At 73.6% G+C, this 112,750-nt stretch carries 103 protein-coding genes, 3 pseudogenes and 1 riboswitch (1 of these 107 cut by a window edge); of the genes and pseudogenes, 46 read left to right on the forward strand and 60 right to left on the reverse strand.

Annotated features, from left to right (window positions below; all coding sequences use genetic code 11):
* Positions 1–954 (reverse strand): serine/threonine-protein kinase (locus tag C7C46_RS06245; protein ID WP_146259002.1); only part of this gene is annotated, 954 nt, incomplete at its 3' end.
* A gap of 142 nt (positions 955–1,096) precedes the next feature.
* A complete protein-coding gene (locus tag C7C46_RS06250; protein ID WP_110666837.1) occupies positions 1,097–1,963 on the reverse strand; it encodes a menaquinone biosynthetic enzyme MqnA/MqnD family protein in 867 nt (288 codons plus the stop codon).
* A gap of 394 nt (positions 1,964–2,357) precedes the next feature.
* Between C7C46_RS06250 and C7C46_RS06255 the strand changes: the two genes are divergently transcribed.
* The 3 genes from C7C46_RS06255 (at position 2,358) to C7C46_RS06265 (ending at position 4,308) form a co-directional block, all read left to right on the forward strand.
* Positions 2,358–2,561 carry a cold-shock protein gene (locus C7C46_RS06255; RefSeq protein WP_093718378.1) on the forward strand — a complete coding sequence of 68 codons (204 nt, stop codon included), beginning with the start codon at positions 2,358–2,360 and terminating at the stop codon, positions 2,559–2,561.
* Between the two features lie 177 nt (positions 2,562–2,738).
* Complete coding sequence (locus C7C46_RS06260) at positions 2,739–3,668, forward strand: RNA polymerase subunit sigma-70 (RefSeq protein WP_110666838.1); 930 nt, start codon at positions 2,739–2,741, stop codon at positions 3,666–3,668.
* Between the two features lie 79 nt (positions 3,669–3,747).
* On the forward strand, positions 3,748–4,308 hold the full coding sequence (locus C7C46_RS06265; protein WP_110666584.1) for a dihydrofolate reductase family protein: 561 nt from the start codon (positions 3,748–3,750) through the stop codon (positions 4,306–4,308).
* A gap of 66 nt (positions 4,309–4,374) precedes the next feature.
* On the opposite strand, the gene C7C46_RS06270 is transcribed toward C7C46_RS06265, so the two are convergent.
* Positions 4,375–5,664 (reverse strand): dicarboxylate/amino acid:cation symporter, encoded by a 1,290-nt coding sequence (locus tag C7C46_RS06270; RefSeq protein WP_110666586.1) that lies wholly within the window; start codon positions 5,662–5,664, stop codon positions 4,375–4,377.
* Positions 5,665–6,057: 393 nt separating this feature from the next.
* On the opposite strand from C7C46_RS06270, the gene C7C46_RS06275 reads away from it, so the two are divergent.
* Positions 6,058–7,266, forward strand: coding sequence for an MFS transporter (locus C7C46_RS06275; RefSeq protein WP_110666588.1), 1,209 nt, complete (start codon positions 6,058–6,060; stop codon positions 7,264–7,266).
* Between the two features lie 34 nt (positions 7,267–7,300).
* Here the strand turns inward: C7C46_RS06275 and C7C46_RS06280 are convergent, their stop codons facing one another.
* From C7C46_RS06280 to C7C46_RS06310, 7 genes and pseudogenes are all read right to left on the reverse strand, one after another.
* Positions 7,301–10,528 (reverse strand): SdrD B-like domain-containing protein, encoded by a 3,228-nt coding sequence (locus tag C7C46_RS06280; RefSeq protein WP_110666590.1) that lies wholly within the window; start codon positions 10,526–10,528, stop codon positions 7,301–7,303.
* Positions 10,529–10,617: 89 nt separating this feature from the next.
* Positions 10,618–11,031, reverse strand: a pseudogene (locus C7C46_RS06285) (Uma2 family endonuclease); the annotation flags it as partial.
* Positions 11,032–11,154: 123 nt separating this feature from the next.
* A complete protein-coding gene (locus tag C7C46_RS06290) occupies positions 11,155–12,159 on the reverse strand; it encodes a LacI family DNA-binding transcriptional regulator (RefSeq protein WP_110666594.1) in 1,005 nt (334 codons plus the stop codon).
* 7 nt (positions 12,160–12,166) lie between these two features.
* Positions 12,167–12,490 (reverse strand): DUF4229 domain-containing protein, encoded by a 324-nt coding sequence (locus tag C7C46_RS06295; protein ID WP_110666596.1) that lies wholly within the window; start codon positions 12,488–12,490, stop codon positions 12,167–12,169.
* Positions 12,487–13,140, reverse strand: coding sequence for a GNAT family N-acetyltransferase (locus C7C46_RS06300; protein WP_110666597.1), 654 nt, complete (start codon positions 13,138–13,140; stop codon positions 12,487–12,489). The genes C7C46_RS06295 and C7C46_RS06300 overlap by 4 nt, the downstream gene beginning before the upstream one ends.
* Positions 13,101–14,435 (reverse strand): MFS transporter, encoded by a 1,335-nt coding sequence (locus tag C7C46_RS06305; protein ID WP_110666599.1) that lies wholly within the window; start codon positions 14,433–14,435, stop codon positions 13,101–13,103. The genes C7C46_RS06300 and C7C46_RS06305 overlap by 40 nt, the downstream gene beginning before the upstream one ends.
* The gene (locus C7C46_RS06310; RefSeq protein WP_245984236.1) at positions 14,432–15,730 is read right to left on the reverse strand and encodes an MFS transporter; all 1,299 of its coding nucleotides are present in this window, start codon (positions 15,728–15,730) and stop codon (positions 14,432–14,434) included. The genes C7C46_RS06305 and C7C46_RS06310 overlap by 4 nt, the downstream gene beginning before the upstream one ends.
* Before the next feature lie 61 nt (positions 15,731–15,791).
* On the opposite strand from C7C46_RS06310, the gene C7C46_RS06315 reads away from it, so the two are divergent.
* Positions 15,792–16,775, forward strand: coding sequence for a GlxA family transcriptional regulator (locus tag C7C46_RS06315; RefSeq protein WP_110666603.1), 984 nt, complete (start codon positions 15,792–15,794; stop codon positions 16,773–16,775).
* 470 nt (positions 16,776–17,245) lie between these two features.
* Here C7C46_RS06315 and C7C46_RS06320 read toward each other — a convergent pair whose 3' ends face one another.
* Positions 17,246–17,704, reverse strand: a complete 459-nt coding sequence (locus C7C46_RS06320; protein ID WP_110666605.1) for an ATP-binding protein — start codon at positions 17,702–17,704, stop codon at positions 17,246–17,248.
* Positions 17,705–18,007: 303 nt separating this feature from the next.
* Between C7C46_RS06320 and C7C46_RS06325 the strand changes: the two genes are divergently transcribed.
* Together C7C46_RS06325 and C7C46_RS06330 are read left to right on the forward strand one after the other, a co-directional pair.
* Positions 18,008–18,505 (forward strand): RNA polymerase sigma factor, encoded by a 498-nt coding sequence (locus tag C7C46_RS06325; RefSeq protein WP_110666607.1) that lies wholly within the window; start codon positions 18,008–18,010, stop codon positions 18,503–18,505.
* Positions 18,502–19,752: an anti-sigma factor family protein gene (locus tag C7C46_RS06330; RefSeq protein WP_110666609.1), complete on the forward strand. Its 1,251-nt coding sequence runs from the start codon at positions 18,502–18,504 to the stop codon at positions 19,750–19,752. The genes C7C46_RS06325 and C7C46_RS06330 overlap by 4 nt, the downstream gene beginning before the upstream one ends.
* A 31-nt stretch (positions 19,753–19,783) precedes the next feature.
* Here the strand turns inward: C7C46_RS06330 and purU are convergent, their stop codons facing one another.
* Together purU and C7C46_RS06340 are read right to left on the reverse strand one after the other, a co-directional pair.
* Entirely contained in the window at positions 19,784–20,656 is an 873-nt protein-coding gene (purU, locus tag C7C46_RS06335) for a formyltetrahydrofolate deformylase (protein ID WP_110666611.1), read from the reverse strand.
* An 83-nt stretch (positions 20,657–20,739) separates the two neighbouring features.
* Entirely contained in the window at positions 20,740–21,258 is a 519-nt protein-coding gene (locus C7C46_RS06340; RefSeq protein ID WP_110666613.1) for an SCO4402 family protein, read from the reverse strand.
* A 160-nt stretch (positions 21,259–21,418) separates the two neighbouring features.
* Here C7C46_RS06340 and C7C46_RS06345 point away from each other — a divergent pair, with 160 nt between their 5' ends.
* Positions 21,419–22,696 (forward strand): ABC transporter substrate-binding protein, encoded by a 1,278-nt coding sequence (locus C7C46_RS06345; protein WP_110666616.1) that lies wholly within the window; start codon positions 21,419–21,421, stop codon positions 22,694–22,696.
* 57 nt (positions 22,697–22,753) lie between these two features.
* Here C7C46_RS06345 and C7C46_RS06350 read toward each other — a convergent pair whose 3' ends face one another.
* Both C7C46_RS06350 and C7C46_RS06355 read right to left on the reverse strand, forming a co-directional pair.
* Positions 22,754–23,962 (reverse strand): hypothetical protein, encoded by a 1,209-nt coding sequence (locus C7C46_RS06350; RefSeq protein WP_110666618.1) that lies wholly within the window; start codon positions 23,960–23,962, stop codon positions 22,754–22,756.
* A 251-nt stretch (positions 23,963–24,213) separates the two neighbouring features.
* On the reverse strand, positions 24,214–25,590 hold the full coding sequence (locus C7C46_RS06355; RefSeq protein WP_110666620.1) for an NsdA family TPR-like regulatory protein: 1,377 nt from the start codon (positions 25,588–25,590) through the stop codon (positions 24,214–24,216).
* Positions 25,591–26,027: 437 nt separating this feature from the next.
* Here C7C46_RS06355 and C7C46_RS06360 point away from each other — a divergent pair, with 437 nt between their 5' ends.
* Positions 26,028–26,750, forward strand: a complete 723-nt coding sequence (locus C7C46_RS06360; protein WP_110666622.1) for a bifunctional DNA primase/polymerase — start codon at positions 26,028–26,030, stop codon at positions 26,748–26,750.
* 373 nt (positions 26,751–27,123) lie between these two features.
* Here the strand turns inward: C7C46_RS06360 and C7C46_RS06365 are convergent, their stop codons facing one another.
* Entirely contained in the window at positions 27,124–27,819 is a 696-nt protein-coding gene (locus C7C46_RS06365) for an iron-dependent transcriptional repressor DtxR (protein WP_110666625.1), read from the reverse strand.
* A 172-nt stretch (positions 27,820–27,991) separates the two neighbouring features.
* On the opposite strand from C7C46_RS06365, the gene C7C46_RS06370 reads away from it, so the two are divergent.
* The 3 genes from C7C46_RS06370 (at position 27,992) to C7C46_RS06380 (ending at position 30,705) form a co-directional block, all read left to right on the forward strand.
* On the forward strand, positions 27,992–28,741 hold the full coding sequence (locus C7C46_RS06370) for an SIS domain-containing protein (RefSeq protein WP_110666627.1): 750 nt from the start codon (positions 27,992–27,994) through the stop codon (positions 28,739–28,741).
* 120 nt (positions 28,742–28,861) lie between these two features.
* On the forward strand, positions 28,862–29,788 hold the full coding sequence (locus C7C46_RS06375) for a DUF4231 domain-containing protein (RefSeq protein ID WP_110666629.1): 927 nt from the start codon (positions 28,862–28,864) through the stop codon (positions 29,786–29,788).
* 47 nt (positions 29,789–29,835) lie between these two features.
* Complete coding sequence (locus C7C46_RS06380) at positions 29,836–30,705, forward strand: alpha/beta fold hydrolase (protein WP_245984238.1); 870 nt, start codon at positions 29,836–29,838, stop codon at positions 30,703–30,705.
* A gap of 12 nt (positions 30,706–30,717) precedes the next feature.
* On the opposite strand, the gene fxsT is transcribed toward C7C46_RS06380, so the two are convergent.
* The 6 genes from fxsT to pdxH form a co-directional block, all read right to left on the reverse strand.
* Positions 30,718–34,698 (reverse strand): FxSxx-COOH system tetratricopeptide repeat protein, encoded by a 3,981-nt coding sequence (gene fxsT / locus C7C46_RS06385; protein ID WP_484421941.1) that lies wholly within the window; start codon positions 34,696–34,698, stop codon positions 30,718–30,720.
* 73 nt (positions 34,699–34,771) lie between these two features.
* Positions 34,772–36,157, reverse strand: coding sequence for a TIR-like protein FxsC (locus tag C7C46_RS06390; RefSeq protein ID WP_181442221.1), 1,386 nt, complete (start codon positions 36,155–36,157; stop codon positions 34,772–34,774).
* Between the two features lie 123 nt (positions 36,158–36,280).
* Positions 36,281–37,105 carry an AAC(3) family N-acetyltransferase gene (locus C7C46_RS06395; RefSeq protein WP_110666635.1) on the reverse strand — a complete coding sequence of 275 codons (825 nt, stop codon included), beginning with the start codon at positions 37,103–37,105 and terminating at the stop codon, positions 36,281–36,283.
* On the reverse strand, positions 37,105–39,486 hold the full coding sequence (locus C7C46_RS06400) for an FxsB family cyclophane-forming radical SAM/SPASM peptide maturase (protein ID WP_110666637.1): 2,382 nt from the start codon (positions 39,484–39,486) through the stop codon (positions 37,105–37,107). The genes C7C46_RS06395 and C7C46_RS06400 overlap by 1 nt, the downstream gene beginning before the upstream one ends.
* Positions 39,487–39,509: 23 nt before the next feature.
* Complete coding sequence (gene fxsA / locus C7C46_RS06405; protein ID WP_181442222.1) at positions 39,510–39,686, reverse strand: FxSxx-COOH cyclophane-containing RiPP peptide; 177 nt, start codon at positions 39,684–39,686, stop codon at positions 39,510–39,512.
* A gap of 292 nt (positions 39,687–39,978) precedes the next feature.
* Entirely contained in the window at positions 39,979–40,602 is a 624-nt protein-coding gene (gene pdxH, locus C7C46_RS06410; RefSeq protein ID WP_110666842.1) for a pyridoxamine 5'-phosphate oxidase, read from the reverse strand.
* Between the two features lie 382 nt (positions 40,603–40,984).
* Between pdxH and C7C46_RS06415 the strand changes: the two genes are divergently transcribed.
* Positions 40,985–42,085 (forward strand): citrate synthase 2, encoded by a 1,101-nt coding sequence (locus C7C46_RS06415; protein WP_110666641.1) that lies wholly within the window; start codon positions 40,985–40,987, stop codon positions 42,083–42,085.
* Between the two features lie 144 nt (positions 42,086–42,229).
* Entirely contained in the window at positions 42,230–43,351 is a 1,122-nt protein-coding gene (serC, locus tag C7C46_RS06420; protein ID WP_110666644.1) for a phosphoserine transaminase, read from the forward strand.
* A 202-nt stretch (positions 43,352–43,553) separates the two neighbouring features.
* On the opposite strand, the gene thpR is transcribed toward serC, so the two are convergent.
* The 5 genes from thpR to C7C46_RS06445 form a co-directional block, all read right to left on the reverse strand.
* A complete protein-coding gene (gene thpR / locus C7C46_RS06425) occupies positions 43,554–44,138 on the reverse strand; it encodes an RNA 2',3'-cyclic phosphodiesterase (RefSeq protein ID WP_110666646.1) in 585 nt (194 codons plus the stop codon).
* Between the two features lie 89 nt (positions 44,139–44,227).
* Complete coding sequence (locus C7C46_RS06430) at positions 44,228–45,667, reverse strand: hypothetical protein (protein WP_110666648.1); 1,440 nt, start codon at positions 45,665–45,667, stop codon at positions 44,228–44,230.
* 369 nt (positions 45,668–46,036) lie between these two features.
* The gene (locus tag C7C46_RS06435) at positions 46,037–46,294 is read right to left on the reverse strand and encodes a hypothetical protein (protein ID WP_110666650.1); all 258 of its coding nucleotides are present in this window, start codon (positions 46,292–46,294) and stop codon (positions 46,037–46,039) included.
* Complete coding sequence (locus tag C7C46_RS06440; protein ID WP_110666652.1) at positions 46,291–46,641, reverse strand: hypothetical protein; 351 nt, start codon at positions 46,639–46,641, stop codon at positions 46,291–46,293. Before C7C46_RS06440 ends, C7C46_RS06435 begins: the two co-directional genes overlap by 4 nt.
* 148 nt (positions 46,642–46,789) lie before the next feature.
* Positions 46,790–47,551 carry an alpha/beta hydrolase family protein gene (locus C7C46_RS06445; protein ID WP_110666655.1) on the reverse strand — a complete coding sequence of 254 codons (762 nt, stop codon included), beginning with the start codon at positions 47,549–47,551 and terminating at the stop codon, positions 46,790–46,792.
* A 276-nt stretch (positions 47,552–47,827) separates the two neighbouring features.
* Here C7C46_RS06445 and C7C46_RS06450 point away from each other — a divergent pair, with 276 nt between their 5' ends.
* Complete coding sequence (locus C7C46_RS06450) at positions 47,828–48,352, forward strand: GNAT family N-acetyltransferase (RefSeq protein WP_110666658.1); 525 nt, start codon at positions 47,828–47,830, stop codon at positions 48,350–48,352.
* Positions 48,353–48,405: 53 nt separating this feature from the next.
* On the opposite strand, the gene C7C46_RS06455 is transcribed toward C7C46_RS06450, so the two are convergent.
* From C7C46_RS06455 to C7C46_RS35825, 3 genes are all read right to left on the reverse strand, one after another.
* Positions 48,406–49,791, reverse strand: coding sequence for an MFS transporter (locus C7C46_RS06455; protein WP_110666660.1), 1,386 nt, complete (start codon positions 49,789–49,791; stop codon positions 48,406–48,408).
* A 44-nt stretch (positions 49,792–49,835) separates the two neighbouring features.
* A complete protein-coding gene (locus C7C46_RS06460; RefSeq protein ID WP_110666662.1) occupies positions 49,836–50,270 on the reverse strand; it encodes a MarR family winged helix-turn-helix transcriptional regulator in 435 nt (144 codons plus the stop codon).
* 168 nt (positions 50,271–50,438) lie between these two features.
* Positions 50,439–51,347, reverse strand: coding sequence for a DUF4231 domain-containing protein (locus tag C7C46_RS35825; protein ID WP_110666664.1), 909 nt, complete (start codon positions 51,345–51,347; stop codon positions 50,439–50,441).
* Positions 51,348–51,382: 35 nt separating this feature from the next.
* Here C7C46_RS35825 and C7C46_RS35830 point away from each other — a divergent pair, with 35 nt between their 5' ends.
* A complete protein-coding gene (locus C7C46_RS35830; protein WP_110666844.1) occupies positions 51,383–52,114 on the forward strand; it encodes a histone deacetylase in 732 nt (243 codons plus the stop codon).
* Here C7C46_RS35830 and C7C46_RS35835 read toward each other — a convergent pair.
* Positions 52,063–52,215, reverse strand: a complete 153-nt coding sequence (locus tag C7C46_RS35835) for a hypothetical protein (protein ID WP_220040569.1) — start codon at positions 52,213–52,215, stop codon at positions 52,063–52,065. The genes C7C46_RS35830 and C7C46_RS35835 overlap by 52 nt on opposite strands.
* Between C7C46_RS35835 and C7C46_RS35840 the strand changes: the two are divergent.
* Positions 52,165–53,232, forward strand: a pseudogene (locus C7C46_RS35840) (MFS transporter); the annotation flags it as partial. The gene C7C46_RS35835 and the pseudogene C7C46_RS35840 overlap by 51 nt on opposite strands.
* A gap of 91 nt (positions 53,233–53,323) precedes the next feature.
* Here C7C46_RS35840 and C7C46_RS06480 read toward each other — a convergent pair.
* Positions 53,324–54,784, reverse strand: coding sequence for an NCS2 family permease (locus tag C7C46_RS06480; protein WP_110666666.1), 1,461 nt, complete (start codon positions 54,782–54,784; stop codon positions 53,324–53,326).
* Between the two features lie 134 nt (positions 54,785–54,918).
* On the opposite strand from C7C46_RS06480, the gene C7C46_RS06485 reads away from it, so the two are divergent.
* On the forward strand, positions 54,919–55,173 hold the full coding sequence (locus tag C7C46_RS06485) for a DUF2530 domain-containing protein (protein WP_110666668.1): 255 nt from the start codon (positions 54,919–54,921) through the stop codon (positions 55,171–55,173).
* A gap of 88 nt (positions 55,174–55,261) precedes the next feature.
* On the forward strand, positions 55,262–57,700 hold the full coding sequence (locus tag C7C46_RS06490; RefSeq protein ID WP_110666671.1) for an HAD-IC family P-type ATPase: 2,439 nt from the start codon (positions 55,262–55,264) through the stop codon (positions 57,698–57,700).
* Here C7C46_RS06490 and C7C46_RS06495 read toward each other — a convergent pair.
* Together C7C46_RS06495 and C7C46_RS06500 are read right to left on the reverse strand one after the other, a co-directional pair.
* Positions 57,664–60,999 (reverse strand): sacsin N-terminal ATP-binding-like domain-containing protein, encoded by a 3,336-nt coding sequence (locus C7C46_RS06495; protein WP_110666848.1) that lies wholly within the window; start codon positions 60,997–60,999, stop codon positions 57,664–57,666. The genes C7C46_RS06490 and C7C46_RS06495 overlap by 37 nt on opposite strands.
* 189 nt (positions 61,000–61,188) lie before the next feature.
* Complete coding sequence (locus C7C46_RS06500) at positions 61,189–62,067, reverse strand: DUF3027 domain-containing protein (protein WP_110666673.1); 879 nt, start codon at positions 62,065–62,067, stop codon at positions 61,189–61,191.
* A 613-nt stretch (positions 62,068–62,680) separates the two neighbouring features.
* Here C7C46_RS06500 and C7C46_RS06505 point away from each other — a divergent pair.
* The 4 genes from C7C46_RS06505 to C7C46_RS06520 are packed head-to-tail and all read left to right on the forward strand — an operon-like array spanning position 62,681 to position 66,264.
* Positions 62,681–64,105: an MFS transporter gene (locus C7C46_RS06505; RefSeq protein ID WP_425470030.1), complete on the forward strand. Its 1,425-nt coding sequence runs from the start codon at positions 62,681–62,683 to the stop codon at positions 64,103–64,105.
* 26 nt (positions 64,106–64,131) lie between these two features.
* Positions 64,132–64,722: a hypothetical protein gene (locus C7C46_RS06510; protein WP_110666675.1), complete on the forward strand. Its 591-nt coding sequence runs from the start codon at positions 64,132–64,134 to the stop codon at positions 64,720–64,722.
* Positions 64,719–65,408 carry a futalosine hydrolase gene (locus tag C7C46_RS06515; protein WP_245984241.1) on the forward strand — a complete coding sequence of 230 codons (690 nt, stop codon included), beginning with the start codon at positions 64,719–64,721 and terminating at the stop codon, positions 65,406–65,408. The genes C7C46_RS06510 and C7C46_RS06515 overlap by 4 nt, the downstream gene beginning before the upstream one ends.
* Positions 65,401–66,264, forward strand: a complete 864-nt coding sequence (locus C7C46_RS06520) for a 1,4-dihydroxy-6-naphtoate synthase (RefSeq protein ID WP_110666677.1) — start codon at positions 65,401–65,403, stop codon at positions 66,262–66,264. Before C7C46_RS06515 ends, C7C46_RS06520 begins: the two co-directional genes overlap by 8 nt.
* A 44-nt stretch (positions 66,265–66,308) precedes the next feature.
* Here the strand turns inward: C7C46_RS06520 and C7C46_RS37230 are convergent, their stop codons facing one another.
* Positions 66,309–66,692 (reverse strand): cold-shock protein, encoded by a 384-nt coding sequence (locus C7C46_RS37230; protein ID WP_110666680.1) that lies wholly within the window; start codon positions 66,690–66,692, stop codon positions 66,309–66,311.
* 485 nt (positions 66,693–67,177) lie between these two features.
* Between C7C46_RS37230 and C7C46_RS06530 the strand changes: the two genes are divergently transcribed.
* Entirely contained in the window at positions 67,178–67,402 is a 225-nt protein-coding gene (locus tag C7C46_RS06530; protein WP_110666682.1) for a hypothetical protein, read from the forward strand.
* Here the strand turns inward: C7C46_RS06530 and C7C46_RS06535 are convergent.
* Positions 67,399–68,016, reverse strand: coding sequence for an HAD family hydrolase (locus C7C46_RS06535; RefSeq protein WP_110666684.1), 618 nt, complete (start codon positions 68,014–68,016; stop codon positions 67,399–67,401). The genes C7C46_RS06530 and C7C46_RS06535 overlap by 4 nt on opposite strands.
* A 33-nt stretch (positions 68,017–68,049) precedes the next feature.
* Between C7C46_RS06535 and C7C46_RS06540 the strand changes: the two genes are divergently transcribed.
* Both C7C46_RS06540 and C7C46_RS06545 read left to right on the forward strand, forming a co-directional pair.
* A complete protein-coding gene (locus tag C7C46_RS06540; RefSeq protein WP_110666686.1) occupies positions 68,050–69,012 on the forward strand; it encodes an ABC transporter substrate-binding protein in 963 nt (320 codons plus the stop codon).
* A gap of 44 nt (positions 69,013–69,056) precedes the next feature.
* On the forward strand, positions 69,057–69,911 hold the full coding sequence (locus tag C7C46_RS06545) for a class I SAM-dependent methyltransferase (protein ID WP_110666688.1): 855 nt from the start codon (positions 69,057–69,059) through the stop codon (positions 69,909–69,911).
* A 232-nt stretch (positions 69,912–70,143) separates the two neighbouring features.
* On the opposite strand, the gene C7C46_RS34825 is transcribed toward C7C46_RS06545, so the two are convergent.
* Positions 70,144–71,013: a hypothetical protein gene (locus tag C7C46_RS34825; RefSeq protein ID WP_181442223.1), complete on the reverse strand. Its 870-nt coding sequence runs from the start codon at positions 71,011–71,013 to the stop codon at positions 70,144–70,146.
* A 176-nt stretch (positions 71,014–71,189) separates the two neighbouring features.
* Here C7C46_RS34825 and C7C46_RS06560 point away from each other — a divergent pair, with 176 nt between their 5' ends.
* The 9 genes from C7C46_RS06560 (at position 71,190) to C7C46_RS06595 (ending at position 80,716) form a co-directional block, all read left to right on the forward strand.
* Positions 71,190–73,700 carry a helicase C-terminal domain-containing protein gene (locus C7C46_RS06560; protein WP_110666696.1) on the forward strand — a complete coding sequence of 837 codons (2,511 nt, stop codon included), beginning with the start codon at positions 71,190–71,192 and terminating at the stop codon, positions 73,698–73,700.
* A gap of 10 nt (positions 73,701–73,710) precedes the next feature.
* Positions 73,711–74,433, forward strand: a complete 723-nt coding sequence (pgeF, locus tag C7C46_RS06565; RefSeq protein ID WP_110666698.1) for a peptidoglycan editing factor PgeF — start codon at positions 73,711–73,713, stop codon at positions 74,431–74,433.
* A 346-nt stretch (positions 74,434–74,779) separates the two neighbouring features.
* Positions 74,780–76,009 (forward strand): helix-turn-helix domain-containing protein, encoded by a 1,230-nt coding sequence (locus tag C7C46_RS06570; protein ID WP_110666701.1) that lies wholly within the window; start codon positions 74,780–74,782, stop codon positions 76,007–76,009.
* Positions 76,010–76,167: 158 nt separating this feature from the next.
* Positions 76,168–76,317, forward strand: a complete 150-nt coding sequence (locus C7C46_RS34830; protein WP_181442224.1) for a hypothetical protein — start codon at positions 76,168–76,170, stop codon at positions 76,315–76,317.
* A complete protein-coding gene (locus C7C46_RS06575; RefSeq protein WP_181442225.1) occupies positions 76,314–76,799 on the forward strand; it encodes an ATP-binding protein in 486 nt (161 codons plus the stop codon). Before C7C46_RS34830 ends, C7C46_RS06575 begins: the two co-directional genes overlap by 4 nt.
* Positions 76,800–77,196: 397 nt before the next feature.
* Entirely contained in the window at positions 77,197–78,396 is a 1,200-nt protein-coding gene (locus C7C46_RS06580) for a methyltransferase domain-containing protein (RefSeq protein WP_245984243.1), read from the forward strand.
* The gene (locus tag C7C46_RS06585; protein ID WP_110666705.1) at positions 78,393–78,683 is read left to right on the forward strand and encodes a hypothetical protein; all 291 of its coding nucleotides are present in this window, start codon (positions 78,393–78,395) and stop codon (positions 78,681–78,683) included. Before C7C46_RS06580 ends, C7C46_RS06585 begins: the two co-directional genes overlap by 4 nt.
* A gap of 199 nt (positions 78,684–78,882) precedes the next feature.
* Positions 78,883–79,278: a helix-turn-helix domain-containing protein gene (locus tag C7C46_RS06590; RefSeq protein WP_110666707.1), complete on the forward strand. Its 396-nt coding sequence runs from the start codon at positions 78,883–78,885 to the stop codon at positions 79,276–79,278.
* Positions 79,279–80,449: 1,171 nt separating this feature from the next.
* A complete protein-coding gene (locus tag C7C46_RS06595) occupies positions 80,450–80,716 on the forward strand; it encodes a hypothetical protein (RefSeq protein WP_110666709.1) in 267 nt (88 codons plus the stop codon).
* 63 nt (positions 80,717–80,779) lie between these two features.
* Here C7C46_RS06595 and C7C46_RS06600 read toward each other — a convergent pair whose 3' ends face one another.
* Positions 80,780–82,375, reverse strand: coding sequence for a recombinase family protein (locus C7C46_RS06600; RefSeq protein WP_110666711.1), 1,596 nt, complete (start codon positions 82,373–82,375; stop codon positions 80,780–80,782).
* Between the two features lie 27 nt (positions 82,376–82,402).
* Between C7C46_RS06600 and C7C46_RS06605 the strand changes: the two genes are divergently transcribed.
* Positions 82,403–84,034, forward strand: a complete 1,632-nt coding sequence (locus tag C7C46_RS06605) for a DNA repair helicase XPB (RefSeq protein WP_110666712.1) — start codon at positions 82,403–82,405, stop codon at positions 84,032–84,034.
* Positions 84,035–84,119: 85 nt separating this feature from the next.
* On the opposite strand, the gene C7C46_RS06610 is transcribed toward C7C46_RS06605, so the two are convergent.
* On the reverse strand, positions 84,120–84,344 hold the full coding sequence (locus C7C46_RS06610) for a hypothetical protein (protein WP_110666713.1): 225 nt from the start codon (positions 84,342–84,344) through the stop codon (positions 84,120–84,122).
* A gap of 272 nt (positions 84,345–84,616) precedes the next feature.
* Between C7C46_RS06610 and C7C46_RS06615 the strand changes: the two genes are divergently transcribed.
* Positions 84,617–86,689, forward strand: coding sequence for a HelD family protein (locus tag C7C46_RS06615; RefSeq protein ID WP_110666714.1), 2,073 nt, complete (start codon positions 84,617–84,619; stop codon positions 86,687–86,689).
* Positions 86,690–86,762: 73 nt separating this feature from the next.
* On the opposite strand, the gene C7C46_RS06620 is transcribed toward C7C46_RS06615, so the two are convergent.
* Complete coding sequence (locus C7C46_RS06620) at positions 86,763–87,449, reverse strand: copper homeostasis protein CutC (protein WP_110666715.1); 687 nt, start codon at positions 87,447–87,449, stop codon at positions 86,763–86,765.
* A 96-nt stretch (positions 87,450–87,545) separates the two neighbouring features.
* On the opposite strand from C7C46_RS06620, the gene C7C46_RS06625 reads away from it, so the two are divergent.
* On the forward strand, positions 87,546–88,178 hold the full coding sequence (locus tag C7C46_RS06625) for an HD domain-containing protein (RefSeq protein WP_342775376.1): 633 nt from the start codon (positions 87,546–87,548) through the stop codon (positions 88,176–88,178).
* A gap of 28 nt (positions 88,179–88,206) precedes the next feature.
* Here C7C46_RS06625 and C7C46_RS35845 read toward each other — a convergent pair.
* The 6 genes and pseudogenes from C7C46_RS35845 to thrC all read right to left on the reverse strand — a co-directional run bounded on the left by C7C46_RS35845 (position 88,207) and on the right by thrC (position 93,216).
* Positions 88,207–88,504: pseudogene (locus tag C7C46_RS35845) on the reverse strand (DUF4031 domain-containing protein).
* Positions 88,501–88,854: a hypothetical protein gene (locus C7C46_RS35850; protein WP_220040567.1), complete on the reverse strand. Its 354-nt coding sequence runs from the start codon at positions 88,852–88,854 to the stop codon at positions 88,501–88,503. The pseudogene C7C46_RS35845 and the gene C7C46_RS35850 overlap by 4 nt, the downstream one beginning before the upstream one ends.
* Before the next feature lie 97 nt (positions 88,855–88,951).
* Positions 88,952–90,574, reverse strand: coding sequence for a chaperonin GroEL (gene groL / locus C7C46_RS06635; RefSeq protein ID WP_110666717.1), 1,623 nt, complete (start codon positions 90,572–90,574; stop codon positions 88,952–88,954).
* A 313-nt stretch (positions 90,575–90,887) separates the two neighbouring features.
* The gene (locus tag C7C46_RS06640; RefSeq protein ID WP_030289665.1) at positions 90,888–91,091 is read right to left on the reverse strand and encodes a cold-shock protein; all 204 of its coding nucleotides are present in this window, start codon (positions 91,089–91,091) and stop codon (positions 90,888–90,890) included.
* Positions 91,092–91,624: 533 nt separating this feature from the next.
* Complete coding sequence (locus tag C7C46_RS06645; protein WP_110666719.1) at positions 91,625–91,903, reverse strand: MoaD/ThiS family protein; 279 nt, start codon at positions 91,901–91,903, stop codon at positions 91,625–91,627.
* A 38-nt stretch (positions 91,904–91,941) separates the two neighbouring features.
* Positions 91,942–93,216 (reverse strand): threonine synthase, encoded by a 1,275-nt coding sequence (gene thrC, locus C7C46_RS06650; RefSeq protein WP_110666721.1) that lies wholly within the window; start codon positions 93,214–93,216, stop codon positions 91,942–91,944.
* A gap of 17 nt (positions 93,217–93,233) precedes the next feature.
* A riboswitch (SAM riboswitch) is annotated at positions 93,234–93,365 on the reverse strand.
* A 163-nt stretch (positions 93,366–93,528) separates the two neighbouring features.
* Between thrC and C7C46_RS06655 the strand changes: the two genes are divergently transcribed.
* Positions 93,529–94,545, forward strand: a complete 1,017-nt coding sequence (locus tag C7C46_RS06655) for a glucosyl-3-phosphoglycerate synthase (RefSeq protein WP_110666856.1) — start codon at positions 93,529–93,531, stop codon at positions 94,543–94,545.
* 4 nt (positions 94,546–94,549) lie between these two features.
* Positions 94,550–95,998 carry an alpha,alpha-trehalose-phosphate synthase (UDP-forming) gene (locus C7C46_RS06660; RefSeq protein ID WP_110666723.1) on the forward strand — a complete coding sequence of 483 codons (1,449 nt, stop codon included), beginning with the start codon at positions 94,550–94,552 and terminating at the stop codon, positions 95,996–95,998.
* On the opposite strand, the gene otsB is transcribed toward C7C46_RS06660, so the two are convergent.
* The 4 genes from otsB to C7C46_RS06680 all read right to left on the reverse strand — a co-directional run bounded on the left by otsB (position 95,974) and on the right by C7C46_RS06680 (position 99,404).
* Positions 95,974–96,828: a trehalose-phosphatase gene (gene otsB / locus C7C46_RS06665; protein WP_110666725.1), complete on the reverse strand. Its 855-nt coding sequence runs from the start codon at positions 96,826–96,828 to the stop codon at positions 95,974–95,976. The two genes, C7C46_RS06660 and otsB, sit on opposite strands and share 25 nt — an antisense overlap.
* A gap of 36 nt (positions 96,829–96,864) precedes the next feature.
* Positions 96,865–97,092: a DUF3263 domain-containing protein gene (locus tag C7C46_RS06670; protein WP_110666727.1), complete on the reverse strand. Its 228-nt coding sequence runs from the start codon at positions 97,090–97,092 to the stop codon at positions 96,865–96,867.
* 53 nt (positions 97,093–97,145) lie between these two features.
* The gene (locus tag C7C46_RS06675; protein WP_110666729.1) at positions 97,146–98,411 is read right to left on the reverse strand and encodes an extracellular solute-binding protein; all 1,266 of its coding nucleotides are present in this window, start codon (positions 98,409–98,411) and stop codon (positions 97,146–97,148) included.
* A gap of 198 nt (positions 98,412–98,609) precedes the next feature.
* On the reverse strand, positions 98,610–99,404 hold the full coding sequence (locus C7C46_RS06680) for a DeoR/GlpR family DNA-binding transcription regulator (RefSeq protein WP_110666731.1): 795 nt from the start codon (positions 99,402–99,404) through the stop codon (positions 98,610–98,612).
* A gap of 166 nt (positions 99,405–99,570) precedes the next feature.
* On the opposite strand from C7C46_RS06680, the gene C7C46_RS06685 reads away from it, so the two are divergent.
* The 4 genes from C7C46_RS06685 (at position 99,571) to C7C46_RS06700 (ending at position 103,673) form a co-directional block, all read left to right on the forward strand.
* Positions 99,571–100,500: an SIS domain-containing protein gene (locus C7C46_RS06685; RefSeq protein WP_110666733.1), complete on the forward strand. Its 930-nt coding sequence runs from the start codon at positions 99,571–99,573 to the stop codon at positions 100,498–100,500.
* Between the two features lie 125 nt (positions 100,501–100,625).
* Positions 100,626–101,558 carry an ROK family protein gene (locus C7C46_RS06690; protein WP_110666735.1) on the forward strand — a complete coding sequence of 311 codons (933 nt, stop codon included), beginning with the start codon at positions 100,626–100,628 and terminating at the stop codon, positions 101,556–101,558.
* A complete protein-coding gene (gene nagA, locus C7C46_RS06695; protein ID WP_110666737.1) occupies positions 101,555–102,721 on the forward strand; it encodes an N-acetylglucosamine-6-phosphate deacetylase in 1,167 nt (388 codons plus the stop codon). The genes C7C46_RS06690 and nagA overlap by 4 nt, the downstream gene beginning before the upstream one ends.
* A 67-nt stretch (positions 102,722–102,788) precedes the next feature.
* The gene (locus C7C46_RS06700; RefSeq protein WP_110666739.1) at positions 102,789–103,673 is read left to right on the forward strand and encodes a class II fructose-bisphosphate aldolase; all 885 of its coding nucleotides are present in this window, start codon (positions 102,789–102,791) and stop codon (positions 103,671–103,673) included.
* Here C7C46_RS06700 and C7C46_RS06705 read toward each other — a convergent pair.
* Together C7C46_RS06705 and C7C46_RS06710 are read right to left on the reverse strand one after the other, a co-directional pair.
* A complete protein-coding gene (locus tag C7C46_RS06705) occupies positions 103,646–104,584 on the reverse strand; it encodes a carbohydrate-binding protein (RefSeq protein ID WP_110666741.1) in 939 nt (312 codons plus the stop codon). The genes C7C46_RS06700 and C7C46_RS06705 overlap by 28 nt on opposite strands.
* 75 nt (positions 104,585–104,659) lie before the next feature.
* Positions 104,660–106,528, reverse strand: coding sequence for a GGDEF domain-containing protein (locus C7C46_RS06710; protein ID WP_110666743.1), 1,869 nt, complete (start codon positions 106,526–106,528; stop codon positions 104,660–104,662).
* Positions 106,529–106,859: 331 nt separating this feature from the next.
* Here C7C46_RS06710 and C7C46_RS06715 point away from each other — a divergent pair, with 331 nt between their 5' ends.
* Positions 106,860–107,387, forward strand: a complete 528-nt coding sequence (locus C7C46_RS06715; RefSeq protein WP_110666745.1) for a flavin reductase family protein — start codon at positions 106,860–106,862, stop codon at positions 107,385–107,387.
* 22 nt (positions 107,388–107,409) lie between these two features.
* On the opposite strand, the gene arfB is transcribed toward C7C46_RS06715, so the two are convergent.
* Positions 107,410–107,847: an alternative ribosome rescue aminoacyl-tRNA hydrolase ArfB gene (arfB, locus tag C7C46_RS06720; protein WP_110666747.1), complete on the reverse strand. Its 438-nt coding sequence runs from the start codon at positions 107,845–107,847 to the stop codon at positions 107,410–107,412.
* A gap of 52 nt (positions 107,848–107,899) precedes the next feature.
* Here arfB and C7C46_RS06725 point away from each other — a divergent pair, with 52 nt between their 5' ends.
* Positions 107,900–108,385, forward strand: coding sequence for a hypothetical protein (locus tag C7C46_RS06725; RefSeq protein WP_110666750.1), 486 nt, complete (start codon positions 107,900–107,902; stop codon positions 108,383–108,385).
* A gap of 7 nt (positions 108,386–108,392) precedes the next feature.
* Here C7C46_RS06725 and C7C46_RS06730 read toward each other — a convergent pair whose 3' ends face one another.
* From C7C46_RS06730 to C7C46_RS06760, 7 genes are all read right to left on the reverse strand, one after another.
* Positions 108,393–109,493 carry a hypothetical protein gene (locus C7C46_RS06730; protein ID WP_110666753.1) on the reverse strand — a complete coding sequence of 367 codons (1,101 nt, stop codon included), beginning with the start codon at positions 109,491–109,493 and terminating at the stop codon, positions 108,393–108,395.
* Between the two features lie 88 nt (positions 109,494–109,581).
* The gene (locus tag C7C46_RS06735) at positions 109,582–110,073 is read right to left on the reverse strand and encodes a DUF3180 domain-containing protein (RefSeq protein WP_110666755.1); all 492 of its coding nucleotides are present in this window, start codon (positions 110,071–110,073) and stop codon (positions 109,582–109,584) included.
* Positions 110,074–110,137: 64 nt separating this feature from the next.
* Complete coding sequence (gene folK / locus C7C46_RS06740; RefSeq protein ID WP_110666757.1) at positions 110,138–110,737, reverse strand: 2-amino-4-hydroxy-6-hydroxymethyldihydropteridine diphosphokinase; 600 nt, start codon at positions 110,735–110,737, stop codon at positions 110,138–110,140.
* Positions 110,734–111,093: a dihydroneopterin aldolase gene (gene folB, locus C7C46_RS06745; RefSeq protein WP_110666858.1), complete on the reverse strand. Its 360-nt coding sequence runs from the start codon at positions 111,091–111,093 to the stop codon at positions 110,734–110,736. The genes folK and folB overlap by 4 nt, the downstream gene beginning before the upstream one ends.
* Before the next feature lie 116 nt (positions 111,094–111,209).
* Positions 111,210–111,716, reverse strand: a complete 507-nt coding sequence (locus C7C46_RS06750) for a nuclear transport factor 2 family protein (RefSeq protein ID WP_425470027.1) — start codon at positions 111,714–111,716, stop codon at positions 111,210–111,212.
* A gap of 20 nt (positions 111,717–111,736) precedes the next feature.
* Positions 111,737–112,591: a dihydropteroate synthase gene (folP, locus tag C7C46_RS06755; RefSeq protein WP_110666762.1), complete on the reverse strand. Its 855-nt coding sequence runs from the start codon at positions 112,589–112,591 to the stop codon at positions 111,737–111,739.
* A 40-nt stretch (positions 112,592–112,631) separates the two neighbouring features.
* Positions 112,632–112,750 carry the final stretch of a phosphatidylglycerol lysyltransferase domain-containing protein gene (locus C7C46_RS06760; protein WP_110666764.1) on the reverse strand. It continues 1,726 nt past the right edge of the window, so 119 of the gene's 1,845 nt are visible here — the last part of the coding sequence; the start codon falls outside the window, past its right edge; its stop codon occupies positions 112,632–112,634.

Here is a 112,750-nt window from a genome sequence, read left to right on the forward strand (position 1 = left end):
GGGCCGGCCGGGCGCCGCGGCGGCGTCCACCGCCTGCTCCCCCTCCAGCTCCAGCAGCTCCACCGCCTGCCGCCCGACCGCCTCCGCCAGCACCGGCGGCAGCCAGCCGCCCCGCCCGAGCCGTACCGTCCCGCTCTCCCCGGCCGCCCCGAGCGCGGCCAGCCGCTGCCCGAACTCCTGCGGGGCGGGCCGCTGCTGCGGCTGCTTGGCGAGCGCGGCCGCCAGCAGCGCGCGCAGCCCCTCGTCCGCCACGCCCGACAGGTCCGGGTCCTCGTGGATCACCCGGTAGAGCAGCACGGCCGCGCTGACCCCCTCGCCGAACGGGGCGGTCCCGGTGGCGGCGTAGGCCAGCACGGCGGCCAGCGAGAAGACGTCGCTGGGCGGGCCGGCCGGCTCGCCGTGCGCCTGCTCGGGCGACATGTAGCCGGGCGAGCCGACCACGAAGCCGGACTGGGTGAGTGCGGCGGCGTCCAGCGCCCGGGCGATGCCGAAGTCGATCAGCCGCGGCCCGTCCAGCGCGAGCAGCACGTTGGACGGCTTGACGTCGCGGTGCACCAGGCCGAGCCCGTGCACCGCGGCGAGCGCCCCGGCCAGCCCGACGCCGAGCACCTGCACCGCGTCGGCGGGAAGCGGGCCGTACTGCTGCACGGCGGCGCCCAGCGCGGGGCCGGCCACGTAGCCGGTGGCCACCCACGGGGTCGCACCCTCGGTGTCCGCGTCCAGCACCGGGGCGGTCCAGCGGCCGCCGACCAGGCGGGCGGAGGCCACCTCCTGCCGGAACCGGGCGCGGAACTCGGCGTCGTCCGCCAGCTCCGGCCGGACCACCTTGACGGCGACCGTGCGGCCGCCGGCCGAACGGCCCAGGTAGACCCGGCCCATGCCGCCCGAGCCGAGCCGGCGCAGCAGCCGGTACCCGCCGACCTGCCGCGGGTCGTCCGCCCCCAGCTGCTCCACCTGGACCTCCCGATCCGCCTCGTGCCGGGCCCCCCGTGCGGGCCGAGCCAGCCGCGGACGACCGTACAGGGTCGGGGCTGGTGGGCGGGCGGGGCCCGGGCGGGGCCCGGGCGGGGTGCGGGCGGGGCGCGGGCCTACCGGATCAGGCGATCCGACTGTCCGCCAGCAGGTGGACCGTCACGTCCGGGGCGAAGCCGCTGTCGTGGGCCACCCGGCGGGCGAACTCGGCGATCCCGGCCAACTGCCGCTCGCCCAGCGAGAAGTCCAGCGCCTGGCTGAAGTAGGTCTCCAGCACCCCGGCGTCGAACTCCTCCCAGCGGGCCGCCTGCGCCGCCACCTTGCCCGCCTCCAGCAGCGACAGGTCACGCGACTCCAGGAAGGCCCGGTGCACCGCGGCGGCCAGCTCCGGCCGCTGCTCGACGAACTCCCGGCGGGCCGCCCAGACCGCGAAGACGAACGGCAGGCCGGTCCAGTCCTTCCACAGCTGCCCGAGGTCGTGCACGGTGTACTCCGGGTGCCGGCCGGCCTCCAGGGTGGCCTTGAGCGCCGGGTCGCCGATCAGCACCGCGGCGTCCGCCCGGGCCAGCATCGCGTCCAGGTCGGGCGGGCAGCTGAAGTACTCGGGCCGCACGCCCTCCCGCTCCTGCAGCAGGAGCTGGGCCAGCCGCACCGAGGTCCGGCTGGTCGAGCCGAGCGCCACCGGCCGCCCGTCCAGCTCGGCCAGCGGGACCTTGCTGACGATCACGCAGGACATCACGGGGCCGTCGCTGCCGACCGCGATGTCCGGCAGCACCACCAGCTCGTCCGCGTGGCGCAGGTACTCCACGCAGGTGATCGGGCCGAGGTCGAGCGCGCCCTGCACCAGCAGGTCGCTCAGCTTCTCCGGAGTGTCCTTGGTCAGGTCGAGGTCGAGCAGGCTGCCGGTGCGGGCCAGCCCCCAGTACAGCGGCACGCAGTTCAGGAACTGGATGTGGCCCACCCGCGGGCGCGGACCGCGCTCGCCCGGCACGGCCGCCGCACCCGTTTCGCCCGTCTCCTCGGCCTGCTCCAGCAGATCAGCCACCGCGTGCTCCCTTGCCCGTCGTACCCGTCTTCGCAGGGTATGCCCGCACCCTCGATCACCCGGCACGACCCCCGTGCGACACGGGCCCGACACACCCCCTCGGCACCACGAGACACCCCTGGTCGAGCCCGCGCCTCCGTGCTACCGTTTCATCCAGTTGCAGTTTGATTCCCCTTGCAGTACTTGAAGCCTGCGGAGCATGTAACCGCGGGCTTTTTGTAGTTTTTCAGCATTGTGCGAAAACCTCCGGGCCCACCAGTTCGGAGGGCGGGGCGATCAGCGCAGCGGACCGGACGCCACACAGTGTGGCGTCCAATACGTCCCTCGCAAGGAGAACGGCATGGCCACGGGAACCGTCAAGTGGTTCAACGCTGAGAAGGGCTTCGGCTTCATCGCCCAGGAGGGCGGCGGCCCCGACGTCTTCGTCCACTACTCCGCCATCAATGCGAACGGCTTCCGTTCGCTGGAGGAGAACCAGGCGGTCAGCTTCGACGTCACCCAGGGCCCGAAGGGCCCGCAGGCGGAGAACGTCACCGCCCTCTGATCATTCTTTGATCATTCTCTGATCACTGACCGCTCAGGACCCGCCCGCGCGGGGTCCGGGACGGCCCGCCCGTGGGCCGCAGGAGCATGACTCGCAGTACCAAGGGGGCCCGCCTGCCGGGCCCCCTGCCGTTTGGCCGTCGATCTGACGCACCGTCAGCTGGTGCACAATGCCCGGGTGGACCTCGCGCCGTACCGCACCGAGCTGCTGGCCTACTGCTACCGGATGACCGGGTCCTTCCAGGACGCCGAGGACCTGGTGCAGGAGGCGCTGCTGCGGGCCTGGAAGGCGCGGGCGGGCTACGACCCGCAGCGCGCCTCGGTCCGCACCTGGCTGTACCGGATCACCACCAACGTCTGCCTGACCGCGCTGTCCGGCCGGGCCCGGCGCCCGCTGCCGGCCGGCCTCGGCGCACCCGGCGAGGACCCGGGCGCCCCGCTCACCCCCACCCCCGAGGTGCCCTGGCTGGAGCCGTTCCCCGACCGCCGGTTCGACCTGGCGGCCCGCGCCGACCTGCGACTGGCCTGGCTGGCGGCGGTCCAGACGCTGCCGGCCCGTCAGCGCGCCGTGCTGGTGCTGCGCGAGGTGCTGGAGTTCTCCGCGGCCGAGGTGGCCGAACAGCTGGCGCCCAGCGTGGCGGCGGTCAACAGCACGCTGCAGCGGGCCCGGCGGGCGGTGCGCGAGCTGGACGGTGCGGCCGAGCAGTACCGCGAACCCGCCGACCCCGAGGTGCAGGCGGTGGCGCAGCGCTACCTGCGCGCCTTCGAGGCGGCCGACGTGCCCGAGCTGGTCCGGCTGCTGGCCGCCGACATGGTGCTGGAGATGCCGCCGGTGGCGTTCTGGCTGCTCGGCCCGGCGCACTACGGGCAGTTCATGGAACGGGCGTTCCGGCTGCGCGGGCGCGGCTGGCGGGCGCGGCTGGAACAGGCCAACGGCCAGCCGGCCCTGATCGCCTACGCTCCGGACCCGGCGGGCGGCCACCGGTTGCACAGCGTTCAACTGCTGACCGTGGCGGGCGCGCTGGTCACCCGGACCACCGTCTACACCGAGCCGCGGGTGCTGGCCTGCTTCGAACTGCCCGCGGAATTCCCGCCGCGGGCGCGATGAGTTCGGCCCGGCTCGCCGGTACGTACTGGTGGCGGGTGCAGCAGGGCACGCCGCCGGAACGGACTGGAAGGCCAGGACCATGAGTGTGATCGTCATTCAGTACATCTCGCTGGACGGAATCGTCTCCGACCCGACCGGGACGGAGGGCACCGCGCGCGGCGGCTGGCTGTTCCGGTACGGGCGCGGCCCGGAGCTCGCGGGGGACGCGTTCCGGATCGCCCCGGTCCTCCGACAGGGCGTGCTGCTCCTGGGCCGCCGCACCTGGCAGGGGTTCGCCGGGCTCTGGCCGGACCGGACGGGCGAGTTCGCGGACGTCATGAACGGGGCCCGCAAGCTGGTCGCCTCCCGCACCCTGACCGAGCTGCCCGAGTGGGCCAACTCCGACCTGCTGGCCGGCGATCCGGTCGAGGCGGTGAAGCGGGCGGACCGCGACGTGGTGGTGATGGGCTCGCTGCCGCTGGCCCGCGAACTGGCGGCGGCCGACCTGGTGGACGAGTACCGCCTGATCACCCTGCCCACCGTGCTCGGCACCGGCGAGCCGCTCTTCCCGCCGGGTGGCCCCTACCAGGAGCTGGCGCTGCTGGAGAGCGAGCCCATCGGGCACTCGCTCTACACCCGGTACGGGCGCGCCGCGGGCTGAGCAGCGGGCCGCAACGCACCGGGGCCGGGTTCCCCTCGGAACCCGGCCCCACCCCCCACGGGTGCGTCACGCCACGGTGTCGTACAGCTCACCGGTCGGGTTGTCGTACGCGGCGCGGTCCAGCGTCTTCTCCCGGGCCGAGACCAGCACCGGGACCACTACTTGACCGGCCACGTTGGTCGCGGTGCGCATCATGTCCAGGATCGGGTCGATCGCCAGCAGCAGGCCCACGCCCTCCAGCGGCAGGCCCAGGGTGGACAGGGTCAGCGTGAGCATCACGATCGCGCCGGTCAGACCGGCGGTGGCGGCCGAGCCGATCACCGAGACGAAGGCGATCAGCAGGTAGTCGCCGATGCCCAGGTGGATGCCGTAGACCTGGGCCACGAAGATCGCCGCGATCGAGGGGTAGATCGCCGCGCAGCCGTCCATCTTGGTGGTGGCGCCGAAGGGGACCGCGAAGCTGGCGTACTCGCTCGGCACGCCGAGCCGCTCGGTGACCCGGCGGGTGACCGGCAGGGTGCCGACCGAGGAGCGCGAGACGAAGGCCAGCTGGATGGCCGGCCAGGCACCTTGGTAGAACCGGACGGGGTTGAGCCCGCCGGCGAAGCGCAGCAGCAGCGAGTAGACGACGAACAGCACCAGCGCGCAGCCGACGTAGATGTCGGCGGTGAAGGTGGCCAGCGGACGGAGCAGGTCCCAGCCGTACTTGGCCACCGACTTGCCGATCAGGCCCAGGGTGCCGAGCGGGGCCAGCCGGATCACCCACCAGAGCGCGGTCTGCACCAGCTCCAGCAGCGCCTCGTTCAGCTTGAGGATCGGAGCGGCCTTCTCGCCGACCTTGAGCAGCGCCGCACCGGCCACCACCGCCAGGAAGACGATCTGGAGCACGTTCACCTTCAGGAAGGCGTCGGCGATGTTGGTGGGGATGATCCCGGTCAGGAAGTCCACCCAGGAGCCGGAGTCGGCCGGGGCCTTGAGGCCGCTGGTGGACAGGTGGGTGCCGTGGCCCGGGTCAGTCAGCAGACCGATCGTCATGCCGATGGAGACCGCGATCAGGCTGGTGGCCAGGAACCAGAGCAGGGTGCGCACGGCCAGCCGGGCGGCGTTGGTGACGTTGCGCAGGTTGGCGATGGAGACCACGATCGCGCTGAAGACCAGCGGCGGTACGGCCAGCTTGAGCAGCTGGACGAAGGTCTTGCCGATGGTGTCCAGCGTGGTGGTCAGCCAGGACACGTCGTACTGGCGGGCGGTGAAGCCGAGGACGACGCCGAGCACCAGGCCGGCGACGATCTGCACCCAGAACGGGGTGCGGCGCAGGCGGGCGAGCGCGGTGGGCGCGGTGGGCGCGGTGGACATGGGAGTGCGGCTCCGTCGGTCGTGGACGTGGTGGAGGGGCGGGCGGGGCACGGCGGCGCACACGGGGACAGCAGGGCCCTGGCCTGCAACGGCCGGGGCGGGTGGTACGCCGCCTAGCTACAGCTCGGAACGCGACACGAGCGGGCGCGGCAGTCCACCGGAGCACCCGGACACCGCACGGCGCACGCCATGAGCGGGCTGCTCATGCCCTGCTGCCGGAGCGCGTCTGGGGTGGTCATGGGCGACAAGCTACCACTAAAGATTTGAGATGTTCAAAGTACAAGTTTGAGATACGGATGCGAACGAGCCCCGGACCCGTGTTTGACCATCGGTAGGTTATACGTATAACTTCTTATTCCGCCCCGCCCTCCGCACGACCCCGGGAGACCCTCCGTGGGCTACCTCGCCCTGCTCCGCGCCCCGCACGTCACCCGCCTGCTGACCGGCACCCTGCTCGGCCGGCTGCCCGCCGGCATGACCGCGCTGGTGATCTCGCTGGCGTTGCGGGAGGCGGGCGCCTCCTACGGCCGGGCCGGCCTGGCCGTTGCCGCCTACGCGCTGGCGGCCGCGGTCGGCGGCCCGGTGCTGGGCCGGATCGTGGACCGCACCGGCCAGCCCCGGGTGCTGCTCTGCTCCGCGGTACTGGCCGGCCTCGGCTACGCCCTGCTGGCCCTGGACCCGGGCAGCCTGGTGGCCGCGCTCGCCGGGGCCGCCGTCGCCGGGGCCGCGATGCCCCCGCTGGAGCCGTGCCTGCGGGCGCTGTGGCCGGACGTGGTGCGGGCCGACCAGCTCGACACCGCCTACGCCTTCGACTCCGCCTCGCAGCAGATCCTCTACGTGGCCGGCCCGCTCGCCGTGGCCGGGATCGCCGGCACCGCCGGGCCCACCGCCGGCCTGTGGACCGCCGCCGCGCTCGGCCTGCTCGGCGCCCTGGTGGTGGCCCCCGCCGCGCCCGCCCGCCGCTGGCGGGCCCAGCCGCGCGAGCACGGCGCCGACCTGCTCGGCCCGCTGCGCTCCCCCGGCCTGGTGCTGCTGCTGATCGGCCTGGCCGGCGCCGGCTGGACGGTCGGCGCGCAGAACATGCTCTTCATCGCCTACGCCGACCAGCACAAGCACCAGCTGCCCGGCGGCGCCGGCCTGCTGCTCGCGCTGGCCGCCCTGGCGGGCCTGCTCGGCGCGCTCCGCTACGGTTCGCTCAAGCTGCGCAGCTCCACCGCCACCCGGACCTGGGCGCTGGCCCTGCTGATGGCCTGCTGCTACCTGCCGCTGCTCGCGCTGCCCTCCCCGCCCCTGATGGCCGTCCTCGCCTTCGTCTCCGGGCTGGGCCTGGCCCCCCTGCTGGCGGCCGCCTTCGTCCTGGTCGCCGAGCTGGCCCCGGCCGGCACCGTGACCGAGGCCTTCGCCTGGCTGGTCACCCTGTTCGCCACCGGCAACGCGCTCGGCTACGCGGTCTCCGGCTCGCTGGTGTCGACCTCGCTCACCGCCGTGGCCTGGTGCGCGGTCGGCGGGATCACGCTGGGCGGCCTGCTGCTCTGGCTCGCCCGGCAGCAGCTGGAAACGCCAGTGGCGCCGCCGGCGGCGGCGCCACTGGTCGCTGCTTGACTGACCGTCAGTCAGCCGTCCTGCTCACCGGCCGTCACCCGTGTCGGCCCGGTCGGCGCAAGGCCACCGCGCAGAGCACCAGGCCACCCAGCGCCAGGATGCCCGCGATCACGGCCAGCAGACCGACCGGTACGTCGCTGCCCGTGTGCGGCAGCGGACTTCCACTGGCCGTGGGGCTCGCACCGGTGTAGCCGGCGGTCGGTGACGGCGACGGGGTCGGGCTCACGGTAGGCGTGGGGGTCGGGGTCGGCCTGGGAGTGGGCGTCGGCGTCGGGGTCGGCGGCGCGGGCAGGACCACGCCCATGTCCACCGTCAGGTCGCGCTGCCCGCCGGCCAGGGTGACGGTCGGGGTGAGCCCGGTGGTCCGATCGGCATCCGAGTCCAGCGCCGGGTCGCCGCCCGCGTGCTGCTTGGTCACCTTGCCGTCCTTGGGCAACGTGGCCAGGTCGAACCGGACCGCGTAGCCGCCGTCCGGCAGGCCGTCGAACAGGTAGCGCCCGTCCGGGCCAGTCATTGTGGTCACCGGCTTGCCGTCCTTGTCGCGCACCGGCTGGCCGTTGCCGTCCAGCAGCTCGACCGTGACGCCGGCGATGCCCGGCTCGCCCGGCTGCTGGATCCCGTCGCCGTTGACGTCCTGCCAGACGAGGTCGCCCAGCGCGTTGTCGGACGGCTTGGTCTCCTTGACCGCGACGCCGACCTTGGCGGGCTCGGCCGGCAGCAGCTGCTGGCCGTTCACGTCGGTGGCGGTGTAGGCGAAGCTGTTCCAGGCGTACTCGCCGTCCGGCGCGTCCACCGGGGCCACCATCGGCCAGGTGAGGGTGAAGCTCGCCCCGGACGCCAGGGTCCCCGGGCGGCTGACCCGGAACCAGGTGGCCACGCCCGGGCCGGGGAAGGCGGTGGACCAGGCGGCTGCCGGGTCGCAGCCGGTGTCGGCGGCGCGGGCCAGCACCTTGGTGTCCACGCAGGGGTTGGCGGCGGTGGAGTACTCGATCACCACGGTCGGGTCGCTGCTGGTGATCGGCCGGCTGAGTGAGGGGGCCCAGGCGCTGCCGCGCGGCGCGTCCGGGTGCAGCACGTAGCCGTCGCCGGGCGTGGGCAGCCGGTCGTAGGCGAGGAAGTCGGTGACCGGGTCGGGCGAGTCGTTGCGCACCGTCATCCGGTAGGAGAGCTGCCCGCCGGGTGAGGCGGTGCCCATCGCACCGTAGTCCGCGTCCTGGTCGCCCTTGACCTCCTTGTACGAGCGCAGCACGCTCGGCACCTCGACCTGGACCTGGGAGGAGGCCGGGCACACGGTCTCGGCGGTGTCGCCGTTGCCGTTCAGGTCCACGCCGTCCGGCACGCCGGAGTCGGTGCCGTTGTAGTAGCAGGTGACCGGCTCGGTGGGCCGGTCGGCGGTGACGTACACGTCGTTGGTCAGCGTGCCGGCCCGCACGCTGCCGGCCACCACGGCGTCGAAGAGCATCCGGTAGGCCAGGTTGTCGTGCAGGTAGGTCATGTCGGGCGAGCCGGCCGGCCAGACCATCCTGACCACCTGACGGCCGTTCGGACCGGCGGAGACGGTGACCGACTGCGGCGCCTTGGAGTCCGGGTACGCCGGGTCCGGGCGGGCCGAGCCGTCCACGTAGACCAGGCCGACCGGCAGCACGTCGTACAGCACCAGCGGACGGTCCAGCGCCCGGCCGGTGCGGTTGTACGGGATCACCTGGAAGGTGGCCGTGCCGCCCGGGGCCAGCACCGAGCCGGCCGTCGTGGTCTTGGCCGCCCCCAGGTTGGTGCCGGCCGTCACGGTGGTGGAGGCGCAGCCGTTGGCGGTCGAGTTGTTGGTGCCGTCGGTGGCGGTGGTGTCCAGGCAGTTGGTCAGCGGGACGGGCGCGGCGGTGCCGTCGTGGCCCGGGGTGACCACCTGGGTGACCAGCTGCACGCCGGTGCCCGGGCTCCAGCCGGTCGGGATCGGTCCGTTCCAGGTGAACTTGAGGCCGTCCAGCCAGCGGCCGGCCGGGATGCCGAGTTCGTCGTCGGCCGGATTGCCCGTGCCTTCGACGAAGGTGATCCGGCGGGCGGCGGAGCCGTTCAGCGCGGCGCCCGGGGTGAAGGTCCGCCAGGTCGGGTCGCCGTCGAGCCGGTACTGCAGGGTGAGCAGGATGCTGTTCGGGCTCCACGGCTGGAACTGCAGCGACTGCGGGTAGAGCCAGTTGTACAGGCCTGCGGGGGTGGTGCCGGTGCCCGGGTCGGTCATGGTCAGGCTGGTGGCCGGGCCGGCCGTGTTGGTCGCGGCCAGGCTGAAGCTGTTCAGGTCGCCGGAGGCCACCTTGTCGTTCCACACCTTGCTGGCGGTGACCACCACGCCCGAGGCCGGCGGCTGGAACTGGCCGGTGGTGGTGGAGGCGGTGTCCAGCTTCGTCTCCGGGTCGGGGCCCAACGGGTCGCCGTTCAGGTCCACGGTGTTGGTGGAGGTGGTCCCGTTGGGGAACTGGGCCTGCGGGTAGTGGACCACCAGCTGGCCCGGGTTGCGGCAGCCCGCCTGCCCGTTGCCGGAGCGGAACTCACCGATGTCGAAGCCCCAGGTGTTGGGCCCCGGCGCCACCTGGGACCAGCCGGGCGAGCGGCCGGTGTCCACCACGGCGCCGGCCGGCAGGGTGTCCAGCAGCCGACTGGTGTCCAGGTCCACGTTGGGCACGCCGGCCGTGGAGCAGGCACTGAACTGGTAGGTGACGGTCCGTCCGTCCGCGCTGCTGGCGCCGATCCCCTTGGTCACCTTGTAGTGGGGGGCGACCCGGGCCGTGGTGTCGGCGGTGGCGGTCACCGGGGTCTCGCCGTCGGCGGTCAGGGTCGCCGAGTTGGTGGTCCTGGTGCCGTTGGCCGTGGTGAAGTTCGGGAACCTGAGGACCACGGTGATGGTCGCGGTGGTGCCCGGGGAGAGCGGGGTGTGCAGCTTGATCCGCATCGTCCCGCCCACCGTCCCCTGGGTCGGCACGGTCGAGCGGGCCAGGTCCACGGTGGAGGCGTCGGGGGTCCACCCGACGAACTCCATGCCCGGCGGCAGGGTGTCGGTGATCAGCCCGTCGGCGCACTCGGTGGTCGAGCAGGTGTACTTCAGGGTGTAGGTGACGTGCTCCCCCGGCGCCACGGTGGCCTTGTCCACGGTCTTGCTGAAGGAGATGGCCGCCTGAGCCGGTGCCGCGAGCACCCCGCTGCCGAGCAGCGAGCCCGCCACGAGGGCCAGTACCGAGACGATTCGCCCGGTCCGAATGGGAGTACGCATACTGCGCAGTTCATCTGACCGGCTGATGCGGGCCCGGACGGCACGTGATGAGATGACGATATTTCAGCCGGACGGCGCAGCTGCGCTGCTCAGAACTCCTCGGTCCGCAGCTCCGACCCGAACGGCTCGGGCAGCGCGACCGGCGTGCCGAAGGGGTACGGCCCCGCCGCCATCGTGTACCCGAGCGGGCCCGGCTCGGAGAAGAGGGTGCAGGTGCGCTCCTGACGGTCCACCAGGAGGTAGAGCGGCGCCCCGTACTCGGCGTACCGGCGCCGCTTGACCACGCGGTCGGTGTCACCGTCGGAGTCGGAGGTCACCTCCACCACGAGCAGCGTCTGGTCCGGCAGCAGCGCGCCGGCGTCCTTGGCCGGAGCGCGCGGGACGACGGCGATGTCGGGGATGTACCAGTTGCTGCTACCGGGGAGGTCCAGATCGCCGGAGCCCATTCGACAGTCGAGCTCCCGGACACGTCGGCCGAGCTGCTCGCGGATCACGTCAGCTGTGGACTTCAGGATCCGGGCCGTGTCCGCCTCCTTCCGCTCCTACGACGGCAGGTGAGGTGGACGAGCCGAGGCGGCGAGCCCTGGTCAACGACCGGGAAGTCGGCTGGGCCGACTTCCCGGGGGTCAGGCTGACGCGCGAGTGGAGGACCTGACGATCAGTGAGGTCGCCAGTGGCGGCACCAGCTCGGCCGGTGTCCCGTTCAGGACCGCTGCCAGGGCTGCGATGCCCGCGCTGCCCAGGCGCTCGCCCGGGAGGTCGACCGTGGTGAGCGGCGGGGTGAGCATCGCCGCGACGGAGATGTTGTCGATGCCGACCACCGACACGTCCCCCGGGATCGACAGCCCCAGGTCAGCGGCCGCCTGGTAGAGGCCCGAGGCCACCACGTCGTCGTCGCAGACCACCGCGTGCGGCCGGTCCGGGCGGGAGAGCAGGGCGAGCGCGGCCTGGCGGGCGGCGGACTCGCCGCGGTTGAGGGAGACCCCGTGCTCGAGCACCTCCAGGCCGGCCGTCGCCCGCTCGAACGCGGCCTGCCGGACCCGGAAGGTGTACGCGCTGTGGGTGGACCGCAGCCGGCCCAGTCGGCGGTGGCCCAGGGCGGTCAGGTGGGCGACGGCGGCCGCCATGCCGCCCGCGAGGTCGAGCTCGATGGTGGGCGCGCCCCCGGCGGCGGCCGGGTCCGCGTCGAGGAAGACCACCGGGGTCCCGGGCGGCAGCGCACCGAGCTGGCTGTCGTCCGGCGAGCAGACGAGCAGCCCGTCGAACCGGGTGCTGGTGGCCGCCTCCGCCAGGGTGGCCGCGCTCCAGCCGGAGGAGACCACCACGTCCAGCCCGTGTCGCGCGGCCTCCTCGTGCACTCCCGCCAGCACCCGACCGAAGAACGGCCCCTGCAGGTTGGGCACCGCCAGCATCGCCATCCCGCTGCGCCCGAGCCGCAGTTGACGCCCCGCCGCCTGCGGCCGGTACCCCAGCCCGCGGGCCGCCTCCAGCACCCGTTCCCGGGTGGCGGCGGAGACCCGGTGGCCGGCCTCTCCCCCGGAGAAGACCAGCGAGACGGTGGCCTGCGAGACGCCGGCCAGCTGGGCCACATCCCGGCCGGTCGGACGGCGCGCGGGCGAGGAGGCGGTCACCGAGGTGTCAGTTCTGCGCGGCCCGCGCCGCCTCGTCGGCCGCGTCCTCCTCGGCGTTCTGCGCCGCGATCCGGTCCTTGGTGCGCGCCTTGATCGAGGAGACCCGGCCGACGATCTGCTCGGACATCTCGTCCCGCTGCTTGCTCAGCAGCACGTAGCTGATCGGCGCCGAGACCAGGCCCGCCAGCAGCACCAGGAAGACGAAGCCGGTGGCGCCGACCACCGGGATGACCTGGAAGTGGCCGAGCAGCGCAAAGACCAGCAGGCAGACGAGGAAGACGGTGGCCCGGAGGGAGGTGTAGCGGAGCGTGGCGTGCGACTTGCTGCTCACGGGACGGTTCCTTCTGCGCGAGTACGGAGCGGGCCTTCCATGTAAGCATGCCCGGCGGGGCGATCTTGCAGGGCCGGTCGGTCCAGCGCCAACCAGAAGGTGATGTCGTCCCGGTCGTCCCCCGGCGCCACCCGGATCGCCCCGGGCACCCGTCCCACTTCGGTGTACCCGCACCGCCGGTAGAACTTCTCCAGCCCCATCCCGCCCCGCGCGGTCAGCCGCAGCCCGGCCAGCCCCCAGTCGCGGGCGACCCGCTCGGCCTCGGCCAGCAGCGCCACGCCGACGCCCCGGCCCTGCTGCTTGGGGTCGACCATGACCCGCTTGAGCAGCCGCCAGTGCGCCATCAGGTCGAACCGCATGCTCTCGAAGAAGAGCACGGCCACCAACGGCCCGTCAGCTCCGGCCCGGGCGACCAGCAGCCGGTCGGCGTCCGGATCACCGGCCGCGCCGGCCCCGGCCCCGGTCCCCGCCCCACCGCCGAGCCCCGCGAACTGCTTCTCCGCGGTGGCCCGCACCCGGTCCTCGGTGACCGGCGGGACGAAGCCGACCGCCCCGCCGGCGTTGGTCACCTCGGTCCAGAGCGTGACGATCTGCGCCCGCAGCTCGGGGGTCAGCTCCGGATCGAGGGTGAAGACAAGGGGGTCGGCCATGCCTTCGATCCTACTGAGCGCCCCCGAAGCGCCAGACAGGCCAACAGCGCCAGCAGGCAGAGCGCGCCGGCCGCGTACCAGGCCAGGTCGTAGTCGCCGTTCCGGTCGCGCAGCACCCCGGCCGCGGTGGCCGCGACCGAGCCGCCGATCTGGTGGCAGGCCAGCACCCAGCCGAAGACGATCGGCGCGTCGGCCCCGAAGTGGCGCCGGCAGATCGCGATGGTCGGCGGCACGGTGGCCACCCAGTCCAACCCGTAGAAGATCACGAAGGCCAGCACCGGCGGCTTCACGTCGGAGGCGAACAGATGCGGCAGCAGCACCAGCGAGAGCCCGCGCAGGCCGTAGTAGGCGACCAGCAGCTTGACCGAGTCGACCCGGTCGGTGAGCCAGCCGCTGGCCACCGTGCCGACCACGTCGAACAGGCCGACCAGCGCGAGCAGCGAGGCCGCGGTGGTCTCCGGCATCCCGTGGTCGTGCGCGGCGGGGATGAAGTGGGTGCCGACCAGGCCGACCGTGGTGGCCCCGCAGATCGCGAAGGAGCCGGCCAGCAGCCAGAAGGCCTTGGTGACGGCGGCCTCGCGCAGCACCCGCAGGGTCCGCGAGACGGCCCGGCCGCCGGCGGCCGGCGCAACCTGCGCGTCGCCGGGCCGGGCCCCGTACGGCAGCTGACCGACGTCGGCGGGCCGCTCCCGCATGAACAGCAGGACGGGGATCGAGACCGCGGTGGCCGAGAGCGAGACCACCATCACCGCGACCTTCCAGCCGGCCCCCTGGACCAGCCAGGAGAGCACCGGCAGGAAGACCAGGTTGCCGGCCGCGCCGGCCGCCGTCAGCACGCCGGTGACCAGGCCCTGCCGGGCCTGGAACCAGCGCCCGGTGATGGTGGTGGCGAAGGCGCCGGCCATCGAGCCGCTGCCCAGGCCCACCAGGAAGCCCCAGCAGAGGATCAGCTGCCAGGGCTGGGTCATCAGCACGGTCAGCCCGGAGCCGACCGAGATGGTCAGCAGCGCGGCCACCGTGACCATCCGGACGCCGAACCGGTCCATCAGGGCGGCGGCGAACGGCGCGGTCAGCCCGTACAGGACCAGGTTGACCGAGACGGCCACCCCGATGATGCCGTGCGACCAGCCGAACTGGCTGTTCCAGGCGGTCATCATCAGGCCGGGGGCCGATCGGAAGCCGGCCGAGCCGACCAGCACGACCAGCGAGACGGCGGCCACCACCCAGGCGTAGTGCAGCCTGGGGCGTTGGTCGGGGGCGGAGACGGCGGCAGCGGCCTGGGTGGTTTCGGTCACGCGGACGAGTCTGCCGACGCGGCCAGCGCCTCACGAGTGGCCTGACTGCCATCTTCCATCAGGATCGGGCCAACCGGCCGGGCCGGGCCGTCCGCCACCCGCCGAAGCCCGCGGATCGACGGCGTCGCCAGCAGCACCCCCACCACCGCCACCGTGACCACCGCCCCGAAGAGCAGCACCGCCGAGGCCCCGAAGGCCCCTGCCGCCGGTCCGGCCAGCGCCGAGCCGAGCGGCACCATGCAGACCGACCCGGCCACCTCGTAGGCGTGGATCCGGTTCAGCACCTCCCCCGGCACCTGGGTCTGCACGCTGGTGGCCCACATGACGCCCCAGAAGGTGTAGCCGGCCCCGGCCACCAGCAGGCAGCCGGCCAGCGCCGGCACCGCCAGGTGCAGCGCCACCCCCAGCGGGTAGAGCGGCGCGGCCAGCATCGCCAGGCTGCCGGCGGCCAGCGGGCGGTGCGGCTTGAACCGGATCGCCAGCAGGCCGCCGACCACCGTGCCCACCCCGTACACCGCGCTGAGCAGCCCGTACACCGCCGAGCCGTGGGCCGGCACCAGCACCCCGGCGGCCAGCGGGATCAGCGGCCCGGAGCCGAGGACGCTGTAGACCATCCAGATCAGGATCACGCCCCACATCCAGCGGCGGGAGCGGAACTCGCGCCAGCCGGCCACCAGGTTGCGCCACAGGCTGTCCCCGGGCGGCGGCGCGGGCACCGGGCCGAGCCGCAGGCCGAGCAGGCACAGCGCGCTCAGCCCGAAGGTGACGGCGGCCAGCACCATCACCCACCCCGTGGAGCCGGCCCCCACCAGGGCGCCGGCCAGCGCCGGCCCGCCCAGCGCGGTAACCGCCTCCGCGGTGCGCAGCACCCCGTTGGCGCCCTGCACGTCCCGGGCCACCAGGGGCACGGTGCTGGCCGCGCCCGGCTGGAACATCGCCCCGGCCGCGCCGGCCACCGCGAGCAGGCCGTACAGCTGCCAGGTGTGCTGGACGCCGTGGAAGAAGAGCACCGCCAGCAGCACCCGGGTCACCAGGTTGGCCAGGTCGGCGCCGATCATCATGCGCCGCGCGGTGAACCGGTCGGCGAGCACGCCGCCGATCAGGATCAGGCCGGCGAACGGGGCCAGCCACCAGGCCAGCGCGTAGCCGACGGTGCTGACGGAGTGTCCGGAGCCGATCAGTCCGGCGGACACCGCCACCGGCAACATCGCGTCGCCGAGCAGCCCGCAGCTGCGGGCGGTGAAGTAGAGCCGGAACGAGCGGGACCAGATCGCGGGAGGTGTTCGATCGTGCACAGCGGCATGGTGGTGTAGACCACTAGTGGATTTCCACCCGCTTAGGGTCACAATTGCGAACATGACCTCGACCCAACGCCCGCACCGGGTGGCGGTACTGGCCCTCGACCAGGTGATCGCGTTCGAACTGGGGATCCCGGCCCGGATCTTCGGCGGGGCGCGGGGACCGGACGGGGAGCAGCTGTACCGGGTGGACACCTGCACGGTGGACGGGCAGCCGGTGCCGACCAGCGCCGACTTCACGATCAGCGTCGCGCACGGACCGGAGCTGCTGGCGCTGGCCGACACCGTGGTGCTGCCGGCCGCCACCGCCCTGCACGAGCGGCTGGCCGACGGGCTGCCGGCACCGCTGGCCGCCGCCCTGGCGCTGATCCGGCCCGGCACCCGGCTGGTGTCGATCTGCACCGGCTCCTTCGTGCTGGCCGCGGCCGGCCTGCTGGACGGGCGCCCGGCCACCACCCACTGGGCCCACGCCGAGGCCTTCGCCGCCGCGTACCCGCGGATCCTGGTGGACCCGGACGCGCTCTACGTGGACGACGGTGACGTGCTCACCTCCGGCGGGGTGGCCGCCGGGGTGGACCTGTGCCTGCACCTGATCCGGCGCGACCACGGCGGCGCGGTGGCCAACCGGGTGGCCCGCCACTCGCTGGTGCCGCCGTGGCGCGAGGGCGGCCAGCGCCAGTACACCGAGCTGCAGGTGGCCGCCGCGCTCGATCCGGGCGGCTCCACCGGCCCGGTGCGCGCCTGGGCGCTGCAGCACCTGGACCAGCCGCTCACCCTGCCGATGCTGGCCGAGCGGGCCCGGATGAGCGTGCGCACCTTCACCCGGCGGTTCCGCGAGGAGACCGGCGCCAGCCCGGGCCAGTGGCTCACCCTGCAGCGCACCGAGCGGGCCCGGGAGCTGCTGGAGCGCACCGAGTTGAGCATCGACCAGGTGGCCCGCCAGGCCGGCTTCGGCACCGCGGCCTCGCTGCGGCTGCAGCTGCGCGGGCGGCTGGACCTGCCGCCGAGCGCCTACCGGCGCACCTTCCGCGCCGCGGGCTGACGGCACCGCGGCCTGACGACAGCACAGCAGGACGACGCCGCGAGCTGACGTCACGGCCGCCTGACGACAGCACGGCCTGACGATGCCTCAGTCTGACGACGCCACAGGTCGGCCGGAGAGCCCAAGCCCCCATCGGGAGCCGCAGAACGACGGCGGCCGCCCGGGCACCCCCGCCCGAGCAGCCGCCGGTACGGGCCCTGACCCGCACTCGGTCCCTCCGTGCTCGCCAAGGAACGGCCCAACCGGCCGTGCCGACACGGCAACGACGGTCCCCCGGGCCGCGAAGCCTTGGCGTCCCCTCACGACGGAGAGCTGACCCAAGCGTGATCACCTGGATACGTCACGTCAATGGCTTGTCCGAAATTCAGAACAGTTGCGTTGGCTTTCGGTCAATGAACTGTCCCATTCCGGACGTCCGTACACGGTCAAGTGTTTCGGATCCGCCCTCCCGGGGGGCCGGGCCACCGGACTCAGGGGGCGGCCAGCATTTCCGCTTCGACCGCCGACGAACCGTCAGCCGCGGGATCCGGGCCGGCCCCGCACCGTTCGATCTCGCACCAGACCAGTTTTCCCGACTCCTGCGGATACCAGCCCCACCGGTCGCACAGCAGCTCGACCAGCTCCAGGCCGCGCCCGTTGGTGGCATCGCCGGCCGCGTGGCGGGGCAGCGGCGGCGCCCCGCTGGCATCCACCACCTCCACCCGCACCGGGCCGCTGCGGGGCGGCAGGGCCAGGCGCAGCACCGCGGGGCACCCGGTGTGCACCACCGCGTTGGTGACCAGTTCGGAGACGACCAGCACCAGCGTCTCGGCGTAACCGGCCCGCGGGTCGGCCCCCGCCGCGAGCAGCCGGTCGCGCACCCATGTCCGGGCCCGGCCGACCTGGGCGGGGTCGGCAGCCACCGCGAGCTCTACCTGAAGCACCTGCACCGCTCCACCACCTGCATGACGAGCCACCGGTTCGACTGTCCATCACGTCGGCACGAATAGGGCCCAGGATGATCTGCGAGGACCTTGCCAACAAGCGCTTCCGGCATATTCCAGCGATCGGGGGACAACGCGCCGCATACTGTCCCGCTCGCTCTGCCGAGCCTCGCAACGACCTTCGCACCGCGTGACGAAACCTACCGCCCGAGCGGCGCCGACCGGCGGCGGGCACGCGGCCCGGCGGCGAGCAGCGTTCTTCCTACAATTCCCCTCCCGGGCCCGGGCACGCGCTATACCGTGAGCTTCATGACCGCCGCGGACTGGGACCAGCAGATGCGGTCGCGGCTGGCCCGCGGCGAGGAGAGCGCCCTGGGCGAGCTCTACGACCAGCTCTCGCCGCTGGTGCACGGCCTGGCCGGGCGGATCCTCGGGGACGAGGGGGCCGCCGCCCAGCTCACCCGCGAGGTCTTCGGCCACCTGTGGGAGCACCCGGACGAGTTCGACCCGGACGAGCGCTCGCTGCGCTCCTGGGTGGGCGAGCTGACCCACCGTCGGGCGGTGGACCGGCTGCGCCGGGCCGATCTGGGCCCGGAGGAGATCGACCGCCGCACCGCCGCCGCCCAGGCGCAGTACGTGGTGGCCGCGCTGCCGCCGGGGCTGCGGGAGACCCTGGAGACCACCTGGTACGACGGGCGGAGCTGCCAGGAGACCGCCCGCCGACTGGGCATCAGCGAGCAGGCGGTCCGTCAGCGCCTCCGGCTCGGCCTGCAACTGATCGCCTCAGAACTGGAGTTCGGCTCGTGACCGCCCCCAGCCGACGCACCGGCGGGTCGCCGGCCCCGGCCGCCCCGGGGGCGCCGACCACACCCGCCGCACCGGTCGCCCCCGAGCACGAGGCGCTGCGCGGGCTGCTCGGCGCCTGGGCGCTGCGCGCCTGCCGCCCCGATGAGGCGGCCGAGCTCGAGCGCCACCTGGCCGACTGCCCGGACTGCGCCGAGGAGGGCGAGCGGCTGCGCCGCGCGGCCGCCCGGCTGACCAAGGCCGACCCGCTGGACCAGCCGGACGGGCTGCGCCAGCAGGTGCTCGAGTTCTGCCTGGCCCGCCGGGCCCCGGAGCACCCGCTGCCGGTCTGGGCCGCGCCGTACGCCGCCGAGACCGCCCGGCTGGACGCGCTGCTGCGCGACCTGGGCCCGCAGGAGTGGCGCGAGCTGGCCGAACTGCCCTGGCACGGCGGCACCCTGCGACTGGACCCGGCCGAGGTGCTGTGCCACCTGGCCGCGGTGGACTCCCTCCTGGCCGCCCCGCTGGGCCTGCCCGACCCGCTGGCCGAACAGGACCGGGTGCCGCCGCAGGGCGGCGGGGCCCCGGTGCCGGAGCAGCCCCGCACCGCCGACGAGCTGCCTCCCCCAGCCCCCGGCCGGGGGTACCCCCATGCCAGGGTGCTTCAGCGCACCGAGCAGCTGATCCTGGACCAGGCCGGGGCCGACCCGCAGCAGGTCCGGCGGCGCTGGCGCGGCCAGAGCCAGGCGCTGCTGCGCGCGGTCGGGCCCGCGGCGGCCGGGCGCAGCGTGGACTACGGCTTCGCCTCGGTGCCGCTGCACGACGCCTTCGTGGACCGGGCCTTCGAGACCTGGATCCACGCCGAGGACGTGGCCCGCGCGGTGGACTACCCGTACGCGGTGCCCTCCTCGGGACACCTGCGGCAGATGGTCGACCTGGCGGTCCGGATGCTGCCGCTGGTACTGGCCGGGCAGCGGCAGGGCGCCGCGGCGGGCGCAGCCACCGGGGCCGCCGAGGTGCGGGTGCTGCGCCTGGTGATCGAGGGACCGGCCGCCGGGGAGTGGCTGGTGCCGCTGGACGGGACGGCCCCGCCCGGGCCGCCGGCCGAGTGGACGGTGCCGCCGGTGGCCGAACTGGTGATGGACGGGGTGGAGTTCTGCCAGCTGGCGGCGGCCCACCGGGATCCGGAGCAGCTGCCGGTGGGCCAGTACGGGGACCGGGCCTCGATCCGCGCCCTGCTGGCGGCGGTGCCGCTGCTCTCCCGGCCCTGACGGGCCGGCCGAGCCCCGCCGGTCGGACCGGTCAGGCGAAGACCACGGTCCGGGTGCCGTTGAGCAGCACCCGGTGCTCGCTGTGCCACTTGACCGCGCGGGCCAGCGCCTGGCACTCCACGTCCCGGCCGAGCGCGACCAGCTGGTCCGGGGTCACGTCGTGCTGCACCCGGGCCACCTCCTGCTCGATGATCGGGCCCTCGTCCAGGTCGGCGGTGACGTAGTGGGCGGTGGCGCCGATCAGCTTCACGCCGCGGGCGTGCGCCTGGTGGTACGGCTTGGCGCCCTTGAAGCTCGGCAGGAAGGAGTGGTGGATGTTGATCACCCGGCCGGACAGCGCCTTGCACAGGTCGTCCGAGAGCACCTGCATGTAGCGGGCCAGCACCACCAGTTCGACGCCCCGCGCCTCGACCAGGTCCAGCAGCTGCCGCTCGGCCTCGGTCTTGGTCTCCCGGGTGACCGGGATGTGCACGAAGGGGATCCCGTAGGAGCCGGTCAGCTCCTCGAAGGTGGTGTGGTTGGAGACCACGGCGGCGATCTCCACCGGCAGCGCACCGATCGAGGCGCGGAACAGCAGGTCGTTCAGGCAGTGGCCGAACTTGCTGACCATCAGCACGATCCGCATCTTCGTCTCGCCCGGGTGGAGCGCCCACTCCATCCCGAACGAGGAGCCGATCGCGGAGAAGGAGGCGCGCAGGCTCTCCACCGTCACCGGGTGCTCGGCGGAGAAGTGCACCCGCATGAAGAACAGCCCGCTGGCCCGGTCGCCGAACTGCTGGCTGTCGATGATGTTGCACCCGGTCATGAACAGGTAGCTGGACACCGCGTGCACGATCCCCTGCTTGTCCGGGCAGGACAGGGTGAGTACGTACTGGGTCGGTTCGCCCGGGCTCTGCTGCGACACGTTGACGGTCCCTAGGTCTGCGTGGGTTCTGCGTGGGTGTGGCCGGCCCAGCCTCGCACAAGGCCGGTCCCGGGTCGGGGGAGTCAGCCGATTCTGGTCAGGATCCGCAGGACCTCCAGCGAGCGCGGCGAAGTGTCCGGGTCCTCGCCGTCGTTGCGGGCGAGCAGTTCGTGGGCGGCGCGGGCGGCGGCCACCGCGGCGGGCCAGTCGGGGTGCCCGAGGTAGGCGGCGGCCGGGGCGTCGGCACCCACCTCGTGCAGGATGCGCAGCACCCGCAGCACGGCGGCGTCGACCAGGCCAGCCTCGGCGGCGTCGCGCAGGACGGTGCCGACGTACTTCTCGGCCGACCAGCGGTCCAGCCAGCTGTCCTCGACCAGCCGGTAGACGGCGTCGGTCACGTCGCCGTAGCCCTCCCGGCCGGCGACCCAGTACTCGTGCTGGAAGCCCGGGTCGGCGAGCATGTGCAGGGCGGAGCGGATCCGGGCGCGCCAGCGCCACCAGGGCAGATCGTTGAGCGGCATGCCGCCCATGGTGCTGGAGCGGCGCCCCTGGCGAGAAGGGTTTCCGGCCGAGCTGTTCGAAGATTCTGCGAGGAACGCCATGGCGAACGATCGTACGTCCCCCGACCGACACCATCTACACGCGTCCACATCCCGAGTTCATCCGGGGTTTGCCGAACCTTCCGTTGACCGCCCACCTGTGGAGTGAACCGGCGGTGAGTCTAGGTACCCGACCAATCTGCACATTGGGAGGACCGCCGAGATGACCGACGCACCTGGTGCGCCGCTCCGCCACCGTCGACCCCGGCTCGTCGGGCTGACCGGAGCCCTCCTCCTGGTCCCGGCCTTACTCGCCGCCAGCGGGTGCGGCGGCCCGGCGGCCGCCGCCGACCGCAACGACCTCACCGTACTGACCTTCGCCCCCTCCGGCACCGGGGCCAGCGACCGCCCCGGGATGACGGCGCTGGCCGACGCGATCGGCAAGACCGTGAACGCGCAGGGCGGCGTCTCCGGCCACCGGCTCAAGGTCGTGACCTGCAACGAGCACAACACCGCCGACGGTGCCGCCGCCTGCGCCCGGCAGGCCGTGACGGCCGGCGCGATCGCGGTGATCGGCTCCTACAGCCAGTTCGGCGACAGCTTCATGCCGGTCCTGGAGTCCGCCCGGATCCCCTACATCGGCGGCTACGGGCTCTCCGGCCCCGAGTTCACCAGCCCGCTCTCCTACCCGGTGGCCGGCGGCACCCCCGCGCTGATCGCGGGCAGCGGGCGCCAACTGGTCGGGGCCGGCTGCCGCACCGTCGCGGTGATCCGCCCCGACACCCCCGCCGGCGACACCCTGCTCGGCTCGCTGGCCGGGGCGCTCAACCCGGCCGGGATCAAGCTGGTGGACGTCCGGGCGCCGGAGAAGTCCACCGACTACACCGCCCAGGCCAAGGCCGCGATCGGCGACGACCGGCCGAACAACTGCGTGACCGACGCGCTCGGGCCGGTCCCGACCGTGAACCTGCTGGACGCGCTGCGCCGCCAGTCGCACAAGAACACCAAGCTGGCCTCGGTGATCGGCAGCTTCCAGCAGTCGGTGGTGGACTCCACCGGCGGCGACTCCGGCCCGCTGGGCGGGGCGTACGCGACGGGCTGGTTCCCGCCGGAGCTCTCGAAGGTCTGGGACCCGCTGCGGGCGACCGTGGCCTCGGCGGGCAGCGAGGACGTGTCGATCGACGTGTCGGACCCCGGCGTACAGACCACCTGGGTCGGCTACCAGGTCTTCCTCAAGGCGGTGCAGCGGCTGGGCAGCGGCGAGGTCACCACGCAGACGCTGCGCAAGCTACTGGACAGCGGGGACCAGATCGACACCGGTGGCGCGACCCCGCCGCTGAGCTGGGGCCTGACCTCGATGCTGGCCAGCGCGGACTCGCCGCGGCTGGTGAACACCTCGGTCACCTTCCAGCAGGTCCAGGGCGGTCAGCTGGTCGAGCAGCAGCCGGGCTTCGTGGACGTCCGCTGGGTGCTCACCGGGGGCAAGCCGCCGACCTCCTGAGCCGGCTGCGCACCGCCCGGCCGGGCCCGGACCCCTCGCGGGTCCGGGCCCGAGCCGTCAGAGCTGGGACTCGGAGAGGCTGGGCAGGGCCGCCTGGGTCGCGATCGCGTTCCACAGCGTGGCGGCCTGCTTCTTGGCGGTGCTGGCCTGGCCGCTGGCGGTGTCGCCGTCCTTGCGGTGCTGGTTGTCGCCCTGCTTGGCCGGGTCGCAGCCGCCCACCGCGTCGCCCGCCCAGGCCGCGTAGGCCTCGTCGGCGCTCTGCGAGGCCTGCCAGGCCTGGTTGAGCTGGTCCACCAGCTGCTGGCCGGTGGGCAGCTTGTCCACCTTGAGCGCGGCCAGCGAGGTCAGCAGTTGCTTGCGCTGCGCGGCCGCCTGGGTCAGCGCGGTCTGCGCGGCCGCCGGGTTGTCGCAGTTCTTGATCGCGCCGACCGCACCGATCACCGCCTGCCGGCTGCTGTTGGCGGTGCCCAGCAGGCTGGAGAGCGCGCCGGCCTGGGTCTGCGCCTCGGGGCTGAGCGCGGAGGCGCCGCCGCTCGCCCCGGTCGAGGGCGCCGTGCTGGTGGCGGGCGGCTTGGCCTGCTGCTTCTTCGGCTTCTGGTCGCCGCCCGAGTTGAGCACCCCGACCAGGATCGCGCCGACCACGCAGATGCCGACCAGCCCGCCGATCACCGCCTTGCGGGAGAGCCCGCCGGAGCTGCCGGAGCCGCCGGAGCCGGTCCGCCCGAGGCGGGTGGTCTGCTCGGCCGGGCCCGGCTGGTAGCCGGCGCCCTGCGGGCCGCCCTCGAAGGACTGCGGGCCGTCGAACGACTGCCGGCCGCCGTAGCTCGGCTGCTGGCCGGCGTAGCCCTGCTGCGGGCCCGCGAAGCCGGGCTGCTGCCCGCCGAACGACTGCTGGCCGCCGTAGCTCTCGAAGCCCTGCTGCTGCCCGGCGACGAAGGGCTGCTGCCCGCCGTAGCTCGGCTGCGGGTCGTTGCTGGGGTACGGCGGCAGGTACTGGGTCTCCGGGGCCTGCTGCACCGGCGCCTGGGCCGCGTAGGAGGCGGGCTGCTCGCCCCAGGCGGTGCCCTGCGGCACTGCGGGGCCGGCCGGGCCGCCCGGGTACTCCCGCCCGGCGCCCGGCTGCTCGCCGCCCTGCGGCGGCGGGCCGGGCTGCTGGCCGGGCGGACCCGACTGACCGGGCACCGGGGCGCCCTGGGCCGGCTCCGGCCGGAACAGGTCGTCCAGGTTGAAGTCACCGGAGTTGGGGTACGAGCGGCGCTGGCTCAACGCGATTCCTCACCTGTGCACGGGCACGGGCACACCGCCTGCGACGCCACCACGGCGGTCCGCAGATCGGACCGCCCGCGCTGTCTGAGCGGTGTGAGCACCCGGGCCTTCCTCGGTTCTTCCGCGCTGTCGGCGGACCACTTCTGCTGGAGTTCCTCGGAACCTCGCGCCCACGCTACCGGTTCACCGCTTCGGGTGACCACGTGGGCAGGCTTCCGATTCTGCTCAGCCACCGGGCCGCCGACAGACCGTCACGCCGCCTCCACCTCCGCCCGCTGCTGGAACTCGCGGACCACCTGCTGGTCGCGGAACGGCTCCAACCGGCGCCGGAAGTCGTCCAGGTACTCCATCCCGCGGTTCGAGCGCAGCCCGCCGAGCAGCCGCATCGCCTGGGTCCCGGTCTCGCAGGCCCGTTCGACCTCGCGCTGCTGGAGCTGCGCGGTGGCCAGCAGCACCAAGTCCACCGCCCGGCGGCGCACCCGGGTCGGCGGGTGCAGTTCGAGTGCGATCCGGGCCTGCCGCTCGGCCTGCTTGGCCTGCTCCAGGTCGCGGTAGCAGTGCGCCAACTCGTCGGCCAGGTAGGCCTCGTCGAAGTGCGCGATCCAGTCCGGGTCGTCCTCGGGGTTGCGCTGCTCCATCGCCGCCACCGCCCGGGCCGCCACCAGCTCGCAGGACCGGGAGTCGCCCAGCAGCGCGTGGCCGCGGGCCTCGGCTGCGTAGAACATCGCCATCGCGGTGGGGGTGGCCACCGAGCGGGCACCCTCCTGGGCGGCGCGCGCGAGTTGGGCGATCTCGCGCGGGTTGCCCAGGGTGGCCGCCAGGTGGCTCATCGAGGCGGCCAGCACGTAGCCGCCGTAGCCGCGGTCGTCGGCCGCCTGAGCCAGCCTCAGGGCCTGGATGTAGTACCGCTGGGCGAGCCCGGGCTGCCCGGTGTCGACCGCCATGTAGCCGGCCAGCTCGGTCAGCCGGGCCACCGCGCCGAAGAGCTGACGACCCGTCTCCTCCCGGTAGCCGCCACCGAGCAGGCCGGAGACCACGCTGTTCAGGTAGTGCACCACCACCGGGCGCACGTGCCCGCTGCCGAACCGGTGGTCGAGGTCGACCAGCATCTCGGTGGTGGCCCGGATCGCCGCCACGTCCGAGGGCCCGACCCGCGGGCCGCCGGCCCGGGCCACCACTGGGTCGGGCGGGGTGATCAGCCAGTCCCGGCTGGGTTCGACCAGGGCGGAGGCGGCCACCGTGGCGCCGCCCAGGAAGTCGCGCCGGCTGACGTCGCTGCGCCACAGCTCGCAGACCTGTTCGACCGCACCGGCCAGGGTGGCGGCGAACTGCAGGCCGACGCCGGAGGTGAGGTTCTTGCCGTCGGCCATGCCGATCTCGTCCACCGTGACGCCGCGGCCGAGCTTGCGGCCGAGCGCCTCGGCGATCACCTGGGGTGCCTGGCCGCGCGGTTGCTGGCCGCGCAGCCAGCGGGCGACCGAGGTCTTGTCATAGCGCAGGTCGAGTCCGTGTTCGGCGCCGCAGAGGTTGACCCGGCGGGCGAGTCCCGCGTTGGAGCAGCTCGCCTCCTGGATCAGCTGCTGCAGACGCTCGTTGGGCTGTCGTGCGACGAGTGGTCTCGCGGCCATGGGCTTCGCCTCCCCAGCGCCCCCGGGTTCCGGCCGGCGGGCGTCGACTCTGCTGCTCTGGTGTCGGCCGACGCGGGCGAGAGCTGCCCGACGGCGTGCCGACTACCCGGCCAGTGAAGGAACTTGAGGCCAGGTTAGCGATCAACGACACCATCGGGATACCCATGCGGACGACCTGTTTCCCATGCGCGCCCGGGCAAATGCTCCCGTGCGCCCCCGCTGCGCCCACCTGGCCACCCCCGGGCGAACGGCGTCCCAACGCCGCCCCAACGCCTGTCTGCGCGCCGAGTTGGCGCCATGGACCGCGCCATGGTTCGCCACCCCCGCAGGCGCTGGCCGACTTTACGCGCCGCCCGCGTTGATCACCGGTTCGAGTGACATTCCCGTCGTCCGGCCACCGCCCGTAACCGGGTCCTGGGCCGCTAGTTGAGCAGCACGTGGATGAGACCCCTGCAGCCCCGGAACCGGGCAGTGACGCCAGACCGACCTCCCCGCTGCTGATCGAGGCGGTGCGGTACGCGGAGGAGCGGCACTGGGAGGTCGTGCCGGGCACCCACTTGGTGGACGGGGACGGACCGGCCCGCTGCTCCTGCGGGGCGGCCGACTGCCCGCTGCCGGGCGCGCACCCGACCGCCGAGGACTGGCAGCGGCGGGCCAGCGCGGGGCCCGGCGTGGTGCGCCGCTGGTGGACCGAGAGCCCGCAGGCCGCGATCCTGCTGCCGGCCGGGCGCTCGTTCGACGCGCTGGACGTGCCCGAGCGGGCCGGCTGCCTGGCGCTGGCCCGGATGGAGCGGATGGAGCTGCAGCTGGGCCCGGTGCTGGAGACGCCGCCCGCCCCCGGCCAGCAGGGGCGGCGGCTGCTCTTCCTGGTACTGCCGGGGAGCCTGGCCAAGCTGCCGGAGATGCTGCGCAAGCTCGGCTGGGCGCCCGGGCGGCTCGACCTGACCGGCCGGGGCGAGGGCGACTGGATCGTCGCGCCGCCCTCGCGCAGCGGGCCGTACGGGTTCGCCCAGTGGGCCCGGCCGCCGTCCGCGCTCAACCGCTGGCTGCCGGACGCCGCGGAGCTGATCAACCCGCTTGCCTACGCCTGCGGCCGGGAGGCGCCCGCCGCACCGCGGCCGGTGGCGCTCGCCCCGGCCCAGCCGGCCCCGGTGCGCTGACCCGCCGTCAGGCCGGCGCACCGGCGAGGAGCGGACCCGGATCCCCGGGTCCGCTCCTCGGCATGACCGGGCGCATAAGAGACCGGTGTACCCGGTGCGCGGCAGGGGGTAAGCCGCTCGTTCGTGTGACAGTGCGAGGGGGTTGGGGCGAGGTGCCGAGGGGATGAATCACCGCGAGGCGCCGAGCTCACAAACTGCGACGAAAGGGGCATGCCGGGGGCCGATGACACACCGGGGGTCAGGGACGGGGGGACTGCCGGAGGGGACGCCTGGACGGGGAAGCCGGGCGGTGGCACCGGGAGGGATCGGGGGAACCGGGGGGTCGGGTCCGGCACGTGGGGACGTGCCGGGCCCGAAGCACGCCCCGCCGCGGTCAGAGCGGCTGCGCCACGAAGACGTGCGCGGCGATCTCCTTGCCCAGCTCCGCGGCCTGCTCGCCGACCCCGACCAGAACGCCGCCGACGGCCGGCGCGACCGTCACCGTGGCACCGGGGCGGATGCCGGCCCGGCGCAGGGTGCGCATCAGCTCCTCGTCGGTCTGGATCGGCTCGCCGATCCGGCGCACCACCACGTCGGCCCCGCCCGCGCCCGGGCGCAGCGCGTCCAGGCTGACCAGCGCGGCGTCGAAGCCCTCGCCCTCGGCCTTGGCGTCCCCGAGCTCGTCCAGGCCGGGGATCGGGTTGCCGTACGGCGACTGGGTCGGGTGGCCGAGCATGGCGAGCACCTTGCGCTCGACCGTCTCGCTCATCACGTGCTCCCAGCGGCAGGCCTCCTCGTGCACCTGCTCCCACTCCAGGCCGATCACGTCCACCAGCAGGCACTCGGCGATCCGGTGCTTGCGCATCACCCGCACCGCCAGCCGGCGGCCCTCGTCGGTGAGCTCCAGGTGGCGGTCGCCGGCCACCTGGAGCAGGCCGTCGCGCTCCATCCGGCCGACCGTCTGGCTGACCGTCGGACCGCTCTGCTCCAGCCGCTCGGCGATCCGGGCCCGCATCGGGACGATGCCCTCCTCCTCCAGCTCCAGAATGGTGCGAAGGTACATCTCAGTCGTATCGATCAGCCCAGACATCGCCGCCGGCTCCGTTCCTCGGTGTCCTCACCGCCAATTCTTGCGTACGCCGGTCCCAACCAAGCCCGCGCGCCGTCCCTTCCCGTCGGTTTCGTCCCTGTTGACAGCGATGGTGCGCAGGCAGAAGCCTGCTCGCCGTAGCTTTCTCCACTGGCCTAGAGGGAAGATCTCGATGAACGACCTGGTCGGGCAGTACTTCGACACCGCGGTGGACCACCTGCAGCGGATCCGCACCGAGGAGGCGCACGCGATCGAGCGGGCGGCCGAGCTGCTCGCCGAGGCGGTGGCCGAGAACCGCCGGATCTTCTCCTTCGGGGCCGGCCACTCCTCGCTGCCGGCCCAGGACGTGGTCTACCGGGCCGGCGGCCTGGTGGTCTTCAACCTGCTCAACGTGCCCGGGATGACCGGGGTGAACGTGATGCCGGCGCCGCTGGGCAGCGCGCTGGAGCGGGTCTCCGGGCTGGCCACCGCGACCCTGGACCTGACCCCGGCCACGGCCGGCGACCTGCTCTTCGTCATCTCGCTCTCCGGCCGCCAGGTGATGCCGGTGGAGCTGGCGATGCACGCGCGCTCGCGCGGGTTGCACGTGGTGGCGGTCACCTCGCTCGCCTACCCCGGGCAGGTGAGCTCGCAGCACCCGTCCGGCAGCTACCTGAAGGACCACTGCGACGTGGTGCTGGACAGCAAGATCGCGGTCGGCGACCACGAGCTGAGCCACCCGGGGGTGGAGACCGGCTTCGGCTCGGTCTCCACCCTGGTGACCAGCGCGCTGATGCAGGCGGTGGTGGCCAGTGCGGTGGGCAAGCTGGCCGACCGCGGCATCACGCCGCCGCTGTTCCGCTCGGGCAACGTGGACGGCGGCACCGACTGGAACGCCAAGCTGATGGCCGAGCACGCCGACCGGATCTACTACGCCTTCTGATCCACCATCGGGCGCAGGGAAGTTCAGCCTGGCGAAAAGGCGCGTCCGCACCCTGTGCCCGCCCCGGGCCAACGCTCATACTTCGAGCAGCGGACAGCACGCTCACGCGGGGGGCAGCAGATGGCGGGCGGCGGCGAACCGACCGATCCGGTCAGCGAGCAGCGGCTGCTGCCGGAGCTGTTCCGGCTGGCGGACGGCGCCTCGCTGCTCGGCCAGCGCCGCGCCGTCTCGCTGGTCCGCTGGGAGCTGGCGCTGCTGACCGGCGCGGCCGCCCTGGCCGCGCTGGGCCCGGCGGCCTGCTCCTGGGCGGCGGCGGCCGGCTACCTGGCGGCCGCGGTGCTGGCCGCGCTGCTCACCCGCCAGCAGCCGCAGGGCCTGTGGTACGAGGGCCGGGCGGCCGCCGAGTCGGTCAAGACGCTGGCCTGGAAGTACGCGGTGCGGGCCGACCAGGGCCGCCGGCCGCCGACCGGGCCGCCCGATGCGGAGCGCCTGTACCACCGTCAACTGGCCGATCTGCTCCGAGCGTTCCGGGACAGTCCGGTGCTGCCCGCGGACCCCGGGCAGCACACCGTGGTGACCGAGGCGATGCGCGAGCTGCGGGCCCAGCCGCTGGCCGTGCGGCGCGAGGTCTACCTGCGCGAGCGGGTGGAGGCCCAGCGGGCCTGGTACCGGGACAAGGCGGCGCACTGCGACCGGGCCGGCCGGCTGACCGACTGGCTGGGCGTGCTGCTGCCGGGCCTGGCGCTGCCCGGCGCCGTGCTGCGGGCGCTGGGGCTGCTCGGCCTGGAGCCGCTGGGCGCGCTGTCCGCGCTGGCCGCCTCGGTGATCGCCTGGAGCCAGCTGCGCCAGTACCGCCCGCTGGCCGCCGCCTACCGGCTGGCGGCCGAGGAGCTCGCCCTGGTCCGCGAACAGCTGGCCGGCCTGGACCCGGCCGCCAAGGGCTCCGAGGAGCTCTGGGCGCGCCTGGCCCGGGACGCCGAGGACGCCGTCTCACGCGAGCACACCACCTGGCAGGCCCGGCGGGAGGTGCGCGATCCGGGCGACTGAGGACCTGCACCCACGTCCGTGATCCCCCAGGCCATTGGAGGCCCCGCGTGCAGCCGCTCCCGGTCCACACCGACGACGGGCGAGTCCTGGCGGTGCAGAGCTTCGGAGATCCGGCCGGACGGCCGGTCTTCCTGATGCACGGCACCCCCGGCAGCCGGGTCGGCCCGCTGCCGCGCAGCACCGTGCTCTACCACCTGGGGGTCCACCTGATCTCCTTCGACCGTCCCGGCTACGGCAGTTCGGACCGGCTGCCGGGCCGTCAGGTGGCCGCCGCCGCGCTCGACGTGCGCACCATCGCCGACCGGCTGGGCCTGGACCGGTTCGCCGTGGTGGGCCGCTCCGGCGGCGGCCCGCACGCGCTGGCCTGCGCGGCGCTGCTGCCCGACCGGGTGCACCGGGTGGCCGCGCTGGTGAGCCTGGCCCCGCACGACGCGGAGGGGCTGGACTGGTACGCGGGGATGACCGCGTCCAACATCCGCGACTACCGGGCCGCCGAGCGCGGGCACCAGCGGATCGCCGCAGCGATGGAGCAGCGGGCCCGCCGGATCCGCGACGATCCGGCCACCCTGCTGGCCGGACTGCGCCGCGAGCTCTCCGGCACCGACCAACTGGTGGTCGCCGACAGCGAGTTCCGCCGGATGCTGCAGAGCAACTACCGCGAGGCGTTCCGGCGCAACGCGGACGGCTGGATCGACGACGTGCTGGCCTTCACCACCGACTGGGGGTTCCGCACCCAGGACGTGGGCACGCCCACCTGGATCTGGCACGGCGCGGACGACCAGTTCTCCCCCGTGGACCACTCGCGCTGGCTGGCCGCGCGCATCCCGGGCGCCACCTTCTTCCTGGAGCCCGGGGCCTCGCACTTCAACTCGTTCCGGGCGCTCACCCCCGCGCTGCGCTGGGCGGCGGGGGGCTGAGCCGGCCCGGGGTCAGACCGGCTGCGGCTCCAGGTCCCGGTTGATCCGCTTCCAGCCGCGGGCCGCGACCGTGTTCGGGTGCTCCTCGCCGAGCTGGCGGATGAACTCGGTCACCGCCTTGCTTCGCAGTTCGGCGGCCTGGTTGACCCGGCCCTGGGCGCGCAGGGTGACCGCCAGGTTGGCCTGGCAGACCACCGCGTCCGGGTGCCGGGCGCTGTACCGCCCGACCAGCCCGCGGTGCGCCGCCTGCTCCAGCGACTCGGCCTCGCCCAGGTGGCCGAGGTCGCCGTAGACGTTGGCCAGGTTGATCATCCCGTTCAGGGTGAACGGGTGGTCGGCGCCGAGCACCTGGTTCAGCGTGGCCACGGTGGTGCGGCCCAGCTCCAGCGCCTCCGTCAGGCCCTCGCTGCCGCGCAGGTAGATCACCAGGTTGTTGGCGCAGGCCAGGGTGAACGGGTGCGCGTGGCCGAACAACTGCTGGTGGCCGACGAAGACCTGCCGGGCCAGGTCGCGGGCGGCGTCCTTGTCGCCGCCCGCGCTGTAGTCGGCGGCCAGGTTGAGCGCGCAGGCCAGGGTGTCGGGGGCGTTCTCGCCGTACCGCTCCAGGTAGCGCTCGTAGGTCTCCTTGGTGAGCCGGCGCGCCTCGGCCTGCCGGCCGGACTTGCGCAGCGCCACCGCGAGCGCCTTGGCGTTGCGCAGGATCTCCGGGACGTCGATGTCCAGGGTCTCCGAGTAGGCCGCGTCGACTTCCTGATGGATCGTCACTGATCCCTCATAGTCGCCCTGTTCGCGCAGGTCGCGGGCGAGGTTGGACTTGCTGGACAGGGTGTAGGGGTGCTTGGGTCCGAGCACCATGGTGCGCCGGTCCAGGGTGTCCTGGTCCAGTTCCTGGGCCGCCTTGGAGTCGCCGACCAGGCGGAAGTCGATGGCCAGGTTGTTGGCGATGGACAGGGTGCGCGGGTGGTCCTCGCCGAACTGCTCGCGGAACCGCTCCAGGATCTCCCGGTCCAGCTCCAGGGCGCGGGCGAACTCGCCCAGCGCCCGCCGGTCGGCGCTCAGCGAGCCGGCCGTCATCAGGGTGTAGGGGTGGAACGGGCCGAGCACCCGGCGCTGGCGCTCCAGGGTGTCCTCGTCCAGCTCCATCGCGCTCGCGTACTGGCCCTGCGAGCGCATCACGTTGGCCAGTTGGAAGCGGAGCAGCAGGGTCTGCCGGTCGTCCTCGCCGAGCTTGGCGGTCCAGGCCTCGTCCAGCAGGTGGCCGATCCGGCGGGCCTGGGCGTACTCGCCGCGCTTCCACAGGTAGCGGACCCGGTCGATCATCAGCTGGCGGGTGTCCGGCTCGTCGCAGTCGTGTGCCCGGGACGGCGACAGGTGCGGCCAGATCTCCTCGAAGGAGGGCCAGTTGGCCGGGTCGTCGGTGTCGCCGACGACCGGGCGGGCGCCGATCAGGATCCGGTGCACCTCGTGGATCGTGGTCTCCCGGTCGTCCGGGGTCATCTCGGACCGGATCACCTCCTGGACCAGGCGGTGCACCTGGATCGAGTTGGCGCCCGCGTCCACCTTGGCCAGCGCGTACCGGCCGATCGCCTGGATCACCCGGCCGAGCAGGAACTTGTCGCTCAGCCCGGGGTCGTAGGGGGCCAGCGCCCGGATCATCTGGTCGCTGTAGAACAGGTTCATCGAGATCGGCTCGGGCGCGAAGTAGGCGCACAGCTGGAGCATCCGGGCGGCGGCCGGGGACTGCTCGCGCAGCCGGGCGATGGAGACCCGCCAGGTGGCGCCGACCGTCATCGGGTAGTCCACCGGGCGGTCCAGCTCCAGCACCCGGGCCGCCTCGTTGCGCAGCGCCGCGATGTACTCCGGAACCGGGGTGCCGGTGGCCTTGAGCCAGGCGCCGGCCACCTCCACCGCCAGCGGCAGGTCGCCGACCGCCTCGGCCACCGCGTCCGCGTCGCTGCGGCCCAGCGCGCCCGCGGTGCGCCGGGTCAGGTGGTCGATGCTCTCCGGGCGGGTGAAGACGTCCATCACCAGCGCCTCGGCGTGGGTGGACCAGGCCTGGTTGCGCGAGGTGACCAGGATGTGGCCGGTGCCGCCGGGGAAGTAGCGCCGGATCTCCGACGGTTCGTCGGCGTTGTCGAAGATCAGCAGCCAGCGCTTGGCCTTCTCGCCGCGGCGCAGCGCCTCCAGGGCCAGGTCGGCGGCGTGGGCGACCGGCTCGTTGGTGGAGCGGCCCAGCCGGCGGGCGAGTTCGGCCAGCTGGCCCTGGATCTCCTCCTCCTGCTCGGCGGAGATCCACCAGACCAGGTCGTAGTCGGCCATGAACCGGTGCGCGTACTCCAGCGCCACCTGGGTCTTGCCGACGCCGCCCAGCCCGTACAGGGTCTGCGGCACCGGCAGCACGGCGGTGGCGCCGCCGCCGAGCTGGTTGCGCAGCCGCTCCAGCACCTCGGCCCGGCCGGTGAAGTAGCTGTTGCGCGGCGGCACGTTCCAGACCTCCGGCTGGGTGCCGGGGAAGCGCGGGCCGCCTGCGGTGTCCACGCCCGGCACCTCCTCCCGGCCCAGCGCCTTGACCAGGGCGGCCAGCGCCTGCGGCTCCTTGAGGTTGACCAGGTCCACCGGGTTGCGGCTGCTGAACGGCGCGGCCAGCGGGGTGGCGCCGACCCGGACCGGGATCAGCTGGCGCCGGGTGCCGGACGGGTCGGAGCCGACCACCGACTCCCACAGTGCCCGGGCCTGCGGGGAGCGCAGGTAGGCGGGCGAGAGCACGGCGACGGTGCGGAAGGCGGCGTCCACCGAGCGCTCGGTCTCGACCCGGGTGTCGGCGCCCGCGCCGACGTCCCGGGGCAGCACCCGGAAACCCGCCGCGCCCAGCACGTACTCGATCCAGTCCGCCCACATCCGGTCCTCGGGCACGTAGCTGAGGTAGATGTCGGCGGGCACGGTGGCCCGGCGCCGGGTGAACGCCTCCACGTAGCGCAGCCGCACCTCCTCCTGCATCGGCGGCAGTGCGGAGATCCGGCCGCCGGTGAGCGCGTCGGTCAGCCGCTCGCAGGCGGAGAGCATGGTGGTCGGGGTGCCGGGCTGGTCGCCGAAGGTGGCCAGGATCTCCTCGTAGGCGTAGAACGGCCGGTAGGGGATCTCCACCGAGCCCCAGTAGTGCACCAGTTCCTCGCTGTTCAGACCCGAGGGCAGCCCCTCGAAGCGGATTCGGGCCAGCGCCCGCCCGGCGTCCGCCTTGTCCTTCTCGAAGTCGTCGATCCGCATCGGCACCGGCAGGATCCGGATCCCGCGGTCCCGGTAGCGGTCGGCGATGTGCTGGGCGATCCGGGAGGCGCCGTCGATCGACTGGTCGCTCAGCGTGAAGCAGACCACCAGGTCGTCGGGCATCTGCACGGTGCAGATCTCGGCGGTGTCGGACAAGCCGGTACGGCTGTCGATCAGCACGTAGTCGTAGCGCCGGCGCATGTCGGCCCGCAGCGCGTCGAAGAACTGGCCGCCGTCGAACCGCTCGTAGAACAGGTCCCAGTCCAGCGGGCCCAGGGTGCCGGAGTAGTCGCGGTCCTGGCGGCCGGCCGCCAGGAAGTCGATGCTGCCGCCGGCCGGGAAGCCGGACCAGGAGAGCGGCACCGCGTGCCCGGCCACCTTGGCGAAGTCCAGGTGCCAGCCGGGGTGGTGGCCGATCTCGCGCAGCTGCTCGGCGTACCGCTCGGGCTCCAGCAGCGCGTCGGCGTGCAGCTCGGTCTCCCGCAGCGCCTCCTCGCGGTAGTCGTTGATCAGCGTCATCACGCCCGGGGACTCGGCCAGCTCGACCGGGTCCAGGAACGGGTGGAAGAACTTGGCCAGGCCCGGCGCCTCCAGGTCCCAGTCCACGGTCAGCACCCGGTGGCCGTTGGCCGCCAGGATCCAGGCGGTGTTGGCCAGCGCCATGGTGCGCCCGGTGCCGCCCTTGTACGAGTAGAAGGTGACGATCCGGCCCTGCCGGTCCTCGTCCAGCGCGCTCGGTCCGGTGGCCGGCGGCGCGGGCCGCGGCCCGGACCGGCCCACCGCCCGCAGGTTGCGGGTCCGCTCAGAGCTCATCTTCTCCCCCACCCGTGCTGTCGTGGTCCTCGTGGTCGTCCCGGTCGTCGTACTCGTCCTCACCGCGGTGGTACCCGGCCGGCGGGCGCGGGGCCCCGAAGGCCTCGCGCAGCCGGGGCCGGTCGGCGCCGCGCCCGGGGGCCGGCCCGCTGCCCGGCGGCTGGTCGGAGCCGGGCGAGCGGGGCAGATGTCGCTCCTTGAAGGCCCGTTGGGCACGGATCGCGGCGTGCTGGAAGGCCAGGCCGAAGTCCCGGGCGGTCGGCACGCCCTCCGGGTCCTCGCCGTCGCCGGCCACCGCGCGGAACGAGGGGCGGCTGGACCGCCGGTGCAGGATCCGGTCGGTGAGCTCGGTCATCGTCCGGGTCTGCCCGGTGCACTGCGGGTCGTCCCGGTTCCACGGCTCGACCACGGTCACCCAGGCCGGGTTGCGCCGGGCGAACTCGCTGACCAGCGCGGCCCGCTGCGGGTCCTGCAGCACCCAGCGGTCCAGCAGCAGCACGCCCGGCCCCTGCGGGCGCTCCAGCTCCATCAGGTGCTCGGCCCTGGCGTCGAACTCGTGCACGGTGGGATTGAGGTCGCACTGGCGGGCCAGTTGGGCCGCCGTCTCCGCCAACGGGCTGTCGCCGCCACGGGTGTAGGGCTGCCAGTCGGTGCGGCGGGCGCCGTACCAGGCGGTGTCGCGGTGCTCGGGCACCTCGCTGTCCTTGAAGGCGAGCACCGCGATGGTCAGCTCGTCGGCCGGTGAACGCCCGGGGAAGGCCGAGGGGTTGGTGGTGAAGTCGACCGGCTCGACGACCGGGACCACGGTCTCCAGCGCCACCTCGACGATCCGGCGGGCCAGCTTGTACACGACCTTCTCGTACAGCCCGTGGTTGTGGCTCTGGGCCATCAGCGCGTACAGCCCGTCCTCGGTGTAGGCGCGCGGGAAGCTGGAGTGGTTGTACTGCACGGCGCTGGCCACCGGCGGCAGCGCCGCGTCCCGCATGCCGACCCAGAGCACCGGCACGATCGCGGTGTTGTGCGCCGCACCGCCGGGCGCGTTGGCGGCCCGCTGGGCGAAGGTGTACCACTCCTGCCCGCACGGCGTGGAGCGGAACAGCCGCGGGTGGTAGAGCGGCACGAAGACCCGGCAGGTGGCCAGCGCCTCGGAGATCTTCAACGCCCAGTTGTCGCCCTGGTGCATGGTCTCGTCCATGAACCCGACCGGCTCCGCGGTGGGCAGCGGGGTCAGCTGCAGCACCGCCTCGCACAGGTCCTCGTAGAACTGGCCGACCCGCAGGTTGGGGTTGCGCGAGCCCACCGAAGGCATGTGGGCGTAGGAGATGAAGAAGTGCGGCTTCGCCGAGGCCCTTCGCCCGCCGTCAGCGTCGTTCACGCAGCCTCCCCCGGCACGACCGGCTGATGCCCCCTCAGGGAGCGTCCCAGTGTAGGAAGAGCGGCTTCCCGGAGGGAATAGCGCCCGGCCCACCCTGATCATGCGTCAGGCCGGTGCCGACTGTCAGTGGTTCGGCCACACTCCGCGCGACGGCCCCTGGCGCCCGCGCAGCCAGGCGGTGGCCGCGTCCACCGCCGGGCGCAGCGGGAGCAGCAGCGCCGTGGTCCCGCCCACCGGCGCGGTCCGGACGCCCAGGCCCGGCAGGATGTCGGCCAGCATCGCCGGGAAGTGGGCGTCGTCCAGGTCCACGCCGTCGAAGCGGACCCAGCCGCGGCCGCCCACCACCGCGCCGTACCGTTTCTGCGGCGGCTCGGGCACCCGGTACTCGGCCAGGTGGAACGCGGTGCAGCTGGTCAGCGGGGCGCCCAGCAGCAGCACCCGGGCGCCGGCCCGGTAGAGCGCGCCCAGCGGCGAGCGCTCGCCCAGGTGGCAGTGGTACGGGTGGTCGGCCAGCAGTTGTCCGGCCAGCGGGCCGAGCGCGGCGAACGAGGTCTGCGGGTGCGCGCTGCGCCGGGCCCCGGGGGTGCGGCGCAGCTCCTCGGAGAGCCGGCCGACCGTGGTCGAGCAGGGGCTGGCGGCCGGGTCGAAGGGCGGCATCGCGGCCAGGTAGGCGGTGCGCTCGGCGGCGGACAGCCCGGCGGTGGCCTGCCGGTGCAGCCGCGAGGTGGCCGAGTTCTCCGGCGTCGCGGTGTACGCCACCAGGGTGCCGCCCGGGCCCAGCACCGAGCGCAGCGCGGCCAGCACGGCGGCCGAGCCGCCGGCCACCGGGCCCAACTCGCGCAGCCCGGCGTGCACCAGCAGCACCCCGGTGGTCGGGCCGAGGCCGAGCGCCCGCAGCTGGTCGGCCAGCTGGTCGCAGGTCAGCTCGACGACAGGGGCGGTGGTCATCAGGCTTCGACGGGCGCCAGCGGCGCGGCCGGCACGGGCAGCGGCGCGACGGCGGCGGCCGGCCCGCTTTCCGCCCCGGTGCCCGTCCCGCCGGCCAGCCCCGCCCCGACCCCGTGCACGAACCGCTCGCCGAGCGCGGTCAGCGAGCCGCTCGCCAGCAGCGTGCCCACCGCCCGCTCGGTGTCCGCGCGCCAGCGCGCCGCCTGTTCCCGGGCCTGCTCGGCGGGCTCCCCCGCCACCCCGTCGTACGCCCGCACCCGGCTGTCCCAGTACGCGCAGACCGCCAGGTGCGCGTAGGTGCCCTGGAGCAGCCCCTCCAGCGGGCGCGGGTCCGGGCGCCAGGGGGCCTCGAAGAGCCGCCGGTCGCTGGGGTCGAACAGGTCCCGGAAGTCCAGCACCGCGCCCAGCTTGACGTGCTGGAACTCGTGCACCAGCAGCAGCGCCAGGGTCGGCGCGGTGGCCGGGCGGGCGATGCCGACCGCGCCGAAGGCCTGCCGGGCGACCGAGCTGAGGTCGCGTCCGCCGGGCCCCGGGCGCAGCGGGGTCAGGGTGCTCAGCCCCGCCGCCAGACCCGGCGCGTAGTCGGGCAGGTCACGCTGGATCAGCTCCCAGGCCTCGCGCAGCGCGCCGGTCCAGTCGCCCAGCGCCGCCGCGGTGAGCCGCTGCTCGACCGGGTACTCGTGGCTGTCGCGCTGCGGGTCGGTGTCCTCCAGCGCGAGGGTCCAGCCGCCGGGCAGCTCGACCCGGCGCACCGGCAGCCAGCGCTCGCCGCCGGCCTGGTCGAAGGCGATCCGCTGCTCGCCGCCGCCCGCGGCGCGCACCGTGAACCCGTCCGGGCCGCCGCGCAGCACCGCCGGGCCGGCCCCGCCGACCAGCACCCGCCCCAGGGTGGGCAGCTGCACCGCGCCGCCGCGCACCGGCACGGTCACCTCGACCGGCCGACCGGCCCGCAGCCCGGCCGCGGCGGCGATCTCGGCCAGCCCGCCGAGATCGTCCCCCGGCTCGCCGCCGCGCAGTCGGCGCACCGCCCAGGCCCGCACGTACGGGTGCGCCAGCACCGCGTCCACCGCGGCCGGCGCGGCGGCGTCCAGCTCGGTGAGCAGCTCCCAGGCCTGGCCCGCACCGCGGCCGACCGCCGCCAGCAGCCGCCGGGTCAGGTCCAGCTGCTCGGCGGCCAGCGCCCGCACGGTGGCGCCGTCACCGTGGCCCCGGGCCAGTTGGTCGAGCTGCGCCCCGGTCAGGCCGCCATGCTGCTGCGCGGCGAGCGGTACGGCGGGGGCCACCCGGTCCCGGATGGTGGTGATCAGGCGCATGAGGTCTCCGCAGAAGACGGACGGGTTGTCGAAGCCGCTGCCGGTGCGCCAGCGGTGCGCGTAGAGGCCGCCGCCGCAGCTGCGCACCACCGGGCAGGCCCGGCACTGCGCGCTCAGGCCGGCCAGACCCTGTTGACGGGCCATCATGCCCGGGTGCCGGGCCACCTCGTCCAGACTGTTCGTGAAGAGGTCGAATCCGGTCGCCGGGGCACCGTCGTAGGCCGTTTTCAGGCTGTCCGCCTGCTCGAAACTGCCGTCCGTCTCGATCACCACCAGGTCGACCGGCTCCAGGCCGAGCGACTCGGTCAGGCCGCTCTGGCCGCGCAGGGTGCGGTGGACGGAGTCGAAGCTGCGCACCGGGACCGGGCGGCCGCGGGCCAGCCAGTGCTGGTGCGCGGTCAGCAGCCAGTCGCCGTAGGGGGTCGGGCCCAGCTCGGCGGGCCGCAGTGGCGGGGTGTCCCAGGTCGCGTGCGGGAGCAGGAAGTCGATCCGCGGCGGGTCCAGCGCGAGCAGCGCGTCCAGCACCGCGACCGGGTCGTTGCGCACGTCGATCGTGCAGAGCAGGCCGGCGAAGATCGGCCGGAACTCGTCGGTGTTCAGCAGCGCGGCGGCGCGCAGCACCGCCGGGTGGCTGCTGCGGCCGTCGGCGAACCGGCGGTGCCGGTCGTTGGCCGCCCGGTCGCCGTCCAGCGAGAGGCCGACCTTGATTCCCAGCTCGGCGAAGAGCTCGCAGAAGGCCCGGTCCAGCCGCACCCCGTTGGTGTGGATCCGCAGGTCGAGCGCGCAGTCGGCGGGCAGCTCGGCGCGCAGCAGCTCGGCGGCCCGGCGCAGCACGGCCGGGCCCGCCAGCAGCGGCTCGCCGCCGTGCAGCGCCACGTGCACCGCGGGCAGCCGGTGCGCGCGGGCGTGTTCGCCCAGGCGCTGCGCGGCCCGCTCCAGCACCCGCTGACCGATCACCCGGGGCCGACCGCGCCAACTGGTGTCGGCGTGCTCGTAGACGTAGCAGTGGTCGCAGGCCAGGTCGCACCGGCTGTGCACCTTGAGGACCAGCTGCGTCAACGGCACCATGGCGGAGGTCCGCTGGGCGGACGTCAGATCGCGGAGTTGAAGGCCGCCACCGGGACCCGGCCGGCCTGGGCGTCCGGCAGCGCGCGGTGCAGGGCACCGGTCAGCTCCTCGGCACTGAGTGCCGACAGCTCCCCGAGCGGCACCCGGACCGCCCGCGACTCGGTCTCGTCCACGGTCTTGACCTCCAGCACAGCGACCATTTTCAACGTCCTGTCAGAGGGATGCTTCAACCGCATCCGGTGTGGGTAGGAGCGCATCGGAGGCGTAGTCACGATGTCTCCGCCCAAGGTAGCCGTCCGACAGCGGGCGGCGCACGCTTCGCAGGTCGGAGCGTCGGCGCCCGGCGCGGCACCGCCGGGCCGTGAGCTGCTGGGATCCGCCGCAGTTGACGCAGCGTCCAGCACCCCGGCGGCGAAGTCCACTCCAACGGTGGAGCGCTCTACTCAACCGTTGGACGTACCGCCGCTCAGCTCGCGCCCGGGCGCGTCCAGCTCAGGGGCAGAGCCGCTCGACCGTCCAGCCGTCCGCCGCGGCGGTGTAGCGCAGCCGGTCGTGCAGCCGGTTGGGCCGCCCCTGCCAGAACTCCACGGTCTGCGGGACCACTCGGAAGCCGCCCCAGAACGGCGGGACCGGCACCCCCTCGCCCTCGGGGTAGCGCGACTCCAGCTCGGCGAACCGCTGCTCCAGCACCTCGCGCGAGGCCACCGGGCTGGACTGCTCGCTGGCCCAGGCGCCCAGCTGCGAGCCGTGCGGGCGGGTCCGGAAGTAGGCGGCGGTCTCGTCCCGGCCGGTCCGCTCCACCGCGCCGGAGACGATCACCTGGCGGTCGATCGAGTGCCAGGGGAAGAGCAGCGAGGCGAACGGGTTGGCACCGAGCTCGGTGCCTTTGCGCGAGCCGTAGTTGGTGAAGAAGACGAAACCGCGCTGGTCGTAGCCCTTGAGCAGGACGGTGCGCGAGCTGGGCCGGCCCGCAGCGTCGGCGGTGGAGAGCACCATCGCGTTCGGCTCCAGGAACCCGGCCCGCTCGGCCTGGCCGAACCAGCGGGTGAACTGCGTCACCGGGTCGGGGGCCAGGTCGGCCTCGGTGATGCCCTCCTCGGCGTACTGACGGCGCATCCGGGCGAGGTTGGGGACCGAAGTCTGCGGCGCGGGCTGGGCGCTTTCCGGGGTCTGCACGCCAACATCATCCCGTACGACAAGCGGGGAGCCACGCTCCGCCTATGGAATCTCGACATCAAGAGATATGGTGGCTCGCCACCGCTTCGACGCTCGCGGACCGGAACAATGTCCGGTAGTGGCCGGTTGATGCCGGAAGATCCCCGGTGCGGAACCGGGTACAGCGTGATCTCGGGCGGCCTTTGGGAAACATCACCGCAGTGGTGTATGGCGCAATGCACCCAGTGCCTGCCACTCTGGCACCGAGTGCCAAACACCAAACGGTCACTGGTCCGCCGCCCCACCACGGCAGCGGGCCGTCACGTCACTGAGGAGCCGCGTGATGTCCGATTTCGTACCCGGGCTTGAGGGAGTAGTCGCCTTCGAGAGCGAGATCGCCGAGCCCGACCGAGAGGGCGGCGCGCTGCGCTACCGCGGTGTGGACATCGACGAGCTGGTCGGCCAGGTCTCCTTCGGTCACGTCTGGGGCCTGCTGGTGGACGGCAAGTTCAACCCCGGCCTGCCGGCCGCCGAGCCGTTCCCGATCCCGGTGCACTCCGGTGACATCCGGGTCGACGTGCAGTCCGCGCTCGCCATGCTCGCCCCGGTCTGGGGCCTCAAGCCGCTGCTCGACATCTCCGCCGAGCAGGCCCGCGACGACCTGGCCCGGGCCGCCGTGATGGCGCTGTCCTACGTGGCCCAGTCGGCCCGCGGCCAGGGCCTGCCGATGGTCCCGCAGAGCGAGATCGACAAGGCCGAGACCGTGGTCGAGCGCTTCATGATCCGCTGGCGCGGCGAGCCGGACCCCAAGCACGTCAAGGCGATCGACGCCTACTGGACGTCGGCGGCCGAGCACGGCATGAACGCCTCCACCTTCACCGCCCGGGTGATCGCCTCCACCGGCGCCGACGTGGCCGCGGCCCTGTCCGGCGCGGTCGGCGCGATGTCGGGCCCGCTGCACGGCGGCGCCCCCTCCCGCGTGCTCGGCATGATCGAGGAGATCGAGCGCACCGGCGACGCCGCGAAGTGGGTCAAGAACGCGCTGGACAAGGGCGAGCGCCTGATGGGCTTCGGCCACCGCGTCTACCGCGCCGAGGACCCGCGCGCCCGCGTGCTGCGCCGCACCGCCAAGGAGCTCGGCGCCCCGCGCTTCGAGATCGCCGAGGCGCTGGAGAAGGCCGCGCTGGAGGAGCTGCACAACCGCCGCCCCGACCGGGTGCTCGCCACCAACGTCGAGTTCTGGGCCGCGATCATGCTGGACTTCGCCGAGGTCCCCGCGCACATGTTCACCTCGATGTTCACCTGCGCCCGCACCGCCGGCTGGTCCGCACACATCCTGGAGCAGAAGCGCACCGGCCGCCTGGTCCGCCCGGCCGCCCGCTACATCGGCCCCGGCCCGCGCAGCCCGCGCGAGGTCGAGGGGTACGAGGCGATCGCCCACTGACGCCGCCGGGTCGGACCCCGCCCGGTGCCGAAGGGTTTCTGGGCGGCGGTCCCTGACCAGCCGTGAGGTCCGGCCGCCGAAGATCACATCTCAGCGGCCGGACAGTCGGCGATATTCCGGGATCCGGACCAGTAGGCTGCGCGCGTGGCCCAGATTCAGATCCCCGCTGACCTCAAGCCCGCCGACGGCCGTTTCGGCTGCGGCCCCTCCAAGGTGCGCCCCGAGGCCCTCAGTGCCCTCGCCGCCACCGGTACCTCGCTGCTCGGCACCTCGCACCGCCAGGCCCCCGTCAAGAACGTGGTCAAGCGCGTGCGCGAAGGTGTCGCCTCCCTCTTCTCGCTGCCCGAGGGCTACCAGGTGGTGCTCGGCAACGGCGGCTCCACCGCCTTCTGGGACATCGCGGCCCTCGGCCTGGTCCGGCAGAAGTCGCAGCACCTGAGCTTCGGCGAGTTCTCCTCCAAGTTCGCCTCCTCGGTCAAGGCCGTGCCGTGGCTGGACGACCCGAGCGTGCTCAAGACCGAGCCGGGCACCCACCCGCTGCCGGTCGCCGAGGCCGGCGTGGACGTCTACGCGCTGACCCACAACGAGACCTCCACCGGTGTGGCGATGCCGATCCGCCGCCCCGCGGGCACCGCGGGCGACGGCTCGCTGGTCCTGGTGGACGCCACCTCGGGCGCCGGCGGCCTGCCGGTGGACATCACCGAGACCGACGTCTACTACTTCGCGCCGCAGAAGTCCTTCGCCTCCGAGGGCGGACTCTGGCTGGCCACCTTCTCGCCGGCCGCGCTGGAGCGGGCCGCCGAGATCGCCGGCGCCGGCCGGTACATCCCGCCGTTCTTCGACCTGCCGACCGCGATCGACAACTCCTCGAAGGACCAGACGTACAACACCCCGTCGATCGCCACCCTGTTCCTGCTGGCCGACCAGTTGGAGTGGCTGAACGGCAACGGCGGGCTGGACTGGGCCGTCGCCCGTACGGCTGAGTCCGCGGCCCACCTGTACGGCTGGGCGGAGAAGTCCGCGTTCGCCCGTCCGTTCGTGGCCGAGCCCGCCGAGCGCTCGCAGGTGGTCGGCACCATCGACTTCGACGACGCGATCGACGCGGCCGCGGTGGCCAAGGCGCTGCGCGCCAACGGCATCGTGGACACCGAGCCGTACCGCAAGCTCGGCCGCAACCAGCTGCGGATCGCGATGTTCCCGGCCGTCGACCCGGCCGACGTGCAGGCGCTGACCGCCTGCATCGACTACGTGGTCGACCAGCTCTGACCGTCCCTGCCCGCGTCGTCGAGCGGGGGGCCGCTGCCTACGGGCAGCGGCCCCCCGCTCACGTCACTCCCGCAGACGTCACTTCCCGATCAGGGCGCTGACCAGCACCGCCACCAGGATCAGGCCGAAGGCGCCGGTGACGATGCGGGTGCGAGTCTTGGGGTCCACGCTTTCCACGGTACCTGGCCCCCGCAGCGCCCCTTTACCGGGGCCGGGCGAGCTCCCAGCGGTCGATCGCGGTGTAGCGCACCGGGCCGTTCCCCCGGCCGAAGTCGCTGCGCATCAGCTCGAAGCCGGTGACCGGGTACGGCGTGCCCTGGAAGGTCGCCAGCCGCTCGGCAGCCGCCCGCAGCGCCTCGCGCTGCTCCCGGGGCGGGTGGGAGCGGCCGGTGCCGGCCCGGGCCAGCGTCAGGTGCGGCTGGTACCCGGACTCCTCGGTCACCCCCAGCTCCTCCCCCGCCACCCGGGCCACCGCCCCGGCCAGCGCGCGCAGCTCCCGGGTCTGCCCGGCCAGGCCCACCCAGAGCACCCGGTCCCCGAACCGCCCGCCCCCGGCCAGGCTCACCCGGTGCTCCTGCTGCCCGGGCGCCACCCGGGCCAGCCCGTCGCGCAGCGCGGGCAGCCGCTCCTCGGGCACCTCCCCCAGGAACACCAGGGTCAGGTGCCACCCGGCGGGATCGGCCCAGCGCAGCCCGTCCGCCCCGGCCACCGCGTGCAGCGGTGCCACCGCCCGCGCCAGTTCGGCCAGGGCGGCGGCGGGCGGCGTGACGGCGACGAAGAGCCTCATGGCCTCATTCTCCGCTCATCGCGGTCTTCGCCGCCCCCGCTGCGCCGTTGCGCCGGCGCGGACATGACGCTCCATCACAGGCGCCGGGGTCAGCGCCGGGCGATCCTCAGGACCCCGGTCTCGGTGCCCTGGTAGAGGGTGCCGTCGGGGGCGGTGGTGCCGGTCATCTGGAGCGGGTTGTAGAGCAGGCCCACGCCGATCCACGAGCTGGAGCGCTGGGCGCCGGTGGCCGGGTCGATGGTGGCGTAGGAGTAGGAGGCGAAGGTCTGCACCCCCGCCGCTCCGGTCGGGCCGCTCACCGTCAGGGTGTGGATCAGCCCGTCGCCGAGCGAGAGCCGGGGCAGTGCCGCGGACTTGACGGCGCTGTTCCACACCGGGTGGCAGCCGTTGCCGTCGGCGTCCAGGTCGATCCGGCTCAGGCCGCCGTCGAAGCCGGCCGAGGCGGGCGTACTGGCCGGGGCGCCGGCCGGCAGGGCCGGGTACGGGTAGCCGTAGGTGTTGGTGACGAAGACGCTGCGGCCGGAGGCGATCACCGCGTCCTCGGTGCCGCTCGCCGGGTACTGGGTCAGCACGGGGGTGCTGCAGACCGGGGTGGGACCGCCGGCCACCCGGTAGACCAGCAGGTTCTCGTGCGGGGCTGCGTTGTCGGTGATGGTCACGTACTCGGTGCCGTCGCCCGGACCGAAGAAGCTCGGGGTGGCGCCGGTCCCCCAGCTGAGCTGCCCCGGCTTGCGCCCGGGCCCGCGGTCGTAGGCGGCCCGCCACTCGACCGCCGGGGTACCGTCGGGGGCCTCGGTGAGCAGGTAGAGCGCGTGGTCGGTGGCCACCGCGGTGTGGCCCGGGACAGTGGAGATGCTGTTGCCGACGCTCTCCCCCGTGCTCAGGGTGCGCACCGCCCCGGTGCCGGTGTCCACGGTCCCGATCACCCCGCCGCCGGTGGCGAACCAGATCCGGCCGTCCCACCCGGGGCTGAGGCCCACGATGTTGTCGCCGGCGGGTACCGCTCCGGCGAGCGGGGTGCTCTGGTCAGCCGTCAGCGACCAGTGGCCGGCGGCGTCCTGGTGGTGGCCGACCCGCAGCAGGTTGTCGTTGCCGTCCACCACGACCAGGGCGTTGCCGCTGTCCAGGTACGCGTAGACGCCACCGAACAGGCTCCCCTTGGGCAGGGCCAGCGAGGCCAGGTCACTCCCGTCGGCGGGGTCGAGCAGGTGCACGGTCGGAGTCTGCCCGAAGATCGTGGTGCACAGGGCCACCGGCTTCGCGTCGCTGCCGATCACGATGGTCGGGCAGGCCGAGGCGAGCGCGGTCCGGCTCCAACCGACCGCTCCCGTCCCGGGCCCGGCGTACGGGGTGGTGTCGCTGGAGGCGCTGTCCCCGTGCATGGTGGCGGTGCCGTTGGCGGCGGTGGCCGGATTCTGCGGCGGCAGCGGACCGTAGGGAGCGCCGGCGCTGTCGGCGAACGCGGGTGCACTCAGTACGAGGGAGAGCGCGGCAAGGGCAGGGACGGCGCGCAGGGTGCGCAGGCGCATGGCGGGTCCTGTTCCGTTGGTGGGTACGGGTACGGGTACGGGTACGGGTACGACGGAATCGGCGGCCGGGCACGGGAGGTCACGGGGCCGCGCGGGTACGGCGGGCGAGGGAGGACGTGACGCGGCCCGGGAAGGTACGCGGGGCGGTGAAGCGGGTCGGACGCGTCGTCAGCTGACGCGGCAACAACCCGTGCTGGTGGCACGGCCGTGATCGATGTGGCGGCGGCTCACCAGGAAGGTCACGCGGCCACTGTAGCGAGGGGCACCGGATCTGTCAGCGACTGACTGGATGCTGGACACCCCACTCGGCCTGCCAACCGCCTTGTGGCGAGCACGTCGCCAGTTGATCGCGCCGCCGGGCATGCGGAGTCAGGCCGGCGGGGGCGTGACCTGGCACAGCACCACCAGCTCCAGCCGCGGCACCAGGTAGTAAGCGAGCAGCCCTCCGGCCACGTCCAGGTAGCGCATCGGCTCGCCGCTGCCCTGGTAGGTGGCGCCGTCGAGATAGAGGGCCTCGGCCGCGCGGACCAGCTCGGCCGCCTTCTCCTCGACAGCGGCCAGGAAACCGGCGGGCGCGCCGCCGGTGACGTGCTCCGGGCTGGGCAGGTACTCCCAGCTCCAGGTCATTCAGCCACCGCCGCGAATGCCTTCCGGTACAGCTCCGCGACGGCGACCGCGTTCTTCCGGCACTCCGCGAGGGTCTCGGCGTGGTTGGCCAGGTAGTTCGCTCGGTGGTACGCCTGCGCGGTCGCCGGGACCCGCTCGATCTCCACGATCGCGGCCCAGTGCGTGACGAAGGAGCGGATCGGCTGGACGCTGCCGGTCGTGATGGCCTCGGCCATCGCCTGGCTCTGCCCGTCGATCATCTCGGCCAGCCGACCCGGAGCGACCACGGACAGCGCGGCCCGCAGCGCGGCCGGGGTCAGCTCGGGCCGGGGGATCAGCTCGGCACCGTCGTGCGCCAACTCGCTCATGGCACGCTCCTCTCGTCAGCACCGAGGCTACCGGCTCCCGTGTCGGGTCCGGCGCCGCGCACACTCGGAGCGCGGCGCCAGTGCCAGAGCGGTCGGACGGTGGCACCATCAGCGGCGGTCCGACGCGTCACCCGGGCGAGGGACCCGATCAGACCGCCCGCGCCGCCGGCCCGAAGTGGCGGGCGAAGAAGCGGACCGCGCTCTCGGCCTCGAAGCGGGGGAGCTCCTTGTGCCTGCCCGAGTTCACGTGCAGGGACTTCTCCGTGGAGGCGAAGGCGTCGAACAGCTCGAGGCCCTCCTCGCGGGTGATGTGCTCGTCGTCCCACTGGAGGTCGAACTCGATCGGGACGGTGATCCGCCGCGCGTGCTCGGCCAGCGCCTGGGGCCAGTGCTGGCCGAAGACGGCGGCCTTGACCCGGGGCTCGGCCGCGACGAACGGGACGCCGATCGCCGTGCCCATGTTGATGCCCCAGAAGCCGACCAGGCCGTCCGTGCCGATCTCCGGGAGCTGCTGGAGCGCGTCGAGCAGCGCGTGGTACTCGGGCACGGCGAGCTTGGCGAGGTGCTCGTTGTAGCGGACCACGATCGGCCCCTCCGGCTCGCCGGCCGCACGGGCGGCGAACATGGTGGCGATCTCCCGCTCGTCGTGCTCGGTGCGGGGGCGGTCCCCGTGCCCGGGCGCGTCCAGCACGGCCACGTGGTACCCGCACTGGCGCACCAGGAGGGCGGCCCGCCCGGACATGGCGGGGTGCTTCTTGTGGTTGCCGCCACCGTGGGCCTGGAGAATCAGCGGGGCCCGGTCCGCAGCGGACTCGGGCGACCAGAGGACGCCGGGGACCCCGTTGACGGTGAACTCGCGCTCGACGATGCCGTTGGCGGTGGACTCAGCGGTAATGAGGAGAGTGTTCATGGCAGTTGCCCTTCGAGAGTGCCTTGCTGGTGAGGCGCTCCCGGCGACACCTACGCTGATCGCCGAACCGTGGCGGCGAGGGGGAGCACCCATCGGAGTACTGCGTTCACGGGTGTCACCTCCTCATGATCAATCACGGCCGGGAGAAAGCTAGCAGACTGGTCGTCAGCCCCGCGAGACCTTTCTCAGACCGCGGTCTGGTGATCGGCCTCTTCGTCCCGCTGATCCACCTGGCCCCGGCTGTCGTCGCGCTCGCCCTGCGCTAGAACTGACGGCATGACACCCGAGATCCGCACCGGCGGCCCCGCCGACGTCCCCGACATCCTCGCCCTGCTCGACGCCGCGGTCGCCTGGCTCGCCGCCCAGGGGCGGACCGAGCAGTGGGGCGCCACTCCCTGGTCCGGCCGACCGGCCGCGGTGGAACGGGTGGAGCGGTACGCACGGGAGTACCTGGTCCGGATCGCGGCAGACAGCGAGGGCCGGACCATCGGCAGCTGCATCCTGGCCGACCACGCCCCGGACTACGCGCCGAAGACCGACCAACCCGAGCTGTACGTCCAGCAGTTGGTCATCAGCCGGGAGCACCGGAACAGCGGCGTCGGCGCCGCCCTGATCGCCGACGCCCGGGCCGAGGCGGCCCGCCGCGGCGTCGGCCTGCTGCGGGTCGACTGCTACGCGGGCCCGGACCGCAAGCTGGTCGGCCAGTACCGGGCGCTCGGCTTCACCGAGACCGAGCCCTTCGAGGTGGCGATGGCCGACGGCACCCGGTGGCCCGGCCAGGTGCTGGAGATACGCCTCTGAGCGGGGCAGTCCACCGACCACCCCGCCCAGCGACCAACCAGCTCAACAGAGCCTCAACAAGCAGTAGCGAGCTCCCGCGACGGCACCGGCACCGGGCTCCGCGGCACGAAGGCCACCACCCGGCTGCCGCGGTGCAGGTCCACCCGCAGCCGCAGGTCCGCGTACCGCGCCAGCACCAGACCGACCACTCCCGCCGCCAGCGCGGAGACCAGCCCACAGGCCAGCAGCCCGATCCGGGCCCCGTACGCATCCGTCACCCACCCGACCAGCGGCGCGCCGACCGGGGTGCCGCCGGTGAAGACCAGCACCAGCAGGCCCATCACCCGACCGCGCATCTCGGGGTCGGTGGCCAGCTGCACGTAGGAGTTGACGGCGGTGTTGAAGGTCAGCCCGAAGACCCCGATCAGGACGAGCAGCGCCGCGAAGCTCCAGTAGCCGGGCGCCACCGCGCCGGCCAGCTCCAGCACGCCGAAGGCCAGCGCCGCACCGGTCAGCAGCCGCAGCCGCGGGTTGCCGCGGCGGGCCGCGTAGAGCGCGCCGACCAGCGAGCCCAGCGCCATCGCGGTGTTGAGCAGGCCGTACTGGCCGGGGCCGACGTGGAAGGTGTCGTAGGCGAAACCGGAGAGCAGGGTCGGGAAGTTGAAGCCGAAGGTGCCGATGAACCCGGCCAGGACCAGCGGCCAGATCAGGTCGGGGCGCTCCTTGACGTAGCGCAGCCCCTCCTTCAACTGGCCCTTCTCCCGCGGGATCCGGTCCACGGGGCGCAGTTCGCTCACCCGCATCGCCAGCAGCCCGGCGATCACCGCGACGAAGGAGAGCGCGTTGAGCGCGAAGGCCCAGCCGCTGCCCACGGCGGCGATCAGCAGGCCGGCCACCGCCGGGCCGACCAGGCGGGCGCTCTGGAAGTTGGCGGCGTTGAGCGAGACCGCGTTGCTCAGGTCCTTGGGTCCGACCATCTCGGAGACGAAGGCCTGCCGGGTCGGGGTGTCCACCACGGTGACCAGGCCGAGCAGCAGTGCGAAGGCGTAGACGTAGTACTCGGTGACCAGGCCGGTCAGGGTGAGCACAGCGAGTCCGACGGCCAGCAGGCCCATCGCGCCCTGAGTGGCGATCAGCAGCCGGCGCTTGGGCAGCCGGTCGGCCAGCACCCCGCCGAAGAGGCCGAGCAGCAGGGTGGGCAGGAACTGCATGGCGGTGGTGATGCCCACGGCGAGCGGGCTGCCGGTCAGGCTCAGCACCAGCCAGTCCTGGGCGATGCGCTGCATCCAGCTGCCGGTGTTGCTGACGATCTGTCCGGCGAAGAAGTACCGGTAGTTGCGCACCCGCAGTGAGGAGAACATCCCTCTGGGGCGGGTGAAGTCGGCCCCGGTGGGGCCCGGTGCGGCGGAGGTCGCCGCGGTGCGTTCGTCGGGGTCGGCGGTATGGCTTCCCTGGGTCATCTACTCCCTTTCATCGGTGTGCAAAAACGCGAGCTCGTCCAGAGCTACAGGTGCGCGAGCTTGTCCAGCACGGGCGCGGCCTCGCGCAGCCTCGCCCACTCCTCCTCGGTGAGCTGGGCAGCGAGCTCGGCGAGCCAGGCGTTTCGGCGCCGACGGCTCTCGTCCAGGATCTCGGCGGCCTGCTCGGTCATGCTGACCACCACCTGGCGCCGGTCCTGCGGGTGCGACTCGCGCCGCACCAGGCCCTTCTCCTCCAGCATCGCGATGATCCGGGTCATCGAGGGCGGCTGGACGTGCTCGCGGCGCGCCAACTCCCCCGGCGTGGCACTCCCGCACCGCGCGAGGGTACCCAGCACCCCCATCTCGGTGGGGCTCAACGACTGCTCGACGTGCTGGTGCCGCAACCGACGGGCCAGCCGCATCACGGACGACCGCAGCTGGCTGACGGCAGCCAAGTCGTCCCCGGACATCTCGGACATGATCTTTAGCCTACGTCATTACTCTGTCTAAATAAAAATCGATTGAGCCGGACGCGCCCGGAGTCACCAGGAGAACCGTCTCGGCTGCCTCGTCACCACATAGAGTGATCGCACACTGACGATCCGTCGATCCGGGGAATCCTCGCCATGCGCTACCGCCGCCAGCTCTCAGCGCGGAAAGGCCCGCCGACTGCGCCACCCGGTGTGCTCGCGGGCCACCGCGCTCTCCACGTCCCCGGCCAGCCTCGCCCACTCGGCCTCGGCGTCCCGCGCGCCCAGCTCCAGGGTGCTCAACCGGCCCCAGACCAGGTCGAGTTCGCGCGCGGCCAACTGGTAGCCGAGCACCAGCGGGCGCAGCTGCATCAGCTCGGTCCAGGCGATCACCGCGGCAGCGGCCGCCGCGCAGGCGGCGAAGACGCTCACCGACAGGACCCCGGTCGCCTGGGCCACCGCACCGGCGGCGCCGACGATCATCAGCACCCCGGTGGCCAGCTCCCAGGTGACCGACTGCGACTCGTAGGCCTGGGCCCGGGCCAGGTACCAGGTGCGCTGCTGCTCCACCCGCAGCCGCAGGTAGAAGGTGCGCCGGGTGACCAGGCTCTCGGCGCGCAGCCGGCGCATCCCCTCGGTGATCTCGGGTGCCGCCTGCGGCGGGAAGACCCCGTAGTCGCCGAAGGTGACGAGCAGTTGGGAGACCAGGGCGCGGTAGTCCTCGTCCACCTCCAGCGACTCGGCCGGACCGGCGAACGGCCGGGCCCGCACCGCGTACGCCCAGGCCAGTGTCTTCACCGACTCGGCGGCCGCCCGGGCCTGGTACCAGTGGGCCTGCGGATTGGCCGCGCGCAGCCGCGACCAGAAGAAGCAGCCCACCAGGAAGGCGGCCAGCGAGACCAGCGGAGCCGGGCCCTTCCCGGTGGCCACCACGCCCATGGCGGCGGCCAGCACCAGCATCAGGATCAGCCCGCGGTACCAGCGCAGCGCCTGCCGCTGCCCGAGGAGGGCCGCCTGGTCGGCCGTCCGGAACGGCTCGGGCAGGAAGTCAGCCTCGTCGATCGTGCTCGGATCCCATCGCGCCATCGGCCCCGTGCCCCCTCACAGCTCTGGGAGGCAGTATGCCCACCGTCAACTGGGCTACACAGCACGGTTTCCAGCCACCGGGCGGCCCCGGCGTGCCCGAGCTGCTCTGGTACGCGGCGTACGGCTCGAACCTGCACCTGGCACGGCTGACCGCCTACCTGGCCGGTGGCCGGCCGCCCGGCGGCTCGGTGGAGTTCCCGCCCTACCCGGGCTGCCGCGACCGGCGCCCGCCCCGCGCCGACCGGCCGGTGCACCTGCCCGGGCAGTTGTTCTTCGCGCTGGAGTCGCGGGTGTGGGGCGGCGGGATGGCCTTCCTCGACCCGGCCGCCCCTGGCCGGATCCCGGCCCGCGCCTACCTGGTGACGGCGGATCAGTTCGCCGATCTCGCGTCCCAGGAGATGCACCGCCCGCCCGGCGAGCAGCTCGACCTGGCACCCGTGCTCGCCACCGGCCGCGCCCGGTACGGCGAGGGCCGGTACGAGACGCTGGTCAGCCCGGGCTGGCTGGCCGGGCACCCGGTGGTCACCTTCACCGCACCCTGGCCGGTGGCCCGGGCCGCACTCAACCCGCCCGCGGCCCGCTACCTGCAGCACCTGGGCAGCGGCCTGCACGAGTCCCACGGCTGGCCGCCGCCGCACACCGCCCGCTACCTGGCCACCCGCCCGGGGGCGGCGGGGCACTGGACGGTCGAGCGGGTGGCGCAACTGCTGGCCGCTCAGCCCGCCAGCCGGCCGGCCAGTCCGTCCAGGACCACCTCCAGCCCGTAGCGGAACTTGTCCTCGCGGGCCGCCGCCGGGTCGGCGAACTCGGCGGGCACGTCCTCGGTCTGGTCGGCAGCCCCGTGCTCGGCGGGGTGCTGATCGCCCACTTCTCCTGGCACGCCATCTTCTTCCTGAACGTCCCGGTGGTGGCCCTGGCGGTGCTGGCCGGCCTGCTGCTGATGCCGGAGTCCAAGGGCCCGTGGCAGCAGCCGGACCCGCTGGGCGCGGTGCTCTCCGCCGTGGGGATGACGGCGCTGGTCGGCTGGATCATCGAGATCCCGCAGCACGGCTCCTTCGGCGGGCACGCCTGGATCGCGCTGACCGCAGCCGTGCTGGCGCTGGCCGGGTTCGTGGTCTGGGAGAACACCACCGCCTCGCCGATGGTCCCGCTGGCCCTGTTCAAGCACCGCGACTTCACCGGCGACTCGCTCTCGCTGACCCTGGTCCAGATCGGCAACGGCGGCCTGCTGCTGGTGCTGACCCAGTACCTGCAGTTCGTGCTCGGATACTCGCCGGTCAAGGCCGGGCTGGCCTTCGTGCCGCTGGCGGTGGCCGCGCTGATCGGCAACGGGGTGGGCGCCAAGGCGGCCGCCAAGCTGGGCAACCGGGCGCTGGTGCTGACCGGGATGGGCGTCATGGCGGCCTCCTTCGCCCTGCTGACCACGGTCGCCGCGGACACCTCCTTCGCTGTCCCCGCCACCGCACTGGGCCTGCTGGGCCTGGGCGCCGGCCTGGCGATGCCGGCCGCGGTGGGCGCGCTGATGGGGACCATCCCGCCGGAGCAGGCGGGAGTCGGCTCCGCGCTGAACGACACCATCGGCCAGGCCGGCACCGCGCTGGGCATCGCGATCCTGGGCTCGCTGCTCGCCTCCGACTTCGCCGGGCGGATGCCGGCCTCGGCCTCCGCCGGTGCCAGGCAGTCGATCGGCGGCGCGCTGGCGGCGGCGCACGGTGACCCGGCCCTGGTCCACACGGCCCGGGTGGCCTTCGCCGACGCGATGTCCACCACTTTCACGGTGAGCGGGATCGGGGTGCTGGCGGCAGCCCTGGTGGCGGCGCTGGTGATGCGCAGGCGCACGCCGCAGCCGGTGGTGGCGGAGGCGGCGGCGGAGCTGGCGGCCTGACCCACCGACAGACGGCAGGGCCCGTCGCGGACAGCGAATGTCCGCGACGGGCCCTGCCGTGCGGTCCGGGAGCCGTGACCGCCCGCGGTTGCTACTGCCCGATCCCCAGGGCCGGCATCAGGTAGTAGAAGGCGAACACGCCCGCCACCACGTACAGCGCGACCGGCACCGACCTCCACCGCCCGGTGGCGATCCGCAGCACGCAGAAGGTGATGAAGCCCATCCCGATGCCGTTGGTGATGCTGTAGGTGAACGGCATCAGCACCATGGTCAGGAAGGCCGGGATGGCGATCGTGTAGTCCGCCCAGTCGATCTCGCGGATCGAGTTGGCCAGGATCAGGAAGCCCACCGTGATCAGCGCCGGGGTGGCCGCCTGCGCCGGGACCATGGTGGCCAGCGGGGTCAGGAAGAGCGCCAGCAGGAACAGGGCGCCCGTCACCAGACTGGCGAGCCCCGTCCGCGCCCCCTCGCCGACGCCGGCCGTGGACTCGACGAAGCAGGTGTTGGCGGAGGCGGAGGTGGCGCCGCCGGCGGCCGTCGCGATGCCGTCGACCATCAGGATCCGGTTGATGCCCGGCAGGTCGCCGTTCTGGTCGAGCAGGTGGGCCTCGTCGGCCACGCCGAGGATGGTCCCCATCGCGTCGAAGAACGAGCTCATCAGGACGGTGAAGACGAAGAGCAGCCCGGTCAGCAGCCCGACGTGCTGGAAGCCGCCGAACAGGCTGACGTTGCCGACGATGCCGAAGTCCGGGCTGTCGACCGGGTTGCCCGGCCACTTCGGGACCGTCAGGCCCCAGGCGTCGGCGGGCAGGTCGGCGGCCTGCTGGATGATCAGCGCGACCACGGTCATGGCCACGATCGAGATCAGGATCGCGCCGGGGACCTTGCGCACCACCAGCACCAGGGTCAGCAGCACCCCGAGCACGAAGACCAGCACCGGCCACCCGTGCAGGTGGCCGCCGACGCCCAGCTGGAGCGGCACGGTGGTGTGCGCGGCGTCCGGGATGCGGCTGACGAAGCCGGAGTCGACCAGGCCGACCAGCGTGATGAACAGGCCGATGCCGATCGCGATCGCCTTGCGCAGGCCCAGCGGGACCGCGTTCATCACCCGTTCGCGCAGGCCGGTGGCGACCAGCAGCATGATGCAGAAACCGGCCAGCACGACCATGCCCATGGCGTCCGGCCAGGTCATCCGGGGAGCCAGCTGGAGCGCCACGATGGTGTTCACGCCCAGGCCGGCCGCCAGCCCGATCGGCACGTTGCCGATCACGCCCATCAGCAGCGTGGTCAGACCCGCCGTCAGAGCGGTGGCCGTGACCAGCTGCGGGAAGCTGAGGGCGTGCTTGTTCATGTCCACCGCGTTGGACAGGATGATCGGGTTCAGCACCAGGATGTAGGCCATGGTGAAGAAGGTCGCCACCCCGCCGCGCAGCTCACGGCTGAGGCTGGAGCCGCGGGCGGAGATGCGGAAGTAGCGGTCCACGGCGCCGGTGGGGGATCCGGGCGCCGGCGGCTCGGGCGACTCCAGGGCGGGCTGGGCCTGGGAAGGCATGCGTTGTCCTCGAAGTGGGGGTGGAGGAGAGCCTCAAGTATGAGTTTTCGGTTGTGCACGCGCCATCTTCGCGCGTAGACCCCCTCTGGCGGCGGATCCCCGCGGGCGCACCCCGACCCCGTACGCTACGTGCCATGCCGAAGACCCCGCTGCACCCCGCTCCGCCGGCCATGGAAGCCAACGACGTCGCGATCGTCGGCGGCGGCACCGTGCTCTGGTTCCTCGGCTTCCTCGTGCTGCTGCCGTTCCAGCACACCCTCAGCGCGCACGGTCACGGGCAGTGGCCGTGGATCTGCCTGTCCGGCGGCCTGCTCGGGCTGATCGGCCTGTGGTACTGCCGGGCCCGCCGGGCGGCGATCCGGCGCGACCGGGCCGCCCAGCAGGCCTGAGCCCGCGTCAGCCCCCGCCGAAGGGCCGCCCCGCCCTTCGGCCCACAGTAGGACGCACCGGACATTTGCCGCGTTTAGAGTCGGTGCCATGACGCACCCCTCGGAGCAGTCCGCGCCCGGTGCCCACGCACTGGGCCTCGTCCCCGCCCGGCCCGGCGGGCTGTCCACCGCCGAGTGGGCCGAGCGGGTGGCCAACGGCCAGGTCAACGACGTTCCGGTGCGCTCCAGCCGGTCGGTCAAGGAGATCGTCCGGGCCAACGTCCTCACCCGGTTCAACGCGATCATCGGGGTGCTGTTCGCCGTGATCCTGGTGGTCGGCCCGCTCCAGGACGGCCTGTTCGGCCTGGTGATCGTGGCCAACACCGCGATCGGCATCGTCCAGGAGGTGCGGGCCAAGCGGACCCTGGACTCGCTGGCGCTGATCGGCCAGGCCCGGCTGGAGGTGCGCCGCGACGGGCAGGTGCAGGAGGTCGCGGTCGACGAGATCGTGCTGGACGACACCGTACTGCTCGGCATCGGCGACAAGGTGGTGGTGGACGGCGAGGTCACCGAGGCGGACAGCCTGGAGATCGACGAGTCGCTGCTCACCGGCGAGCCCGACCCGGTCCTCAAGCACCCCGGCGACCAGGTGATGTCCGGCAGCTTCGTGGTGGCCGGCGCCGGCGCCTTCACCGCCACCAAGGTCGGCGCCGACGCCTACGCCGCCCAGCTGGCCGAGGAGGCCAGCCGGTTCACCCTGGTCAAGTCCGAGCTGCGCACCGGCATCGACACCATCCTGCGGTTCATCACCTACCTGCTGATCCCCACCGCGATCGGCCTGGTGATCAGTCAGTGGACGGTGGAGCACAACGACTGGCGCGAGGCGGTGCGCCGCACGGTGGCCGGGATCGTGCCGATGGTCCCCGAGGGCCTGGTGCTGCTCACCTCGGTGGCCTTCGCGATCGGCGTGGTCCGGCTGGGCCGCAAGCAGTGCCTGGTCCAGGAGCTGCCCGCGATCGAGGGGCTGGCCCGGGTGGACACCGTCTGCCTGGACAAGACCGGCACCCTGACCGAGGGCGGCATGGACGTGCTGGAGCTGCGCCCGCTCACCGGCGAGCACCACGAGCTGGCCCAGCCCCTCGGCGTGATGGCCGGCGCCGACGCCCGCCCCAACCCGAGCATGCGGGCGGTGTTGGAGGCCTACGGCGACGGCGGGGCGGACCGCGAGCGCTGGCGGGTGCTGGAGGCGATGCCGTTCTCCTCCGCCCGCAAGTGGAGCGGGGTGCAGCTGCTGGAGCCGAGCGGTGCCGAGGCCAGCTGGCTGCTCGGTGCCCCGGACGTGCTGCTGCCTGCCGGGCACCCGGCGCTGAGCGAGGTGGACGAGCTGGGCGCGCAGGGCCTGCGGGTGCTGCTGCTGGGCCGCACCCCGGTCCCGCTGGACGCTCCCGACCCGGCCAAGGAGCTGGTCCCGCTCGGCCTGGTGGTGCTCAAGCAGCGGCTGCGTGCCGACGCGGCCGACACGCTGCGCTACTTCGAGAGCCAGCAGGTGCAGGCCAAGGTGATCTCCGGCGACAGCGCGGTCTCGGTCGGCGCGGTGGCCGCGAGCCTGGAGCTGCCCGGCGCCGAGCACCCGCTGGACGCCCGCAACCTGCCCACCGAGGCGACCGCGCTGGCCGACGCCGCCGAACGCACCACCGTCTTCGGCCGGGTGACCCCGCAGCAGAAGCGCGAGCTGGTCGGCGCGCTGCAGTCGCGCGGCCACACGGTGGCGATGACCGGCGACGGCGTCAACGACGTGCTGGCGCTCAAGGACGCCGACATCGGCGTGGCGATGGGCTCGGGCAGCGAGGCGACCCGGGCGGTGGCCCAGATCGTGCTGCTGAACGACAGCTTCGCCACCCTGCCCTCGGTGGTGGCCGAGGGCCGCCGGGTGATCGGCAACATCGAGCGGGTGGCCAGCCTGTTCCTGGTGAAGACGGTCTACTCGGTGCTGCTGGCCCTGCTGGTGGTCTTCACCCAGGTGCCGTACCCGTTCCTGCCCCGGCACTCGACCGTGCTGAGCGGGCTGACCATCGGCATCCCGGCCTTCTTCCTGGCGCTGGCCCCCAACAACGAGCGGGCCCGGCCCGGGTTCGTCCGCCGGGTGCTGCGGCTGGCGGTGCCCGCCGGCGCGATCGCCGGGACCGCCTGCTTCACGGCCTACGCGCTGGCCCGCGCCGACCACACCACCGACCTGAAGGCCGACACCAGCGTGGCCACCCTGACCCTGTTCCTGGTGGCGATCTGGGTGCTGGCGATCGTGGCCCGCCCCTACACCTGGTGGCGCCTGCTGCTGATCGGCGCCATGTGCGGGGCCTTCGCGCTGGTGCTGGTGGTGCCGTGGCTGTCGAACTTCTTCCAGCTCAAGCTTCAGGGCTACCGCGACCCGTGGACGGGCGTACTGATCGCGGTGGCCGCGGGGCTGCTGCTGGAGCTGGTCTGGCACTTCGTCAAGCGCAGCCTGGACGAGCCTCAGCCCTCGAAGTCGCGGGCGGCCGAGAGCTCGTAGGCCCGGTCCGGCTCGGTGAGCGCGGCCAGCACCTCGAACCGGCGGTGCCACTGGCCCACCGACCAGGCCAGGCCCGCCGCCAGCCCCTCGGGCGTGGCGGCGTGCAGCAGGCCGGGGACCGGCGGCAGCTCGAACTCGTCGTCCTCGTCCTCGGCCTCGGTGCTCTGCGGGTCGTAGGGCAGCTCGGGGCTGGGCGCCGTGGTGTCCCAGCGCCAGTCCACCGCGGCCTCCTCGCCGTCCGGGCCGACCACCAGCAGTTCCTCGTGCTCCTCGTAGGCCGCCGGGCAGCCGGGCAGCAGCTCCCGGACGAACCGCGGCACCCGGTGCAGCGCGCCCTCGGAGAGCACCCGGCCACCGGCGATCTCGCTGGCCAGCGAGACGTGCAAACGCTCGGCCAGCGCGCCGGCCAGCGCCGGGGCGACCGGGACCAGCGGGTACGGGTGGAGCAGCTGGACCAGGTCAGGGGCGTCCGCGACCACCGCCTCGGTGGCGTCCACCAGCACGGTGTGCGCCGGGCGGCGGCCGGTCTGCGGGTCCAGCGGCGGCAGCGCGCGGACCACGTCCAGGGGGTCCCCCCAGCCGGAGGCCGGGGGGAGGTCGGCGTCCACCTGGGCCAGCGCGGTGTAGATGCCGTGCAGCTGGCGGTGGGTCACCTCGCTGTCGGGGTGGGTCAGGTGGTCCAGCAGCTCCTCGCAGCCGTGCGGCTCGGCGAGCAGCGCGGCCAGCGTGGTGCGCACCCCCAGCGCGTGCAGGAACTGCTCGTCCAGCGTGGTGCGGGCCTCGTCGTACAGGCCGCGCAGCAGCCAGTCCCCGCCGGCCGCGCGCAGGCCGGCCGGCTCGCGGCCGTCCAGCACCGGGTGGTCGCGCAGCCACCAGGCGGTGTACGGCGGCAGGTCGGTGTAGCTGCCGTCCGGCAGCAGCACCCGCACGGGGGTCACCACGGCGTCCCGGTACGGCGGGCGGGCCAGCCGGGCCAGCGCCTCGGGCCAGGCCTCGTCGTCCACCAGGTCCAGGTCGCGCACCACCAGCAGTTCGCCGGCCACCGGGGGCACCCCGAGGTCGTCGGCCCGGTCGGCGTGCAGCAGCTCCAGCACGTCCTCGCACCAGTCGGCCAACCCGTCCGGCGCCTCGTCCAGCAGGCCGGTCGGTGCGCCGCCCGCCGCGCGGTCGGCGGGGGCGGTCGGGTCCAGCCGCTCCAGGTCGTCCGGGTCCAGCACCACGTCCTCGGCCCGCACCAGCACGAAGTCGCTCAGCACCCCGACCGCGGACAGCACCTCGGGGCCCCAGCGCTCCAGCAGCTCCTCGTCCACGAACGCGGCGTCCTCCTCCCGCGCCAGCTGGGCGAAGGGGCTGTCCAGCAGCACCAGTTCACCGGCCCGGGCGAGCTCGCCCTCGTCGTCCGGCAGGGCCAGGCGGGCCAGCCACGGGTGGTCGGCGAAGCTGCTGCCGGCCGCCTTGACCAGGCCGAGCACCGCGTCGGCCAGGTCCACGGCGGCGTCGAAGTCCTCGTCGCCCACCGACAGCGAGCGGGCCACCGCGGCGCGCAGCTCGGGGGTGGCCAGCAGCCCGGCCGGGGTCGCGGTGGCGGCGCCCAGCTTGGCCAGCAGCGGGTGCGCGGCCTCCGGGTGGGCCAGTCGCAGGTCCAGCAGGTCCAGCGCCTCGGCCAGGGTCTGCGGGTAGCCGGGGAAGTCCGCCCAGTCGGCGTCGTCGGAGGGCAGCAGCACCCGGCGCGGGCCGGTCACCAGGCGGCCGGTGGCCAGCGGCACCGGCAGCGCGCCCAGCGCCTCCGGGTCGGCCCCGGCCAGCGCCCCGTACAGGCTGCGCCACCAGGCGGGCTCCTGGTCCAGGCCGCCGAGCTGGTCGACCACCTCGGCCAGCGGCAGCCGGCGCACCTGCAGCGCGCGCAGCTCCGCCCGGCGCTCCAGGCCGGCCGGCAGCAGGCCGGGGAAGATCGGAGCCAGCGCGGCCACCACGGCCTGGTCGGCGCCCTCCACCAGGGTGGCGTCCTTCGGCCGCAGCGCCGGGGTGCCCTCCTCCACCGCGGCCGGGTGCGGCAGGAAGGCGGTCGCGGGCAGCCGGGTGAGGATCGCGGCGCGCAGCGCGTTGTCCAGCGCACCCTGGCCCAGCGGGGCCGGCACCAGGGAGAGCGAGCCGAGGTCGGCGCCGCGGGCCCGCAGCAGCTCGGTGTAGGTCTCGGCGGCGCGCTCGGTGAGGAAGTCGGTCAGCGGCCCGGGGGCGATGTGACGGCGGGTGGAGTCCAGCGGGTAGGAGGCGATCAGCAGGGCCGGCACGCCCAGCGGCTCCTCGCTCGGGGTCGGGGCGTGCAGCACGGGGGTCACCGGGACCGGCTCCGGGGTGCCGCTCGCCGAGACCGGGACGGCCCAGGTGACGGTCCAGTAGGGGCGGGCCCGCTCCTCCACCGGACGGTCCGTCAGCAGCTCCGGGGCCAGCGCGCCGGTGCTGGTGACGGTCTGCCAGCGGGAGACGGACTCCTGGGCGCCGCGCCGGTCGGTCAGGACGACCTCGACCAGGCCGTGCTCGGTGCGCTCGGCGCCGGCGCGGGTCAGGGTGCGGACCATGCCGTCCGGGGTCTCCACCACCAGCTCGGTCAGGCCGGGCAGGGTGAGCAGCAGGGCGTCGTCGATCGACTCGAGCAGTCGGCGGGCCAGGTCCTCGGCGGCGCCGTCGCGCAGCGGCAGCAGCACCACGGTGTCGTAGCCGGCCGGCGGCTCGCCGGTGGCCGGCAGCGGCAGCCGGAGCACCGGGAGGTGTCCGTCGCGGCGGACCAACTCCTCGGCCAAGTCCGGGAATTCGATGGCCTGGCGGTCCATCAGGTCGCGCCCCTCGGCGAGCGACCAGCGCACGCCGCCGGACTGGCTGATGATCGCGGGCTCGTCGCTGACCGCGAGCACGGCGGCGAAGCCGACGCCGAAGCGGCCCACGGTGGGGCCGGCGTCCTCGCGCTTGGAGGAGGCGCGCAGGGTGGAGAGCGACTCGACGGCGGCCGCGTCCAGCGGGACACCGGTGTTGGCGGCGGCCAGCACGCCCTCACGCAGGGTCAGCCGCAGCCGGCCGGGGCCCTGGCCGGCCCGGGCCGCGGCGTCAGCGGCGTTCTGCGCCAACTCGACGACCAGGCGGTCCCGGTAGCCGCCGAGGGCGAGCTCCTCCTCGGCGTTGGCGTCCTCCCGGAACCGGGCCGGGGAGGCGCCCCAGGCGTCCAGCACCCGACGGCGCAGGGCGGCCGTGTCGAACCGGTCGTCCTGCTCCTGGTCGCTGCCACCGATGATGCGAGGTTCCATGAACCCGCCGCCTTCCCCGTTCGTCACACCCGAAACCGCACTGCTACGGGGGGCATTCTCTCTCCTCCCGGTGACGGCCCGCGCCCGGGACAGGCCCGGACCCCGGCACCGGGCTCGGGGAAAGGCCACCTGACGCCCCGAAAACGCCGCCGGCCCGCCCTGACGGGGCGGGCCGGCGGGCGGAACGGATCAGGCGTGGCCGAGCTCCTCGGCCGGGGCGTCGGGCTCGACGGAGCCGCCCTGGCGGTCGGGGTGCAGGTGCAGCGGCTCGATCACGGTCTCGTCGAGGATCAGCTCGGCCGGCACCGGCGGGGCCGGCAGCACGGCGGCCTCGGAGTGGCCGCCGCAGCCGTAGGCGAGCGAGACCATCTGGCCGTCGGCCGGCCCGAACTCGTTGCCGCAGACCCCGAAGGCCTGGCCCAGCGAGCCGCCGATCGCGATCAGGAAGCCGCAGCTGGTGCAGGAGGCCGGGGCCGACTGGGCCATCGGGGTCTGCGAGCCGTGCGCCTTCTCCCAGCGCTCGGCGGCCTGGTGCAGGCCGATCCGGGAGAGCACCCGGGGCCGGTTCATCCCGAGCTCGTCGGCGATCGCGCCGATCTGCGCCCGGACCGGAGCCGGCTGCACGTGCGGGTCGGACAGGACCAGGTCCTCGTCGCCCTCGTATACCGCGGAGTTGGGGGCCGGCTCGTCCTCGCCGGTCCAGCCGGGCTCCAGCCGCAGGTCGTCCGCGTCGGTGGGCAGCAGGTCGCCGGGGCCCAGGTCGCCCGGACGCAGCCGCTCGCTCCACGGCACCCACTGGGGGGCCAGCACCGCATCGTCGCCCGGCAGCAGCACCACCTCGTCCAGGGTGACCAGCTTGGCGCGCGGCGCCCGGGCCACGGTGACCGCCCAGTGCCAGCCGCGGTAGGCCGGGTCCAGGCACTCGAAGGTGTGGGTCACCACCCGCTCGCCCTCGGCCTTGGCCGCCAGCGGCGCACCGACGGCCTCGGCACCGACCGCCTCGACCGCTGCCTGCCTGGCGAGTTCGACGGCCTCGGCACAGAGCCGGTCGGGGGTACGGCTTCGCATCGCAGCACTCACGGCGTCGGTTTTCTCCAGTCCTCTTACCCTGCAGCCTAGTCGCCCGGTGGGTCACCCGGGCCGTTCGGGTCTTCCGCGGCCGCCGGTACCGCTCGTCCGGGTACCGTCCCATATTCTGCGCGACCGGAAGGCCGCACCACCCTCAGGCGGGCCCAGCGATCCGTCGGACCTGGCCCTGACCGTCCTGGCCACGGCGGCACGCGGACAGCAGGCTACCCGCCACGACAGCTCCGGGGACAGCCCGAACCGGCCGCCGCGAGCTGGACGGGCCGCGCCGAGCGGGGCCAATCCCTCGTCGCTCGCGCAATTGTCAGGCAGGATTGCCTGTGTGGCGGACGAGAACCCGTCGCAGCGCGCCCTGCACGAACCGACTGATTCCGATCCCGGCGGCGTGCCGCGACAGCAGCACCCGGTCCTCCCTGTGGACGGCGAGCCTCCACAGCCGGCGGACGGATCGCAGCTGCCCCAGACCTCCGACGGGGTCACCGAGGCCGCGGGCACGGACGCCGCCGGCACGGACGCCCCGGCCGACGGCCCGCTCGGCGAGGACGCCCCCGGCGAGGGCGCCCCGCGCGAGCAGGGTGCGGCCGAGGCCGCCCCCGTGCACCTGCCGCCGCGCCGCAACCTGCTGGTCCGCGGCGCCTCCGCGGCGGGCCTGGGGACCGGCCGGGTGGTGCACGGCACCGGCCGCCGGATCCGCCGGGCCACCTCGGCCGACGGCGCCGGCGAGTCCGGCCTGGCCAAGCTGATCGAGTTGCACGCGCTGAACTCCTTCGGCGACATGCTGATCACCATCGCGCTGGCCTCCACCATCTTCTTCTCGGTCCCCACCGGCGAGGCGCGCGGCCGGGTGGCGCTCTACCTGCTGATCACCATGGCCCCGTTCGCCCTGCTCGCCCCGGTGATCGGGCCGCTGCTGGACCGGCTGCCGCACGGGCGCCGGGCCGCGATGGCGATGTCGATGCTGGTCCGCGCGGTGCTCGCCTGGACCATGGCCGGATCGATCGGCGGCGCCGACCTGACGCTCTATCCGGAGGCGCTGGGCTGCCTGGTCGCCTCCAAGGCCTACGGGGTGGTCCGCTCGGTGGTGGTGCCCCGGCTCAAGCCGGCCCGGGTCACCCTGGTGAAGGCCAACTCCCGGGTCACCCTGGCCGGCCTGCTGGCCACCGGGCTGGCCGCGGCGGTGGGCGGCGGCCTGCACCTGCTCGGGCCGTCCTGGCCACTGCGCGGGGCCTTCCTGGTCTTCGTGATCGGCACCCTGATGGCCTTTCACCTGCCGCACCAGGTGGACTCGGCCAAGGGCGAGCAGCGGGCCGTGCTGCACGCCCGCCCGGACCCGGCCGCCGCGCAGCCGGTGCGGGGTGCCGCAGAGCCGGGCCGGGCCGCCGCGGAGCCGGTGCAGGCCGCCAAGCCGGCCCGGCCCAAGGCCAGCCTGCGCACGGTCGGCCCCGCCGTGGTGCTGGGCCTGCGGGCGGTGGCCGCGCTGCGCGGGCTGAGCGGCTTCCTCACCCTCTTCCTGGCCTTCCTGCTGCGGGTGGACCCGGTCGGCGGGCTGGCCCCGACGGCCGCACTGGGCCTGCTGGCCATCGCGGCCGGCGGCGGCAACGCGCTCGGCTCGGTCCTCGGCTCCTGGCTGCGCACCCGCGGTTCGGAGGTCACCATCACCGCGATGCTGCTGCTGGCCACCGCGGCCGCCGCGGCCGCCGCGCTCTGGTACGGGCTGGCCACCGTGCTGGTGGTGGCGGCGGTGGCCGGGATCGCCGGCTCGCTGGCCAAGCTGGCGCTGGACGCGCTGATCCAGCGGGACGTGCCGGAGGCGGTGCGCACCTCCACGTTCGCCCGTTCGGAGACCCTGATGCAGCTGTCCTGGGTGGCGGGCGGCTCGCTCGGCATCCTGCTGCCGCTCGACGGTGCGCTGGGCCTGTCGATCGCGGCCGCGGTGCTCGGGGTGGCCCTGGTGTGGACGCTGCTGGCGCTGGTCCGTCTCGGGGTTCGCAGCGGCGCACCGCACCCCCGCGTAGCGTGACGGGCAGAGTTGGATAGCCTTCGTCCATGAGCCTCAGCACCCCTGTCATCGCCGCCCTCGGCGCCGTGGCCGTGATCGGCGCCGGCACGCTCGGGGGCTCCATCGCCTTCGCGTCCACCAAGGACAAGCCCCTGACGAGTCAGGCGACCGTCACGGTCGGCCGGAACTCGTTCCACCTCGAGCCGACCTGCTACAACGCAGGCAAGCCGTTCGACGACAACGCCACCAAGGCCTGCGGCCTGGCCGCAGCACAGACCGACAAGCTCAAGTCGATCTCGGTGTCCTCCGTGGACCGGATCGGCGTCGGCGTCGACAAGCAGACCGCGGCCAACGGCTGGCGTGCCGACACCAACGGCGGCAACAGCCAGAGCGGCGCCCCGATCGCGGCCTACCAGAAGGACAACACGTTCTCCGGCATGCAGCCGGCGGTCAACGTGCTGAGCCAGGTGCGCAACACCCGGCTGACCGTGGTGGAGTTCGACCCGAAGACGGCCGACAGCAACAAGCCGGGCATCCTGGCGGTCTGGTTCGTCAACCTGAAGAACTCCGCCGCGCCGGCCGCCCCGGCCCAGTCGCAGGACGCCAGCCAGGGCCAGGGCCCCAGCCAGGGCCAGTGACCCGGGTTTCGACCACCGACGAGCAGCCGGCCCCGCACGGGGGCCGGCTGCTCGTCGTCGTCGCGGTGGCCACCGAGGCCGAGGCGGTGCTGCGCGGGGCCGGTGCGGACCGGGTCCGGGTGGTGACCGCCGGGGTCGGCCCCGCCGCCGCGGCCGCCGCCACCGCGTTCGCGCTGGCCGAGCAGCCGCACCCGCTGGTGCTCTCCGCCGGGATCGCCGGCGGCTTCGCCCCCCGCGCCCCGATCGGCGCCGTGGTGGTCGCCGACGCGATCCTGGCCGCCGATCTGGGCGCGCAGACCCCGGACGGCTTCCAGGACGTGGCCGAGCTCGGCTTCGGCACCGTCGCGCGCCGCCCGCCGCCCGCCGCGGTGGCGCTGCTGGCCGGCGCCACCGGTGCGGTGGTCGGCCCGGTGCTCACCGTCTCCACCGTGACCGGCAGCGCCGAGCGCGCGGCCGAGCTGGCGGCCCGTCACCCGGGCGCGGCGGCGGAGGCGATGGAGGGGTTCGGGGTGGCCGAGGCGGCCGCCCGGTTCGGGGTGCCGGCCCTGGAGCTGCGCACCGTGTCCAACGCCGTCGGGCCGCGCGACCGGGCCGCCTGGCGGATCGGCGAGGCGCTGGGGGCGCTGGAGCGCGCCTTCTCGGCGCTGCCCCACCACCGACTGCTTGAGGAGGCCCTGAATGGCTGAGCCGCTGCGGATCGCCTACTCCCCCTGCCCGAACGACACCTTCACCTTCCACGCCTGGGCGCACGGCCTGGTCCCCGGCGCGGAGGCACCCGAGGTGACCTTCGCCGACATCGACGTGACCAACTCGCTGGCCGAGGACGGCGAGCTGGACATCCTGAAGATCAGCTACGCGGCGCTGCCCTGGGTGCTGGACGAGTACGCGCTGCTGCCCTGCGGCGGTGCGCTCGGCCGCGGCTGCGGCCCGCTGGTGCTCACCCGGCCCGGGGCGGACGGCGACCTGACCGGCAAGGTGGTCGCGGTGCCCAGCGAGCGGTCCACCGCCTACCTGCTGTTCCGGCTCTGGGCCGCCACGGCGGTGCCCGGCGGGCTGGGCGAGGTGGTGGTGCTGCCGTTCCACGAGATCATGCCGGCGGTGCGCGACGGCCGGGTGGAAGCCGGGCTGGTGATCCACGAGGCGCGGTTCACCTACCAGAACTACGGGCTGGTCAAGCTGGCCGACATGGGCGAGGCCTGGGAGGCCGCGACCGGGCTGCCGATCCCGCTGGGTGCGATCATCGCCAAGCGCTCCCTGGGCGCGGCGCGGCTGCGCGAGCTGGCGGCGGCGGTGCGGGCCTCGGTGCGGGCGGCCTGGGCGGACCCGGCCGCCTCCCGGGAGTACGTGCTGGCGCACGCGCAGGAGCTCGACCCGGCGGTGGCGGACCAGCACATCGCGCTGTACGTCAACGAGTTCACCGCCGAGCTGGGCGAGGAGGGGTACGCCGCCGTCCGGGCACTGCTCGCCCGGGCGGCGGCCGAAGGCCTGGTGCCGGCGGTCCCGCCGGAGGCACTGGCCTTCCCCTCGACCGACCAGGACTAGGTACCAGGACCTGTCCGGCCGGTCTTGCAGGCATTAGTGCCGCACTAGACGTCGAACTGGTCGGCCACCGCGCGCAGGGCGGTGGCCAGCTTCTGGCCGGTGGGCTTGGCCGGGTAGCGGCCGTGCTGCAGACCGGGCAGCACGGCGTCCAGCATGGTGATCAGGTCCTGCACGATCGGTGCCATGTCGTCGGCGCTGCGGCGCTGGGCCGCGGCGACCGAGGGCAGCGCGTCGAGCAGGGTGACCCCCATCGCCTGCTCGCCGCGGTGGCCCGCGACCACGCCGAACTCCACCCGTTGCCCCGGCTTGAGCGCCGTCAGCCCGGCGGGCAGCGCCTTGCTGTGCACGAAGACGTCCTCACCGTCGTCCCGCGACAGGAAGCCGAAACCCTTCGTCTCGTTGAACCATTTGACCTGGCCGGTGGGCATCTCGAATGTCCTCGGTGTGGTGTGGTGGCAACCCGACGCACTTGTCGGGGCCTCGGGTGGAGGGAAGAAGTGTCCGGGTGCCGCCGCACGGCGACCCGGACCGGAGGTGGGACGGGCGGTCAGCGGGGCTGGCGGCCGGTCAGGGGTTTCACTCGCACACGCTCCCCGCTCGCCGCCGGCCTCTGGCACGGCAGCCCGGGCAGGGCGCGGCGCGACCGCACGACAACGAAGCGTCGGTCGTCATGGCGCACACCCCCTGCCTGGATGCGGGGTCGGGCAACCCCATGCGAAAACCTGCATACCCCCGGCGCGGGGAGGTCGAAACTCGCTGTCCCCACTGAACCGCAAGCAGTGACGAGCCACACATCCGCGCAGGTGACGAGGGGTCAGTTTACGCGGGTTCCAGGCCGCGGGGCGGGAGATTTCCGGCTTCTGCGAGACTGGACCGCGGCAGAACGGGCAGCGCGGGCGGCTAAGGAGTCAGCATGAGGGAAACCGGCGAGGGCCTGGTCCGGGGCGGGGCGGTGGTCTTCGTGCTGGGCGCGGTCGCCACCGTGGTGACCTTCGTCCCGCTCTTCCTCCACCTCACCCCGCTGCCCAGCGCGGCCTACGCGGCCTGCATGCTGATGCCGCTCGGCTTCCTGCTGGCGCTGCTCGGCCTCTTCCGCTCGGCCCGCGCCCAGCGCCGCCGGGCCAACGCGCAGCACTAGACCTCGGTCGCCCGGTACTGCGCCAGCCAGGCCGGGAAGGCGGTCAGGTCGGCCAGCACCACGTCCGCGCCCGCCGCGGTCAGCTCCGCCGCGCCGTACGGGCCGGTGGTGACGCCGACCGCGAGGGCGCCCGCGGCCCGGGCGCCCAGGATGTCGCCCAGGTGGTCGCCGACGTAGACCTGTGCGCCCAGCTCGCGCAGCGCCGCGCCCTTGGTCTCCGCCCACAGGTCGCCGACCAGCGCGTCGTAGGGGATCTCGGCGTGCTCCAGGTGCAGCCGCGCGTTCGGCTCGTACTTGCCGGTGATCACCGCGACCCGGCCGCCCGCCGCCCGCACCGCGCCGACCGCAGCCAGCGCCCCCGGCAGCGGCACGGTCGGCGCGAAGGCGTGCTCGCGGTAGAGCACGCGGTAGCGGTCGGCGGCGCGCTCCACCTGCTCGGCCGGGAACCAGTTGGCCAGCTCGTGGGTGAGCGGCGGGCCCAGCCGGGTGACCGCCAGGTCGGCGTCGATGTAGGTTCCGGTCTCCGCGGACAGGGCCAGGTGGGTGGCCCTGATCCCCGGCCGGGTGTCGAGCAGGGTCATGTCGAGGTCGAAACCGATGGTGAGAGCGGGCATGCCGACAGCCTAGAACCCGCCGGGAGGAACCCGATGCGCCGCCGGACCCTGCTCACCGCCCCCCTGGCCGCCCTGCCGCTGGCCGCCCTCCCGCTGGCCGGCTGCGGCCCGCGCGGCAACCGCCCGCTGCCGCAGGCGGACCCGCCCGTGCCCGGCGCGACGGTGACCGCGGCCACCGGCCCGGTGCCGGTGGCCGGCCGGCCGGTGCGGGTGGTGGTGCTGGACACCGCCGAGCTGGACTCGGCGATGACGCTGGGGATCACCCCGCTCGGCGCGAGCCGCCCGGGCGCCGACCCCGGTCCGCCGGACTACTGGCCCGCCTCCCGGCTGGCCGAGGTGGCCGACACCGGGACCGTGGGCGCGCCCGACCACCAGCGGATCCGGGCGCTGCAGCCGCAGCTGATCCTGGGCAACCAGACCCGGGACGGTGCGCACTACGAGGCACTGCGGGCGATCGCGCCGACCGTGCTCACCGCGACCACCGGCCACCCGTGGAAGGAGAACTTCCAGCTGCACGCCCGGGCGCTGGGCCGGGAGGCGGCGGCCGAGCTGGTGGCGGAGGCGTACCGCGGGCACCTGGCCCAGGTCTCCCGGGCGCTCGGCGGTCCCGGCGCGCTGGGTGGGCGGCGGGTCAGCCTGGTGCGGTTCGTCGAGGGCGGCCGGGTGCGGCTGTACGCGCGGCAGAACTACCTCGGCACGATCCTGGCCGACCTGCAGCTGGGCCGCCCCGACGCGCAGAACACCGACCAGTTCGACGTCGAGGTCGCCCCGGACCAGCTGGCCGGGGCCGACGGCGACCTGCTGCTGTACGCCGCCTACGGCGACCCGGCCGCCTCGGGCGCCGCCGCGGTACTGGCCGGCGCCGCCTGGCGCGGGCTCGGGGCGGTGCGCGCCCACCGGGCGTACCAGGTGGACGACCGGCTCTGGTTCGAGGGGATCGGCTACACCGGCGCGAACCTGGTGCTCGGTCAACTCCAGTGCCTACTCGGAGGCTGACCGCCCTCTTGTGACCTGGGACACACCGGGACCACCATGACAGTATGACGAACACTCAGTTCCGAGGTGAGTCAACCAAGCGGGCGGTGGCGCACGCGTTCTCGCTGGCCGCCGAGGAGTACGACCAGGTCAACGGCGGTTTCTTCAACCCGATCGGCGCCCGGCTGGCCAGGCTGGCCGGGCTGCGCCCCGGCGACCGGGTGCTGGACATCGGCTGCGGGCGCGGGGCGGTGCTGTTCGCGGCGCTGGCCGAGGTCGGCCCGCAGGGGTACGTGGTCGGGGTGGACCTGGCCGACGGGATGGTGCGGGCCACCGCCGCGGAGGCGGCCGGGCGCGGGCTGCGCAACGTGCGGGTGCAGCAGGACGACGCGGAGGCGCTCGGGTTCCCGGACCGGTCCTTCGAGGCGGCGCTCTCCTCGTTCGCGGTGATCTTCACCCCCGACCCGGCGGCCGCACTGGCCGAGGTCGGGCGGGTCCTGGTGCCGGGCGGGCGGTTCGGGTTCACCGCCTTCGGCGCGGACGAGCCGGGGTGGGACCGGCCCGGGGCGGCGCTGAACGCGTTCCTGCCGCCGCAGGCCGCCCGGCGGCGGCAGAGCCGGGCCGCGCGCTACAACGAGCTGGGGCGCAGTCCGGAGGAGGCGGCCGAGCTGCTGCACCGGGCGGGCTTCACCGACGTGCGGACGGTGGAGTACCCGGCGGTGACCCACTACCCGGACCCGGAGAGCTGGTGGCGGGCGCAGCGGGCCGGCGGCTGGCGGGCGGTGCTGGAGGCGATCCCGGCGGCCCGGCTGGACGAGGCGCGCGCGGCTGCCCAGGCCGCCCTGGCCGCGCTGGCGGGCCCGGACGGTTCCCTGGTGCGGCGCACGGCGATCCGGTACACCACGGCGCTGCGCGAGTAACCTCCGCGGCAGCCCCCGAGAGCCCCCACAACGGGGTGTCCCCCACCACCCCGTCCCGCGGCCCCACCCGCGGGCAGCGGTGTGCTGCGGGGTCACGGATGAGTCAGCCGTGACCCCGCAGCACGCCACCCCGCCAAGCCGAGCCGCTCACGCCGCAACTGCCGCACCGACCGCTCACGCCACAGCTCGCGCTCCGACCCGCTCCGACCCACTTCGACCCGCTGCGACGCCCTCACGCCACCTTGCGGCGCCGCATCGCTATCGCCAGCAGCAACAGCGCCGACAGCACCCCCGCCAGCCGGAGCACCCCGGGGGCGGCGGCGAAGACCGCGTGCGAGGTGGCGCCCTTGGCCAGCGGCTGGCCCCAGCGGCCCTCGCTGCGGCCCCAGAACCAGAGCGAGGAGCCGCTCATGGTGATCAGCGGGATCCCGAAGACCACGAACTTCTTGGTCAGGTCGCCGAGCCGGGCGGACAGGTACGCCAGACCCCAGCCCGCCAGCAGCACCAGGATCAGCCCGGTCACCGCGCCGCCCACCAGCACGCCGGAGGCGAGCAGCAGCAACGGCGAGGGCCGCCGCCCGGCCAGCAGGCCGCGGCTGCCGCGGCCGACGCCCCCGGCCTCCTCCGCCGGCTCCTCGACCGCGTCCGCCTCGCCGGCCCGCTGGTCGGGGATCGCCTTCGCGGCCGGCTCCTCGGGCACCAGCGTGTCGTCCGGCGGGAACTCGATCCGCACCTCGCTCCAGCCGGGGAAGTCGGCCAGGGTGGGCGTCCGCCCGGCGCCCGGGGCGGCCGGCGCGATCAGCCGGCCCGGCCTCTCCTGGGGTGCCGCGGCGGCGGTCGCCGAGGCCGGGGCGGCCGGCGCCGGGGCGGCAGGTACCGGGGTCTGCACCGGCACCTGCGGGCCGTCGGCGTACACCCCGTCGTCGGACTCGGCGCCGCCCCGGGCCGCCCTGGGTGCGGGCCGGCCCAGCACCCGCCAGGGCCCGTCCACCCGCCACCACTCCGCACCGGACAACCCGCCGGACAGACCGCCCCGCTCCGACCCGCCGGCGCCGCCCGGCCCGTCCGGTCCGCCCGACCTGCCCGACCGCTCTGCCGCCATCGCCCCGCCACCCTGTTCCGCGTTCCAGGCCCCGCCGAGACCCGACGCTATCCGAGTCCGACCCGGTCGCGGCCCCGCGGGTTACCCGCCCTATGCCCCACCGTGACACCGGTCATCCCCGCACCGGCCCGATCACCCGTCCCCCAACGCCACCGAGTCCGACTACTCTGGATCGGATGACCACCGAGCCGACCGGACAGCCCGGCAGGAGCCGCACCCGCACCCTGGCCGACGAGCTGCGCGCCGGGAGCGACCAAGCGCTCGCCACCCTGCTGCGACTTCGACCCGATCTGCTCAACCCGGTGCCCGCCGACCTGACCCAGCTGAGCTCCCGGCTGTCCGGCCGGGCCTCGGCGCTGCGCGCGCTGGAGCGGCTGGACCGGTTCACCCTGCAGGTGGCCGAGGCGCTGGCCGCCGCCCCGGACGGGAGCCCGGAGAGTGTGCTGCGCGACCTGCTGGCCGGCCCGGCCAAGGTGGCCGCGCACCCGGGCGCCGAGCCGGTGGACCGCAAGGCGGTGCTGGCCGCGCTGCCCCGGGCGCTCACGGCGCTGCGCGAGCGGGCCCTGGTCTGGGGTCCGGCGAACGCGCCGCGGCTGGTGATCGCGGTCCGCGAGGCGCTCGCCCCGACCGCCGCCAACCCGGGCGGCACCGGCCTGGGCCCGACGGTGGCCGAGGCGACCGTCGGCATGTCCCCGGCCCGGCTGCAGCAGCTGCTGGCCGGCGCCGGCCTGCCGGGCACCCCGGACCCGGTGACGGGGGTGGCCGCCCTCACCGACCTGCTGAACGACCGCGGGCAGCTGGCCGCGCTGCTGGCCAAGGCGCCGGCGCCGGCCCTCGGGCTGCTGGAGAAGCTGGTCTGGGGCCCGCCCACCGGCACCGTGCCGGACGCCGCCCGTCCGGTCACCGCCGAGACCGCGCACAGCCCGGTGGAGTGGCTGCTGGCCCGCGGGCTGCTACTGCCGAGCGGGCAGGGCACCGTGGTGGTGCCGCGCGAGCTGGCGCTGCACCTGCGCGGCGGGCGCAGCCACCGGGTGCTCGAACCGGCGCCGCCCGAGCTCACCGCGAGCACCGTGCGCGATCCACAGGCTGTGGACAACGCGGCGGCCGGCCAGGCCTACACCGCGGTGCGCACCCTGGAGGAGCTGCTCGACCAGTGGGGCCTGCAGCCGCCGCCGGTGCTGCGGGCCGGCGGCCTGGGGGTGCGCGACCTCAAGCGGGCCGCGCTGACCGTGGAGTGCACCGAGTCGCAGGCCGCGTTCTGGCTCGAACTCGCCTACGGCGCGGGGCTGCTGGCACCTGACGGGGAGTCGATCGAGCTGCCGGGGCGGACCGGCGAGGTGTGGGCGCCCACCCCCGCCTACGACCTGTGGCTGCAGCAGCCGGTACCCGAGCGGTGGACCCTGCTGGCCCGCACCTGGCTGACCGCCACCCGGGTCCCGGGGCTGGTCGGCCTCCCGGACGGCAAGGGCAAACCGCGCGCCGTGCTCGGTCCCGAGCTGGACCGGGTGCTGGCCCCGACCACCCGGCGCGCCGTGCTCAGCCTGCTGGCCGACCTGGCACCCGGCTCGGTGGCGGGCAGCGCCGAACTGCTGCCGGTGCAGCGCTGGTACCGGCCGCTGCGCGGCGGCGCGGTCGGCCCGGACGGGCGCGAGCTGCGCGACCAACTGACCGACTGGACGCTGGCCGAGGCCGAACTGCTCGGCATCACCGGCCGCGGCGCGCTGGCCACCCCCGCCCGGCAGCTGCTGGCCGGCGCCGACCCGGGACCGGCGCTGGCCCCGCTACTGCCCCAGCCGCTGAACCACGTGATCCTGCAGCCGGACCTGACGGCGATCGCCCCCGGCCCGCTGCTCACGCCGCTCGCCCAGGCCCTCGCGCTCTGCGCGGACATCGAGTCCAAGGGCGGCGCGACCGTCTACCGGTTCACCCCGGAGTCGGTGCGCCGCGCGCTGGACGCCGGGCGCAGCGCCGCCGACCTGCACGGGTTCCTGGCCCAGCACTCGCGCACGGCCGTCCCGCAGCCGCTCGCCTACCTGATCGACGACGTGGCCCGCCGGCACGGCGTGCTGCGGGTCGGCGCCGCCTCCGCCTACCTGCGCTGCGACGACCCCGCGCTGCTGAACGAGGTGCTCGCCGACCGCCGGGCCCTGGAACTGCGGCTGCGGCTGCTGGCCCCCACCGTGCTGGCCGCCCAGGCCGCGCCGGACACGGTGCTCGCCGTGCTCCGTTCCATGGGCTACGCGCCGGCCGCCGAGTCCGCCGACGGCGATCTGCTGATCACCCGGCCGGACAGCCACCGGACCCCGCCGCGCACCCCGCCCGCCCCGGTGGCCGACGGACCGGCCAGCCCGGACGAGGTGCTGCTGGGCGCCGCCGTGAAGGCGATCCGGGCCGGCGACCACGCGGCCACCGCCGTCCGCCGCGAGACCGTCCCGGGCCCGGCCGCCGCCCGCACCCTGCCGCGCACGGCCTCGGCCGACACCCTCGCGGCCCTCCAGACGGCGGTGCTGCTCGGTGAGCGGATGTGGATCGGCTACATCAACGCCGAAGGCATCGCCTCGCAGCGGGTGATCGACCCGGTGAAGGTGGAGGGCGGCTTCGTCACCGCCTTCGACCACCACGCGGAGAAGCTCAACACCTTCGCCCTGCACCGGATCACCGGCGTGGCCGAACTGGACGGAGACTAGGCTCGCCGCCATGGACGTCTCGCAGCTCGCCCCGGGGATCAGCTACGCCGTCACCGACCGCACCGGCGGCGTCAGCCCGGCGCCCTACGACGGGCGCAACCTCGGCGGGCTCACCGGCGACGACTACGCGAACGTTCTGCGCAACCGTCAGCTGACCGCCGCTCAACTCGGCCTCGCCCCGGACCGGGTGGTCTTCATGCACCAGGTCCACAGCGCCACCGTGGCCCGGGTGGCCGCCCCCTTCACCGCCGCGGCCCCCGACCTGGACGGCATCTGGACCACCGAACCCGGCCTGGCGCTCGCCTCGTTGGGCGCCGACTGCGCCGCGGTGTTGGTGGCCGACCCGGTCGCCCGCATCATCGGCGCCGCCCACTCCGGCCGCGCGGGCACCATGTCCGGCGTCGCCACCAACCTGGTCACCGCGATGTCCGAGGCCGGCGCCGACCCCGCCCGCATGACCGCCTACATCGGCCCCGCCGCCTGCGGCCGCTGCTACGAAGTCCCGGAAGCCATGCGCGCCGAGTCCGCCGCCCTGCTCCCCGAGACCTACGCCACCACCTCCTGGGGCACCCCGTCCCTCGACCTCCCGGCCGGCATCGCCGCCCAGCTTCGAAAGGCCGGCCTCACCGACGTCCACCGCGACCCCCGCTGCACCATCGAGACGGCGGACCTGTACTCCCACCGCCGCGACGCCCCCACCGGCCGCTTCGCCGCGTACATCTGGCTGGCCTGACCGCCCGCGGCCTTCTACGAAGCAGCTCCGTCACTCACCGCGATGCCCCACCATGGACGCGGTGCGCAGAGCATCCGGGACAGCTTTCCTCCCGGATGCGAGACACTGGAAAGTCTGCGACTGGACCTACGGAGGGCTCCTCGCGTGAACGACGGACCGCTGATCGTACAGACGATTAAGCCTGATGCACATCGTAGACGCTGAGTAGCCTTCGGAGGCACCCCGCCCGCAGCGCGGAAGTCCTCACGCGCCTGGTCAGCTGCACCATCCCCGCACTGTCGGCCTACTCTGCCGGGTACTGTCCCTGCTGTAGGCCGAAGCGGTCCGACCGGTGGGAGGGACGACGGTGTTGGAGGAGCGGGAGTCGATCGGGAAGCGCGTTCGTCGGCAGCGACTCCGACTTGGCATGCCTCAGGCCGATCTGGCAGCAACGCTCGGGCGGTCTCAGGGGTGGGTCTCGAAGGTCGAGAAGGGGCACATCGAACTCGACCGGGCCAGCCTCATCAATGAGGTTGCGGCTGCGCTGCACTGCCACCCGAACAACCTGATCGAGCGTCCGTTCGTTGCGGGCAAGGCATCCGAGAACCAGTGGCAGGTGGCCGCCGCGTCGATCCTGCGCGAGCTGCGGCGCTACGATCTAACGCCCGTCTTCGACGGCCGGCCCCGGACCTCCCAGCACTTGTGGCAGGAGACGGAGCGCCTGCACCGCCTGCGCGACTCTGCGGCGAACGTCGCCATCCTGCGTGTCCTGCCCGACCTGCTGAGGGAGGCGCGGGCACTGGCCGAGATCTCCGAGGGTCACGAGCGCGAGGAAGCGTTCGGCATCTACGCCGTGTGCTGCAAGTTCGCCCACACGGCAGCGCACACCCTCGGTCATCCGGAATTGATCGCCATGGCGTGCGAGCGCGCTGCCTGGGCTGCGGAGCGTTCTGGTGACGTGGTCCTGCCTGCGGTGGCCAACTGGATGCGTGTCTGGGACATGTGGGCCACCGCGGACTGGGCGGACTCGCTGGCTCTGTCGGACAAGGCCCTTCGGTCGATCGAGGATGAGTACGACGCGGGAGAGCCGCTGGCCATCCGGGCTTGGGGGACGCTCCAACTGCGCGCCGCCGTCTCGGCAGCAAGGGCCGGCCGGGCGGAGGAGACCGAGGGCCGCATCCGGCTGGCCCAGGTAGCCGCTGAGCGCATGGACGCCGACGAAGCGCCGGTGTTCGATCGCCACTCGCTGACCTTCTCCGCCGGGAACGTCCAAATCCACTCCATCTCAGTCCAGTTGGAAATGGGCGACCACGCCAAGGCCCTCGTGCTCCACGAGCGGGCCGACCATGAGCAGGTCGACATACTGCCGAACTCGCGGCGCGGCCATCACCACATGGACCTGGCACGAGCCTGGCTCTGGGATGGCAACCGGGACAAAGCCCTCACAGAGTTGGAGAAGGCAGAGCACATCGCCCCCCAGCTCGTAAGGAACCATCCGATCGCTCGTGCCACATTGCGCAAGATCGTCTATGCGGAGCGGGCCACCACCCGGGAGAAACTGCGCCGCATGTCCGACCGCTTCCACCTGGACGGATAGCGGTATTCCCCTGATTCATATTCAGCTGTAGTTGTCCGCCTACCTTCTGTTGCATGAGCGGACGACGCATCACCCGCCAAGACGCGGACGAGCCCGCAACACCCTGGACTCCCCGCCTTGGTGACCTCGCACACGACACGAACACCGGGACCGTTGGCGTGATCGTTGACGTTCCCGGTGAGGGTGTCTACTCCTACCACCTGCGCCCGCCCGAGGGCGGAGAGGAATGGACGGCCCCTCGGGACGCGACCACCCTGCACCCCGCCGACGGCACACCCTTCAACTCGCAGGGTGGTGGCCGCCTATGAGCGACACGGCTTCGTTTCCGGTGCCGTATGAGTGGGCTGGGGAGCCGGATGCGGCTGCGGTGCCGACGGCGCGGCGGTTGATCATCGAGCTTGTGCGGTTCTGGAAGGTCCCGATGTCGGATGACGCGCTGCGCGATGTGGAGCTGTGCGCGAGCGAGTTGCTGGCGAACGCGGTTGAGCACACGAAGGCACGGTGTCACGTGACCGTGCGGTGGACGGGCCAGCGCCTTCGTGTGGAAGTCGCCGACACCAGTCTTCATCTCCCGGACCCGGACACCGCCCAGGACACGACCACGGGCGGGCGGGGGCTACTCCTGGTGGCGGGGCTGGCGCACGCGTGGGGCTGGGAGCCGGCCGGTGCGGGCAAGGTGGTCTGGTTCGAGTGCGCGGCCGATCAGATGGTGACGGGTGATCGGCGCCTGACGGTCCTCGTGGGTGCCGCACATGCCAAGGTCACGGAACGCCTGTCGCGTTCGGCCTGACCGCTCCTTTGTCTCCGCCCGTGCACGTCGCTGGCGCACTGGCCGGGCGGATGGGTGCCGGTCGCTCCGATCCCCCGCGCGGGCGGCCGGCACCGCCCAAGTTCTCGACCCGGATCACCGATCGAAGGGAGAACTGTCGTGAGTACGCCCACACCCGGCCCGCCGACCCCGGGCCCGATGCCCCCGGACGGGGCCTGAGACTCCCGTGCGGGCCGGGCCTCGTTGTCCTGGTGTCCGGCCCACACGGGTCCAACTGTTCCACTTGAGAAGGGAGATCAGAGATGGGGAAGCACGGAGGGAGTCCGGCGCCGATCACGCCGCCGACTCCGTCGAACCCGCCGTCCGGGCCGCCGTCGCCTGACAGCGGGCCCCCGCCCGGCAATGGAGGGCACCGTAAGTGACGCTCGATCCTGATCGGGAGGGCCGCCCCGGCACCACTGCGGGGCGGCACCTTCCCGGCGACTCGTCCCCGGCCGCTGACTCCGGTCGCACGCCTGAGCAGTGGTGGTCGGTGGTGTTCGGCGCGGTGCCGCGCTCGCTGTTCCTGCCGGATGTGATCTGGGCTCACGACATGGCCACCGGCACGAACGTGGCCCTGGACCGCACGACGGACCCCGATGGCTGGGCTGAGGCCGCAAACGCCCCGCATGCGCCGATTGTGACGCAGTGGGACGACGGCGACCACGAGGGCCTGGAGCCCGGCCGGGTGCCCACCTCGTCCGCATCCCAGCCGACCTTGGTCTACTCGATGCTGCTGGATCTCGATGTGCTGTCGGGGATGCGGGTGCTGGAGATCGGCACCGGAACGGGGTGGAACGCGGCCTTGCTGTCGTGCCGACTGGGCGACGCGAACGTGACCACGGTCGAGGTGGACCCCGAGGTGTCCGCCCGTGCCCGTGCGGCCTTGAAGGCGTCGGGGTACACGCCCGAGGTGGTGTGTGCGGACGGCTCGCTCGGCTGGCTCGCCTCCGCTCCATATGACCGGATCATCGTCACGTGCGGGGTGCGGGAGATCCCGCCCGCGTGGCTGAGCCAGACCCGGGTGGGCGGGCTGATCCTGGCCCCGTTCGGCACGCACTACGGTCACCAGGACGCCTTGGTGAAGCTGACGGTCCAGCTCGACGGCACAGCGTCGGGTCCGTTCCTCGGGCCGGTGCAGTTCATGAAGATGCGCTCGCAGCGCCTGGTGCGCCCTGCGCATCCGGACTTCCCCGGGGACTCGGTGGAGACCTCCACCCGGGTGCGGGTGCCGCTGGGGGACTGGGAGCCGTTCACGTTCGCGGCGAGTCTGCTGGTGCCCGGTGTCACGCACCTGGTCCACGAGCGGGACGACGGGGTGACGGTGCTGTGGCTCTACAGTCTCGCCGACACGTCGTGGGCTGCGGTCTTCTACGACGAAGAGGCCGAGTGGGAGGTGTACCAGTCGGGTCCCCGGAAGCTGTGGGACCTGGTGGAAGCCGCCCATGCCTGGTGGCAGTCGGCCGGTGAGCCGGACTTCGACCGCTTCGGGATGACCGTGGGCCATACCGCCGGCCGAACGTTCTGGCTCGACGGCCCCGAGCAGCCGTTGCCGGTCCTGGGGGTGGGTCCGCGGTGAGGCTGCGCGACGCCGCCACCCGCCTGGACATGTGGTGGCACCTGCACGGGCAGTTCTCGTGGCCGGTGCGCATGGTGTGGCCCAGCAGGCGCCGGGTCTACGCGCAGGTGGGTGAGTGGCTGGCCGAACCTGGCTACCAGCGCGCGTCTCTGGAGCGGGTAACCGCGAGGGTGGCTGAGCGGCAAGCCCTCCACGAGCGCCTGGCCGCCGAGCTCGATCAAATGCCTCTGCCTTCCGAGGCGGAGTTGTTCGAGCGGATCTTCGGCCGTCCGCCGGCCGACCTGTGACCGACCGGGGTCCACTCGGGGACGACAGTCAGAGCGAGTACCACGATGCCGCCGAACGGGACCGCTGCGGGGTGCCCGATCCGCCGTCCCTGACGGCCGCCTTCGGGGTCTCGATCGCCGCGCTGGTGCTGGTGTGCGCGGTGTTGCTGGCGGCGGGCCTGGGCCGCTGACTCCACAACAAGGAAGGGAGCCTGTCGCGGTGGCTTCTGCCGAACTCGACCGCACCATGGTCGTGGACCTCTACCGCCAGGGCGAGAGCATGAAGGCGATCGCGGCCCTGATGGGCGTCTCGCCAAGCACCATCTCGAAGCGCCTGGACGGCTGGGGCGAGCGCAAGCGTGATGTCCGGGAGGTGGGCCGCCTGCACGCCACCTCGGGGACCAAGCGCGGCAAGGCTTTGGGGCGCAAGCCGTGGGCTGAGGCGTTCGTCAACGCGGGCGGGCGTCAGCACTGCCCGACCTGCCGGGAGATGTCCGCTGACCATCAACGGGCCCGCTCCCGCGCGGATTCCGATGCCATGGCCGAGATCGTGGAGCGCTTCGCCGCGCACGCCGTCCAGTCGCATCCGCACATGCGCCGTCTGTACGGGGACTGACCCGGTCACTGGCGCATACAGCTGAAGAAGAGCCGGACCACCCCTTGACCTTGGCGGGAAGCGGGGTGGTCCGGCAGCGGGCTAATGATCAACCCTGGTGCCGATGGTACTGGGGTCTTCGGCATGTTCCGAACACATTTGCTGACGAAGGGTCACAGAGCTTGCTGAACAGTTACGGGGCGGACTGTCTGGGGCGGCTGGCGCTGGGGCGGGGACCACTCCGGCCGGGCTCCCCGATAGCTGCCGAGAGTAGGAGCGGGCGGGTTCGGTCAAGCCCGCACTACGGGCCTCAGCTTGGCGACGGTGGCGAGCGGTGCGGGCTTGACGGGTTCCGTCCGCCCCGGATCATCGAGCAGCGGGGAGCCTGGACGAACGGCGAGCAACCATCGGCTTTGACCCATGCCGCGTACGGCCGGACAGCCTGTCCGGATTCTTCGGGCCCTGCTCGACCGCCATCCTCGTCCTTGCGCCGCCAGCGGGGCCGCCCATAGCGGGGCGGAGACAGGAGCGGCGAGCGGAAACGCGGCGGCGCGCGGCCCGCCTCTGGCGGGCCGCCCTTGATCCAGTAAAGAAACTTTCGACACGCCTCCCCCTGCCCTCCTCGTTGATCTGGATTCGGGCCTTCTGCTGCTGGTCGTGGGATGCGTGCTGACCAACTGCCCTGATGGTCCGTCGGCAGTGTGGAGCCGGGTCCTGTCCTCACCGGCTTGCCCACCATCGGCCCGGTAGCCGGCCGCACCGCTGAGGGCTTGCCCAAGGGGCTGCCCGGCGGCTTGCCCTGAGTCGGCGCCGCGAGTGGGCAAGCCTCGGAGCTGGTCCGTTCGCGCTGCGGGCAAGCCTTTGGGCAAGCCGTGCTGAGGAGAGTTGGTCACCAGCGCCCCGGCCACTGCGGATCGCTGCCGCTCGCTGTCACACCGATGGCGTCGCGGGCACCTCTATGTCCGATCCGCGAAAGGCCGGCCTCGTGTGCGCTGCACCCCTATCACAGCTTCGGCCTGACGCGTCCGGCCGAAGACCGCCGAAGTTTGTTCCACCGCGCGGTCACACCACGCCTTGGGCCGCCATCTATGGAGGGCAACACGGCGGACCGCAGAGAAGTTCGCCGCAGATGTCACACGGCGGCTCAAAACCGGGCCTGTATCAGGTGACAGGGCGCCCACCCCGAACACACGTGGCAACCAGCACCCTGGTGCCGAGCACAACTGTCCGCTTCCGGCTCGCCCAGGCCGATCAACTCGGTGTGTTCCGCTTTCAGTCCACGTCCTGGGACCTCGCCGAGACGGTCATGGACGTACAGCAAGAACTCGCCGCGTCCGACGGCCCCTCACTCTGCAAACTCTCGCTTCAACTGGTCCGTTTTTCGACTCGCAACGGCACTGCCATGGCGTTCCGCAAACCGGCGCTAACGGTTCTTCGAACCACCGATGAACAGGACTGACTGCCCAGTCCGGAGCAGAGCGGCCCGCCTTCGAAAATCTCGAAGGCGGGCCGCTCATGTTTGTCAGTCCGTCGCAGTGCTCTTCCCTGCTGCGGACCGGCGCATGAGTCCCTCCTCGCCGAAGTGAACGGCAAGCCGAGACAGGTCCAGTACCTTGCCCGCCTTTTCCGCAGGGGCCACTTCGACATATGCGCCCGTACTGAGCAACAGGTCCCGCTTCCCTGCCGCGTCGGCGTCCCGCCAGACCTCCGCGTGGGTCTTGCCGGTCGGAACCACCTCTACTCCCGCTGGCCTCGCGTGCTGCTGCCGCTCCTTCAACTCGGCAAGCCGCTCCTCAAGGCGCGCGTACTGCACCGTGTACCGCTGTGCACCGTCGGCGCCTTTGAACAGGCCGCGCTCGTACCGGTCCTTCTCCAGATCGCTCAGCGCCTCCTCGGCCTGGCGGATCTGCGGCCGATAATTCTCCCCGGCGTGCTCGACCATCCGCACCACCGGCAGGCGCCCGAACTTCCGCAGGAACTCGGACTCCACGTGGTCCTCCATCCCCTGCCCCGCGATGCTCACGCCGTAGCAGTCGATCGCCTCGCCGCCCTGGCGCTTCTTGAGCCGACCGATGCAGCGGTACCGGGTCCGCCCACCGGCCACGTAGGTGTACATCCGGAACCCGCAGAGTGCGCAGTGCACCACTCCACGCAGTAGCGAGGTAGCTTCGCGCCGCCGCTCCCCAGGGTTGGCCCGTCGCGTCAGCTCGTCCTGGAGCGCCTGCCAGGTGTCCATGTCCAGGATAGGCGGCCGGTTCACCAGGGGCAGCCCATCCGTCCGCAGGATGGGCTTGCCGTCCTCGATCACCTGGCCCAGCAACTGCGGGTTGGTGAGCAGACTCCGAAGCGAGGTCGTGTACCACTTCTTCGAGGCACTGCGCTTGCCCGTGGTCTGGCGCGAGGTGTGCCCTGGCGACGGGACTCCGGCCTTGGTGAGGTCATTCGCGATCTGGATCAGCGAATCCTTCGCCAGGACCCGTGTCACGATCGCCTGAATGATCTCTGCTTCCTCCTGGTTGACGACCAGCACCTTCCCGGCCCCGTCCGGGTTCGGCACCACCTTGTACCCGTACGGCACGCGTCCGCCGGTGTACCGCCCTTCCCGTCGCAGATGCTCGTGGGCGCCCGAGACCCGCATGCCGATGGTGTCCGACTCCAGCTCGGCGAACACGGCGATCACCTTCGCCATCGCCCGTCCCATGGACGACGTGAGGTCCAGCGGCTCGGTCGCCGACGCCAGCGCAACGCTCTGCGCCTCGGTGATCTTCATGATCTCGGCGAAGTCCACCGTCGACCGCGCAAGCCGGTCGATCTTGAAGAAGACGATCACGTCGAACTCGTCGAGTCGGGCCAGGATCCTCTGCAGCCCCGGGCGCTCCAGCCCCCGAGAGAAGCCCGAAACGTCGATGTCCTCCTCGACCACCACCACGCGCCACCCGCGCGCCGCACACAACTGCTCGCAGGCCGCGCGCTGCCTCTCAGGGGAAGTGGTCTCCTCTGTTTCGCGCGATAGGCGAACATAGATAGCGGCGCGCATGCCAGGCGCGCTCGCCGGGACGCCCTTGCGCCGCCGGGCTCGGGGCATCGCCCTGGGGATTTCAACGGTTGGGTCAGTCACGTGGCGATCCTAATCACGGAGGTATGTGTGTCCTGCCTAATCGTCCAGAGCGACAAGACGCTGCTCCTGGAGATCGACCACCCCAAGGCCGCCGAGTGCCGGCGGGCCATCGCGCCGTTCGCCGAGTTGGAGCGGGCTCCCGAGCACGTGCACACCTACCGGGTCACCCCGCTGGGGCTGTGGAACGCGCGCGCGGCCGGCCATGACGCGGAGCAGGTGGTGGACGCGCTGGTGAACTACTCGCGCTACCCGGTGCCGCACGCGCTGCTGGTGGACGTGGCCGACACGATGGCGCGGTACGGGCGTTTGCAGTTGGTCAAGCACCCCACCCACGGGCTGGTGATGAGCACCACCGACCGGCCGGTTCTCGAGGAGGTGCTCAAGTCCAAGAAGATCGCCCCGCTGGTGGGGGCCCGGGTGGACCCGGACACCGTGGTCGTGCACCCGTCCGAGCGCGGGCAGATCAAGCAGGTGCTGCTCAAGCTGGGCTGGCCGGCCGAGGACCACGCCGGGTACGTGGACGGCGAGGCGCACCCGATCGAGCTGGAGCAGGACGGCTGGCAGCTGCGCCCCTACCAGCAGCAGGCGGTGGAGGGGTTCTGGCACGGCGGCAGCGGCGTCGTGGTGCTGCCCTGCGGGGCCGGCAAGACGCTGGTCGGCGCGGCGGCGATGGCCGAGGCCAAGTCGACCACGCTGATCCTGGTCACCAACACCGTCTCGGCCCGGCAGTGGAAGCACGAGCTGGTCAAGCGGACCTCGTTGACCGAGGACGAGATCGGCGAGTACAGCGGGACCAAGAAGGAGATCCGCCCGGTCACCATCGCCACCTACCAGGTGATGACGACCAAGCGGAAGGGCAGCTACGCGCACCTGGAGCTGTTCGACGCCCGCAACTGGGGCCTGGTGGTCTACGACGAGGTGCACCTGCTGCCGGCCCCGGTGTTCAAGTTCACCGCTGACCTGCAGGCGCGCCGCCGGCTCGGCCTGACCGCGACCCTGGTGCGCGAGGACGGCCGGGAGGGGGACGTGTTCAGCCTGATCGGCCCCAAGCGGTTCGACGCGCCGTGGAAGGAGATCGAGGCGCAGGGCTACATCGCGCCGGCCGACTGCTGCGAGGTCCGGGTCACCCTCACCGACTCCGAGCGGCTGGCGTACGCCACCGCGGAGCCGGAGGAGCGCTACCGGTTCTGCTCCACCACCGCGACCAAGCGGCGGGTGGTGGAGGCGCTGGTGAAGAAGCACGAGAAGGACCAGACGCTGGTCATCGGCCAGTACATCGACCAGTTGGACGAGCTGGGCGAGGTGCTGGACGCCCCGGTGATCAAGGGCGAGACCAGCAATCTCCAGCGCGAGAAGCTGTTCGAGGCGTTCCGGAACAAGGAGATCAGCGTGCTGGTGGTCTCCAAGGTGGCGAACTTCTCGATCGACCTGCCGGAGGCCACGGTGGCGATCCAGGTCTCCGGGACCTTCGGCTCCCGCCAGGAGGAGGCCCAGCGGCTGGGCCGGGTGCTGCGGCCCAAGGCGGACGGGCACATGGCCCACTTCTACTCGGTGGTCGCCCGGGACACGGTGGACCAGGACTTCGCGGCCCACCGCCAGCGCTTCCTCGCCGAGCAGGGGTACTCCTACCGCATCATCGACGCCGACGAGGTGCTGTAAGCCGTCGCGTGCCGTGAGCCGTCGACGTGCCGTAAGCCGCCGACGTACTGCAGGCCGCCAACGTGCTGTAACGGGCCGGACCCGCTCAGTACTTGACGCCGTCGCGCCCGAGGAAGACCACGCGCGCGGCGGTGTCGAGCGCGATGCCGACGTTGCGCACCGCGGTGGCCAGCGGGCGGCGGCGGCGCGGGTTCGGGGCCAGGGTGGCGCCGGCCGGGGCGTCGAGGGTGTCGGGGGCGGATTCGTCGGTGGTGCGCGCCCGGGGGGTCTTGGCCGCTGCCGGGGGCGCCGTACGGTGAACGGTGCTCATGTGTTCCACGGTAGTTTTCGCGGCGCCCGAACGGCATCGGTCGAAAGGTCCGAACCCCCGGGACCGAGGTCGTTCGCACGGCGTACCCGACCCCGAGACGCTTATCAGGCGAATACCCGTTGGCTCCGGCACGAACGACAGGTCTAAGCTGTCCGGTCTGCCCCCTCCCGATCAAGGGGAGGTCCTGACCGCTCGGCAACCGGTCAGGTGTATCCACCGTGAGCTCCTGACGAGACCGCCGCGCCCGGACGGCGCGGCCGGGAAGGTTCGCCGTGCACTCCCCCGCCACCCCCACCACTGCCGCCGACGCCGACGATCCGCTGCGGCGCGAGCGCGACCACCTCCACAGCTCCCGCGCCGCGCTGCGCACGATGCGCGAGGACGCCGAGTCGCTGGACATCTCCGACGTCGCCGGCACCTGGGTCACCCAGCAGGTGCTGCACGACCAGATCCAGCGCCGGATCGCCGCCCTGGCCGACCTGGCCCACACCCCGCTGTTCTTCGGCCGGCTGGACTTCCTGCACGCCGTCTCCGGCGACGAGTCGGAAGGCGCCGGCGGCGAGCGGTTCTACATCGGCCGTCGGCACGTGCACGACGCCGTGGGCGACCCGATGGTGATCGACTGGCGCGCGCCGGTCTCCCAGACCTTCTACCGGGCCAGCCGCAAGGACCCGATGGACATCGCGAAGCGGCGCCGGTTCGGCTACACCGGGGGTGAGTTGACCGCCTACGAGGACGAGAACCTGAGCGACCCGGCCGAGCACCAGCAGGCCTCCGCGCTGCTGGCGGCCGAGATCGAGAAGCCCCGCGTCGGTCCGATGCGCGACATCGTGGCCACCATCCAGCCCGAGCAGGACGAGATCGTCCGGGCCGACGTGAGCGGCACGGTCTGCGTGCAGGGCGCACCCGGCACCGGGAAGACCGCGGTCGGCCTGCACCGGGTCGCCTACCTGCTGTACGCGCACCGGGAGCGGCTGGCCAAGGCCGGCACCCTGGTGATCGGTCCGAACAGCTCCTTCCTCTCCTACATCGAGCAGGTGCTGCCGGCCCTGGGCGAGCTGGAGGTGGCCCAGGCCACCGTGCAGGAGCTGGTGGCGCACGTCGAGGTGCGCGGCACCGACAGCGCCGAGGCAGCCCGGATCAAGGGCGACGCCCGGCTGGCCGAGGTACTCCGGCGCGCCGTGCGGGACGGCATCACGCTGCCCACCGAGCCGCTGGTGGTCACCCGCGGGTCCCGCCGCTGGCGCCTTCCGGTCTACGAACTCACGGAGATCATCGAGGAGTTGGCCGGGCGCGAGGTGCGCTACGGGGCGGCCATGGAGTCCCTGCCGCAGCGGATCGCGCACGCGGTGCTGGTGAAGATGGAGCACGCCGGCGAGGCACCCGACGACCGGGTGCAGGACGCGGTGGCCCGGGCCCGCGAGGTCAGGGCGCTGGTCAAGGCCTGCTGGCCGCCCGTCGACCCGGCCAAGCTGGTACTGCGCCTGCTGAGCGAGCCGGAGTTCCTGGCCCGCTGCGCCGAGGGGATCCTCGACGAGCAGGAGCAGCGGGCGATCGCCCGGCCCAAGCCGGCCCGCTCGGTGAAGACCGCCCCGTGGACCGCGGCGGACGCGGTGCTGGTGGACGAGGCCCGCGACCTGGTCCAGCGCACCCCCTCGCTGGGCCACGTGGTGCTGGACGAGGCCCAGGACCTGTCCCCCATGCAGTACCGCGCGGTCGGCCGGCGCTGCACCACCGGCTCGGCCACCGTGCTCGGCGACCTGGCCCAGGGCACCACACCGTGGGCCACCGCGAGCTGGCCCGAGGCGCTGCACCACCTGGGCAAGGCGGGCGCCCACGTGGAGGAGCTGACCACCGGCTTCCGGGTGCCCGAGCAGGTGATCGCCTACGCCTCGCGGCTGCTGCCGGCCATCGCCCCCGGCCTGGCCCCGGCCACCTCGATCCGCACCGGGCAGGACAGCCTGACGATCCGCCATGTCGGCGCCGACGAACTGGTGGCGGCGGTGCTGACGGCCTGTCGGGAGGCCCTGGCGCGCGAGGGGTCGACCGGTCTGATCGTGGCCGACGCCCGGGTGCCGCTCTTCGAGGCGGCGCTGGCCGGGGCGGGGCTGGCGTTCCTGACCCCGGGCACCGAGACCACCGCGGAGGCCCGGCTCACGCTGGTGCCGGCCTCGCTGGCCAAGGGCCTGGAGTACGACTACGTGGTGCTGGACGAGCCGGCCGCCGTGGTGGCCGGCGAGCCGGACGGGCGCACCGGGCTGCGCCGGCTGTACGTGGCGCTGACCCGCGCGGTCTCGGGCCTGACGGTGCTGCACGAGCAGCCGCTGCCGGCCCAACTGGCCTGAGGGCGACGGGCCCGCCCCCACAGCGGGCCCGTCGCTCCCCCCGGTTCGGGCCCGCCCCCACAGCGGGCCCGGCTCATCCCCCGATCAGCGCCCGCCAGTGCGCCACCTTGGCGGGGTCCACCGGGGTGTCCCAGCCGGCCGCCCGGACCGCGCCGCCGACGTGGAAGGCGTCGAAGCCCTCCGCGAGCAGCTCGCCCAGGTGCTCCTCGCGCAGGCCGCCGCCGATCAGGATCCGCTGCCGGTAGCCCGGCTCGCCGGCCTTGGCCAACTCGCCCGCCAGCACGGCCCGTCCGGCCTCCACTCCGGCCGCGGCGCCGGAGGTGAGGAAGGTGTCCAGGCCCGGCAGGTCGGCGACCGCGGCGCGCACCGCTGACCGGTCGGCGCTGTGGTCGATCGCCCGGTGGAAGGTCCAGCGGCAGCCGGCCACCGCCTGGGCCACCGCCTGGACGGCAGGCAGGTCCACCGCGCCGTCGGCGTCCAGGAAGCCGAAGACGAACTCCTCGGCGCCCTCGGCCCGCAGCTGCCCGGCCAGGGCGCACAGCTCGTCCAGGCTGCCGGGCGCGAAGCCGTCGCGGATCCGCAGCATCACCCGCAGCGGCAGGTCCACCGCGGCCCGGATCGCGGCGAATTCGGCCCGCCCGGGGGTCAGGCCGTCGGCCGCCATGTCCGTGACCAGTTCGAGGCGGTCGGCGCCACCTGACTGCGCGGCGCGGGCATCCTGCGCGGTCAGCGCGATGACTTCGAAGATTGGTCTAGACATATCGCTACCCTGCCACAACATCCTTCCCCGCCGCGAGCCCCCCGCACCCGAAAGGCGGCCGCTGCCCACCCGTGGGGGTGGGCCACAATGAGCCCCATGCCGACCGACGAGTTGCTGGCCCGCTGGAACCAGGTGCTGACCCGCTGCGGCGCCACCACCGACCCCGAGCCGGCCGGGCGGGAACTGCTGCGCCGCTGGGCCGAGCCGCAGCGCCGCTACCACACCGCCGAGCACCTGGCGGCGGTGCTGGACCGGGTGGACGAACTGGCCGGGCACGCCGCCGATCCCGACACCGTGCGGCTGGCCGCCTGGTTCCACGATGCGGTCTACAAGCCGGACCGCAGCGAGAACGAGGAGCGCAGCGCCGAGCTGGCGGTGCGCGCACTGCGCGAGGCGGGGCTGGCCGAGCAGCGGATCGCCGAGGTGGCCAGGCTGGTCCGACTGACCGTCAGCCACCACCCCGAGCCGGGCGACCGGGACGGCGAGGTGCTGTGCGACGCGGACCTGGCGGTGCTGGGCGGCGAGCCGGACCGGTACGCCGCCTACGCGGCCGCGGTGCGCGAGGAGTACGCCTTCGTCCCGGAGCCGGACTTCCGCGCGGGCCGGGCGGCGATCCTGCGCCAACTGCTCGCGCTGCCCGCTCTCTACCGCACCCCCACCGCCACCGCCCGCTACACCGCGCGGGCCCGCACCAACCTGGCCGCCGAACTCGGCTCGCTCGAAAGCTAGCGCCGTCGAAAGCTAGCGCCCTCGAAAGCTAGCGCCCTCGAAAGCCGGCCTTGCGCACCCGCAGGCCGGCCGCGGTCAGCCGGGCGACCAGTTCCTTGCTGCCCACCGGCACCGCGCCGGCCGCCAGCGCGTCGCGGTAGCGGCTCTCCGGCAGGTCGATGGGGGCACCTCCCGGCCGAAGGCTGGGGGAGATCGCGCTCGAAGCCCCGCTCCGGCACCCCGAGGCGGGCCGCGAAGGCGTGCAGCTCCTGGTACGACACGTCGCTGACCAGGTGCGACCAGAGGCGTCCGTGGCCGGGCCAGGAGGGAGGGTCGATCAGGATCACGCCAGCGACCCGACGGGTGCCACCGCGACGCCCTCCTTGCCGCACACCCAGTGCGGGTCGGGCCCCAGCTCCGGCTCCACGCTCAGCGCGTGCAACTCCCCGTCGCCCGCCGCGCAGGCCTCGCAGAGCGGCCAGCGCCCGTACCCCTCCAGCAGCGCGTCCTGCACGTCCTGGGCGACCAGCCCGACCACGAACTCCGCGCCCTGCGGCCACTGCTCGACCCACCAGCGGCGCTGCGCGACCGCCTCCTCCACCAGCGAGACCACGGCGGCGTCCGCCACGTCCCGGGCGGCCAGGTCGGCGAGGATCAGGGCGCGGGCGGCGTGCAGGGCGGTTTCGGTGTCGGCCATCCGTCCATTGTCCCGCATCCGCTGCCGTGGCCGGCATGCGAAAGGGCGGCCTCCCGAAGGAGGCCGCCCTTTCAGAACACCCGATCCTGAATCAGGATCAGAAGTCCATGTCACCGCCCGGCATGCCGCCGCCGGCGGCCGCGGCGGCCTTCTCCGGCTTGTCGGCGATGACGGCCTCGGTGGTCAGGAACAGCGCCGCGATGGAGGCGGCGTTCTGCAGCGCGGAGCGGGTGACCTTGGCCGGGTCGATGATGCCCTCGGCGACCAGGTCGACGTACTCGTTGGTCGCGGCGTTCAGGCCGTGGCCGGCGGGCAGGTTGCGGACCTTCTCCACCACGACACCGCCCTCAAGGCCGGCGTTGGTGGCGATCTGCTTGATCGGGGCCTCCAGCGCGACCTTCACGATGTTGGCACCGGTGGCCTCGTCGCCCTCGAGCTCGAGCTTGTCGAACGCGACGGAGGCCTGCAGCAGGGCCACGCCACCGCCGGCGACGATGCCCTCCTCGACGGCCGCCTTGGCGTTGCGCACGGCGTCCTCGATGCGGTGCTTGCGCTCCTTGAGCTCGACCTCGGTCGCCGCGCCGGCCTTGATGACGGCCACGCCGCCGGCCAGCTTGGCGAGGCGCTCCTGGAGCTTCTCGCGGTCGTAGTCCGAGTCGCTGTTCTCGATCTCGGCGCGGATCTGGTTGACCCGGCCGGCGACCTGCTCGCTGTCGCCGCCACCGTCGACGATGGTGGTCTCGTCCTTGGTGATGACCACCTTGCGGGCGGTGCCCAGCAGGTCGAGACCGGCGTTCTCCAGCTTGAGGCCGACCTCCTCGGAGATCACGGTGCCGCCGGTCAGGATGGCGATGTCGCCCAGCATGGCCTTGCGGCGGTCGCCGAAGCCCGGGGCCTTGACGGCGACGGACTTGAAGGTGCCGCGGATCTTGTTGACCACCAGGGTCGACAGGGCCTCGCCCTCGACGTCCTCGGCGATGATCAGCAGCGGCTTGCCGGACTGCATGACCTTCTCCAACAGCGGGAGCAGGTCCTTGACCGAGCCGATCTTGGAGTTGGCGATCAGGATGTACGGGTCGTCGAACGACGCCTCCATCCGCTCCAGGTCGGTGGCGAAGTAGGCCGAGATGTAGCCCTTGTCGAAGCGCATGCCCTCGGTGAGCTCGAGCTCCAGACCGAAGGTGTTGCTCTCCTCGACGGTGATGACGCCTTCCTTGCCGACCTTGTCCATCGCCTCGGCGATGAGCTCGCCGATCTGGGTGTCGGCGGCGGAGATCGAGGCGGTCGCGGCGATCTGCTCCTTGGTCTCGACGTTGCGGGCCTGGGCCAGCAGCTGGTCGGAGACGGCGGCGACGGCCTTCTCGATGCCGCGCTTGAGGGCCATCGGGTTGGCGCCGGCGGCGACGTTGCGCAGACCCTCGCGAACCAGGGCCTGGGCCAGCACGGTGGCGGTGGTGGTGCCGTCACCCGCGACGTCGTCGGTCTTCTTGGCGACCTCCTTGACGAGCTCGGCACCGATCTTCTCGTACGGGTCCTCGAGCTCGATCTCCTTGGCGATCGAGACACCGTCGTTGGTGATCGTGGGGGCGCCCCACTTCTTCTCAAGGACGACGTTGCGGCCCTTGGGGCCCAGCGTCACCTTGACGGCGTCGGCAAGCTGGTTCATGCCGCGCTCAAGGCCGCGGCGAGCTTCCTCGTCAAACGCGATGATCTTGGCCATCGGAAGTGGTCCTCCAGGACACTGTCGACTGCTCGGACCGAGGGTGCCCGCGACGGACGGCCCTGGTGTGCGGGGGTCCTGTCCCCTACCGCTCCCGGGGGCCTCACCGACCCGGTCCGTTGTCACTCTCACACTGTGAGTGCTAACGCCAATGATTAGCACTCCGGCATGGCGAGTGCAAGCTCCTCCCGAGGACCGGCACGGAAACGGCGGCAGGCCCGCACCCCGCTCCCCTGACGGGGAACCCGGGTGCGGGCCTGCCGCGCTTGGTCCACCAGCTCGGTGAAGAGCCGAGGCTCCGAGGTCGGAAAGGTCAGACCGCCGCGCGGACCATGTCCGCCTGCGGGCCCTTCTGCCCCTGGGAGATCTCGAACTCGACCCGCTGGCCCTCCTCGAGGGTGCGGTAGCCGTCCATCTGGATCGCGCTGTAGTGGACGAACACGTCCGCACCACCGTCGACCGCGATGAAGCCGTAGCCCTTCTCCGCGTTGAACCACTTGACGGTGCCCTGAGCCATTCCGATCTCCCCTAGTGCTGTGCTGGCCCTTCACGTGCCCGCAGGTCGCGGGCCCGGGTCTGGCGGACCCGCCCGAGGAAACCCCCCTGGGCAGGGCCCTGCGTCCGCAGCGGCCCGCTCTCCGAGTGCCAATCGGCTTCCTGGAGCGGGCAGATGCGTCGACCGCGGCTGAATGTATCCGCATCAGCGCCCTGTGCAACAGGGTCACCGGTTGCCAATTCGGCCGCGGCGCTAAGGGAAAAGCGGGGAGGAATGCGACACGGAATGACAAATGATCGGGGACATAGCGGACGAAAACCGCGAATTGTCCAGATATTTCTGACGAGTCGCCGACATGATTCCACTGATACAGCGGCAGCTACGTCTCAGCGGGCGGACGAGAGCCGGCCCGGTGGGTCGAGGACACCCTATGCCCTGTCGGAGGGCCCCGCGGACACGCCACGGACACGGCCCGGCGCCGACCCGGACACGACCGCGGGGCGCCGACCGGTCCGGCCGGACCGGTCGGCGCCCCGCGAGCCGCTGACGGCGCGTCAGCAGCCCCCGGCCACCGCCGGGATGATCGAGATCTTGGCGCCGTCCTTGAGCTCGGTGGCCAGGCCCTCGGCGAAGCGCACGTCGTCGTCGTCCACGTAGACGTTGACGAAACGGCGCAGCTTGCCGGCGTCGTCCAGAATCCGGGCGCTGATGCCGGTGTAGTTCTGCTCCAGGTCGGCCACCACCTCGGCGAGGGTGGCGCCCTCGGCACTCACCTCGGCCGCGCCGTCGGTGTAGGGGCGCAGGATGGTCGGAATGCGGACGGTGGCAGTCATGCGGGGTTACTCCTTCGGGTGGGGGCTTGCGGGCGGACTCAGCCGAGGCCGGCGGCGCGGAACGAGTCCAGGGTGGGCCGGATGGTCGCGGAGAAACCGGCGTCGGCCACCGCGTCCAGGGTCTTCAGCCCGTCCCCGGTGTTGATCGCCACGGTCTCCTTCGACGGGTCCAGCACTCCGTTCTCGACCAACTTCTTGAGCACGCCGACGGTCACGCCGCCGGCCGTCTCGGCGAAGATGCCCTCGGTGCGGGCCAGCAGCTTGATCGCCTCGACCACCTCGGCGTCGGTGACGTCCTCCACCGCGCCGCCGGTGCGCCGGGCGATGTCCAGCACGTAGGGGCCGTCGGCCGGGTTGCCGATCGCCAGCGACTTGGCGATGGTGTCCGGCTTGACCGGGCGGATCACGTCCTGGCCGGCCTTGAAGGCGGTGGCCACCGGCGAGCAGCCGCTGGCCTGGGCGCCGAAGACCTTGTACGGGCGGTCCTCCACCAGGCCGAGCTTGATCAGCTCCTGCAGCCCCTTGTCGATCTTGGTGAGCTGGGAGCCCGAGGCGATCGGGATCACGATCTGCTCCGGCAGCCGCCAGCCGAGCTGCTCGCAGATCTCGAAGGCCAGGGTCTTGGAGCCCTCGCCGTAGTACGGGCGCAGGTTGACGTTGACGAAGCCCCAGCCCTCGCCGCTCGGATCGCCGATCAGCTCCGAGCAGAACCGGTTCACGTCGTCGTAGTTGCCCTCGATGCCGACCAGTTCGCCGCCGTACACCCCGGCCATCACCACCTTGGGCTGCTCCAGGTCGTGCGGGATGAAGACGCAGGAGCGCAGGCCCGCGCGGGCCGCCGCCGCGCCCACCGCACCGGCCAGGTTGCCGGTGGAGGAGCAGGACAGGGTGGTGAAGCCGAACACCCGGGCCGCCTCGATCGCGCAGGCCACCACCCGGTCCTTGAACGAGTGGGTCGGGTTGCCGGAGTCGTCCTTGATGTGCAGCTGGGCGGTGAAGCCCAGCTCGCGGCCCAGGTTGTCGGCCTTGACCAGCGGGGTCCAGCCCGGGTTCAGGTTCGGCTTGGCCGCCACGTCGGCCGGCACCGGCAGCAGCGGGGCGTAGCGCCAGATCGAGGCGGGACCGGCCTCGATCCGCTTGCGCAGCTCCTCGGCCTGGTAGCCGCTGTAGTCGTAGGAGATCTCCAGCGGGCCGAAACACTCGAGGCAGGCGAAGCTCGGGCCGAGCGGGAAGGTGGTGCCGCACTCGCGACAGGACAGCCGGGCGGCGGGGCCGAGGTCGACGGACAGCTCGGCGGGGGTAGCGGTAGCCATGATGGCGGAGGCCTCTCTCCTCATCTTCCCCGTGACGCGGGCGCGCCACAGGCCGGAATTGGCACCTGTCCTGCCGGGGCCTGCTACAGGCCGGTAGGAAGGTTGCCGGGACGTCAACGGGCCGTTCCCTCAGTCCCTCTGGATGAGCTCTGTGAAGTTGTGGTCCGCGCTCTGGTCGACCCCGCCGTGCGAAGGTCGGAACGCAGTACGAAGACTGTAACGGAAGGGCGGAAGGGTGGGGCCTTCCGTCCGAGGTGCGAGACGCGACGAACGAGGAGCGAGACATTGGCCGCCGTGGATCCTGGGGACGCGCTGCTGCCCGAGGCCGCCGACTGGCTGCGCCGCCGGTCCTGGACCGCGGACCGGTGGCCTGTCGAACGGCTGCTGGCCGCCAAGCGGGCGGCCGGCGCGGCCGGGACGGTCAGCGTGGTGCTGCCCGCGCTGGACGAGGAGACCACGGTGGGCGCGATCGTCGAGGTGGTCCGGCGCGAGCTGATGGAGAAGGTGCCGCTGGTGGACGAGCTGGTGGTGGTCGACTCCGGCTCGGCGGACGGCACCGCCGCGGCGGCGGCCGCGGCCGGGGCCGCGGTGGTGCACCGGGACGCGGTGCTGCCGCGGCTGGCACCGGTGCCCGGCAAGGGCGAGGTGCTGTGGCGCTCGCTGCTGGTGACCCGCGGCTCGATCGTCTGCTTCATCGACGCCGACCTGCGCGAGTTCGACCCGGCCTTCGTCACCGGGATCGTCGGGCCGCTGCTCACCGACCCCGGGCTGCAGCTGGTCAAGGCGATGTACGACCGGCCGCTGGAGGCGGACGGCGCGGTGGTGGCGGCCGGCGGCGGCCGGGTGACCGAGCTGGTCGCCCGCCCGCTGCTCAACCTGCACTGGCCGCGGCTGGCCGGCTTCGTGCAGCCGCTCGGCGGGGAGTACGCGGCCCGCCGCTCGCTGCTGGAGCGGCTGCACTTCCCCACCGGCTACGGGGTGGAACTGGGCCTGCTGGTGGACGCGCTGGAGCTGGTCGGGCTGGACGCACTGGCCCAGGTGGACGTCGGGGTGCGCCACCACCGCCACCAGGACAGCCAGGCGCTGGGCCGGATGGCCGCCACCATCTATCGCACCGCACTGGAGCGGCTGGACCGCACCCACCGCCTCAAGGCCGCCGAGGACCTGGCCCGCCCGGTGCTCACCCAGTTCTCCCGGGACCCCGACTCCGGCGGCTTCCGGGCCCACAGCCACGCGGTGTCGGCCACCGAGCGGCCCCCGATGATCGAGGTGCCCGAGTACTCGGCCTCCCGTACCGGGTTTGCCACCGGAGATCCCCGGCAAGGTTGAGGACATGGCCGATCTCACGAGCGCGCGCATCCTGGTGGCTTCCAACCGGGGGCCGGTCTCGTTCAGCAGCGGCCCTGACGGTGCGCTGACGCTCAAGCGCGGCGGCGGCGGGCTGGTCTCGGGGCTCTCCGCGATCGACGACCCGAACGCCGTGTGGGTCTGCGCCGCGCTGAGCGAGGCGGACCGGCAGGCGGCCCGGCAGTCGCCGCAGGGCCGGCTGGACCGCGGCGGCTTCGACGTCGGCGGGCAGGCCGTGCGGATGCTGGACCTGGACCCGGAGGTCTTCGACCAGGCCTACAACGGGGTGGCCAACTCGACCCTGTGGTTCCTGCACCACCAGCTCTACAACACCCCCGTCGCCCCGGCCTTCGACGCCGAGGCCGCGCAGCGCTGGCAGGGCTTCACCGCCTACAACCGGGCCTTCGCCGAGGCGCTGGCCGCCGAGGCCGCACCGGGCGCCGCCGTGCTGGTGCAGGACTACCACCTGAGCCTGGTCCCCGAGCTGCTCCGGGAGCTGCGCCCGGACCTGCGGATCAGCTACTTCCTGCACATCCCGTGGGCCCCGGCGGACTACTTCCGGCTGCTGCCCGAGGAGCAGGCCCGCGCGGTGCTCACCGGCGTGCTCGGTGCCGACCGGGCCGGCTTCCACACCCGCCGCTGGGCGCTGGCCTTCGCCGAGTGCTGCGCCGAGGTGCTGGACGCCGAGGTGGACCGCACCGGGCTGACGGTCCGCCACCAGGGCCGCACCACCCGGCTCGGCGTGCACAGCCTGGGCGCGGACGGCGAGTTCCTGCGCGAGCGGGCGCACCGCCCCGACGTGGACGAGCGGCTGGCGGCGCTGCGCGCGGCGGTCGGGCCCCGGCGCACCATCGTGCGGGTGGACCGCACCGAGCTGAGCAAGAACATCGTGCGCGGCCTGCTCGCCTACCGGCACCTGCTGCGCAGCCGGCCCGAGTGGCGGGGCAAGGTGGTGCACGTTGCCTTCGCCTACCCGTCCCGGCAGGACCTGGTGGAGTACCGCGACTACACCGCGGCGGTGCGCCGGATCAGCGAGGAGATCAACGCCGAGTTCGCCACCGCCGACTGGCAGCCGCTGATACTCCAGGTCGAGGACGACTTCGCCCGTTCGCTGGCCGCCTACCGGCTGGCCGACGTGGCGCTGGTCAACCCGATCCGGGACGGGATGAACCTGGTGGCCAAGGAGGTCCCGGTGGTCTCGGAGGCGGGCTGCGCGCTGGTGCTCTCCCGGGAGGCGGGCGCCTGGGCGGAGCTGGCCGAGGACGCGATCGGGATCAACCCGTACGACGTGCTGGGCACCGCCGACGCGCTGCACCGGGCGCTGACCATGCCGGCGGACGAGCGCACCGAGCGGACCAAGCGGCTGGCCGCGGCGGCCACCGCGCTGCCGCCGCAGCAGTGGTTCCTGGATCAGCTGGCGGCGCTGAGCTCCTGAGCCAGCTCCTCCAGCAGCGCGACCACCCCGCCGGGCCCGGGCACCACCAGGTCGGCCCGCTCGGCCACCTCGCGCACCGGCGGCTCGCCGGTGACCGGGCCGCTGGCCACCAGCAGGCCGGGCAGGCCCTGCCCGCGCAGCCGCTCCACGGCAGCGAAGGCGGCCAGGTCGCCCAGGTCGTCGCCGGCGTAGAGCACCGCGCGGGCGCCGCGCTCGGCGAGCAGTCCGGTCAGCGCCGCCCCCTTGTCCACGCCGGGCGGGCGCAGCTCCAGCACCATCCGGCCCGGCTCGACCACCAGGCCGTGCGCGGCGGCCAGCTCCGCCAGCGGGGCGCGCAGCAGCTCGAGCACCGCGTCGGGGTCGTCGGTGCGCCGGGTGTGCACCGCCAGCGAGCGCTCCTTGTCCTCGACCGCGATGCCCGGCGGCAGCGCCAGCCCGGCCAGCAGGCCCGGCAGGTCGGCGCGGAGCGCGGCCACCCCGGCGGGCGGCGGCGGGGCGGTCAGCTTGCCGGTGGCGCCCTCCCAGCGCTCGGCGCCGTAGTGGCCGAGCACCACCAGGTCGGCCAGGCCCGGCTGGTCGGCGAAGCCGCCGAGCCGCACCGCGCCGAGCGCCGGGCGGCCGGTGACCACCGCCAGGCCGCCGGTCAGCGGGGCCAGCCGGGCCAGGGCCGCCGCCGCGCCGGGGTGGGCGCGGGCCTGCTCGGGGTCGGTGACGATCGGTGCCAGGGTGCCGTCGAAGTCGAAGGCCAGCACGGCGCCGGCCGGGTCGGCCAGCAGTGCCGCCAGGCCCGCTCGGCCTGCGGGGGTGGTCGGTTCCAGCGCGATGCCCATGGCCGCCAACCTACCCAGGACCCCGGGGCGGCTAACTCACCGCGCCGCGCGGCGCGCCGCGCGGAGCCGGCGCAGCCGGTTGACCAGCACCGGCTGGGCGGCGAGCGCCTCGGGGCGGTCCAGCAGGGCGTTCAGCAGCTGGTAGTAGCGGGTCGCCGAGACGCCCAGCTGCTCGCGCACCGCCTGCTCCTTGGCCCCCTGGGTGCGCCAGGGCCGGGCCTCCAGGGCCAGCACCGCCTGCTCGCGTTCGGTCAGTTCCGTCACCCGGCCATTGTCCGCGAGCCGGGCGCCGCGACAAGCCGCGCCACCCGCCGCGGCTACAAGCCGCGCTGGCGCTTGGAGGCGTCCTCGGCGAACTGCTGCAGTTCGCCCAGGACCGGCGCCGGGTCGCTGGTGACGGCCTTGCCGATGTCGGTCTTCACCTTCCCGCTGACGGTGTCCCAGGCCGGGTCGCCCAGCGGGTAGAAGTTGGCGGCCGGCAGCGCGTCCAGGAAGGGCTTGAGGTCGGGGTGCTTGCCGCTGTTGGTCATGTCCTCCAGGGTGTCCTGGGTGACCGGGAGCAGGTTGTACTGCTCGTCGAAGGCGAGGGTGTTCTCCTTCGTGTAGGCGAAGTTGAGGAACTCCCGGATCTGGCTGCGGTGGTTGTTGGCCTTGAAGGCCAGCATCCAGTCGGCCACGCCCAGGGTGCGGTTCTTGGCCTGCGGATCCTTGCGCGGGATCTGCGCGGTGCCGTAGTCGATGTGGCCGCCGGTGGCCTTCTGGACCAGCGCGGGGTGGCCGTTGAGCATCGCGACCCTGCCCTTGGCGAAGTCGTCGAAAGCGGTGGCCCGGCCGACCGTGCCCGGGTCGGGGTAGGTCAGCCGGGTGTCGACCAGGTTGGCCTTGAGCCAGCCGAAGGTGTCCTCGTTGGCCTGGCTGTCCAGGGTGTAGAGGCCGGCGTCGTCGGTCAGGCCGCCGCCGCCGCTCATCGTCCACATCATCGACTCGGCCTGGGCCTCCTCGGGCCCCAGCGGCAGGCCGTACGGGATCACCCCGGGGACCTTGGCCTTGATCAGTGCGGCGTCCGCCTTCAGCTCGGACCAGGTGGCGGGCGGCTGGGCGATGCCGGCCTTGGCGAAGATCGCCTTGTTGTAGAAGAAGGTCCGCGAGGAGGAGACGAACGGGATCCCGTACTGGGTGCCCATCACCTGCCCGGCCCGGCTGAAGGCGTCCAGCAGATTGGCCTCGGTGTCCATCGAGAGCACCTCGCTGGCCTCGTAGAGCCGGTCGGCCGCGACCTGGTCCGCGTAGCCGCCGGTCTGCACCAGGTCGGGGGTGTGGCCGTTCTTGACCATCTCGGCGACCCGCTTGTCGATGTCGGTCCAGTTGATCACCTGGACGTCGATCCTGATCTTGGGGTGGTCGGCCTGGAACCGCCGGGCCAGGTCGTCCCAGTAGTGCTGGGAGCTGTTGGTGGGGTTGTCCCCGTAGTCGGCGGCCACCAGCTTGAGGGTGACCGGGCCGTCGCTGCCGATACCGAGGACGCCGCAGCCGGAGAGCAGCAGCGCGCTGCTCGCCAGGGCGGCACTGAGCCGGGACTTCAAGGAACGGACCGCCTTAGCGCGCGGGTGAGGGGAAGGTGGCGAGAAGGTTGCCAAACCCGCGGCCCACTGGTCTACACCAAGATGACGGACCGTTACCGAAGTGCCCGCCGCCGTTGCGCGATGCGCAACGGCGGTCTCGGCCGGCTGTCGGACCGTCAGGCCCCCGGGCTGCTCAGGCCGTCGGACCCCGCGGGCTCCTCAGACCGTCAGGACCTGTATTCCCGACTCGGCGAAGGAAGCGGCCAGGTCCTCGTCCACCGCCTCGTCGGTGACCAGCACGTCGATCCCGTCCAGCGGGCAGATCCGGGCGAAGGCCCGCCGGCCGAGCTTGGAGGAGTCGGCCGCCACCACCACCCGGCGGGCCCGCTCGGCCAGCAGGCGGTTGACGCTGGCCTCGCCCTCGTGGTGCGCGGTGGCGCCGGCCGCCACGTCCAGCGCGTCCACCCCGAGCACGGTGACGTCCAGGGTCAGCTCGGTCAGCACGGTGGCGGCCAGCGGGCCGATCAGCTCGTAGGACTGCGGGCGGGCCACCCCGCCGGTGACCACGATCTTCACGGACGGACGGACCGTCAGTTCGTTGGCGATGTTGAGCGCGTTGGTCACCACGGTGAGCGGCTGGCCGGCCCCGGCCTCGGCCCGCTCGGTCAGCTCGGGTCGCACCGCGAGCGCCCGCGCCACCTCGGTGGTGGTGGTGCCGCCGTTCAGCCCGACCACCTCGCCGGGGGCGATCAGCTCGGCCACCGCCCGGCCGATCCGCTGCTTGGCACCGGCGTTGCGGGCGGTCTTGTAGCGCAGCGGCAGGTCGTAGGAGACGTTGTGCGCCACCGCGCCGCCACGGGTGCGGGTGACCATCTGCTGGCGGGCCAGCTGGTCCAGGTCCCGGCGGATCGTGGCAGCCGACACGCCGAGCGCGGCGGCTGCCTCCTCGACCTCCAACTTGCCATGCTCGGCGAGGAGTTCAAGAAGTCCGTTCCACCGCTCGTATCTGGACACGCAGCGCCTTCCCTCACGCTCGACCGGCAGGTATCGAGACAGCGTCGCACAGCCCCGCCGCAGTGCGGCCGGGTCAGTTGGATCCGGTCCAGGGGATTGCGCAATCATGCGCGAAAGAGCTATAAATCAATCAGTTTCAAGCAGAGACGAGAGGGGCGCCACCGGCATGACCGCGACCGACAGCTCACTGACCGCCGAGGAACTGGCCACCCAGCCGGACTGCTGGCGCCGCGCCGCCGCCCTGGCCGGCTCAGCCGCCGCCGCCCTGCCGCAGCGCGGCGAACGGGCGGCCGTGGTCGGCTGCGGCACCTCCTGGTTCATGGCGCAGGCCTACGCGGCACTGCGCGAGGCCGGCGGCCACGGCGAGACGGACGCCTTCGCGGCCTCCGAGTTCCCCTACGCCCGGCGCTACGACCGGGTGCTGACGATCACCCGCTCGGGCACCACCACGGAGGTGCTGGCCCTGCTGGAACGGCTGCGCGGCACGGTGGCCACCACCTCCCTCACCGGCGACCCGGCCACCCCGGTGATGACCGCCGCCGACCAGGTGGTGGTGCTGGACTTCGCCGACGAGCGCTCGGTGGTGCAGACCCGGTTCGCCACCACCGCGCTGGCCCTGCTCCGCGCCCACCTGGAGGCCGAGGGCGCACTGCCGGCCGGCGTGGCCACCGTGGCCGAAGCGGCCGCCGACGCCGAGCGGGCGCTGGCCGAGCCGCTGCCCGAGGGCGTGGTGACGGCCGACCAGATCACCTTCCTGGGCGCCGGTTGGACCAACGGCCTGGCCCAGGAGGCCGGCCTGAAGATGCGCGAGGCGGCGGGCTTCTGGACCGAGTCCTACCCGGCGATGGAGTACCGGCACGGCCCGATCGCGATCACCTCGCCCGGCCGCGCCGCCTGGATGTTCGGCGCCCTGCCGGACGGCCTGGCCCAGGACATCGCCCGCACCGGCGGCCTGCTGGTGGCCGGTTCGCAGGACGGCGGCCTGGACCCGCTGGCCGACCTGGTCCGGGTGCACCGGCTCGCGGTGGCGGTCGCGGCCGCCCGCGGACTGGACGCGGACAACCCGCGCTCGCTGACCCGCTCGGTGCAGCTGTGACCCCGGACGCAGTGACACCCTGAGAACCACCAGCACCCGGAGCGACCAAACTCACCCTTCGTGGATCAGACCAATACGAACACTGGACTAGACCTCTCATCCTCGGGCAAGGGAAACTGTCCCCCGTGAAGCACGTCATCGCACTCGATGTAGGCGGCACCGGCATGAAGGCCGCGCTGCTCGCCCAGGACGGCTCCGTGCTGTTCGAAGCACGCCGACCGACCGGGCGGGAGCACGGCACCGACGCCGTCGTCGCCACCATCCTCGACTTCGCCGCCGACCTCGCCGAGGAGGGCCGGCGCCGGTTCGACCACGGCCCGCTCGCGGCCGGGGTCGCGGTGCCGGGGACGATCGACGAGGCCAACGGGATCGCGGTCTTCTCCGCCAACCTGGGCTGGCGCGACCTGCCGATGCGCAAGCTGCTCGGCGAGCGCCTGGGCGGCCTGCCGGTCGCCCTCGGCCACGACGTCCGCTCCGGCGGGCTGGCCGAGGGGCGGATCGGGGCCGGCCAAGGGGTGGACCGGTTCCTGTTCATCGCGCTGGGCACCGGCATCGCCGGCGCGATCGGGATCGACGGCCGGATCGAGGCCGGCGCGCACGGCTACGGCGGGGAGATCGGCCACGTGGTGGTCCGCCCCGGCGGACCGGCCTGCGGCTGCGGCGCCCGCGGCTGCCTGGAGACGCTGGCCTCGGCCTCCGCGGTCTCCCGGGCCTGGGCCGAGGCCAGCGGTCGGCCGGCCGCCGACGCCGCCGACTGCGCGCTCGCGGTGGAGGCCGGCGACCCGGCCGCGCTGGCGGTCTGGCAGCGCGCGGTGGACGCCCTGGCGGACGGCATCGTGCTGGCGCAGAGCCTGCTCGACCCGTCGACGGTGATCGTCGGCGGCGGGCTGGCCGAGGCCGGCGACACGCTCTTCACTCCCCTGCGCGCGGCGGTGGCCGAGCGGTTGACCTTCCAGATGCCCCCGAAGGTCGTCCCCGCCATGCTCAAGGACACCGCCGCATCCCTGGGTGCCGGCTTGCTCGCCTGGGACCTGCTGACGATGGAGGTGACCGCGTGACCGCGGACGTGACGCGACTGGCCGGGGCCCGGCTGGTGCTGCCCGGCGGAGTCGTCGAGGACGGCCGGCTGGCCTTCTCGGGCACCACGATCAGCGAGATCGGCGGTGAGGGGGCGCCCGGCGAGCTGGACCTGACCGGGTACACCGTGGTCCCCGGCTTCGTCGACCTGCACGTGCACGGCGGCGGCGGCGCGTCCTACGCCTCCGGCAGCGCCGAGGAGGCGCTGACCGCGGCCCGCACCCACCTGGAACACGGCACCACCACCACGATCGCCTCCACCGTCACCGGGGAGATCGACGAGGTGTGCCGGCAGGCCGCGGTCCTGTCCGAACTGGTCGAGGACGGGGTGCTGGCCGGGGTGCACTTCGAGGGACCGTTCATCTCGCCGGGCCGGTGCGGCGCGCACCGCCCGGACCTGCTGCGCGACCCGGACCCGGCGCTGGTGCGCAAGCTGGTGGACGCCGCCCGCGGCACCGCCCGGATGGTCACCCTCGCCCCCGAACTGCCGGGCGGCCTGGAGTCGGTGCGGATGCTGGCCGACCTCGGCGTGATCGCGGCCGTCGGCCACACCGACTCCGACTACGCCAAGGCGCTGGAGGCGATCGAGGCCGGCGCCACCGTCGCCACCCACCTGTTCAACGCGATGCCGGGGATCCAGCACCGCGCGCCGGGCCCGATCGTGGCCCTGCTGGAGGACGAGCGGGTCACCGTCGAGCTGATCAACGACGGCGTCCACCTGCACCCCTCGGTGCTCGACCTGGCCTACGGCACGGCCGGCGCCGGGCGGGTCGCGCTGATCACCGACGCGATGGGCGCGGCCGGCATGGGCGACGGCCTCTACCCGCTGGGCCCGCTGCAGGTCCGGGTCCAGGACGGGGTGGCCCGGCTGGTCGAGGGCGACTCGATCGCCGGCTCCACGCTCACCCTGGACGTCGCCTTCCAGCGCTCCGTGCTGGTCAACAAGCTGAGCCTGGCTCAGACCGTGCAGTCCGTCTCGACCACCCCGGCCGCCCTGCTCGGGCTGGCCGGCACCACCGGATCGCTGACCGTCGGCCACCACGCCGACCTGGCGATCCTCGACTCCCAGACGTACGACCTGGTCGCCGTGGTCCGCCGCGGCGAGTGGATCAAGGGCGCCGAGCGCTTCTCCCGCGCGGTCTGAGCCCGGCTCGGATTCCCCCGGGAGGCGTGCGGCGCCACCGCACCCGCACACCTCCCGAGGGACACCCATGCCACTGGCCACCACCGCCGAACTGCTCGCCCGGGCCGCCGCCGACCGCCGGGGCCTGCCCGCCTTCAACGTGATCACCCTGGAGCACGCCGAGGCGGTCGCCGCCGGAGCCGAGGTCGCCGGCACCCCGGTGGTGCTGCAGATCAGCCAGAACGCGGTCGCCTACCACGGCGGCCGGCTGCTGCCGCTGGCCCGGGCCTGCGCCGAGATCGCCGTGGCCTGCGCGGTGCCCGCGGCCCTGCACCTGGACCACGTGGAGGACTTCGAGCTGCTGCGGGCCGCGCCCGCGGCCGGCTTCTCCTCCGCGATGTTCGACGCCTCCGCGCTGCCGCACGCCGAGAACGTCAAGGCCACCGCCGAGGCGGCGGCCTTCGCGCACCGGCACGGCCTGCACCTGGAGGCCGAGCTGGGCCGGGTCGGCGGCAAGGACGGCGAGCCCCCGCTGCCCGCGCACGCCCCCGGCGCCCGCACCGATCCCGCCGAGGCGGCCGACTACGTGGCCGCCACCGGGGTGGACGCGCTGGCCGTGGCGGTCGGCAGCTCGCACGCGATGACCAGCCGCACCGCCGCCCTGGACCTGGAGCTGGTCGCCCGGCTGACCGCCGCGGTCCCGGTGCCGCTGGTGCTGCACGGCAGCTCCGGGGTGCCGGACGGGCAGCTGCGGGCGGCGGTGGCGGCCGGCCTGGTCAAGATCAACATAGGCACGGCCCTGAACACCGCCTTCACCCCCGCGCTGCGGACCGCGCTGGCCGAGCTCCCGGAGGCGGTCGACCCGCGCAAGGTGCTGGCCCCGGCGCGCGCCGCGATGGCGGCCACCGTCGCACAACTGGCCGCGGTGGTGGCGCTGACGGAGGGTCAGCCGGCGGCTGCGGGGCTCGGGTAGTCGCCGTTGGCGTCCATCCCGGTGACGGCGACCTGGTCCACCAGGACCGGGCCGCCGGCCGGGGAGACGGTGATCGCGTTGGTGCCGGCCTGCAGCTGCGGCCATATGTTCGTGTAGGACCAGGACTGCGACTGGTCGCCGCCCTTGCTCCAGCTCTTGAAGGTGGTGCCGCCCGGGTGGTCCTGGCCGTTGACGGTGACCGCGGTCTTCACCGCCTCGCCGTTGTTGCTGTAGTGGATCCAGAACTTGTACTGACCCGCCGTCGGCACGGTCACCGTCCAGGTGGCGGAGGTGCCCTGCTGGAGCGTCAGGTAGCTGCCGTCGGCGGAGATCGCGCCCTTCACGGTGGCGGCCAGCTGCGCGCCCTGGGCCTGGGCCTTGCTGGCGTCCAGGAAGCCGTTGCCCGGGGCACCGGTGCTGCTCGGGGCGGAGGCGGCCGGCGAGGGCGAGCTCGGCGCGCTCGACGAGGCGTGGCCCGCGCTGGGGGCCGGCCCGGGGCCGGCCTCGTTCTTGGCCTTGCCGTCGTTGCCGGACAGCGCGATGCCGGAGCCGATGGCGATGGCCGCGACCACCGCCACCACGCCGAACACCGGGGCCTTGCCGCGCCCGCGGGGCTCCACCTCGCCCGGCTGCGGGCGGGAGCGCTCGGCGTAGCGGGGCTGCTGGTGCGGCAGCTCGGTGGTGGCCTCGGCGCCCGGGCGGGGCGGGTGGGCGGCCTGGGGACGCGGCGGCTGCAGGCCGTAGGCCTGCTGCCCGTACTGGGCGCGGCCCACCTCCATCGGGCGGTAGGCGGTGCGCGGCTGGACTGCCGGGTCCTCGCCCTCGGCCGGGCGGTAGAGGTAGCCGAACGGGTCCTCTTCCTGCGGGGTGCGGCCCTTGGCCTCCTCGGGCTCCTGGCTGCTGGCCGTCATCGCGCTGGTCACTCCCCACTGCCGGGCTTGGTCGCCGGGCCTGGCGACCCGCCGTCCACGGCACCCTACAGGGGTTCAGACCGCCCGCCGGTGCGAGCGTTCGCCGCGGGCGCCGCGCACCGCGCCGCCCCGGGCCCGCTTCTCGTCGTACATCCGCTTGTCGGCCTGGTGCAGCACCTCGTCGATGCTCATCCCGCAGCCGGCCCAGCCGATCCCCAGGCTCACCCCGACCCGCATCACCCGGCCGGCTATCCGCATCGGCGGCACGATCGCGGTGCGCAGCCGCACCGCCAGGTCGGCCGCCTCGCCCGGGTTGATCCCGTCGGCCAGCACCACGAACTCGTCGCCGCCGAGCCGGGCCACCGTGTCGCCCTCGCGGACCGCCGCCTGCAGCCGCCGGGCCACCTCCACCAGCACCGCGTCGCCGGCGTTGTGGCCGAACCGGTCGTTGACCGACTTGAAGCCGTCCAGGTCGCAGAAGAGCACCGCGAGCCCCTTCTGCGAGCCGCTGCGGGGGGCGGGCGGACCGGGCCAGGCCTGCTGCGGCGGCTCCTCGCCCTCGGGGGGCACCACCGCGTGCACGTGCTGCTCGCCGGGCGGACCGACCGCGGCGTGCGGCTGCCCGGGCACCTGGGCGCCGCGCTCGGCGTAGCCGTGCACCAGGGTGGAGCGGTGGCCGGCCCCCGGATCGCCGTAACCGCCCTCCTGCGGCCCGCCGACCCAGGACGGGAGGTCGGACCCCGCCCGCTGCCCGTGCGGCCCGTAGAAGCCCGCCGAGGCGTGCGCCGGGGCGGCGCCCTCCAGCGCGCAGCCGGCTGGTCCGGCCGCCCCGTGCGCCGCCGCGCCGCCCGGGCCCTGCGGCAGCGCGCACAGCCGCCGGCCCAGCCGGGCCCGCAGCTCGGCGCCGTTGGGCAGGCCGGTGAGCGCGTCGTGGCTGGCCCGGTGGGCCAGCTGCTGCTCGTGCCGCTTGCGCTCCTCGATGTCCTCGACGTGGGTGAGCAGGAAGCTGGGGCCCTCGGCCGCGTCCGCCACGATCGAGTTGCGCAGGCAGACCCACTGGTAGCCGCCGTCGCGCCGGGCCAGCCGCAGCTCGGCCCGGCCGCTCTCGGCGCTGGTGCGCTCCAGCAGGCCGCGGTCCTCCGGGTGGACCAGGTCCAGGAAGCTCTGGTGGCGCAGGCTGGCCCTGGGGCGGCCGAGCAGCCGGCACAGCGCGTCGTTGACCCGGGTCAGCTGGCCGCGGGCGGAGCCGTGCAGCTCGGTGATCGCCATCCCGCTGGGGGCGTACTCGAAGGCCTGCCGGAAGCTCTCCTCGCTGGCCCGCAGCGCCTGCTGCTCCTTCTCCAGCCGGGCCAGCGCGCGCTGCATCTCCGCCCGCAGCCGGGCGTTGCCTATCGCGATCGAGGCCTGCAGCGAGAACATCTCCAGCGCCTCGCGGGTCCAGGCGCCCGGGCGCTTGCCGCTGCGCGGGCGGTCCACGCTGAGCACCCCGAGCAGGTCGCCGCCGGCGCTGTACATCGGGGCCAGCAGGCCGTCCTCCGGGTGCCAGTCGTTGGCGTAGACCGGCAGCGGGCCGTCCCCGGTCCAGCGCGGGATGTCCGTGCCGACCGCCCAGCCGCGGTCGTGCGGCAGGAAGCGCAGGGTGCCCCAGTGATCGGCCACCGCGAGCAGCCGGTCCCAGGACTCCCGGGTGCCGATCTGGCCCAGCAGCACCGAGGGGCCGCCGTACTCGCGCTCCTCGTACTCCCACACGGCCGCCACCACCAGGTCGCCGTCGGGGCGCACCAGGCTCACCGCGGCGGCGTCGAAGCCGAGCCCGTGCACCGAGCCCTCGACCACCGCCTGCAGGGTGCCCGCCAGGCTGCGGGCAGCATTGAGGTCCGCCACGACCCGGTGCAAGGTGCGGAGGGTCGCCAGGCGGACGTAGGGCTCCGACTCGGCTTCCATGCGGGGACTCCCCGGCTTCTTCGGATAGGTCTTGATGGTTATCGTCCGATTGCCAGAAGAACTGAATCACAGCGAGCACAGCGATCGGCACGCTCGGTCAGCAATAGGTCGTCACTTGTGACTCAAATCACAGGACGTATAGACGGGCAAACCCGGTTCATCTCGGTCATGCCCGGACACTATTCGGCGATGGCCCCCTTGCCGGCCGGTCCTGGGCGCCCCCGTCCGGGCCGCGGACCAGGACCCGGGCCGACCCGGCCCCGCCACAGGGCCTAGGACCACCGCCGGATGCCGCGGCCCTGGTCGGCGGGCTACCGTGCGGTACGTGTCCATGACGTCGCAGACCTCGCCGCAACCCGCCAGCAGCCCGCTCGCCACCCCGGACGAGTTCCGGGCCGCCCTGTCCCAGCTGGCCGCCGGGGTGGCACTGGTGACCGTCGACGACGAGGGGGAGCCGGCCGGGATGACCGCGACCTCGTTCCTGTCGGTCTCGCTGGAGCCGCCGCTGGTGCTGGTCTCGGTGCGCGAGGACTCGCGGATGGACGAGCTGCTCTCCCGGGTGGACCGCTGGGCGGTCTCGCTGCTGGGCGAGGAGCACCGGGCGCTGGCCGGGCGGTTCGCCATGAAGGGGCGGCTGAGCGACCGGCTGCTGTTCGCCGACACCCCGCACACCACGGGCGGGCTGAGCGGGGCGCCGCTGGTGACCGGGGCGCTGGCCACCGTGGAGTGCCGCACCGAGCAGCGGATACCCGCGGGCGACCACACCCTGGTGCTCGGCCGGGTGCTGCAGGCCCTGGTCCCCGACCCCGGCGGGCGCCCGCTGCTCTACTTCCGCGGCGACTACCGCCGGATCGGCTGACCGCACCGCGCCGGGCGCCCGGTCACTCCCCGCCGCGCGGCGGGGCCGAGCGCGAGCGCTTGAGGTCGGAGCGGCGCTTCTTGTCGGACAGCCGGCGCTCCACCAGACCGCGGCTGGGCTTGGTGGGCCGGCGGGTCTTGGGCGGCGGCGCCGTCGCCTCGCCGAGCAGCGAGGCCAGCCGGGCGGCGGCCACCTCGCGGTTGCGCCACTGCGAGCGGTGCTCGCTGGCCCGCACCACCAGCACCCGCCCGTCCACCAGGCGCCCGGCCAGCCGCTCCAGGGCGCGCTGCTTCCACACCTCGGGCAGCGCGGCGGAGGCGGCCAGGTCGTAGCGCAGCTCGACCTGGGTGTCGGAGGTGTTGACGTGCTGGCCACCGGGGCCGCTGGACCGGGAGAAGCGCCAGACGAGCTCGGCGTCGGGAACGACCACCGAGCCCCGCACGCGGATGGGCTCGGGCATGCGCCCATCATCCCCGGGCGGGGCCGCCGGCGTCACGCGGTTAAATGAGCCCGTGATCGAGCTCGGCTACTCCCTCTCCCTGCGGATCCCCGACCCCCCGCAGACCGACTACCGCACGGCCTCGGTGCAGGCGCTGCGGCACGACCTGTTCTGCGGCGACGTGTACCTGGCCCAGGACGAGCTGGAGCTGTCCACCGCCTGGGGCTGGGTGCCGGTGCTGGACTTCGCCTGGGCCCTGTGCGACGTGGTCGAGCAGCTGGACGAGGACCCGCGCGGCAGCCGGGCCGCCGCGCTGCGCACGGTCGACCTGGACTTCACCCAGAACACCGAGCTGCTGCGGTTCGCCCGCCGGTTCGGCCACGTGGAGGTCATCGCGACCTGGGTGGACGAGGAGCCGCTGGTGGTCCGCCACCAGGAGCTGCGCAGGGAGGCCCGGGACTTCCTGCAGGACGTGCTGGCCGACCTGGTCGACCTGCACCCCGAGCTGGGCGACAACCCGCAGATCTGGACCGTGCAGGCCCGCTACCCGCGGATCTGAGCCTGGCTCAGCTCCGCCCGGACCGGCCCTGGGTGCGGCCGCTGCGCAGCTCGCCCAGGTCCAGCAGCTCGGTGTCGTCCTCCGGGGTCAGGTCGACCACCCGGGTGTCGGCCACCTCGTCGCCCAGCACGTCGGCCAGGTCCGGCTCCACCGGCTCGGGACGCTGCTCGGCCAGCTCGCGCACCGAACCGACCGCGGGCGCCGGCGCCGCCGCCCGCATCGCCGCGGTGCGGTCGAAGAAGCTGAAGCCCGGTCCCCGCCCGTGGCCCGCCTGCGGCCGGGGCCGCTGCCGCTGCCGCTCCATCGGAGCCGGCGCCGCCGCGGCCTCACTGCCCGGCGCGGCCAGCACCGGGCGCACCGGACTCGGCGCCACCGCCGCCCGCTCGCCCTCGGCCGCCCCGCGCGCGGCCACCGGCTCCAGCCGCCCGATCCGCGACTGCGGCACGGCCGGCGCGTGCGCCTGGCGCACCTCGGGCAGCGCCGCCGGGTCCGCCGAAGCCGTGGCCGGCAGCGCCGCCGCGGCCCGCCGGGCCGCCTGACGGCGCGCCAGGTGCTCGGCCTGCGCCTGGGCCAGCTCGGCCCGCCGCTCCAGCGCGCGCAGCGCGTTGGCCGCGCGCAGGAAGGTCACCGGGGTCACCGGGTGCTTGGGACGGGCCGCCTCGATCGCCCGCTGCGCCGCCTCGGCCTCCTTGAGCGCCTGCTCGGCGGCCTGCACCGCGCGCTCCTTGAGCAGCCGGGCGATCTCGGTCTCCGCCTTGGCCAGCCGGGACTTCTCCGCCGTCAGCCGGCGGCCCAGCCGGGCCGCCCGCTCCTCGGCCACCTCGGCCGCGTACTCGGCCTCGGCCAACTGCTCCTCGTAACGCTCCTCGTCGCGCAGCCGGCGCACCGCGGCGGTCTCGGCCGCGGCCCGGGCGGCCCGGTCGCGCTGGCGCAGCACCATGGCGGTGCCCAGCACCGCGAGCACCGCGGCCACCCCGACCGAGCGGACCACCACCTGGTCCGGACTGACCAGCAGGGCGGCGAGCGCGGCCACCGTGAGGACCGCGGCCGCGGTCGGCAGCAGGGCCCGGCTGAGGAGCGAGGAGTGACGGTGGCGTCCGCGAGACATGGACAGAAAACTAGCGTGCGAATAGCGCCGCTGTCAGCCCGGGGTGACCCGTACCGCTACCGCCCAGCTCAACGCGCCTGACGCCCGGTCAGCGGGCCGAGGACGCCGTGCCCTTCCCGGAGGAGCCGCCGTCCTCCGGCAGCTTGCAGACGTGCTGCAGCCACAGCGCCGCGGCCACCACGGCGGCAGCCGCCAGCACGGCCAGCCCGGCGGTGATCACGGCCGTGCGGTGCGCGTCGAAGTCCGGCAGCGTCGCCAGCTCGATGCCCAGCCCCGCGTACACCCCGGCCACCACGGCCGACACCAGCGCACTGGCCTGGCCCAGCACCACCGCACGGGCCGCCATCAGCGGATCCACCCGCTTGGCGCCCGGCGCCCGGTCCCGGATCGCCTTCAACCGGGACCGCAGCGAGACCGCCGCGGCCAACAGCACCACCGCCACCACCGCCAGCACCACCGGAGCCGCCGCCGGGACTCCCGGCAGCGTGTCCAGCGAGTTCCACAGCTTGGCGCCGGCCCAGGCCAGCGCCGTGACGACCACGAAGATGCCCAGCAGCAGACGCACTCGCAGCGGCTTCACTGGTTCGACGGTTCCCTTCTGGAGGCCGGCGGACGCCCATCGCCGCCACAGCGCCGGCTCGACCTTACTCCGGCAGGCGCAACTGGATGTCGGCGCGCCGGGCCACACCCTGCGCCCCCGGCCCGCCCAGCCCGGCCAGCAGCTCGGCCACCCGGCCGTGGCCAGGCAGCTCGGCCTGCGGGTCGGCGTCCTGCCACGGGGCGAGCACGAAAGCCCGCTCGTGCGCGCGCGGGTGCGGCAGCAGCAGCACCGGGTCCTCGCTCAGCACGTCCTGGTAGCTGACGATGTCCACGTCCAGGGTGCGGGCGCCCCAGCGCACCGTGCGCACCCGGCCGAAGGCGTCCTCGACCGCGTTGGCCCGCTCCAGCAGGTCGCGCGGCGTCAGCGTGGTGCGCAGCAGCATTACCGCGTTGAAGTAGGCGGGCTGGTCCTGCGGACCGCCCACGGCGGCGGTCTCGAACACGCCGGAGACGGCCGTCACCTTCACCCCGGGGGTGTCGCCGAGCGCGTCCACCGCGCCCTGCAGGGTCTCCAGCCGGTTGCCCAGGTTGCTGCCCACGGCAAGCACCGCGGTACGCACCCGCGACAGGGTGTCGTCCACGCTGTCCACCCGGCGCTGCAGGTCGAACGTGCTCGGGGTGGCAGTGGGGTCACTGGTGGTCATCCGCGGCTCCGATGGATCGTGATGGTCACGTCGTCGAACGGCACCGTGATCGGCGCGTCCGGCTTGTGCACGGTGACCTCGACCTCCTCGACCGCCTGGTGCTTGAGGCACTGGTCGGCGATCCGCTGGGCCAAGGTCTCGATCAGGTCCACCGGCTCGCCCGAGATGATCGCGGTGACCTCCTCCGCGACGATCCCGTAGTGCGCCGTGCGGCTGAGATCGTCGCCGGACGCGGCCGGCCGGGTGTCCAGGTACAGCACCAGGTCGACCACGAAGGTCTGCCCCTCGATCCGCTCCCGCTCGAATACGCCGTGGTGGCCGCGGGCGCGCAGGCCTCGCAGGGTGACGCGGTCCAGCACCTGAATCACTGCTCCTGATCGTGGCACGGCGGGCCCCGTCGCCCGCCGTCCGTCGAATCTACCCTCGCCACCGGACAGCACCGCGGCACGCCCTGCTGTTCCCGACCGGACCGCTACTCCTCGTCCTCGTCGTCACCGCTGGTCAGCACCGGTGAACCGTGGTGCGACCAGAGCCGCCAGCCGTCCGCGGTCCGGCGGAACACGTTGGTGGAGACCACCTTCCCGCCGACCAGCGGGCCCAGCTCCCCCTCCTCGTCCGACTCCCCGCCGGACAGGATGTTCTCGGTGCAGGTGACCAGCGCCACGTCCCCCTGCACCTCGACCTCGACGTCGGTCAGGAAGAACTGGATGTACTCCGTGTTCATCATGATCAGCAGGTAGGACCTGGTCACCTGGGCGCGGCCGCGCAACACCGGCCAGCCCGGGTGCACGCACACCACACCCGTCTTGTCGTCGGCGTCGGCGGCGGACAGCCAGACGTCCTCCACCGCCTCCAGGTCGCCGGTCTCCAGCGCCTCGTACAACCGCTGATTGGCCGCCAGCACCGCCTCGCGGTCGGCCTCCGGAGCGGAAGCGCCGTTGCCCGACGGCCCCTTGCCCAACGCGCCGTCACCAGTCACGCCACCACCCACTTCCTCGCTCAGCTCGGCCCGGCCGCCTGCCAGGCGGCCACCACCCGGACCGCGTCGGCAGTGCCGGCCACGTCGTGCACCCGCACCGCCCAGGCACCGGCCCGGGCCGCCAGCACCGAGACCGCCGCCGTGGCGTCGTCCCGCTGCCGAGCCGGCCGCGGCTGCCCGGTTTCCGGGTTGGCGAGCAGCGTACCCAGGAACCGCTTGCGAGATGCGGCGACCAACACCGGGCGCCCCAAGCCGGTCAGCGCGCCCAAACCTCCCAGCAACGCCCAGTTGTGCTCGCTTGTCTTGGCGAAACCCAGCCCCGGATCCAGGACCAACTGCTCCTCCTTGACCCCCGCCGCCAGCAGCGCCTCGATCCGCACCGACAGCTCGGCCACCACCTCGCGCACCACGTCCCCGTACACCGCCAGCGCGTCCATGTCCGCCGACTGCCCGCGCCAGTGCATCACCACGAACGGCGCTCCCGAGTCGGCCACCACCCGGGCCATGTCCGGGTCGGCCAGCCCGCCCGAGACGTCGTTCACCAGCAGCGCCCCCGCCGCCAGCGCCTGATCGGCGACCCGGGCCCGCATCGTGTCCACCGACACCACCACCCCGGCCGCCGCCAGCTCGCGCACCACCGGCAGCACCCGGCGCAGCTCCTCCGCCTCGGTGACCCGCTGCGAACCCGGCCGGGTCGACTCCCCGCCCACGTCCACCAGGTCCGCGCCCAGCCCGGTCAGCCGCAGCCCGTGCGCCACCGCCGCCTGCGGGTCCAGCCACAGCCCGCCGTCCGAGAAGGAGTCGGGAGTGACGTTCACGACGCCCATCACGGCACAGCGGTCGAGGGCGGGCAGGCCGGGCAGCGGGTTGTTCATGCGGCCATTATCGGCCGCCCGCCGCCCGGCCCGCGCAGCCCTACGCCGCCGGAGCCACCTGGTCGGCCGTGCCGGCCGGCGCCGCCATCAGGCCCTGCCGCTGGCGCTTGCGGCCGAACCGCGGCATGCCCAGCGTGATGAACGCCTCCGCCTGCATCG

The organism is Streptomyces tateyamensis (assembly GCF_003205575.1).
GTDB classification, from domain to species: domain Bacteria; phylum Actinomycetota; class Actinomycetes; order Streptomycetales; family Streptomycetaceae; genus Kitasatospora; species Kitasatospora tateyamensis.

Coding starts and splice junctions, on each gene's coding strand:
- thpR (WP_110666646.1), bottom strand. CDS start 44,138: ATGAGGCTCTTCGTCGCCGTCACGCCGCCCGCCGCCGCCCTGGCCGAA.
- C7C46_RS06485 (WP_110666668.1), top strand. CDS start 54,919: ATGCCGAAGACCCCGCTGCACCCCGCTCCGCCGGCCATGGAAGCCAAC.
- thrC (WP_110666721.1), bottom strand. CDS start 93,216: ATGGCTACCGCTACCCCCGCCGAGCTGTCCGTCGACCTCGGCCCCGCC.
- C7C46_RS34825 (WP_181442223.1), bottom strand. CDS start 71,013: ATGGCGGCAGAGCGGTCGGGCAGGTCGGGCGGACCGGACGGGCCGGGC.
- C7C46_RS06340 (WP_110666613.1), bottom strand. CDS start 21,258: ATGGCGTTCCTCGCAGAATCTTCGAACAGCTCGGCCGGAAACCCTTCT.
- C7C46_RS06500 (WP_110666673.1), bottom strand. CDS start 62,067: ATGCGAAGCCGTACCCCCGACCGGCTCTGTGCCGAGGCCGTCGAACTC.
- C7C46_RS06715 (WP_110666745.1), top strand. CDS start 106,860: ATGACGTCGCAGACCTCGCCGCAACCCGCCAGCAGCCCGCTCGCCACC.
- C7C46_RS06460 (WP_110666662.1), bottom strand. CDS start 50,270: ATGTCCGAGATGTCCGGGGACGACTTGGCTGCCGTCAGCCAGCTGCGG.
- C7C46_RS06480 (WP_110666666.1), bottom strand. CDS start 54,784: ATGCCTTCCCAGGCCCAGCCCGCCCTGGAGTCGCCCGAGCCGCCGGCG.
- C7C46_RS06370 (WP_110666627.1), top strand. CDS start 27,992: ATGAACGACCTGGTCGGGCAGTACTTCGACACCGCGGTGGACCACCTG.
- C7C46_RS06640 (WP_030289665.1), bottom strand. CDS start 91,091: ATGGCTCAGGGCACCGTCAAGTGGTTCAACGCGGAGAAGGGCTACGGC.
- C7C46_RS06255 (WP_093718378.1), top strand. CDS start 2,358: ATGGCCACGGGAACCGTCAAGTGGTTCAACGCTGAGAAGGGCTTCGGC.
- C7C46_RS06270 (WP_110666586.1), bottom strand. CDS start 5,664: ATGTCCACCGCGCCCACCGCGCCCACCGCGCTCGCCCGCCTGCGCCGC.
- C7C46_RS06490 (WP_110666671.1), top strand. CDS start 55,262: ATGACGCACCCCTCGGAGCAGTCCGCGCCCGGTGCCCACGCACTGGGC.
- C7C46_RS06625 (WP_342775376.1), top strand. CDS start 87,546: ATGCCGACCGACGAGTTGCTGGCCCGCTGGAACCAGGTGCTGACCCGC.
- C7C46_RS35830 (WP_110666844.1), top strand. CDS start 51,383: ATGCCCACCGTCAACTGGGCTACACAGCACGGTTTCCAGCCACCGGGC.
- C7C46_RS06660 (WP_110666723.1), top strand. CDS start 94,550: ATGGCCGATCTCACGAGCGCGCGCATCCTGGTGGCTTCCAACCGGGGG.
- pgeF (WP_110666698.1), top strand. CDS start 73,711: ATGGACGTCTCGCAGCTCGCCCCGGGGATCAGCTACGCCGTCACCGAC.
- C7C46_RS06395 (WP_110666635.1), bottom strand. CDS start 37,105: ATGACCACCGCCCCTGTCGTCGAGCTGACCTGCGACCAGCTGGCCGAC.
- C7C46_RS06400 (WP_110666637.1), bottom strand. CDS start 39,486: ATGGTGCCGTTGACGCAGCTGGTCCTCAAGGTGCACAGCCGGTGCGAC.
- C7C46_RS06445 (WP_110666655.1), bottom strand. CDS start 47,551: ATGAACACTCTCCTCATTACCGCTGAGTCCACCGCCAACGGCATCGTC.
- C7C46_RS06705 (WP_110666741.1), bottom strand. CDS start 104,584: ATGACGGCCAGCAGCCAGGAGCCCGAGGAGGCCAAGGGCCGCACCCCG.
- C7C46_RS06530 (WP_110666682.1), top strand. CDS start 67,178: ATGAGGGAAACCGGCGAGGGCCTGGTCCGGGGCGGGGCGGTGGTCTTC.
- C7C46_RS06730 (WP_110666753.1), bottom strand. CDS start 109,493: ATGTCTCGCGGACGCCACCGTCACTCCTCGCTCCTCAGCCGGGCCCTG.
- C7C46_RS06430 (WP_110666648.1), bottom strand. CDS start 45,667: ATGCGCCTGCGCACCCTGCGCGCCGTCCCTGCCCTTGCCGCGCTCTCC.
- fxsA (WP_181442222.1), bottom strand. CDS start 39,686: ATGGTCGCTGTGCTGGAGGTCAAGACCGTGGACGAGACCGAGTCGCGG.
- C7C46_RS06610 (WP_110666713.1), bottom strand. CDS start 84,344: ATGAGCACCGTTCACCGTACGGCGCCCCCGGCAGCGGCCAAGACCCCC.
- C7C46_RS06440 (WP_110666652.1), bottom strand. CDS start 46,641: ATGAGCGAGTTGGCGCACGACGGTGCCGAGCTGATCCCCCGGCCCGAG.
- C7C46_RS06560 (WP_110666696.1), top strand. CDS start 71,190: ATGACCACCGAGCCGACCGGACAGCCCGGCAGGAGCCGCACCCGCACC.
- C7C46_RS06365 (WP_110666625.1), bottom strand. CDS start 27,819: ATGTCTGGGCTGATCGATACGACTGAGATGTACCTTCGCACCATTCTG.
- C7C46_RS06450 (WP_110666658.1), top strand. CDS start 47,828: ATGACACCCGAGATCCGCACCGGCGGCCCCGCCGACGTCCCCGACATC.
- C7C46_RS06700 (WP_110666739.1), top strand. CDS start 102,789: ATGCCACTGGCCACCACCGCCGAACTGCTCGCCCGGGCCGCCGCCGAC.
- C7C46_RS06265 (WP_110666584.1), top strand. CDS start 3,748: ATGAGTGTGATCGTCATTCAGTACATCTCGCTGGACGGAATCGTCTCC.
- C7C46_RS06620 (WP_110666715.1), bottom strand. CDS start 87,449: ATGTCTAGACCAATCTTCGAAGTCATCGCGCTGACCGCGCAGGATGCC.
- C7C46_RS06535 (WP_110666684.1), bottom strand. CDS start 68,016: ATGCCCGCTCTCACCATCGGTTTCGACCTCGACATGACCCTGCTCGAC.
- C7C46_RS06685 (WP_110666733.1), top strand. CDS start 99,571: ATGACCGCGACCGACAGCTCACTGACCGCCGAGGAACTGGCCACCCAG.
- C7C46_RS06455 (WP_110666660.1), bottom strand. CDS start 49,791: ATGACCCAGGGAAGCCATACCGCCGACCCCGACGAACGCACCGCGGCG.
- C7C46_RS06495 (WP_110666848.1), bottom strand. CDS start 60,999: ATGGAACCTCGCATCATCGGTGGCAGCGACCAGGAGCAGGACGACCGG.
- C7C46_RS06300 (WP_110666597.1), bottom strand. CDS start 13,140: ATGGCCGACCCCCTTGTCTTCACCCTCGATCCGGAGCTGACCCCCGAG.
- arfB (WP_110666747.1), bottom strand. CDS start 107,847: ATGCCCGAGCCCATCCGCGTGCGGGGCTCGGTGGTCGTTCCCGACGCC.
- C7C46_RS06645 (WP_110666719.1), bottom strand. CDS start 91,903: ATGACTGCCACCGTCCGCATTCCGACCATCCTGCGCCCCTACACCGAC.
- otsB (WP_110666725.1), bottom strand. CDS start 96,828: ATGGGCATCGCGCTGGAACCGACCACCCCCGCAGGCCGAGCGGGCCTG.
- C7C46_RS06415 (WP_110666641.1), top strand. CDS start 40,985: ATGTCCGATTTCGTACCCGGGCTTGAGGGAGTAGTCGCCTTCGAGAGC.
- C7C46_RS37230 (WP_110666680.1), bottom strand. CDS start 66,692: ATGCCCACCGGCCAGGTCAAATGGTTCAACGAGACGAAGGGTTTCGGC.
- C7C46_RS06540 (WP_110666686.1), top strand. CDS start 68,050: ATGCGCCGCCGGACCCTGCTCACCGCCCCCCTGGCCGCCCTGCCGCTG.
- C7C46_RS06710 (WP_110666743.1), bottom strand. CDS start 106,528: ATGGAAGCCGAGTCGGAGCCCTACGTCCGCCTGGCGACCCTCCGCACC.
- C7C46_RS35825 (WP_110666664.1), bottom strand. CDS start 51,347: ATGGCGCGATGGGATCCGAGCACGATCGACGAGGCTGACTTCCTGCCC.
- C7C46_RS06575 (WP_181442225.1), top strand. CDS start 76,314: ATGAGCGACACGGCTTCGTTTCCGGTGCCGTATGAGTGGGCTGGGGAG.
- C7C46_RS06315 (WP_110666603.1), top strand. CDS start 15,792: ATGACCTCGACCCAACGCCCGCACCGGGTGGCGGTACTGGCCCTCGAC.
- C7C46_RS06545 (WP_110666688.1), top strand. CDS start 69,057: ATGACGAACACTCAGTTCCGAGGTGAGTCAACCAAGCGGGCGGTGGCG.
- C7C46_RS06280 (WP_110666590.1), bottom strand. CDS start 10,528: ATGCGTACTCCCATTCGGACCGGGCGAATCGTCTCGGTACTGGCCCTC.
- C7C46_RS06355 (WP_110666620.1), bottom strand. CDS start 25,590: ATGGCCGCGAGACCACTCGTCGCACGACAGCCCAACGAGCGTCTGCAG.
- folK (WP_110666757.1), bottom strand. CDS start 110,737: ATGACCACCAGTGACCCCACTGCCACCCCGAGCACGTTCGACCTGCAG.
- C7C46_RS06510 (WP_110666675.1), top strand. CDS start 64,132: ATGAGCCTCAGCACCCCTGTCATCGCCGCCCTCGGCGCCGTGGCCGTG.
- C7C46_RS06435 (WP_110666650.1), bottom strand. CDS start 46,294: ATGACCTGGAGCTGGGAGTACCTGCCCAGCCCGGAGCACGTCACCGGC.
- groL (WP_110666717.1), bottom strand. CDS start 90,574: ATGGCCAAGATCATCGCGTTTGACGAGGAAGCTCGCCGCGGCCTTGAG.
- folP (WP_110666762.1), bottom strand. CDS start 112,591: ATGAACAACCCGCTGCCCGGCCTGCCCGCCCTCGACCGCTGTGCCGTG.
- C7C46_RS06345 (WP_110666616.1), top strand. CDS start 21,419: ATGACCGACGCACCTGGTGCGCCGCTCCGCCACCGTCGACCCCGGCTC.
- C7C46_RS06375 (WP_110666629.1), top strand. CDS start 28,862: ATGGCGGGCGGCGGCGAACCGACCGATCCGGTCAGCGAGCAGCGGCTG.
- C7C46_RS06520 (WP_110666677.1), top strand. CDS start 65,401: ATGGCTGAGCCGCTGCGGATCGCCTACTCCCCCTGCCCGAACGACACC.
- C7C46_RS35850 (WP_220040567.1), bottom strand. CDS start 88,854: ATGGCCGACACCGAAACCGCCCTGCACGCCGCCCGCGCCCTGATCCTC.
- C7C46_RS06325 (WP_110666607.1), top strand. CDS start 18,008: ATGACCGCCGCGGACTGGGACCAGCAGATGCGGTCGCGGCTGGCCCGC.
- pdxH (WP_110666842.1), bottom strand. CDS start 40,602: ATGCGCCGTCAGTACGCCGAGGAGGGCATCACCGAGGCCGACCTGGCC.